General features: G+C 68.6%; 107 protein-coding genes and 1 pseudogene (1 of these 108 cut by a window edge). 52 read left to right on the forward strand and 56 right to left on the reverse strand.

The window, feature by feature from the left end; translation table 11 throughout:
• Positions 1 to 680: 680 nt before the first annotated feature.
• Genes rpsN through rpmB form a run of 3 tightly spaced genes read right to left on the reverse strand, consistent with a single transcriptional unit; the run spans position 681 to position 1394 of the window.
• Positions 681 to 986 (reverse strand): 30S ribosomal protein S14, encoded by a 306-nt coding sequence (gene rpsN / locus CFN17_RS05560; protein WP_208750351.1) that lies wholly within the window; start codon positions 984 to 986, stop codon positions 681 to 683.
• Between the two features lie 4 nt (positions 987 to 990).
• A complete protein-coding gene (rpmG, locus tag CFN17_RS05565; RefSeq protein ID WP_003798558.1) occupies positions 991 to 1158 on the reverse strand; it encodes a 50S ribosomal protein L33 in 168 nt (55 codons plus the stop codon).
• The gene (rpmB, locus tag CFN17_RS05570) at positions 1158 to 1394 is read right to left on the reverse strand and encodes a 50S ribosomal protein L28 (RefSeq protein ID WP_056737118.1); all 237 of its coding nucleotides are present in this window, start codon (positions 1392 to 1394) and stop codon (positions 1158 to 1160) included. The genes rpmG and rpmB overlap by 1 nt, the downstream gene beginning before the upstream one ends.
• A 506-nt stretch (positions 1395 to 1900) precedes the next feature.
• On the opposite strand from rpmB, the gene CFN17_RS05575 reads away from it, so the two are divergent.
• Genes CFN17_RS05575 through CFN17_RS05585 form a run of 3 tightly spaced genes read left to right on the forward strand, consistent with a single transcriptional unit; the run spans position 1901 to position 4681 of the window.
• Positions 1901 to 3343 (forward strand): ferric reductase-like transmembrane domain-containing protein, encoded by a 1443-nt coding sequence (locus CFN17_RS05575; RefSeq protein WP_208750352.1) that lies wholly within the window; start codon positions 1901 to 1903, stop codon positions 3341 to 3343.
• On the forward strand, positions 3340 to 3861 hold the full coding sequence (locus CFN17_RS05580) for an FMN-binding protein (RefSeq protein WP_208750353.1): 522 nt from the start codon (positions 3340 to 3342) through the stop codon (positions 3859 to 3861). The genes CFN17_RS05575 and CFN17_RS05580 overlap by 4 nt, the downstream gene beginning before the upstream one ends.
• Complete coding sequence (locus CFN17_RS05585; RefSeq protein ID WP_395926338.1) at positions 3845 to 4681, forward strand: FAD:protein FMN transferase; 837 nt, start codon at positions 3845 to 3847, stop codon at positions 4679 to 4681. Before CFN17_RS05580 ends, CFN17_RS05585 begins: the two co-directional genes overlap by 17 nt.
• A gap of 14 nt (positions 4682 to 4695) precedes the next feature.
• Here the strand turns inward: CFN17_RS05585 and CFN17_RS05590 are convergent, their stop codons facing one another.
• Both CFN17_RS05590 and CFN17_RS05595 read right to left on the reverse strand, forming a co-directional pair.
• Entirely contained in the window at positions 4696 to 5457 is a 762-nt protein-coding gene (locus tag CFN17_RS05590; protein WP_208750354.1) for an SGNH/GDSL hydrolase family protein, read from the reverse strand.
• 61 nt (positions 5458 to 5518) lie between these two features.
• Entirely contained in the window at positions 5519 to 5998 is a 480-nt protein-coding gene (locus CFN17_RS05595) for a MarR family winged helix-turn-helix transcriptional regulator (protein WP_208750355.1), read from the reverse strand.
• Between the two features lie 102 nt (positions 5999 to 6100).
• Between CFN17_RS05595 and CFN17_RS05600 the strand changes: the two genes are divergently transcribed.
• Positions 6101 to 6388 carry a YciI family protein gene (locus CFN17_RS05600; protein WP_208750356.1) on the forward strand — a complete coding sequence of 96 codons (288 nt, stop codon included), beginning with the start codon at positions 6101 to 6103 and terminating at the stop codon, positions 6386 to 6388.
• A gap of 47 nt (positions 6389 to 6435) precedes the next feature.
• Here CFN17_RS05600 and CFN17_RS05605 read toward each other — a convergent pair whose 3' ends face one another.
• The 9 genes and pseudogenes from CFN17_RS05605 to CFN17_RS05645 all read right to left on the reverse strand — a co-directional run bounded on the left by CFN17_RS05605 (position 6436) and on the right by CFN17_RS05645 (position 17121).
• Positions 6436 to 7275, reverse strand: a complete 840-nt coding sequence (locus tag CFN17_RS05605) for an SGNH/GDSL hydrolase family protein (RefSeq protein WP_208750357.1) — start codon at positions 7273 to 7275, stop codon at positions 6436 to 6438.
• Positions 7276 to 7441: 166 nt separating this feature from the next.
• Positions 7442 to 8446: a siderophore-interacting protein gene (locus CFN17_RS05610; protein ID WP_208751357.1), complete on the reverse strand. Its 1005-nt coding sequence runs from the start codon at positions 8444 to 8446 to the stop codon at positions 7442 to 7444.
• A 65-nt stretch (positions 8447 to 8511) separates the two neighbouring features.
• Positions 8512 to 9372, reverse strand: a complete 861-nt coding sequence (locus CFN17_RS05615; protein WP_208750358.1) for an ABC transporter ATP-binding protein — start codon at positions 9370 to 9372, stop codon at positions 8512 to 8514.
• 1 nt (position 9373) lies between these two features.
• Entirely contained in the window at positions 9374 to 10390 is a 1017-nt protein-coding gene (locus CFN17_RS05620) for an iron chelate uptake ABC transporter family permease subunit (RefSeq protein WP_208750359.1), read from the reverse strand.
• Positions 10387 to 11453 (reverse strand): annotated as a pseudogene (locus CFN17_RS05625) (FecCD family ABC transporter permease). Before CFN17_RS05625 ends, CFN17_RS05620 begins: the two are co-directional and overlap by 4 nt.
• 10 nt (positions 11454 to 11463) lie before the next feature.
• Positions 11464 to 12546: an iron-siderophore ABC transporter substrate-binding protein gene (locus CFN17_RS05630; RefSeq protein WP_208750360.1), complete on the reverse strand. Its 1083-nt coding sequence runs from the start codon at positions 12544 to 12546 to the stop codon at positions 11464 to 11466.
• A gap of 113 nt (positions 12547 to 12659) precedes the next feature.
• Positions 12660 to 14129, reverse strand: coding sequence for an NAD(P)/FAD-dependent oxidoreductase (locus tag CFN17_RS05635; RefSeq protein ID WP_208750361.1), 1470 nt, complete (start codon positions 14127 to 14129; stop codon positions 12660 to 12662).
• Positions 14089 to 15612 carry an APC family permease gene (locus CFN17_RS05640; protein WP_208750362.1) on the reverse strand — a complete coding sequence of 508 codons (1524 nt, stop codon included), beginning with the start codon at positions 15610 to 15612 and terminating at the stop codon, positions 14089 to 14091. The genes CFN17_RS05635 and CFN17_RS05640 overlap by 41 nt, the downstream gene beginning before the upstream one ends.
• Positions 15613 to 15687: 75 nt before the next feature.
• Complete coding sequence (locus CFN17_RS05645) at positions 15688 to 17121, reverse strand: aminobutyraldehyde dehydrogenase (protein WP_208750363.1); 1434 nt, start codon at positions 17119 to 17121, stop codon at positions 15688 to 15690.
• Positions 17122 to 17362: 241 nt separating this feature from the next.
• Here CFN17_RS05645 and CFN17_RS05650 point away from each other — a divergent pair, with 241 nt between their 5' ends.
• Positions 17363 to 18556 (forward strand): CaiB/BaiF CoA-transferase family protein, encoded by a 1194-nt coding sequence (locus CFN17_RS05650; protein ID WP_208750364.1) that lies wholly within the window; start codon positions 17363 to 17365, stop codon positions 18554 to 18556.
• Here the strand turns inward: CFN17_RS05650 and CFN17_RS05655 are convergent.
• Positions 18525 to 20054, reverse strand: a complete 1530-nt coding sequence (locus CFN17_RS05655; protein ID WP_208750365.1) for a PucR family transcriptional regulator — start codon at positions 20052 to 20054, stop codon at positions 18525 to 18527. The two genes, CFN17_RS05650 and CFN17_RS05655, sit on opposite strands and share 32 nt — an antisense overlap.
• A 113-nt stretch (positions 20055 to 20167) precedes the next feature.
• Here CFN17_RS05655 and CFN17_RS05660 point away from each other — a divergent pair, with 113 nt between their 5' ends.
• The 4 genes from CFN17_RS05660 to CFN17_RS05675 all read left to right on the forward strand — a co-directional run bounded on the left by CFN17_RS05660 (position 20168) and on the right by CFN17_RS05675 (position 25221).
• Positions 20168 to 21556 carry an aminotransferase class III-fold pyridoxal phosphate-dependent enzyme gene (locus CFN17_RS05660; RefSeq protein WP_208750366.1) on the forward strand — a complete coding sequence of 463 codons (1389 nt, stop codon included), beginning with the start codon at positions 20168 to 20170 and terminating at the stop codon, positions 21554 to 21556.
• A 31-nt stretch (positions 21557 to 21587) separates the two neighbouring features.
• A complete protein-coding gene (locus tag CFN17_RS05665) occupies positions 21588 to 22766 on the forward strand; it encodes an acyl-CoA dehydrogenase family protein (protein WP_208750367.1) in 1179 nt (392 codons plus the stop codon).
• Positions 22767 to 22839: 73 nt separating this feature from the next.
• Positions 22840 to 24324, forward strand: coding sequence for an aldehyde dehydrogenase family protein (locus tag CFN17_RS05670; protein WP_208750368.1), 1485 nt, complete (start codon positions 22840 to 22842; stop codon positions 24322 to 24324).
• A 30-nt stretch (positions 24325 to 24354) separates the two neighbouring features.
• Complete coding sequence (locus CFN17_RS05675; protein ID WP_208750369.1) at positions 24355 to 25221, forward strand: 3-hydroxyacyl-CoA dehydrogenase family protein; 867 nt, start codon at positions 24355 to 24357, stop codon at positions 25219 to 25221.
• A 24-nt stretch (positions 25222 to 25245) separates the two neighbouring features.
• Here the strand turns inward: CFN17_RS05675 and CFN17_RS05680 are convergent, their stop codons facing one another.
• From CFN17_RS05680 to CFN17_RS05690, 3 genes are read right to left on the reverse strand one after another with little or no spacing between them, the layout of a single operon-like run.
• Positions 25246 to 28752, reverse strand: a complete 3507-nt coding sequence (locus tag CFN17_RS05680; RefSeq protein WP_208750370.1) for an ATP-binding protein — start codon at positions 28750 to 28752, stop codon at positions 25246 to 25248.
• Positions 28749 to 29528: a DUF4194 domain-containing protein gene (locus CFN17_RS05685; protein ID WP_208750371.1), complete on the reverse strand. Its 780-nt coding sequence runs from the start codon at positions 29526 to 29528 to the stop codon at positions 28749 to 28751. Before CFN17_RS05685 ends, CFN17_RS05680 begins: the two co-directional genes overlap by 4 nt.
• A 2-nt stretch (positions 29529 to 29530) precedes the next feature.
• Positions 29531 to 30979, reverse strand: a complete 1449-nt coding sequence (locus CFN17_RS05690) for a DUF3375 family protein (protein ID WP_208750372.1) — start codon at positions 30977 to 30979, stop codon at positions 29531 to 29533.
• Between the two features lie 268 nt (positions 30980 to 31247).
• Here CFN17_RS05690 and CFN17_RS05695 point away from each other — a divergent pair, with 268 nt between their 5' ends.
• The 3 genes from CFN17_RS05695 (at position 31248) to CFN17_RS05705 (ending at position 34648) form a co-directional block, all read left to right on the forward strand.
• Entirely contained in the window at positions 31248 to 31547 is a 300-nt protein-coding gene (locus CFN17_RS05695; RefSeq protein WP_208750373.1) for a hypothetical protein, read from the forward strand.
• A gap of 125 nt (positions 31548 to 31672) precedes the next feature.
• Positions 31673 to 33625 carry an acyl-CoA dehydrogenase family protein gene (locus CFN17_RS05700; protein ID WP_208751358.1) on the forward strand — a complete coding sequence of 651 codons (1953 nt, stop codon included), beginning with the start codon at positions 31673 to 31675 and terminating at the stop codon, positions 33623 to 33625.
• Between the two features lie 135 nt (positions 33626 to 33760).
• Complete coding sequence (locus CFN17_RS05705) at positions 33761 to 34648, forward strand: hypothetical protein (protein WP_208750374.1); 888 nt, start codon at positions 33761 to 33763, stop codon at positions 34646 to 34648.
• Positions 34649 to 34683: 35 nt separating this feature from the next.
• On the opposite strand, the gene CFN17_RS05710 is transcribed toward CFN17_RS05705, so the two are convergent.
• Positions 34684 to 35091 (reverse strand): YchJ family protein, encoded by a 408-nt coding sequence (locus CFN17_RS05710; protein ID WP_208750375.1) that lies wholly within the window; start codon positions 35089 to 35091, stop codon positions 34684 to 34686.
• A gap of 229 nt (positions 35092 to 35320) precedes the next feature.
• On the opposite strand from CFN17_RS05710, the gene CFN17_RS05715 reads away from it, so the two are divergent.
• The 4 genes from CFN17_RS05715 to CFN17_RS05730 all read left to right on the forward strand — a co-directional run bounded on the left by CFN17_RS05715 (position 35321) and on the right by CFN17_RS05730 (position 39039).
• A complete protein-coding gene (locus CFN17_RS05715; protein ID WP_208750376.1) occupies positions 35321 to 35902 on the forward strand; it encodes a hypothetical protein in 582 nt (193 codons plus the stop codon).
• Between the two features lie 40 nt (positions 35903 to 35942).
• The gene (locus CFN17_RS05720) at positions 35943 to 36947 is read left to right on the forward strand and encodes an aldo/keto reductase family protein (protein ID WP_208750377.1); all 1005 of its coding nucleotides are present in this window, start codon (positions 35943 to 35945) and stop codon (positions 36945 to 36947) included.
• A 4-nt stretch (positions 36948 to 36951) separates the two neighbouring features.
• On the forward strand, positions 36952 to 37806 hold the full coding sequence (locus tag CFN17_RS05725; protein ID WP_208750378.1) for an SDR family oxidoreductase: 855 nt from the start codon (positions 36952 to 36954) through the stop codon (positions 37804 to 37806).
• 111 nt (positions 37807 to 37917) lie between these two features.
• Entirely contained in the window at positions 37918 to 39039 is a 1122-nt protein-coding gene (locus CFN17_RS05730; protein ID WP_208750379.1) for a sulfite oxidase, read from the forward strand.
• A gap of 14 nt (positions 39040 to 39053) precedes the next feature.
• Here the strand turns inward: CFN17_RS05730 and CFN17_RS05735 are convergent, their stop codons facing one another.
• From CFN17_RS05735 to CFN17_RS05755, 5 genes are read right to left on the reverse strand one after another with little or no spacing between them, the layout of a single operon-like run.
• Positions 39054 to 39935, reverse strand: coding sequence for a cytochrome c oxidase assembly protein (locus CFN17_RS05735; protein WP_208750380.1), 882 nt, complete (start codon positions 39933 to 39935; stop codon positions 39054 to 39056).
• Between the two features lie 35 nt (positions 39936 to 39970).
• Positions 39971 to 40453: an RpiB/LacA/LacB family sugar-phosphate isomerase gene (locus CFN17_RS05740; protein WP_208750381.1), complete on the reverse strand. Its 483-nt coding sequence runs from the start codon at positions 40451 to 40453 to the stop codon at positions 39971 to 39973.
• Positions 40450 to 42219, reverse strand: coding sequence for a dihydroxyacetone kinase family protein (locus tag CFN17_RS05745; protein ID WP_208750382.1), 1770 nt, complete (start codon positions 42217 to 42219; stop codon positions 40450 to 40452). Before CFN17_RS05745 ends, CFN17_RS05740 begins: the two co-directional genes overlap by 4 nt.
• Before the next feature lie 31 nt (positions 42220 to 42250).
• Positions 42251 to 43027 carry an SDR family NAD(P)-dependent oxidoreductase gene (locus CFN17_RS05750; RefSeq protein ID WP_208750383.1) on the reverse strand — a complete coding sequence of 259 codons (777 nt, stop codon included), beginning with the start codon at positions 43025 to 43027 and terminating at the stop codon, positions 42251 to 42253.
• A gap of 34 nt (positions 43028 to 43061) precedes the next feature.
• The gene (locus CFN17_RS05755) at positions 43062 to 43886 is read right to left on the reverse strand and encodes a sugar phosphate isomerase/epimerase (protein WP_208750384.1); all 825 of its coding nucleotides are present in this window, start codon (positions 43884 to 43886) and stop codon (positions 43062 to 43064) included.
• Positions 43887 to 44080: 194 nt separating this feature from the next.
• Here CFN17_RS05755 and CFN17_RS05760 point away from each other — a divergent pair, with 194 nt between their 5' ends.
• From CFN17_RS05760 to CFN17_RS05775, 4 genes are all read left to right on the forward strand, one after another.
• Positions 44081 to 45418 carry an MFS transporter gene (locus CFN17_RS05760; protein ID WP_208750385.1) on the forward strand — a complete coding sequence of 446 codons (1338 nt, stop codon included), beginning with the start codon at positions 44081 to 44083 and terminating at the stop codon, positions 45416 to 45418.
• Between the two features lie 35 nt (positions 45419 to 45453).
• Positions 45454 to 46332, forward strand: coding sequence for a transketolase (locus CFN17_RS05765; RefSeq protein WP_208751359.1), 879 nt, complete (start codon positions 45454 to 45456; stop codon positions 46330 to 46332).
• Entirely contained in the window at positions 46329 to 47351 is a 1023-nt protein-coding gene (locus CFN17_RS05770) for a transketolase family protein (protein ID WP_208750386.1), read from the forward strand. Before CFN17_RS05765 ends, CFN17_RS05770 begins: the two co-directional genes overlap by 4 nt.
• Positions 47352 to 47469: 118 nt before the next feature.
• Positions 47470 to 48123 (forward strand): GntR family transcriptional regulator, encoded by a 654-nt coding sequence (locus tag CFN17_RS05775; protein WP_208750387.1) that lies wholly within the window; start codon positions 47470 to 47472, stop codon positions 48121 to 48123.
• A gap of 6 nt (positions 48124 to 48129) precedes the next feature.
• On the opposite strand, the gene CFN17_RS05780 is transcribed toward CFN17_RS05775, so the two are convergent.
• Positions 48130 to 48909, reverse strand: a complete 780-nt coding sequence (locus CFN17_RS05780) for an SDR family NAD(P)-dependent oxidoreductase (RefSeq protein WP_208750388.1) — start codon at positions 48907 to 48909, stop codon at positions 48130 to 48132.
• A 352-nt stretch (positions 48910 to 49261) separates the two neighbouring features.
• Here CFN17_RS05780 and CFN17_RS05785 point away from each other — a divergent pair, with 352 nt between their 5' ends.
• From CFN17_RS05785 to CFN17_RS05800, 4 genes are all read left to right on the forward strand, one after another.
• Entirely contained in the window at positions 49262 to 49699 is a 438-nt protein-coding gene (locus CFN17_RS05785; RefSeq protein ID WP_208750389.1) for a hypothetical protein, read from the forward strand.
• A 112-nt stretch (positions 49700 to 49811) separates the two neighbouring features.
• Complete coding sequence (locus tag CFN17_RS05790; RefSeq protein ID WP_208750390.1) at positions 49812 to 50294, forward strand: hypothetical protein; 483 nt, start codon at positions 49812 to 49814, stop codon at positions 50292 to 50294.
• Entirely contained in the window at positions 50291 to 51241 is a 951-nt protein-coding gene (locus CFN17_RS05795) for a hypothetical protein (RefSeq protein ID WP_208750391.1), read from the forward strand. The genes CFN17_RS05790 and CFN17_RS05795 overlap by 4 nt, the downstream gene beginning before the upstream one ends.
• A gap of 89 nt (positions 51242 to 51330) precedes the next feature.
• Positions 51331 to 52137 carry an oxygenase MpaB family protein gene (locus CFN17_RS05800; RefSeq protein ID WP_261792386.1) on the forward strand — a complete coding sequence of 269 codons (807 nt, stop codon included), beginning with the start codon at positions 51331 to 51333 and terminating at the stop codon, positions 52135 to 52137.
• Between the two features lie 23 nt (positions 52138 to 52160).
• Here the strand turns inward: CFN17_RS05800 and CFN17_RS05805 are convergent, their stop codons facing one another.
• The 4 genes from CFN17_RS05805 to CFN17_RS05820 form a co-directional block, all read right to left on the reverse strand.
• Entirely contained in the window at positions 52161 to 53939 is a 1779-nt protein-coding gene (locus CFN17_RS05805) for a DUF4389 domain-containing protein (protein WP_208750392.1), read from the reverse strand.
• 81 nt (positions 53940 to 54020) lie between these two features.
• Entirely contained in the window at positions 54021 to 54467 is a 447-nt protein-coding gene (locus tag CFN17_RS05810; RefSeq protein ID WP_208750393.1) for a flavodoxin domain-containing protein, read from the reverse strand.
• Positions 54464 to 55519, reverse strand: coding sequence for a zinc-dependent alcohol dehydrogenase family protein (locus tag CFN17_RS05815; RefSeq protein WP_208750394.1), 1056 nt, complete (start codon positions 55517 to 55519; stop codon positions 54464 to 54466). The genes CFN17_RS05810 and CFN17_RS05815 overlap by 4 nt, the downstream gene beginning before the upstream one ends.
• The gene (locus CFN17_RS05820) at positions 55516 to 55755 is read right to left on the reverse strand and encodes a hypothetical protein (protein ID WP_208750395.1); all 240 of its coding nucleotides are present in this window, start codon (positions 55753 to 55755) and stop codon (positions 55516 to 55518) included. Before CFN17_RS05820 ends, CFN17_RS05815 begins: the two co-directional genes overlap by 4 nt.
• Positions 55756 to 56161: 406 nt before the next feature.
• Here CFN17_RS05820 and CFN17_RS05825 point away from each other — a divergent pair, with 406 nt between their 5' ends.
• Entirely contained in the window at positions 56162 to 57691 is a 1530-nt protein-coding gene (locus CFN17_RS05825; protein WP_208750396.1) for an amidohydrolase, read from the forward strand.
• Here CFN17_RS05825 and CFN17_RS05830 read toward each other — a convergent pair.
• The gene (locus CFN17_RS05830; protein WP_208750397.1) at positions 57688 to 58212 is read right to left on the reverse strand and encodes a hypothetical protein; all 525 of its coding nucleotides are present in this window, start codon (positions 58210 to 58212) and stop codon (positions 57688 to 57690) included. The genes CFN17_RS05825 and CFN17_RS05830 overlap by 4 nt on opposite strands.
• Positions 58213 to 58516: 304 nt before the next feature.
• On the opposite strand from CFN17_RS05830, the gene CFN17_RS05835 reads away from it, so the two are divergent.
• Entirely contained in the window at positions 58517 to 60079 is a 1563-nt protein-coding gene (locus CFN17_RS05835) for an HNH endonuclease signature motif containing protein (protein WP_208750398.1), read from the forward strand.
• A gap of 339 nt (positions 60080 to 60418) precedes the next feature.
• Positions 60419 to 61036, forward strand: coding sequence for a uracil-DNA glycosylase (locus tag CFN17_RS05840; RefSeq protein ID WP_208750399.1), 618 nt, complete (start codon positions 60419 to 60421; stop codon positions 61034 to 61036).
• A gap of 10 nt (positions 61037 to 61046) precedes the next feature.
• Here CFN17_RS05840 and CFN17_RS05845 read toward each other — a convergent pair whose 3' ends face one another.
• Both CFN17_RS05845 and CFN17_RS05850 read right to left on the reverse strand, forming a co-directional pair.
• Entirely contained in the window at positions 61047 to 62288 is a 1242-nt protein-coding gene (locus CFN17_RS05845) for a type II toxin-antitoxin system HipA family toxin (protein ID WP_208750400.1), read from the reverse strand.
• Positions 62285 to 62590 carry a type II toxin-antitoxin system Y4mF family antitoxin gene (locus CFN17_RS05850; protein WP_208750401.1) on the reverse strand — a complete coding sequence of 102 codons (306 nt, stop codon included), beginning with the start codon at positions 62588 to 62590 and terminating at the stop codon, positions 62285 to 62287. Before CFN17_RS05850 ends, CFN17_RS05845 begins: the two co-directional genes overlap by 4 nt.
• Before the next feature lie 253 nt (positions 62591 to 62843).
• Here CFN17_RS05850 and CFN17_RS05855 point away from each other — a divergent pair, with 253 nt between their 5' ends.
• The gene (locus CFN17_RS05855; RefSeq protein ID WP_208750402.1) at positions 62844 to 63800 is read left to right on the forward strand and encodes an L-lactate dehydrogenase; all 957 of its coding nucleotides are present in this window, start codon (positions 62844 to 62846) and stop codon (positions 63798 to 63800) included.
• A 36-nt stretch (positions 63801 to 63836) separates the two neighbouring features.
• On the opposite strand, the gene CFN17_RS05860 is transcribed toward CFN17_RS05855, so the two are convergent.
• Both CFN17_RS05860 and CFN17_RS05865 read right to left on the reverse strand, forming a co-directional pair.
• Positions 63837 to 64874, reverse strand: a complete 1038-nt coding sequence (locus CFN17_RS05860) for a cation diffusion facilitator family transporter (protein ID WP_208750403.1) — start codon at positions 64872 to 64874, stop codon at positions 63837 to 63839.
• A complete protein-coding gene (locus CFN17_RS05865) occupies positions 64871 to 65206 on the reverse strand; it encodes a metalloregulator ArsR/SmtB family transcription factor (RefSeq protein ID WP_208750404.1) in 336 nt (111 codons plus the stop codon). The genes CFN17_RS05860 and CFN17_RS05865 overlap by 4 nt, the downstream gene beginning before the upstream one ends.
• A 73-nt stretch (positions 65207 to 65279) precedes the next feature.
• Here CFN17_RS05865 and CFN17_RS05870 point away from each other — a divergent pair, with 73 nt between their 5' ends.
• The 9 genes from CFN17_RS05870 to CFN17_RS05910 all read left to right on the forward strand — a co-directional run bounded on the left by CFN17_RS05870 (position 65280) and on the right by CFN17_RS05910 (position 75045).
• The gene (locus CFN17_RS05870) at positions 65280 to 65750 is read left to right on the forward strand and encodes a hypothetical protein (RefSeq protein WP_208750405.1); all 471 of its coding nucleotides are present in this window, start codon (positions 65280 to 65282) and stop codon (positions 65748 to 65750) included.
• A 113-nt stretch (positions 65751 to 65863) separates the two neighbouring features.
• Positions 65864 to 66466 carry a DUF305 domain-containing protein gene (locus CFN17_RS05875; protein WP_208750406.1) on the forward strand — a complete coding sequence of 201 codons (603 nt, stop codon included), beginning with the start codon at positions 65864 to 65866 and terminating at the stop codon, positions 66464 to 66466.
• Positions 66467 to 66602: 136 nt separating this feature from the next.
• Positions 66603 to 67298 (forward strand): FadR/GntR family transcriptional regulator, encoded by a 696-nt coding sequence (locus CFN17_RS05880; RefSeq protein WP_208750407.1) that lies wholly within the window; start codon positions 66603 to 66605, stop codon positions 67296 to 67298.
• Between the two features lie 24 nt (positions 67299 to 67322).
• On the forward strand, positions 67323 to 68354 hold the full coding sequence (locus CFN17_RS05885) for an asparaginase (RefSeq protein WP_208750408.1): 1032 nt from the start codon (positions 67323 to 67325) through the stop codon (positions 68352 to 68354).
• Between the two features lie 8 nt (positions 68355 to 68362).
• A complete protein-coding gene (locus CFN17_RS05890) occupies positions 68363 to 69778 on the forward strand; it encodes an aspartate ammonia-lyase (RefSeq protein WP_208750409.1) in 1416 nt (471 codons plus the stop codon).
• 25 nt (positions 69779 to 69803) lie between these two features.
• The gene (locus CFN17_RS05895; protein WP_208750410.1) at positions 69804 to 71375 is read left to right on the forward strand and encodes an amino acid permease; all 1572 of its coding nucleotides are present in this window, start codon (positions 69804 to 69806) and stop codon (positions 71373 to 71375) included.
• 131 nt (positions 71376 to 71506) lie between these two features.
• Positions 71507 to 72832, forward strand: coding sequence for an ATP-binding protein (locus tag CFN17_RS05900; RefSeq protein ID WP_208750411.1), 1326 nt, complete (start codon positions 71507 to 71509; stop codon positions 72830 to 72832).
• A gap of 28 nt (positions 72833 to 72860) precedes the next feature.
• Positions 72861 to 73478: a hypothetical protein gene (locus CFN17_RS05905; protein ID WP_208750412.1), complete on the forward strand. Its 618-nt coding sequence runs from the start codon at positions 72861 to 72863 to the stop codon at positions 73476 to 73478.
• Between the two features lie 46 nt (positions 73479 to 73524).
• Positions 73525 to 75045 carry a carboxylesterase/lipase family protein gene (locus CFN17_RS05910; RefSeq protein WP_208750413.1) on the forward strand — a complete coding sequence of 507 codons (1521 nt, stop codon included), beginning with the start codon at positions 73525 to 73527 and terminating at the stop codon, positions 75043 to 75045.
• Here the strand turns inward: CFN17_RS05910 and gluQRS are convergent.
• Entirely contained in the window at positions 75042 to 75962 is a 921-nt protein-coding gene (gene gluQRS, locus CFN17_RS05915; RefSeq protein WP_208750414.1) for a tRNA glutamyl-Q(34) synthetase GluQRS, read from the reverse strand. The two genes, CFN17_RS05910 and gluQRS, sit on opposite strands and share 4 nt — an antisense overlap.
• A 336-nt stretch (positions 75963 to 76298) precedes the next feature.
• Between gluQRS and CFN17_RS05920 the strand changes: the two genes are divergently transcribed.
• Entirely contained in the window at positions 76299 to 76757 is a 459-nt protein-coding gene (locus CFN17_RS05920; protein ID WP_208751361.1) for an Lrp/AsnC family transcriptional regulator, read from the forward strand.
• 12 nt (positions 76758 to 76769) lie between these two features.
• Here the strand turns inward: CFN17_RS05920 and CFN17_RS05925 are convergent, their stop codons facing one another.
• Positions 76770 to 77225, reverse strand: a complete 456-nt coding sequence (locus CFN17_RS05925) for an Lrp/AsnC family transcriptional regulator (protein WP_208750415.1) — start codon at positions 77223 to 77225, stop codon at positions 76770 to 76772.
• A gap of 117 nt (positions 77226 to 77342) precedes the next feature.
• On the opposite strand from CFN17_RS05925, the gene CFN17_RS05930 reads away from it, so the two are divergent.
• Positions 77343 to 78014, forward strand: coding sequence for a LysE family translocator (locus tag CFN17_RS05930; RefSeq protein ID WP_208750416.1), 672 nt, complete (start codon positions 77343 to 77345; stop codon positions 78012 to 78014).
• Here CFN17_RS05930 and CFN17_RS05935 read toward each other — a convergent pair.
• From CFN17_RS05935 to CFN17_RS05960, 6 genes are all read right to left on the reverse strand, one after another.
• Entirely contained in the window at positions 77986 to 78342 is a 357-nt protein-coding gene (locus CFN17_RS05935) for a nuclear transport factor 2 family protein (protein ID WP_208750417.1), read from the reverse strand. The genes CFN17_RS05930 and CFN17_RS05935 overlap by 29 nt on opposite strands.
• Positions 78343 to 78434: 92 nt before the next feature.
• Positions 78435 to 79481 carry a hypothetical protein gene (locus CFN17_RS05940; protein WP_261792388.1) on the reverse strand — a complete coding sequence of 349 codons (1047 nt, stop codon included), beginning with the start codon at positions 79479 to 79481 and terminating at the stop codon, positions 78435 to 78437.
• 32 nt (positions 79482 to 79513) lie between these two features.
• Positions 79514 to 80014, reverse strand: a complete 501-nt coding sequence (locus CFN17_RS05945; RefSeq protein WP_208750418.1) for a DUF456 domain-containing protein — start codon at positions 80012 to 80014, stop codon at positions 79514 to 79516.
• Positions 80015 to 80108: 94 nt separating this feature from the next.
• Complete coding sequence (locus tag CFN17_RS05950) at positions 80109 to 81317, reverse strand: NADP-dependent malic enzyme (protein ID WP_208750419.1); 1209 nt, start codon at positions 81315 to 81317, stop codon at positions 80109 to 80111.
• Positions 81318 to 81604: 287 nt separating this feature from the next.
• Entirely contained in the window at positions 81605 to 82162 is a 558-nt protein-coding gene (locus CFN17_RS05955; RefSeq protein ID WP_395926378.1) for a helix-turn-helix domain-containing protein, read from the reverse strand.
• 178 nt (positions 82163 to 82340) lie between these two features.
• The gene (locus tag CFN17_RS05960) at positions 82341 to 83606 is read right to left on the reverse strand and encodes an MFS transporter (RefSeq protein WP_208750421.1); all 1266 of its coding nucleotides are present in this window, start codon (positions 83604 to 83606) and stop codon (positions 82341 to 82343) included.
• A gap of 154 nt (positions 83607 to 83760) precedes the next feature.
• Between CFN17_RS05960 and rraA the strand changes: the two genes are divergently transcribed.
• From rraA to CFN17_RS05975, 3 genes are all read left to right on the forward strand, one after another.
• Positions 83761 to 84237: a ribonuclease E activity regulator RraA gene (gene rraA / locus CFN17_RS05965; protein WP_395926381.1), complete on the forward strand. Its 477-nt coding sequence runs from the start codon at positions 83761 to 83763 to the stop codon at positions 84235 to 84237.
• 133 nt (positions 84238 to 84370) lie between these two features.
• Positions 84371 to 86029, forward strand: a complete 1659-nt coding sequence (locus CFN17_RS05970) for an MDR family MFS transporter (protein ID WP_208750423.1) — start codon at positions 84371 to 84373, stop codon at positions 86027 to 86029.
• 258 nt (positions 86030 to 86287) lie between these two features.
• Positions 86288 to 87736 (forward strand): sugar porter family MFS transporter, encoded by a 1449-nt coding sequence (locus CFN17_RS05975; protein ID WP_208750424.1) that lies wholly within the window; start codon positions 86288 to 86290, stop codon positions 87734 to 87736.
• 89 nt (positions 87737 to 87825) lie between these two features.
• On the opposite strand, the gene CFN17_RS05980 is transcribed toward CFN17_RS05975, so the two are convergent.
• The 5 genes from CFN17_RS05980 to CFN17_RS06000 form a co-directional block, all read right to left on the reverse strand.
• Complete coding sequence (locus CFN17_RS05980; protein WP_208750425.1) at positions 87826 to 89052, reverse strand: MFS transporter; 1227 nt, start codon at positions 89050 to 89052, stop codon at positions 87826 to 87828.
• 37 nt (positions 89053 to 89089) lie between these two features.
• Positions 89090 to 89539, reverse strand: coding sequence for a MarR family winged helix-turn-helix transcriptional regulator (locus CFN17_RS05985; RefSeq protein ID WP_208750426.1), 450 nt, complete (start codon positions 89537 to 89539; stop codon positions 89090 to 89092).
• A gap of 213 nt (positions 89540 to 89752) precedes the next feature.
• On the reverse strand, positions 89753 to 90901 hold the full coding sequence (locus CFN17_RS05990) for a mannitol-1-phosphate 5-dehydrogenase (protein WP_208750427.1): 1149 nt from the start codon (positions 90899 to 90901) through the stop codon (positions 89753 to 89755).
• Positions 90901 to 92877 carry a PTS mannitol transporter subunit IICBA gene (locus tag CFN17_RS05995; RefSeq protein WP_208750428.1) on the reverse strand — a complete coding sequence of 659 codons (1977 nt, stop codon included), beginning with the start codon at positions 92875 to 92877 and terminating at the stop codon, positions 90901 to 90903. The genes CFN17_RS05990 and CFN17_RS05995 overlap by 1 nt, the downstream gene beginning before the upstream one ends.
• Positions 92878 to 92931: 54 nt before the next feature.
• Positions 92932 to 93660: a TetR/AcrR family transcriptional regulator gene (locus CFN17_RS06000; RefSeq protein WP_208750429.1), complete on the reverse strand. Its 729-nt coding sequence runs from the start codon at positions 93658 to 93660 to the stop codon at positions 92932 to 92934.
• 184 nt (positions 93661 to 93844) lie between these two features.
• Here CFN17_RS06000 and ptsP point away from each other — a divergent pair, with 184 nt between their 5' ends.
• The 3 genes from ptsP (at position 93845) to CFN17_RS06015 (ending at position 96397) form a co-directional block, all read left to right on the forward strand.
• Positions 93845 to 95530 (forward strand): phosphoenolpyruvate--protein phosphotransferase, encoded by a 1686-nt coding sequence (gene ptsP / locus CFN17_RS06005; RefSeq protein WP_208750430.1) that lies wholly within the window; start codon positions 93845 to 93847, stop codon positions 95528 to 95530.
• A gap of 93 nt (positions 95531 to 95623) precedes the next feature.
• Positions 95624 to 96055, forward strand: coding sequence for a helix-turn-helix domain-containing protein (locus tag CFN17_RS06010; RefSeq protein ID WP_208750431.1), 432 nt, complete (start codon positions 95624 to 95626; stop codon positions 96053 to 96055).
• A 90-nt stretch (positions 96056 to 96145) separates the two neighbouring features.
• On the forward strand, positions 96146 to 96397 hold the full coding sequence (locus CFN17_RS06015; protein ID WP_208750432.1) for a hypothetical protein: 252 nt from the start codon (positions 96146 to 96148) through the stop codon (positions 96395 to 96397).
• A 6-nt stretch (positions 96398 to 96403) separates the two neighbouring features.
• On the opposite strand, the gene CFN17_RS06020 is transcribed toward CFN17_RS06015, so the two are convergent.
• Positions 96404 to 97624 (reverse strand): CdaR family transcriptional regulator, encoded by a 1221-nt coding sequence (locus CFN17_RS06020; protein ID WP_208750433.1) that lies wholly within the window; start codon positions 97622 to 97624, stop codon positions 96404 to 96406.
• Between the two features lie 245 nt (positions 97625 to 97869).
• Here CFN17_RS06020 and ald point away from each other — a divergent pair, with 245 nt between their 5' ends.
• A complete protein-coding gene (gene ald / locus CFN17_RS06025; RefSeq protein WP_208750434.1) occupies positions 97870 to 98988 on the forward strand; it encodes an alanine dehydrogenase in 1119 nt (372 codons plus the stop codon).
• An 87-nt stretch (positions 98989 to 99075) separates the two neighbouring features.
• On the opposite strand, the gene CFN17_RS06030 is transcribed toward ald, so the two are convergent.
• Both CFN17_RS06030 and CFN17_RS06035 read right to left on the reverse strand, forming a co-directional pair.
• The gene (locus CFN17_RS06030) at positions 99076 to 100161 is read right to left on the reverse strand and encodes a Gfo/Idh/MocA family oxidoreductase (protein ID WP_208750435.1); all 1086 of its coding nucleotides are present in this window, start codon (positions 100159 to 100161) and stop codon (positions 99076 to 99078) included.
• A 10-nt stretch (positions 100162 to 100171) separates the two neighbouring features.
• On the reverse strand, positions 100172 to 100804 hold the full coding sequence (locus tag CFN17_RS06035; RefSeq protein WP_208750436.1) for a TetR/AcrR family transcriptional regulator: 633 nt from the start codon (positions 100802 to 100804) through the stop codon (positions 100172 to 100174).
• A 127-nt stretch (positions 100805 to 100931) separates the two neighbouring features.
• Between CFN17_RS06035 and CFN17_RS06040 the strand changes: the two genes are divergently transcribed.
• From CFN17_RS06040 to CFN17_RS06050, 3 genes are all read left to right on the forward strand, one after another.
• A complete protein-coding gene (locus CFN17_RS06040; RefSeq protein ID WP_208750437.1) occupies positions 100932 to 101495 on the forward strand; it encodes an NAD(P)H-dependent oxidoreductase in 564 nt (187 codons plus the stop codon).
• A gap of 188 nt (positions 101496 to 101683) precedes the next feature.
• The gene (locus tag CFN17_RS06045) at positions 101684 to 102976 is read left to right on the forward strand and encodes a PLP-dependent aminotransferase family protein (RefSeq protein WP_208750438.1); all 1293 of its coding nucleotides are present in this window, start codon (positions 101684 to 101686) and stop codon (positions 102974 to 102976) included.
• 76 nt (positions 102977 to 103052) lie between these two features.
• On the forward strand, positions 103053 to 103481 hold the full coding sequence (locus CFN17_RS06050) for a universal stress protein (protein ID WP_208750439.1): 429 nt from the start codon (positions 103053 to 103055) through the stop codon (positions 103479 to 103481).
• 15 nt (positions 103482 to 103496) lie between these two features.
• On the opposite strand, the gene CFN17_RS06055 is transcribed toward CFN17_RS06050, so the two are convergent.
• Entirely contained in the window at positions 103497 to 105107 is a 1611-nt protein-coding gene (locus CFN17_RS06055; protein ID WP_208750440.1) for an AMP-binding protein, read from the reverse strand.
• 228 nt (positions 105108 to 105335) lie between these two features.
• On the opposite strand from CFN17_RS06055, the gene CFN17_RS06060 reads away from it, so the two are divergent.
• Positions 105336 to 105674 carry a hypothetical protein gene (locus CFN17_RS06060; protein WP_208750441.1) on the forward strand — a complete coding sequence of 113 codons (339 nt, stop codon included), beginning with the start codon at positions 105336 to 105338 and terminating at the stop codon, positions 105672 to 105674.
• A 409-nt stretch (positions 105675 to 106083) separates the two neighbouring features.
• Positions 106084 to 107190: an IS110 family transposase gene (locus CFN17_RS06065; protein ID WP_208750442.1), complete on the forward strand. Its 1107-nt coding sequence runs from the start codon at positions 106084 to 106086 to the stop codon at positions 107188 to 107190.
• A gap of 296 nt (positions 107191 to 107486) precedes the next feature.
• Here CFN17_RS06065 and CFN17_RS06070 read toward each other — a convergent pair whose 3' ends face one another.
• The 4 genes from CFN17_RS06070 to CFN17_RS06085 all read right to left on the reverse strand — a co-directional run bounded on the left by CFN17_RS06070 (position 107487) and on the right by CFN17_RS06085 (position 112544).
• Complete coding sequence (locus tag CFN17_RS06070; protein ID WP_208750443.1) at positions 107487 to 109007, reverse strand: dihydrolipoamide acetyltransferase family protein; 1521 nt, start codon at positions 109005 to 109007, stop codon at positions 107487 to 107489.
• Positions 109008 to 109017: 10 nt separating this feature from the next.
• Complete coding sequence (locus CFN17_RS06075) at positions 109018 to 109998, reverse strand: alpha-ketoacid dehydrogenase subunit beta (protein WP_208750444.1); 981 nt, start codon at positions 109996 to 109998, stop codon at positions 109018 to 109020.
• Positions 109998 to 111278: a thiamine pyrophosphate-dependent dehydrogenase E1 component subunit alpha gene (locus tag CFN17_RS06080; RefSeq protein ID WP_208750445.1), complete on the reverse strand. Its 1281-nt coding sequence runs from the start codon at positions 111276 to 111278 to the stop codon at positions 109998 to 110000. Before CFN17_RS06080 ends, CFN17_RS06075 begins: the two co-directional genes overlap by 1 nt.
• A 147-nt stretch (positions 111279 to 111425) precedes the next feature.
• Positions 111426 to 112544, reverse strand: a complete 1119-nt coding sequence (locus tag CFN17_RS06085; RefSeq protein ID WP_208750446.1) for a histidinol-phosphate transaminase — start codon at positions 112542 to 112544, stop codon at positions 111426 to 111428.
• A gap of 94 nt (positions 112545 to 112638) precedes the next feature.
• Between CFN17_RS06085 and CFN17_RS06090 the strand changes: the two genes are divergently transcribed.
• Positions 112639 to 113025, forward strand: coding sequence for a phage holin family protein (locus tag CFN17_RS06090; RefSeq protein ID WP_208750447.1), 387 nt, complete (start codon positions 112639 to 112641; stop codon positions 113023 to 113025).
• Here the strand turns inward: CFN17_RS06090 and CFN17_RS06095 are convergent.
• A protein-coding gene (locus tag CFN17_RS06095) for a hypothetical protein (RefSeq protein WP_208750448.1) crosses the window boundary here: on the reverse strand, positions 112976 to 113361 show its 3' end. The gene runs 1045 nt beyond the window's last position; 386 of the gene's 1431 nt are visible here — the last part of the coding sequence; the start codon falls outside the window, past its right edge — the gene reads right to left on this strand; the stop codon is at positions 112976 to 112978. The genes CFN17_RS06090 and CFN17_RS06095 overlap by 50 nt on opposite strands.

The raw sequence follows: 113361 nt of genomic DNA on the forward strand, positions 1-113361 counted from the left end.
CATCCTGAGCCAGGATCAAACTCTCCGTTGAAAAATAACAGACACAACCAGGAACCACGGGAAAACGCGGAACCAGGCTGCACAAAATTTGAAACCAGCTGAAAAACCAGACCCGACACGGGGTGACGGGCCCGGCAAAACAACCAATCCATAATAAATTGGTATCAACAAACTTGGCACACTATTGAGTTCTCAAACAACAGACACACCCGGCACCACCACAACCAGACCCACAGGCCCTACAGTCGCGGATCGCTCCGGAGCAACTTTTCAAACTTACCCGAGTCCGGACCACTTTGCAAACCCGCGTTCCCGCGACCCGCAAACCATCCAACCCGCCCCACCCCGACCCGGAGCGCACAAAACGCCGACCAGATCAGGTCTTGAAATTTAGGGGAGTGGCCGCCTCCGGTTCCCAGCATTTCCGCTGGTCTCCCTCGCGGCGACTTAGAAAACAATACACCCACCACGCCCCCACCGCAAACCCACCACCAAACCACCCAAAAACCCCGCCACCCCGGCCCAAACCCGCCCGCTGAACCCCAACCAAGCCCCCCGGCGTCGAAAATGGGGCCTGTGTGGTGCGTCACCGCGGCGCTGGCGCCGGCCTAAACGCAAGAAGGGCCGGCAACCAAACGGTTGCCGGCCCTTCTCAAGCCACTGGCTTCAGGAGTACTGAATTACCAGGAAGACTTCGTGATGCCCGGGAGCTCACCGCGGTGAGCCATGTCGCGGAAGCGAACACGGGAGATGCCGAACTTCTGGAAGGTACCGCGGGGACGGCCGTCGATGATGTCGCGGTTACGCAGACGGATCGGGGACGCGTTGCGGGGAAGCTTCTGCAGGCCGAGGCGGGCCTCTTCGCGGGCTTCGTCGGTTGCGTTGGCGTCAACCAGGGTCTTCTTCAGTTCGAGGCGCTTTGCAGCGTAGCGCTCGACGATGACTTTACGCTGTTCGTTCTTAGCGATCTTTGACTTCTTAGCCATGTGTTTAGCGCTCCTCTCGGAATTCGACGTGCTGGCGGATCTTGGGGTCGTACTTCTTCAGGACCAGGCGGTCCGGGTCGTTACGACGGTTCTTGCGCGTCACGTAGGTGTAGCCCGTGCCCGCGGTCGACTTCAGCTTGATGATCGGACGTACGTCCTTGTCCTTTGCCATTAGAGCTTTACTCCTCGTGCCAGGATGTCGGCGACGACTACGTCGATGCCGCGTACGTCGATGGTCTTGATGCCACGGGCAGAGACCTGCAGGGTGACATTACGGCGCAGGGACGGAACCCAGTAGCGCTTCTTCTGGATGTTCGGGTCGAACCGGCGCTTGTTGCGGCGGTGCGAGTGCGAAATGCTGTGTCCAAAGCCCGGCTCGGCTCCGGTCACCTGGCAGTGTGCTGCCATGACGACTCTCCTCAAAAGATAAATGAAACGGCTAGCGGCGTTCCCGCTGACCGTGCGCCGGGCGGCGTCCGCGTCCGGATCCCTCCCCCAACCGCAAGTTCCGCAGCGATGAGGCAGCCGGCCTAAACCGGCTGATTCTTCATTGCGGCAATGATTGTGGGCCACAGGCACCGGGCTCCGGCGGTCCGTGGGACAGCCAGTGCGAAGTGCCGGGATGCTGGGCGAATACAGGAACGCACGCAACTTGAGCCCCTAACTACCGGCCATCAGGTTCCCCGATTTCTCAGTCGGATCCTGCCAACCGGAGCAATTGCACACGCTCCGCGCCACCTAGCGCCTACCAAGTCTACGAGTTCGACGAATTAAAGACCAATCCGCCGCTGAATGGTGTATAGGACGGCCTCCGCCACCTCCCCCCTTGCCCGGCCACGCGGGCCGCGCCGGTTCATATTCCGGCCGAAGCATTTTCACAGCCAAATGATAGGCAGCGGGAGGATTCTGGATGCATGAACACACAACTCCTGACGACCCGTCCCGAGGTTCGCCGCAGCTCCCGTGGCGCCGCGAACCCCTTCAGGGGGCAGCATCGGCGGCGGTTGCTGAGGGCTGATCTGCTCGCTGTCCTCTTCTGGGCGTCCCTGGCGGGCGCCATCTCTTTGTGGCTGGCCGATGGCGGGGCGGCCGGTTTTTCAACTCCCGCCGGTTCCTTCACGGCACTGGGGATTGTGGCGGGCCTCGCCGGCATGGACTTGGTGCTTTTGATGCTGCTTCTGGCGGCCCGCATCCCTGTCATTGACCGCACAGTAGGCCACGACCGAGCCCTGGAGTTCCACCGCAAGCTCGGAAAGCCGGCCCTGTACCTGCTGCTCGCGCATGGGGTCCTTATCGCGATCGGCTACGGCATGGCCGAAGGCCTGGACCCGGTCAGCGAGGGCGTGGCGCTGTGGGTCCTCGTGCCGGACATGTGGCTGGCCTATATCTCCATGCTGCTGTTCATCGCGGTCGTGGTCACCTCACTCGTGGCCGTACGACGCCGGTTCCCGTACGAATTCTGGTACGCCATCCATCTCCTGACCTACGCGGCGGTCCTGACGTCGCTTCCGCACCAGTTCAGCGTCGGCAGCCTTTTCGCCGAGGGCACCTGGCAGCGCTGGTACTGGCTGGCCCTGTGCATCGCGACCGGCGCGGCCCTGGTGTACTACCGCATCGCCCAGCCGCTGATAGCCACGTTCCGGCACCAACTGACCGTGAAGCGGGTGGTGGGGGTGGCGCCCGGCGTCGTGAGCATCGAAATGTCCGGCCTGCGCCTGGACCAGCTGACAGGCAGCGGCGGCCGGTTCTTCATCTGGCGGTTCCTGGCGCCCGGCCTATGGTGGCATCCGCATCCATTCAGCTTGTCGGCCGAGCCCGTCCGGTTCGACGCCGCAGGCCAGGGCACCCTGCGGATCACCGTGCGCAACCTCGGCCGGGGCTCGGCCCGGCTCGCAGCCCTCAAGCCGGGCACCAAAGTTGCCATCGAAGGTCCCTACGGCCTGTTCAGCACGGCCGCACGGAGCCGGAACCACGTGGTCATGGTCGGCGCCGGGATCGGCATCACCCCGATCCGCGCGCTCCTGGAGAGCACACCGTTCCAGCCCGGCAACGCCACCGTGATCCTCCGTGGACACAGCGAATCCGAACTCTACCTCGGCGAGGAAATCCTTGAACTCTGCCGGCAGCGCGGCGCCACGCTCTTCCATCTGACCGGCCCCCGCCCGGCCGGCGTCCGGACCTGGCTTCCGGAGCACTCCGCCCGCGCCGGCCATCGGCTGTCCAGCTTTGACCCCAGGCTCGCCGAGGCAGACGTCTACGTCTGCGGGCCCGGCGCCTGGGCCCGGAACGTCCTTGAGGACGCCCGTGCGGCCGGCGTCCGGGACGACCAACTCCACTACGAAAGGTTTGACTGGTGAGAACTCGCGCAGCAGTTTCAGCAGCCCTGGCCTCCGCAGGCATTCTCATCGCAGGCTGGCAGTCGGGCGTCCACGTCGCCGATACCGGCAGCTCCGCCGCGAGCACGGCGGCCGGCACCACCGGGACTACGGGCTCGAGCGGGGCCACGGGCTCGAGCGGAACATCCGGCTCGTCCGGTTCCGGTTCAACGGGCGCCGGTTCATCGGCCGCGGGCGGCACCGCCGGGGCGTCGGCCAAGGCGGGGGGCACGTACGACGGATCCGTCGTCCAGACCCGATTCGGCTCCGTTCAGGTTCGGATCACGGTCCAGGGCGGCAAAATCACCGATGTCACCGCGTTGCAGCTGACCGACGCCGAACGCAAGTCCGTGCAGATCAGCAACCGGGCCGCCCCGCTCCTGCGCAACGAGGTGCTCCAGGCCCAGTCTGCGGATGTGCAGACCATCAGCGGTGCGACGGTGACAAGCGACGCATACCTGAGTTCCCTGCAGGCGGCCCTCGATGCAGCCAACCTCTGAACTGGGCCGCGCGGCCCTGAAAGCCAGGACGTTCAGCTCGATGGGCACGGTCGTCAGCTTGACCGTTCCTGCCAGATCCTTGGGGGCAGCGGCCGTCCCGGACGACACCGGCACGGGCCGTTGCCTCGACGCGGCGACTTCCGCCGTCGAGCGCGTCTTCGCCGGCCTGGACGAAACTTTCAGCCTGTACCGCCCCGATTCCGAGGCCAGCAGGCTGGCATCCGGGGAGCTTTCGCTTCGCGAGGCGTCCGCCGCGATGCGGGAGCGCTACGCTGATGCGCACGGCTGGCGGCTCACGACGGAGGGCGCGTTCTCACCGGAACGGCCCGACGGAGTGCTGGACCTCTCCGGCATCATCAAAGGCTATGCGATCGCACGGGCCGGTGAGGCACTGCGTTCCCGCGGCATCACCGACTGGTGCCTGAACGCCGGCGGGGATGTGCTGGTGATGGGCTCGCCTGTGCCGGGCAGCGGGGCGTCGTGGGCGGCCGGGGTCGTCGACCCCCAGGACCGCTCGGCGTTACTGTCCGCGTTCGAGCTGGGCGGGCCCTCCGGGGCGGAAACCGGCACCCGGTGCGCCCTCGCAACGTCGGGCTCGGCGGAGCGCGGAGAGCACATCTGGACAGCCGGCACGCGCGGGGCCGAGTTCGTCCAGGTCTCTGTGGCCGCGGCGGACATTGTCATGGCCGATGTCCTGGCGACGGCGATCGTGGCCGGCGGAACCGCGATGCTGCACCGGGCCACAGACCATTGGGACGTCGATGTGCTCGCCGTCCGTCGCGACGGGGAACTGCTCGCCACACCGGGATTCCGCGCCTAGTATTCGCCGCCGGTTTAGAGTCGCGTCAGGCGGCCGTATTTGGGTTCGAGGCCATCGCCCGAGGACCTGCCGGTGACGCGCCGGACCACCCAGGGGCCGGCGAATTCCCGGACCCAACGGGCGTTGGCGCGCATGGCATCCAGCCGGCTCAGTTCCGGCACCGGCGTCATGGGCGGCACGTCGATCGAGTGCTCGTGTTCCAGGACCGTGAGGACGCGCTTGGCCATGTTCGCGTGCCCGGCGGCGGACATGTGCATCCGGTCCGTGGCCCACATGCCCCAGTCGTAGTACTCGCTGAAGCGCCAGTAGTCGACCAGCAGAGCCCCGTGATCACCGGCTATCCCGCGCACCAGTTCGTTATAGATGGCTGTACGTCCGCGCATGGTGCCGAAGATCTTGGAGCCGCGCGCGTCGAAGCCCGTGAACATCACCACGGTGGCGCCGGTGGCGGCGAGCTTGCGGATGCCGGCGTCGTATTCGACCAGCAGGTCATCGATGTCGATCTTGGGCCGGAGGATGTCATTGGCGCCGGCGTAGATACTCACCAGGGTGGGGTTAAGTTCGACGGCGGCATCCACCTGCTCGGCCATGATCTGGCGGAGTTTCCTGCCGCGGATGGCAAGGTTCGCATACCCGAAGCCCGGATCGGCGGCACCGAGCTGCTCTGCCACCCGGTCCGCCCAGCCCCGCACCCCGTTGGGACGGCCGGCGTCGTCGTCGCCGACTCCTTCCGTGAAGGAGTCTCCAAGGGCTACATAGCGGGACGTGAAATCCATGGATCAAGTCTGCCAGCAGTTGCCGCAAGCAACAAAGACGCCGGGCCGGCTGGCTGGTTGGCTACCTGTCTCGGAGGATCCAGTGGTCGTCATCGAGGCGGGCCACGATTTTCTCGCCCATCCGGGCCAGGTCCGCGACGTCCTGCGGGCTCAGGGCGTCGAGGAACAGCGAGCGGACTGCTTCGACATGCCCCGGGGCGAGCCTGACGATCGTCTCCATGCCGGCGTCGGTCAGGTGCGCCGTGGTTACGCGGGCGTCTCCCGGATGCGGCCGGCGCTCCAGCCAGCCGCGGTTCTGCAGCTTGGTGACCACGTGCGATAGCCGGGACAGGGAGGCACTGGTGCGCGCGGCGAGTTCGCTCATGGGCAGAAAGTGTCCTTCCGTCTCGGAGAGCATCGCCAGGACGTTGTAGTCGAACAGGGACAGCTTGCCCGCGGCGTGAAGCTGGGTATCCAGGGCGGCCGGCAGCAGGGTATTGATGCTCAGGAGGGCGAGCCAGGCCCGGCGTTCGTCGGCGTCGAGCCAGCGGGGTTCCGTCATGGCTACATTCTAGGAGAATTGAAGCTTGACGGTTCAACCGCGTGCGCGGCCTGCCGGAAAAGTTCCCGCCTGTCTTGGGCCGGCTACCGGTAGGCTGGCCGCATGTACGTAGTCTCCCTGACATACAAGGTCCCCGAAGACATTGTGGAGTTCCATCTTCCGGCACACGTCACGTGGCTGCAGGAGGCCTTCGATGAGGGTGTCTTCATGGTCGCGGGGCGCAAAATCCCCCGCACCGGCGGCCTGCTGCTCTCCAACGCGGACCGCGCCAGCCTGGATGCCGCCCTGGCCGAGGACCCGTTCTACGTCAACGGGGTGGCGGACTTCGAGGTCATGGAGTTCCACGCCAACCGGGTGGCCCCCGGCTTCGAAAACCTGCTGGACAGCTGAGCACAGCTGCTTCGGGAGCACCGGGCGGTACTCCCGCGCCGGGCTAGCTAGCCGCCGGTCCGCTGTGCCTGCAGAAGCTTCTTGAGGCCGCGCTTGCGCGGGACCTTCACGGGCTCGGGCCAGCGCGGCTGGAGGCTGTCGCCGAGGGTGACGCCGCGGAGCTTGCGTCCGAACAGGGGCAGCACCCAGTCGTGCACCCAGCGGCGCTGCCGGCGTTCCCACTCCCGCAGGCCGACTTTCACCGGCGGCTCCCACTCCTTGGGTTGGAACGTGTGGGGCACGCCGAGGTGGTCGAGGACCTGCCCGGCAAGGTATTTGTGGCCGGCCTTGGACATGTGCAGCCGGTCCGAATCCCACATCCGGGGGTCATGGAACGCGTCGAAGCACCAGTAGTCCACCAGCACCGCCCCGTGGCGGGCCGCGATCCCCCGGACGCGCTGGTTGTAGACGGCGTTGCGTTTCTTCAGCGGCTCCAGCAGCGCGGAGACCTTGACGTCGAAGCCGGTGAAGAGCACCACCGTGGCCCCCGAGCCGGCGAGCGCCGCGACGAGCGTCTCGTAGTCCTGCATCAGGGCTTCGATGTCCGTGCCGAAATCGAGGATGTCGTTGCCGCCGGCGTACAGCGTGATGAGCGTCGGCTCCATGGCGAGGGCGGGCCCCAGCTGTTCGGCCATGATGTGCCGAAGCCTCTTGCTGCGGATGGCCAGGTTGGCGTACTCCCACCCCGGCTGTGCTTTGGCCAGCTTCTCGGCCACCCGGTCCGCCCAGCCCCGCACGCCGTTGGGGAACCGGGGATCGTAGTCCCCCACGCCCTCGGTAAAGGAATCCCCCAGGGCAACAAAGACCCGCCTCCCGCCCCGATCCGGCAGCAAAGCAAAAGACCCCACCCCGGCACCCTAGCCCCGCAATAAGACGGGCGGGGAAAGAAAGGGTTAACAGATGCGGGAGCGTGGGTGCGAAACCGGCAGGACCTGAGGGAGGGTCGCTGCGAAACCGGCAGAACGTGAGGGAGCGTGGGTGCGAAACCGGCAGAACGTGAGGGAGCGTCGGGGGTTACAGTTCGGCCTTGCCCTGCCGCCAGTACCCCATGAAGGCCACCTGTTTCCGGTCGAGCCCCACGTCGCGGACCAGATAGCGCCGTAGCTCCTTGACCGTCCCCGCCTCGCCGGCGATCCAGGCGTAGAACGGCATCGCCCCTGCGGGCTTGTCCGGATTCCGGCTGGCACCGAGCGCGGCGGAATCCATCCCGGCCGGGGTTTCCCACAGAATGTCGTGGTCCACATTGACGTCCTCGGGCTCCGGCCCGGCAGCCCCGGCGGTCTTGATGCCCACCCAGCCCGGTTCCGGCAGGGCCGCACGGACCGCTTCCTGGAGCATTTCCCCGTGCGGCCGCGAGCGCCCGGTTGCCGCACCGCGTGCCAGCCAGGTGATCTCGACGTCGGCCGGGCTGGTGAGGTCCTGGAAGTCCCCGGCCTGCGGGACTTCCAGAATGGCGTGCCCGCTCATGTATGCCGGGAGGCTTTCGAGGATGGCGCTGATCGCCGGGACGGCGGTTTCGTCCCCGGCGATCAGCACTCGCTGGGCCAGTCCCGGCCGCCATTCGATGCCGGAGTACGTTTCCGCCGTGACGCAGTGGGCGGCGCGGTTGTTGGGCCCGATAAGGGTGAGGGCGTCGCCCGGCTTTGCCGTCAGCGCCCAGTTCGCGGCGGGGCCGCCGTTACCCGAGTCGTCGAAGTGCAGCACGAAGTCGACGTCGATTTCCGGGTAGACGGCATCGAGCCGCTCCTGCCGCACTGTATAGGTGCGCATGGATCCCCGGCTCGCCGGGTCCATGGCGAGCCATTCGCTGTACCAGCCGGCCCCGCCGGTCCGGAATTCGGGCAGCGGGATCCCGGATCCGTCCGCGGCCCGTGCGGGAATCATCAACTTGATCCGCAGGTCCAGGGTGCTGCCGTGCACCCCGAAGTCGCGCAGCGAATAGCCGCCAAAGGTGATCCGGCGGAAGTTCGGGCTGAGCTGCCGGACTGCGGTGACCCGGACATCGAACGCCAGAGTCATCGGTTCGACGGCCGGGGCAAAGGTGGCGGCAGCGGCTGCGGGGGTCCGGTGGTGGTTGACGGCGTTCATGGGACCAGCTCCAAGGTTGTGGGTACGGAGTGCGGGGCCTTTGTGTGCGGGGCCTTTGTACGCAAGGGACTTGCGTGGTGGCGGCCGAGGGGAACGATCAGCGGGGTTCCGGAGACCGGGTCTTGGAGAACCCGGGATTCGAGTCCGAAGACGTCGCGGACCAGGCCTTCGGTGACCACCTCGAGGGACGTGCCCGCGGCGGCGATCCGTCCGGCTTTCATGGCGATGACGTGATCGGCGTACCGGGCCGCAAGGTTGAGGTCGTGCAGCACGATTGCCACAGTGGTGCCACGCCGGCGGTTGAGGTCGGTGATGAGGTCGAGCACTTCCACCTGGTGGGCAACGTCAAGGTACGTGGTGGGCTCATCCAGCAGCAGCACCTCGGTCTCCTGCGCCAGCGCCATCGCGATCCACACCCGCTGGCGCTGTCCACCGGAAAGCTCATCGACATTTCGCGCCGCCAGGTCCAACGTCGCCGTGGCGGTGAGCGCCTCCCGCACGGCCCGCTCGTCGCCGGCGGACCAGGACCGGAAGAAGCCCTGGTGCGGGTAGCGGCCGCGGCCCACCAGATCCCGGACCGTGATCCCGTCCGGCGCCGTCGGGTGTTGCGGCAGCAGCCCCAGCGTCCGGGCGACCTCGCGGGCGGGGCGGGCGTGGATGTCCTTGCCGTCAAGTGTCACCATGCCGGCGGCAGGCCTGAGCAGCCGGGACAGGCCGCGCAGGAGGGTCGACTTTCCGCAGGCGTTGGCGCCCACAATCATGGTCACCTTGCCCTCCGGAATGCCGGCCGTCAGGCCCTCGACGACCGTGCGGTGGCCGTACTTGAGCGTCAGGGCGGAGGCGTGCAGGTCGGCCATCTCAGGCATCCTTTCGGTTGGACGTGACGATGAGCCACAGCAGGAAGGGGGCGCCGAGCGCACCGGTGACGACTCCGACGGGCAGGACGGTGCCGTGCAGCAGCAGCGGGGCAAGGTTCGCGGCGAAGTAGTCGGCTGCAAGGACAATCAGCGCCCCGGTCAGGGCCGACGCCGGCAGGCTGGCCGTGCGGACAGCCCGCCGGGCGATAGGGCCGGCAAGGAAGGCCACGAAGGCCACCGGCCCGGCGGCCGCCGTCGCCACCGCGGCGAGGGCAACGGCTGTGGCCACCACGCCCAGCCGGGTGGCGCCCACCCGGACGCCCAGCCCTGCCGCCGTGTCATCCCCGAGTTCGAGAATCCGGAGGGGTCCGGCGAAAAGGACGATGGCGGGCCCCAGCACCAGGAGCGCCAGGGCCAGCACGCCGGCGCGGTCCCAGCTGGCGGAGTTCAGCGATCCGTTGAGCCAGATCAGGGCTTCGGCCGCGGTGCGGATGTCGGCCCGCGTCAGCAGGAAGTTGACCGCGGCATTCAGTGCCGCTGCGATGCCGATGCCGGCCAGGATGAGCCTGCTGCCGGCCGCGTTCCCGCCGTCTATTCCGGCGGACCCGCGCCTGGAGACGGCGTAGACGAGGACGGCCACGGCCATGGCCCCGAACAGCGCGGCTCCGGAGACGGCTGCGCCGGAGGCCCCGAAGGCCACAATGGCGGTCACTGCGGCCGCGCTGGCGCCGTAACTGATGCCGATGATGTCGGGACTGGCCAGCGGGTTGCGCAGCATGGTCTGGAACAGGGCGCCCGACAGCCCGAAAGCAACCCCGATCATGGCGCCGAGGACGGCCCGCGGCAGCTTGTTTTCCATCACGATGAAGCTGGCGCCGGGGATTTTCGGCCCGCCGGTGAGGTGGGCGGCCAGGATCCGGAGAAAATCCGGGACGGTGACCGTGTAGCTGCCCAGCAGGACGCCCGCGGCAACGAGCGCCACCACGGCGAGGGCCAGGAATCCCGTCCGGGTCTTCACAGCCCGGCCCCCTTTCCCCGGCGGACCAGCCACACAAAGACCGGCGCACCAACCAGCGCCGTCATGATGCCCGCAGGGACTTCGCCGGGCGGCAGGACGACCCGGCCCGCCACGTCCGAGACCAGGAGCAGCGCTGGCGCCAGAACCAGCGAAAACGGCAGGATCCAGCGGTAGTCCGGGCCGGTGAGGAACCGGACGGCGTGCGGCACCACCAGGCCGACGAAGCCGATCGGGCCGGCCAGGGCGTGGCCGCGCCGCAGAGCAGCACAATGCCCAGCGCGGTCACGGCCCGGGCGGTGCCCACGCGCTGACCGAGTCCGCGGGCGGTGTCGTCCCCCAGGGCAAGGCTGTTCAGGATCCGTCCGGCGGACAGGACGATCACTGCCCCGGCGGCCAGGAACGGCAACCCGGGCAGCAGCACCGACCAGTCCCGGCCGGCGATCCCGCCGACCTGCCAGAAGCGGAACCGGTCCAGGGTGTCCTGGCTGGAGACCAAAATGACGTTCATCAGCGAGTACAGCCCCGCGCTCAGCGCCGCGCCGGCCAGCGCCAGTTTGACTGGCGTGGCTCCGTCACGTCCCAGGGATGCGATCAGATAGACGACGGCGGCGGCAGCCGCGGCTCCGGCGAACGCGAACCAGATGTAGCCGGTCAGGGACGACACTCCGAAGACGTAGATGCCGGTGACGACGGCCAGCGCGGCGCCCGCGTTGACGCCGATGATGCCGGGGTCGGCGAGCGGGTTGCGGGCCACACCCTGCATGGCCGCGCCGGCCAGTCCCAGGGCGCCGCCGGCCAGCAGACCCAGCACGGTCCGGGGAATGCGGGCGTGGACGACGGCGTGGTTGCCGTCGTCGGGATCGAACTGTGTGAGCGCCGGCCAGACGGAGCCAAGCGGTACCGCGCGGGCACCGACCGCCAGCGACACTGCACAGACCAGGACCAGCACGACGCCGGCGGCCAGCAGCCAGGCGGCCGGGGCAGCGGGGGCTGCCTTCCCGGCCCCCGCGGCAGGGGGGCCGGGCGCACTGGGGGCCGGCGCCGCCGTCGTACTGTTCGTCATGGAAGGGGGCCTACTTCGCCGCGGCAGCCGTGTCCGCGGCCGCGGCCAACCGCGGCAGGAACGCGTCCAGGGACCACGGCAGGCTCAGCGGCGACGAGGCGGAGATGGACAACGTGAGCGTGTTGTCCGAGTCGGCAACCAGGGCGCCGCTCTTGATGGCCGGGATCTGGCCCAGCAGCGGATCCGCCTTGATGGAGCCGGCAGTGGCCGCATCCGGCACCCAGGTCACGAAGATGTCCGACTGGAGTTCATTGGCCTTCTCGGCGGACCACGGGATGAAGAACTCCTTGGAGCCCCTGGAGTTCTCCTCCACCACGGAGGCGAGCGTCATGCCGATTTCGCTGAGGAAGCGCGGACGGTTGTCGTTGGCCGTGTAGACGTTGACGCCGTCGCCCTTGGCCGGTTCCAGGTTGCCGTAGATGAAGGATTTTCCGGCGATCTGCGGGTACCGGGAGACCTTGTCCCTGATGGTGGCCTCGGTGTCGGCGATGAGCTTGGCGGCCTCGGCTTCTTTGCCCAGGGCCTTGCCGATGACGGTGGTGGAGTCCTGCCAGGAGGTGCCGTACGCGACGCCCGGCTGGGCCACGACCGGCGCGATTTCGCTGAGTTTCTTGTAGTCCTCCTCTGTGAGGCCGGAGTAGGCGCCGAGGATGACGTCCGGGTTGAGCTTGGCGATTTCGGTGAAGTTGATGCCGTCTGCCTCGGAGTACTGGGCCGGGGCCTTCGCCGAGCCGAAGCCGGCGCCGAGGCTGCCGAGCGCGGCGTCCTTCCATGGCGTGGACCCCTGCTCATTGCCGCCCCATTCGTTCTTCGGAACACCGACCGGCACCACGTCCAGGGCCAGTGCGACGTCGTCGTTGACCCACGAGACGGTGGCGACCCGCTGCGGCTGCTGCTGGATGGTCGTCTCGCCGAACGCGTGCTTGATAGTTACCGGGAAGGCGGCATTGGCCGGCTGGGCGGTGGCGTCCGCCGCCGTCGGGCCCGCCGGACCGGTGGAGCAGGCGGTCAGGGCGAGCGCGACGGCGGCCAGGAGGGCGGCGGCCCTCGCTGCGTGGGTGCGAACGGGTCGGGGGATGACGGCGGAAGCCACGGAACTCCTTAGGTAAGTGATGCAAACCTAAGTAAGGCTAGCCTACCCTCAGAACAATTACGAAAGGTTTGAGTAACGTAATTGTCTCGATCCGGTGAAAAGCGCCGCGGGCGCTACGCGGCCGCCTCCGCGCCGGCCGCGTCGCGGGCCAGGATCCGGGCGGCCGTTGCCCGGCCCATCCGGACCGCGCCGTCCACGTGCTGGTAGCCCTCGGCCGCCAGGTCCGAGGAGGCCCAGTAAATAGGGCCCACCGGGGTGAGCTGGTCCGCCCCGTAGCGGTGCAGGCCGCCCAGATCGTAGCTGGAGGCAAAGGCGCCCCGGGTCCATTCCTCGGCGGCCCAGTCGGATTCGTAGTACACCGCCGGTTCCAGGGTCTTGGGGCCAAGGGACTCCGCCATGGCCGCGAGAATCACCCGGCGCCGTTCACCGGCGTCGAGCGCAAACATCGCGTCTGCCTTCTCATCCGGCACGAAGGCCACGAGGGTTCCGCGCGGGTCCTCGTGGTTGGTGTTGTCGTAGATTTCCTGGACAACGAGCTCAGGGCTGAAGCAGGTGCCGGAGAGGCCCTCTTCGCGCCAGAACGGCGTGTCGTAGACGGCGTGCACCTTGATGACCAGGCCCAGCGACTGGTGTTGGTGCATCTGGTGCTGCCGGCGCGGCAGCGGGGGCTCAAAGCTCACGCGCGAGTACAGGTTCGGCGGGACGGCCATGATGGCGTACCGGGCGGTCACCGTGGCCCGGTCCGAGACGGCAGTGACGCCGTCGCCATCCCAGCGCAGGGTCCGCACCGGGGAATCCAGGACGACGTCGTCCCCCAGCCCGGCGGCGATGGTCTCCGAGACGAGCTGCATCCCTCCCACCACACGCTGGTCCAGCAGCAGGTCCTCGTCCACCAGGTTCGAGAACGAACCGGCTGATGCGGCCATCAGCACGGCCTGCAGGGCGGAGAAGGAGTGGGCCGGTTTGGTGAGCATGCCGCCGGCCAGGAAGTGGCCGATGTTGGCGCATGCTTCCTCGTCATCGGAGAGCTGGCGCATCCAGTGGTGCAGCGAGACGGTGTCGAGTTCCCGTGCCCGGGGGTGCGCCCAGGGCTCTTCGGCGCCGATCTCGGCGGCCAGTTCATCCAGGATGCCGATCAGCCGCCGCATTTCGGCCTCAGTGTGCGCGGACACCGGGAACATCTCCCCCGTGTACAGGCTGCGGGTGCCGTCCGGGGCGATGTAGACGGACTGGCCTTCGCGGTAGCGGCTGAAGGTTTCCAGGCCGAGCTCGCCCAGCAGGGCCTTGAGTGCGGTCTGGTCAGGTGAGATCCATTGGCCGCCGATTTCCAGCATGGCGCCGTCAATGGTGCTGGTCCAGGTCCGGCCGCCGACCCTGTCCCGGGCCTCCAGTACTGCTACCGTCAGGCCCGCCGCTTTGAGGTCGCGGGCGGCGTTGAGCCCGCTTGGACCGGCTCCGATGATGACAACATCGCGTTCAATATTTTTCACTGTCTGCTCTTCCGTGGTGCGTGTTGGGTGACCGGCGTCGTCAGGTGCCCGGTCAGGCCTCGGCGGGGGTGCTCTGGAGGGAACTGCCGGCACGCAGCTTGGCGGCAACTTCGATCGCGTCGCCGGCCGGCGCCGTCGACCTGGCGTCCGGGCGGGCCAGCAGCAGGTACAGGAGGCCGGTGCCCGCCACCACGGCAAGGCCGATCAGGACGGTCCAGTCGGTGAGGAAGACGCCGGTGGAGCCGGGCCAGGCCAGCAACACCATGGCAAAGATGCCGTAGGCCAGGGCCGCGACGTTGACCACGAACCCCGCGGCGCCCAGACTGAACGGCCCGGCCGGACGCCAGCCCTTGAGGCGCTGGCGCAGGGAAGCCAGCACCACCGACTGGAAGGCAATGTAGATGCCCAGCACGGCAAAGGAGGTGATCTGGGTGAGCAGTTCATCGGACCCGAGGTAGATGATGACGCAGATGGCCAGCGGGATGCTCGCGGCGACGATGAGGGCGTTTGCCGGGACCTTGGCGGTGCCCGACACCTTGGCGAGCCAGCGGTGTCCGGGGACCATGCCGTCGCGTGCGAAGGAGAAGATGAGCCGGCTCGCGGCCGCCTGCAGGCTCAGCACGCAGGACAGGAAGGCCGTGATCGCAACCACCAGGAAGATCTTGGCACCCACCGGGCCGAGGGCCGATTCCAGGATGGCGGGGATCGGGTCCGGGTCCTGGCCGTTGACGATTTCCTGCAGGTTGGGCGCCGCCAGCACGTAGCCGCCGAAGGAGAAGAGCGCGGAGACACCGCCCACCACGATGGTCATCATCATGGCGCGCGGGATCCGCCGGGCCGGGTTGGCGACCTCCTCCGCGACGTCGCCGCAGGCCTCGAACCCGTAGAACAGGAAGAGCCCGGCCAGGGCGGCTCCCATGAAGGCGGTCAGGTAGCTGCCGTCACCCTGGACACCCATCGGGTCAAAGAACACGCCGAAGTCCTGCTTGCGCTGGAAAATCAGCAGGTACAGGCCGACGGCGATCACGCCCACCAGTTCGGCGGCCAGCCCGATCCGGGCCACCCGGGCCATCGTTTTGGTGCCCGTGAAATTCAGGACGAGCGCCACCAGCAGGAGCAGCACGGACAGGCCAAGGGTGCTTTCCCGGGTCAGTTCAATCTCGAACAGGCTGGCCAGGAAGCCGCTGCCGAATTCGGCCACCGCGGTGATGGTGACGATCATGGCCCAGATGTAGACCCAGGCCGCCATCCAGGCGTAGCGCCGGCCCCACAGCCGCCTGGTCCACGGATAGATGCCGCCGTGGATGGGATATTGCGAAACCACCTCGCCGAACACCAGTGCCACCAGCATCTGCCCCGCGCCCACGATGAAGATCCAGAAGATCGACGGCGGCCCGCCGGCGGCCATGGCGATGGCGAAAAGGGAGTACACCCCCACCAGCGGCGAAAGGTACGTGAATCCGAGCGCGAAATTGGCCCACAGGGACATGGACCGGTCAAAGGAGTCCTGGTAGCCCAGGACGGCAAGGTGCTCACTATCGTTGAGCCCGGCGGTGCTGCGTGGTTCGTTAGACATGGTTTCTTTCCGACGACGTTGGCGGGAGATGCTGGCTTGGGTGGTGAGGGGGCCGGCGTTTGATGCCGGTGCGGCTTAGCCGATGTAGCTCATGACGTGCTTGATCCGGGTGTAGTCCTCCAGCCCGTACATGGACAGGTCCTTGCCGTACCCGGAGTGCTTGAAGCCGCCGTGCGGCATCTCGGCCACCAGCGGGATGTGGGTGTTGATCCAGACGCAGCCGAAATCAAGGCGCTTGGCGAACTGCATGGCCCGGGTGTGGTCCTTGGTCCACACCGAGGACGCCAGTCCGTAGTCGACGTCGTTCGCCATGGCCAGAGCCTCGGCGTCGGTGGAGAACTTCTGCACGGTGACGATGGGGCCGAATACCTCGCTCTGGACGAGCTCGTCGTCCTGGTTCAGCCCGGACACCACGGTGGCCTCGTGGAAGTAGCCCACGCCTCCGTGGCGCTTGCCGCCGACTTCCACGGTGGCATGCTCCGGCAGCCGCTCCAGGAAACCGGCAACGCGCTGGAGGTGGTCGGCGCTGCTCAGCGCGCCGTACAGGATTCCGTCCTCGGCGGGACCGCCGGTCCTGGCGTTCTGGCGCACTTCCTCGGCAAAGGCAGCCACGAATTCATCGTGGATGTCCTCGTGCACCAGAAGCCGCGTGGCGGCGGTGCAGTCCTGGCCGGCGTTGTAGAAGGACGCCGGGACGATCCCCGCCACCGCGGCGGCGATGTCGACGTCGTCGAACACGATGACCGGCGCCTTGCCGCCCAGCTCCAGATGCACCCGCTTGACGTCGGCGGCCGCGGCGCCGGCCACCTCCATGCCGGCCCGGACGCTGCCGGTAATGGACACCATTTCCGGGGCTTCGTCGGCCACCAGGGCCTTGCCGGTGTCACGGTCCCCCAGCACCACGTTGAAGGCGCCGGCGGGGAGGAATTCGCTGGCCAGTTCGGCAAACAGCAGGGTGGAGCTCGGCGTGGAGTCGGAGGGCTTGAGGACCACGGTGTTGCCGGCCGCGAGCGCCGGAATGACCTTCCAGGCGGCCATCATCAGCGGGTAGTTCCAGGGGGCCACCTGGCCGATCACGCCGATGGGCTCGCGCCGGATCGAGGAGCTGTGGTCCGCAAGGTATTCGGCGGTGGCCCGCCCTTCCAGGGTCCGGGCAGCGCCGGCGAAAAAGCGGATCTGGTCCACGAGCACGTCGATCTCATCCGGGACAATCCCGGCCCGGGGCTTGCCGGTATCGGCGCATTCGAGATCGGCCAGTTCCTCGGCCCGCGCCTCGACGGCGTCGGCAATGTGCAGGAGCGCCCGCTGACGCTCCCCCGGCGTGGATTCGCTCCAGATTTCAAACGCCCCCGCAGCCGCCGCGTAGGCGGCGGCTACGTCCCCGGCGGTGGACACTGGCGTTGTTGCGATGACCTCTTCGGTGGCCGGATTGTGGATTTCCAGCCGGTCTGTGGCGGCCGAGTCGACAAACCGGCCGTTGACGAAGTTCCGCAAATTGCGCACGCTCATGGGGTTCCCTTCAAAGAATTCGGCGGGCCGGGCTGTGCCGCGGGCCACGCCATCATGTGACCTGGTTCACGGCCACAGGACGAGATTAGCCATGGTTGCCGAGCGTGTCCTTGTGCAGAACGGCCATACCCGGGACGGTTCGTCCAATGAGGGACCGCCTGCGCGTTGTTAGGCTTCGAATCCTTGAACCGGTGCCCCGGGCACGGCGATGTGCCGCGGGCTATCCACGAAGGGACTCCCCATGACTCCGACGCCCGGGTCCGCCGGACCGTTGTCTGGCCTGCTGGTCGCTGATTTCTCGCGCGTTCTGGCCGGTCCGCTGGCCACCATGACGCTGGCCGATCTGGGCGCCCGGGTGATCAAGGTGGAACGCCCCGGCACGGGGGACGACACCCGCAGCTGGGGGCCGCCTTATTCCCCCACCGGCGCCACCTACTTTGAGAGTGCGAACCGCAACAAGGAGTCGGTCTGCCTGGACCTCGCCGACCCCGGGGATCTGCAGCTGGCCAGGGAGCTGGCCCTGCGTGCCGATGTCCTCGTGGAAAACTTCAAGCCCGGCGGCATGGCCAAACTGGGCCTGGGCTATGCGGAACTGTCCGCTGCCAACCCCGGCCTGATCTACGCCTCGATCACCGGTTTTGGCTCTGCCGGCGGGGCCAACCTGATGGGCTATGACTTCATCGTCCAGGCCCTGGGCGGCCTGATGAGCATCACCGGCGAGAAGGACGGCAAACCCACCAAGGCCGGCGTCGCGCTCGTCGACGTGCTGACGGCCAAGGACACCACCATTGGCGTCCTTGCCGCGCTGGCCGCCCGTACCGGCTCGGGGCGCGGGGCCCACCTGGAACTCAACCTGCTCTCCAGCCTGCAAGGGGCCCTGGCCAACCAGGGCCAGGCCTACCTGGGCGCGGGCAAGGTCCCGCACCGCATGGGCAGCGCCCACCCCTCGATCGTGCCGTACCAACTGCTCCAGTGCGCTGACGCGCCGCTGGCGGTGGCCTGCGGCAACGACGGACAATTCGCCAAGATGGCCCAGGTGCTGGGCGTGCCCGGGCTGGCCGGCGACCCGCGCTTTGCCACCAACAACGCCCGCGTCGAGCACAGGACGGAACTGATTTCCCTGCTCGAGGAGGCCCTGTCCGCGTCCTCGGCATTGATCTGGCAGGACAAGCTGATCGGTGCCGGCGTCCCGGCCGGCCAGGTGGCCGGCATCGACGAGGGGATTGAGTACGCCGAGTCGCTGGGGCTCGAACCGACCATCGAGGTCCGCAACGCTGCGGGCCAGCCGGCCGGGCGGCAGATCCGCCATCCCATCAGCTGGACGCCGGCGTTCGCGGCGCCGGCGGCGGCTCCACCGTCGCTGGGCGAACACAGCGACCCCATTCGGGCGTGGCTGGCAGACGCTACACCCAGCGCAGGGCCAGCCAGAGGCTAGCCGCGACGTCGGGATCGTCCGGATCCGCCTGCAGCAGTTCCGTCGCGATGCCCATCCGGTGGCGCAGGGAGTTCCGGTGGATCCCCAGCTCGCGGGCGGCACCCTCCCATTGGCCCCGGTGCCGGAGATAGGCGCGGACGGTACCGACCAGATCGGCCCGCCGGTACCCCTGCAGCGCAGCCACCCAGCCCTGGGCCCGCGGGTCCAGCGCTCCTTCCGGAGCGGAGACAACCTGCCCGGCCGGCAGTGCGCGGGCCATGGCGGCCAGCTGCCCGGCCTCATCGTGCACGCGTTCCAGCGGCATCGGCCGGCTCAGCACCGCCGTGAGCATAGGGTTGCCTGCCTCGCCGCCGTCGTACGGGCCCGGCGGCGCGTTGCCGTCGCCGCTGACAGGTGTGCCGGCGTCGCGGTACTCCGCATCCAGCAGGTAGTAGCTCAGGCCGCCGGCCGCATGGCGCAGCCGGCAGGAACGCAGGGCGCCGCCGGCCTCCGGCCAGCCGGTCCCGGCCCGCAGCAGTGACTCCAGGCCGTCGTCTGTTCCCGCGGAAGCCGCCGTGTCCTCGGGGCCGCCGTGTACCACCAGGAGCCGCACGGCGCCGGTCGGCACCACGAGGCCCAGATCGGGGGCCAGTGCCCGGCCGGCGTCCACATGGCCGGTGAGGAGGAGCTTCGTCACGGCCGAGCCAAGCGCGGCGGCGGTGGCGTCACTCTCCTGCTGCTGGGCGGCCTTGAGCGAGAGCAGGACGCACACGGTCATGATTACCTGGCGGTCAGCCCGCGTCAGTTTGCGGCCGGCGCCGATGGCCAGGAACCCGACCGTCCGCCGCCCCACCAGGACGGGGTACTCCACGACGTCGGTGCCGTGAATCTGAAAGGTCGACGCCGAGTGCGTCACCGCCATGTCGAGCCGCGATGTCTCCCGGCGCAGCTGCCCCACGATCGCGTGGTTCTCTTCCGGCCACAGCGTTTCGGCCCCGCCGTCGGCCGGAAGGTACGCCACCCAGCCGCCCAGCGCCCGGGCCAGGGCTTTGACCACGGAAGGCAGCGCATCGGGCATGGTCGCCGCACGGGCCAGCGCTGTTTGCGTGCCCAGGCTGGCGGCCAGGTCCGCCTGGCCTTCCCGGCCGACGAGGTCCCAGTAGGCGCGGGAGACATTCATGAACGGCGTGCCGTCGGGCACCACCAGCAGCTCGAGCCCCGCCTCGGCGCACGCGGCACTCAACGCCGGCGGCACCTCGTCGACGCCGGCCCCCAGGCCAAGGCCGAGGGCAGCGATGTCGCGCTCCACCAGGCGCCGGACGTAGGCCTGCACCTTGGCGGCCCCGCCGGAGACGGGAATGCCCGTGGTGAGGAGGAGTTCACCGCCCTCCAGATACGGTGTGGGATCGTCGAGCTCGGAGATGTGCACGCCCGAGATCTGCCGCACGGCCACCGTACCGCCCGCGGCCGGGCGGAGATCGTTGCCGAGTCGGCTGTGCAGTTGGGCCAGGCTGATCACGAGATGGTCCTTTCCGACCAGACACGGACTCTTTGGACAGTCTAACCAATTAGCGCTCTGTTGTGGACGGATCATCCAATGTCAGCCGGGACCGCGGACATTACCTTGTCTACATGACCAGTTCCGCCCAGAGCCTCCCCCAGACCCGCCACCTCGCCACCGCCATTCCCGGCCCCGTCTCCGCAGCGCTGCACCGCGAGCGGGAAGCGCAGGTCAGCTCGGGTTTCGGTGTGGCCCTGCCCGTCTTCATCAACCGCGCGTCCGGCGGCATCCTGGAGGACGTTGACGGCAACCGCATCATCGACTTCGCGTCCGGCATCGCCGTGACCAGCGTGGGCGCCGCCAACGCCCGGGTCCAGGCGCATGTGGCCGCCCAGATGGACCGCTTCACGCATACCTGCTTCATGGTGACCGAATACGATTCCTTCACGCAGGTGGCCGGGTGGCTGAATGCGCACACTCCCGGAGACTTCCCGAAGCGCACCGCGCTCTTCTCCACCGGAGCGGAGGCCGTGGAAAATGCCGTCAAGATTGCCCGCGCCGCCACGGGCAGGGAACGGGTGCTGGTGTTCGACGACGCCTACCACGGCCGCTCCCTGCTCACGATGGCCATGACCGCCAAGGTGAACCCGTACAAGAAGAACTTCGGCCCGTTCCCGGGCGAGGTCTTCCGCGCCCCCACGGCCACCCGGCTGTGGGCCGGCGGCCGCGAGGAATCCACCGCTGCCACCGCGCTGGCCGGCGTCGAGGCGCTGCTGCTCGAGAACGACCCCAGGTCCTTCGCCGCGATGGTGATCGAGCCCATCCAGGGTGAAGGCGGTTTCCTGGTCCCCGCCCCGGGTTTCCTGGCCGGGCTGCGGGAACTGGCCACCAGACACGGCATCGTTCTGGTGATGGACGAGATCCAGACCGGCATGGGACGCACCGGCACGCTCTTTGCCAGCGAGCACGAGGGTGTCGCCGGCGACCTCACCCTGACCGCGAAGGCCCTGGCGGGCGGCCTGCCGCTGAGCGCCGTCACGGGCCGGGCCGAGCTCATGAACGCCCCGCACGCCGGCGGCCTGGGCGGCACCTACGCCGGCAACCCGGTGGCCTGCGCCGCCGCCCTGGGGGTCTTCGACGCCTTCGAAGACGGCACCCTGCTGGCGAACGCCCTGGCCATCGAGGCTACCGCCCGCGAAGTGCTGCAGCCCCTCGTGGACAGCACGGCCATTGTCGCGGAGTTCCGCGGCCGCGGTGCCATGCTCGCCGTCGAATTCGCGGACAAAGACACGCTGGAACCGCGCGCCGATCTTGCGGCCCGGGTCGCGGCCGCCTGCCACCGGCAGGGTGTCCTGGTCCTGGTCTGCGGCACCCACGGCAACGTGATCCGGCTGCTGCCTCCCCTGGTTATCGGGCCGGAACTGATCCGCGACGGCCTGGACGTGCTCCGCACTGCCATTCTGAACGCCAATGATGCCCAGGCAAACACCGCCGGTGCCACTGCGCTGTCCGCCGTCTAAGACCCACCCCCTCAAACTCCTGGAGAACACCATGAATGAATCCTCTGACCTGCTGAACCCCTCTGACCTGCTGAACATCGACTCGCTCTTCAGCGCGGAAGAGCTGGCCATGCGGGACAAGGTGCGGTCCTTCGTGGACAGCACCATCCGGCCCAACATCGCCGCCTGGTACGAGCAGGCCGTCTTCCCGGTGGAGATCATCAAGGACATGGCCGGGCTGGGCCTGCTCGGCATGCATTTGAAGGGGTACGGCTGCCCCGGCCGGTCCGCCGTGGAATACGGCATTGCCGCCATGGAACTGGAGGCGGGCGATTCCGGCCTGCGCACCTTCGTCAGCGTGCAGGGCTCGCTCGCGATGAGCGCCATCTACAAGCACGGCTCCGAGGAGCAGAAGAACCAGTGGCTGCCCCGGATGGCCGCCGGCGAGGTCGTCGGCTGTTTCGGCCTGACCGAGCCCACGGCCGGCTCCGATCCGGGCAGCATGAAGACCTTCGCCCGCCGCGACGGTGACGGCTGGGTCATCAACGGCTCCAAGCGCTGGATCGGCCTGGCCTCGATCGCCGGGATCGCCATCATCTGGGCCATGACGGACGACGGCGTGCGCGGCTTTATCGTGCCCACCGACACCCCCGGGTTCCAGGCCACCCCGATTGAGCCCAAGCTCTCCATGCGGGCGTCCATCCAGTGCGACATCGAACTGACCGAGGTCCGCCTCCCGGCCTCCGCGATGCTGCCGAATGCCAAGGGGCTCCGCGGCCCGTTCGAGTGCCTCAACGAGGCCCGCTACGGCATCATTTGGGGCGCCATGGGGGCCGCACGGGACAGCTACGAGGCCGCCCTCAGCTACTCGCAGGAGCGGCTGCAGTTCGACAAGCCGCTGGCCGGGTACCAGCTGACCCAGGAGAAACTGGTCAACATGGCCCTGGAAATCAACAAGGGCATGTTGTTGGCATTGCAGATCGGCCGGCTCAAGGAAGCAGGCCAGCTCAAGCCGCACCAGATCTCCGTGGGCAAGCTCAACAACTGCCGCGAGGCCATCCGGATCTGCCGCGATGCCCGCGCCATGCTGGGCGGCAACGGCATCACCCTCGACTACTCGCCGCTGCGGCACGCCAACAACCTCGAATCGGTGCGCACCTATGAGGGCACCGACGAGGTCCACACGCTGATCCTCGGCAACCACATCACGGGCATCCCGGCCTTCCGCTAAGCCGCCGCCAGAACGCCCCGGCCGGGCATCCAGCCAAGACCCTGCCAAAACCCCCAGTAAAGGAACACGCGCAATGACCACTGCAGTCGAACTCCAGCATTACATCTCGGGCGCCTGGTTCCAGGGCGGGGGAGGCATCATCACCTCCGTCAATCCCGCCCGCCCGGCCGAAACCGTGGCGCACGGCCTGCAGGCCGGCCCGGCCGACGTCGACCGCGCCATGGCCAGCGCCGTAGCGGCGAAGCATGGCTGGGCCCGGACGCCGGCCCATGAACGCGGTGCGGTGCTGCTGCGCACGGCGGCGATCCTGGAGGCGAACGCGCAGGGCTGGGGGCTGGAACTGGCCCGCGAGGAGGGAAAAACGCTGGCCGAGGGCCAGGGTGAAGTGCTGCGCGCCGCCCAGATCTTCCGGTATTACGGCAACGACGGCGACCGCGAGGCCGGGACGGTCTACTCCTCCCCGCGGCGGGGCGAGAAGATTTTCGTCACCCGCAAGCCGCTCGGAGTCGTGGGGGTGGTGACGCCGTTCAACTTCCCCATCGCCATCCCGGCCTGGAAAATCGCGCCGGCCCTGACGTACGGCAACACCGTGGTGTGGAAGCCGGCCAGCACGGTGCCGTTGCTGGCCATGCGGCTGACCCAGGCGCTGGAACAGGCCGGCCTGCCCGCCGGCGTCCTGAATCTGGTGATCGGCCCCGGGTCCATCGGGACCGCCCTGGTGGAGCACCCGGCGCTGGACGGACTGTCATTCACCGGCTCCACCGGTGTGGGGCGCGCGCTGGCCGCCGCGGCGGCGGGCCGGGGCGTACCGATCCAGGCGGAAATGGGCGGGAAGAACGCGGCCATCGTCCTGGCCGACGCGGACCTCGAACTTGCCGCGGAGCAGGTCATGCTTGGCGCCTTCCGCTCCACCGGGCAGAAGTGCACGGCGACGTCGCGGCTGATCGTGGCGGACGCCGTCGCCGATGAATTCCTCGCCGGGCTGTCCGCCAGGGCCCAGTCCCTGCTGGTGGGCGATCCCGCGGATCCGTCCACCCAGATGGGCCCCGTGGTCAGCGGCGACGCCCGGGCATCCATCCAGCGCGGCATCGCCGCGGCGCTGGACCAGGGCGCCGGGCTTCTGGCGGGCGGCATGCCCTATGCCGACGCGGCGCGGGCCGACGGCCACTTCGTCGCCCCCACCATCCTGGAACTGACGGATGCAGGCCACGCGGATGTCTGGCGCGATGAGCTCTTCGGTCCCGTGCTCAGCGTCCGCCGGGCAGCCACAACGCAGGACGCCTTTGACCTGGCGAACGACAGCGACTTCGGGCTCTCCGCGGCGCTCTTCACCCAGGATGTCACTCTGGCGCTGGAGGGAATGGACGAACTCGACGTCGGAATCCTGCACGTGAACTCCGAATCGGCCGGCGCGGACCCGCACGTCCCGTTCGGCGGGGCCAAGAAGAGCGGCTACGGACCCAAGGAACAGGGGCAGAGCGCCCGGGAGTTCTACACGCACACCACCACGGTCTACTTCCGCGGCGGCCGTGCCCTTGCCGGCGCGCAGCCCGCGTAGCCTTACCGTCCCTACGGAACCGGAGTAACCATGCAACCCCGCACCCCCGTCACCCGTGTCCTTGTCATCGGCGCCGGCGCCATGGGGTCCCAGATTGCGCTGACCGCCGCCCTGGCCGGGTACCCCACCACCGTCCAGGACGTGTCCGAATGCCAGCTGGATGACGCCGCCGCCCAGCTGCGTGACCGCACGGACAAAATGGTGGCGTCGGGCAAGCTGGCTGCGGAGCAGGCCGGGCAGGCCCATGCGCTGTTGGACTTCAGCACCGACCTGGACGCGGTGGCACCCGCTGCCGACTTCGTCATCGAGGCCGCCACCGAACGGCTGGACATCAAGGAGGCCATCTTTGCCCGGCTCGGCCGGCTTGCCCCGCCGCACGCCATCCTGGCCACCAATTCCTCCACCATCGGTTCCTCCGCCGTGGCCGGGGCCAGCGGCCGGCCCGGGCAGGTGTGCAATCTGCACTTCTTCAATCCCGTCCTCGTCATGGAATGCGTGGAAGTGGTCCGGCACGCCGGAACGTCGCAGGAAACCGTGGACACCGCCCTCGCCTTCGCGCGCAGCCTGGGGAAGGCGCCGGTGCTGATCAACCGGGAGGTTCCGGGCTTCGTCGCCAACCGGCTGATGGGCGCCGTGCAGAAGGAGGCACTCGCGCTGCTGGCCGGCGGCGTGGCCAGCATGGAAGACATCGACGCCACGGCAAAAACGGCGCTGCGCCATCCGATGGGGCCCTTTGAGCTGATGGACCTCGTGGGCCTGGATGTTGTGGACTACATCGCCCAGGCCACGCATGCGGCAACGGGCGATCCGGCAGACGCCCCGGACGCGTCCGTTGCCGCCCTCGTCAGGGCGGGGAAACTGGGCCGCAAGTCCGGCGCCGGGTGGTACAGCTACTGACGACGCCGTTACGAGGAGGGGCCGTCAGCGCAGGACGATGTCCACCGGGTTCGCCTCGGACCGCCAGGCCCCCTCGGTTCCGGGGCGCGGCGAAATGACCGGGGCCGTGAGGACCCCGGAGCGGTTGGTGCGCTTGTCCCGCAGGATCTCCGTGACCGACCCCAGGTGCCGGGAGAGGTCGATCACGTTCTCCGGTGCGGCCAGCAGCAGCTGGAAGCCGAACTCGTGCAGGGCCTTGATGCCCGCGCCGGCGAACTCCTCCGAGGCGAGCACGAAGGCCTCGTCCATCATGACGGTGCCGTACGTGGTGAAGCCCTGTTCGGCGATGCCCAACTGGTAGCTCAGTGCCGCGGCCATGATGAACGCGGTGAAGCGCTGCCGCTCGCCGCCGGACATGGAGCCGGTATCCGCATGCATGAAGACCTCGGTCTTCTTGCCGGCACCCTTCCCCCGGCCGGTGGCCGCCACTTCGCGGTGCTCCTTGCACTGGATGAACAGGTGGCCGCGGACGTCCAGCACCTCGGCCCGCCAGCGCCGGTCTTCCGGGGTCTGCGAGCCGAGCCGCTTCACGAGCGTTTCCAGCGACTTGTAGCGGTTGGTGAGTTCGGCGTCGTCGTCCGCCTGCGCCGAAACGCCGGCCGCCGGCGCGGCCGCCGTTGCCTTCCCCGGCCGGGCGTGCCGGACCTTGAGCGCGTTCTGGATGGCGTCCTTGAACTGCTTGGCGGTCGCGGGCAGCGTCTGCTTGATGTCCAGTTCCAGGAAGCTGCCCTCGTGGAAGTTGACCTCGGACAGGATGCCGTTCAGCGGCAGGATGCGGCTCGTGATGGTGCGGCGCTCCTCATCCAGCAGATGCAGCAGGGTGGAGAAGGATTCGTGGGTGCGCTGGTTGAAGAACTGCCGGAACTCGGCTTCCTGCGCGGGCAGGCCGTCGCTGACAATCGCGTGGTAGCGGGCCTCGAACTCTCCCGCAGCACCGATCGAGGTGCCGTGGTCCGCCGAGATCGCCGTGCCCCACTCGCGCACGAAGCCCTCAAAGATGCGCGTGAGGCGCTCCGCGGTGGCCTGGCCGCGGGACTCGGCCGCATGCAGTTCCGCCAGGAGCCGGGCGCGGACCTGGTTGGCCAGGTTATCCAGCTCATGTGTGTGTTGAACGTCGCCGATTCCGGTGAAGTACGGTTCCAGCGCGGCAATGGTGCTCTCCGACGGCGGCGACTGCAGCAGCCGGGTGCGCGCCCGTTCGAGCAGCGCATCGGCGGCGGTCAGCCGGGAATCGAGGGCCTTGTACTCGCTCTGCAGCACGGCCGCCGCTTCGGTGCTGCCCTGGTGCTTCTGCCGGACGGCCTCGATGTTGGCCCTCAACGGCTCGAGGTCGGCCTGCGCGGCGAGGGCGTCCTTGAGGCGCTGTTCGATCCGGGCGAGTTCGTCCGCGGCGACGGCAGCCGAGACCTGGTCCCAGGGCCGGTGGTCCTCGGCCACCCGGCGCAGGGCCTCCAGCTGCCGGGTCATGCCCTGGTGTGATGCTTCCCGGCTCTGGGCCAGTTCGGCGGCTTTGGCCAGCTCCTGCTGCAGGTCCCCGACCTGCGCCGCCACGAGTTCCAGTTTGGCGGCGTTGTCGAAGCCAAGGACATAGTCCTGGCGCGAGGTGAAGCGGTCATCCTTTTCCACCGTGTGGCGGTTCCGTTTGACCACGCCGCCCAGGCTCAGGCCCTTGTCCAGGCCGGCGAGCTCGGCCGGATCCTCCACGCACGGGTAGGCGAAGTCGAGCGCAATCCGTTCGCGGAGCCAGCCGCTGGCCTGGGCCAGCGCCTGGGCGTGCGGGCCCGCGCTCGGGCCGGCGTCGGGCAGGAAACTCAGCTTGGCCAGCAGATCGCCGTCGGCCGCATCCTCGACGGCCAGCGCACCGCCGGGCAGGGGTTTGGAGACGTCCACTGCACGCAGCGCCCCGCGCACGGCATGGTCATTGAGGTAGCGGGTGACAGCGGCGAAGTGTTCGCCTGGCACCAGCAGGGTGGTGGCGAGGCTCCGGAGGGCGCGCTCGGCGGCCGGCCGCCACTGCTCCTGGCCTTCCGCGAGGTCGATCAGTTCGCCGCCAAAGGGCATCGTCTCTTCCGGCACGCCGGTGGCCGCCGCGATGGCGCCGCGGTTTTCAATGCTCGACGGCGGCAGCAGCGACTTGCGCGTCTTCAGTGACACCAGTTCCTGCTGGGCCGCGGCGAGCTCGCGCTTTTTGGTCGCGTGGCCATCAAAGGCCTCGAACCTGAGCTCCTGAAGGGCCGCGGAATCGTCCTGCAGTTCGGTAGAGCGCGCGGCGGCGTGGTCGTGGGCCTGGTCCCAGCCGGCGGCCGACCATTCCAGGTCCAGGCCGGCGTCGGAGAGCGCCTTGCGGGTCGCTTCCTCGACTTCGCGGCGGAGCGTGAGCCCTACCCGGGCGTTCTCCAGCGACTGCTCGATCGCCGAGATCGCGTTGCCGCCCTGGTTGTTGTACTCGCCTTCGAGCTGCCGAAGGTCCTTGGCGAGGCCGTCCCGGACCGCCCGTTCGGCGGCGAGGTCGCCGGCTTTGGCCTGGGCGAGCTCCTTGAGCCGGGCCAGGTCCTTTTCGTGGACGGTGACGGCGAGCTGCTGCTTGTAGGCCTCGAATTCCTCGCCGGAAAGTTCCCGGAGCCGGTTCGCGTCGAGCAGCGCCTGCGCGTACTCCTTGTTCAGCCCGGGAACGGGGGCGAGCTGGTCGCGCTGCTGCCGGACGTCCTCGAGGCGCTGCCGGATGGACATGAGGTTGCTGAATTCCTCGACCACATCATCCGCGGCGGCCAGTGTGGCGGGGGCATCCAGGACCTGGTCGCGGAAGAAGGTGTTGACGCTTCCGCCGAGCCCCTTGCCGGCCTGGATGACGCGCAGCAGCGGCAGGGCCTGGTCCGAGTTGATCCCCAGGAGGCGGCGGAAGCGCTCGGCGAATGCCTTGTGGACGTCGAAGATCTGGGCGTCCGGGAAAATCGCGTCCAGCGCGGACTTCGTGAACCGCTTGTCCGCGATGCCCTCCACGGCGGCGAGATCCAGCGGCTTGTTGTCGATCAGGTAGTACCGGCCGACGCTGGATTCCGTGCCGTTCTTGGGCAGGTCGAACAGCGCCGAGACCGTGACTCTGGTGCCGGCCGCGTTGTCGAAGGTCAGGGCGACGGCGGACCAGGTCGCGCCGGGACGCTGGAACGCACTGGCCGAGCCGTCCCCGACCGCTTTGTCGCCCACCTTGCCGCGCATGTACGTGAACGTGGTGCGCTTGTCCTCGACAACGCCACCGGCACGCTGGGCCGCGGCTTCGTTGGAGCGGGGCCGGGCGTCGAAGACCCGGAGCATGGCGTCGAAAAGCGTGGACTTGCCGACGCCGGAGTTGCCGGTCAGCAGGGTCCCGTTGCGGTCCACGTGCATGGTGTGGGCGCCGTGGAAGGTGCCCCAGTTGACCACCTGGACGAGCGCGAGGCGCATCTGGCCGGGGTTGGTGAGCTCGCCCAGCGGGAGCATGGAGGCGATGCTCACTTGGTTTCTCCGTTCGTCATGGCGTCGGTTTCGGCGGCCGCGTCGTCGTCGGCCGGGGCTGCCGCGTCGGCGTCGAAGTCCAGCAAGGGTTCGGTGCCGGACTGGTCCGCGGAGGCTGCGACAAGGGCCTCGATCTGGGCCGGGATGTCGCCGATGTTCTCGAACGGAAGGGCCAGGGGGAGGGCGTTGGAGATGGTGTAGACCTCGTCCAGGCCCGTGGTGAGGAGCAGCTGGCGGGCCAGGAGCTTGGTGATGGCGCGGTTGACGACGTCGGAATCGCGCAGGGCGTCCTGCTGGCCGGCGGGCTGGTAGTGGGCCACGAGTTCGGCGATTTCCTCGCGTGTGATCGTGGGGTCCGTCTGGGCCGTGATGTGGCGGTCCAGGAGGAGGCGCAGGCGGAGCAGGATGATGGTCTCGACCCTGCTCAGGGCGCGCTGCTGGCGCAGGATGCTGGACCGGGAGCTGCCGCCGATCGCCTCGGGATCCACCGGGCGCAGCACCGCCACCTTGCGTTCGTGGTCCAGCTGCAGGGTCAGGAACAGTTCGGACAGCCGGCTGCGCAGGATCAGCTGGTTGTCCAGCAGTGTGGTCCAGAGCTTTTCGTCCCGGCCGCCATCGATGTAGGGCCCCTTGAGGAGCTTCACCAGGGCCTGCCGGACCTTCATGGGAAGCACCCCCGTGTCGCCCGGGAAGAGGGCGGCGCCGTCGACGAACGTGTCCCGCGGGGTGACGGTGAAGGGATGCGCGGCACCCGTGGTGCTTGGAACTTCGGTCATGGTCAGTCCTTCGTGAGCGTGACGACAGGCAGGTACGCGGTGCGGGTGGTGCCGTCGATCTGTTCGAAGTCGAGCGGCCCCCAGGCTGCGCGGTCAAAGCCGGCGCCGTCGTGGAGGGTCTGCGAGAGCAGCGCGCGGATGGAGTTGATGTGGCGTTCCCCGGCCGGCAGCTGGGCCCAGGCCTCGGTCAGGGTGGCGGCGCCGGCGAGCGCTGCGCGGATGGCCTGCGGATTGGCTTTGGCGGTCCGGGGTGAGCGGGCGCGGTCCGAGTCGGAGAACGCGATGGGGTCGGCCAGCTTGGGCGGCGCGGCGAACTCGTCGGGGTCGAAGAGCTTGACCATGGCCAGGGATTCGAAGCCGGCGCTGAACAGGACCGGGCCGGGGACCAGGCCGGGCCGTTCGCGCTCGTACGGCAGGGACCGGATCGCCTGTTCGGCCTCCCGCAGAACCTTGCGGAGCCGGACCGACTGGCGGAAGTCGTCGCTCTGGACGTAGGTGTTGAGGCTTTCGCTGAGCTTGCCGTAAATCCGCTGGATCTGGCTGTGCTGGCTGCGGAGTTCAGCCACGAGGTTCTTGAGGGTTTCGCGTTCGTCGTGGCTGAGTTCGTCCGCGAACTGCCGGCTCAGCACTTCGCCGATCGCGGACCGGAACCTCAGCTGCTGCTGCGGGTCCTCCAGGAACGCGGTAAAGGACCGGAAAGTCCGGCCCTCGGGGCTTTGCCGGAGGCGCTTGTCGGCTTCCAGCACCTGGGCCATGGTCGCCCCCTTGCTGAGCGACTCCTCAATGATCTGGTTACGCAGCTCCCCCACGAGCTCTTCGATCCGGTCCCGCATCTTCTTATAGTCCGCGGGCAGGCTCGCGGCGAGGTCCAGGATGTTGCCGGCAGCCTCCACGGCCTCGTCGTCGTCGAGCAGTCCGTCGAAGTCCCCGGAACTGATGTCCTCCATCAGCTGGCGGCGCTCGTCAATCTCCTCTTCGAGGGACTCCAGCCGCGCGCTCTGGTCCGGGTTGGTCTCGTTGGCGAGTTTCTCGACGTCGCCAAGCAGCGTGCCCAGCCGGGAGCCGTTGAGCGTGGACCGTTCGCTCGAGAGGCTGTCCAGGAACGCCAGGACGCGGGCGGCGGGCTCGGTCACTTCGTAGACGATCTGCCCCGACTGGTTCCGGCGGGTCAGGAAGTTTTTGCGCGTCCACTCATCGCCGAACGACTTCCCGTTGGCCGAACCGCCCAGCGTGGGATCCTCGCGGCGGAGCTGCTCGAGGAACGCGTCGACGTCGGCGTGGAATTCTTCCAGCGGCAGCTGGGCGCGCGTGCGGGTGAAGGAGGCCTGGAGCACCGCGATCACCCACGGCGCCGAGCGCGTGAGCGCCCAGGCAGGTCCTTTGGTGAGCAGTTCAAGGTCCCGGAGCCGGGCGCTGATGGCGTCGGCGGATGACACGGCGGAGCGGGGCACGCACTCTCCTTCGGCTGCCAGTGGCTGGTTGGGGTTGGTATGGGCTGGTCTTGCACGGCAGGCCTTGCACCGGGGTGCTCCGGGAAAACTGCCAGCTACAAGGTTAACGCAGGCCTCAGGCCGCGACCGCGCCGTGACCTACGCCCGGGTAGCATTTCGATCCCGTATCAAGAGCCGGGGAACCGGCGGGGGACCCTAGTTGTCCATGGCTGCGGCCCCCTACGCTCGGGCTACTGGTTCAAACCGAAGCGACGGTGCAGGGGGAAGAATGCAGTTCGACCTAAGCGCAGTGGAAACGGGCACGATGGTGGTCATTGGCACCCTCGTGTTCGGCCTGGTGATCGGCCTTTTCATGATGGTGTCCGCGTTCGTGGCCATGGCGCTGGTCGGCCTGGGCCGGCTCACCTGGGTCCTCGCGGCCGGTGCCGTGACGGGCCTTGTCCACGGCATCAACCATGGCTGGGACCGGCTGGTCCGCCACGCGAAGGCCGTTGAACTGTCCGGCGATCCGGGGCAGGCCGCCCCTAGCACCGGCACTTACCCGCGGGTAGTATTGCGGGACAGCTGAAGGGTCCACCACCCGCGGCGGATCCAGGCTCAAGCCGGCCATCCGGTTAGAGGAGATGCCCAGTGAGCTCCGCCATTGAAGACCCCGCTCCCGCTACAGGCACGCCGGGAACCCCGGCACCGGAGATTCCCGGGGCGCCGGAGCATATCGGACCGGCTGCCACCGCCGCCGACGCCCGGGCCATCGCCGAGGCCGCCCGGGAGACCTCGTGGAACCAGCCCAGTTTCGCCAAGGGCCTCTACCTCGGCAGCTTCGATCTGAGCCTCATTCACCCGTGGCCGGAGGCCCCGGCGGACGACGTCGAACGGGGCGAGGCGTTCATGGCCCGCCTCACCAGCTTTTGCCAGACGATGTCCGGACGCACCATTGAGCGCGACGCCCGGATCCCGGACGAATACCTCAAAGGGCTCGCCGAGATCGGCGCTTTCGGCATGAAGATCCCACGCGAATACGGCGGCCTGGGCCTCACCCTCGTCTACTACGGCCGGGCGCTGGCCCTGCTCGGCTCGGTGCATCCAAGCCTCGGCGCCCTGCTGTCCGCGCACCAGTCAATCGGCGTCCCGGAACCGGTCAAGGTCTTCGGCACGCCGGCGCAAAAGAAGGAATACCTGCCGCGCTGCGCCGCCGGGGCCATCACCGCGTTCCTGCTGACGGAGCCCGACGTCGGCAGCGACCCCGCCCGGATGGGCAGCACGGCTGTCCTCTCCGAGGACGGGGAGTCATATGTCCTGGACGGCGTCAAGCTGTGGACCACCAACGGAGTGATCGCCGAGCTCGTCGTCGTGATGGCGCTCGTGCCGCCGCATACCGGGGCGGACGGCACCGAACACAAGGGCGGCATCAGCGCGTTCGTGGTGGAGATGGACTCCCCCGGCATCACCGTGGAGAACCGGAACGCCTTCATGGGGCTGCGCGGAATCGAGAACGGCGTGACGCGCTTCCACCAGGTCAGGGTCCCGGCGGCCAACCGGCTGGGCCGCGAAGGCCAGGGCCTGAAGATCGCCCTTACCACCCTTAATACGGGCCGGCTCTCCATCCCGGCACTGTGCGTTGCCTCGGGGCGGTGGAGCCTGAAGATCGCCCGGGAGTGGTCCAACGCCCGCACCCAATGGGGGCGTCCGATCGGCCGGCACGAGGCCGTGGGCAAGAAAATCGCCTTCATCGCGGCCAGCACGTTCGCCCTGGACGCGGTGTTCGAACTCTGCGCGGAAATGGCCGACGCCGGGCAGAAGGACGTCCGGATCGAGGCGGCCCTGGCCAAGCTGTGGTCCACGGAGGTCAGCTGCCTGATCGCCGACGAACTCGTGCAGATCCGCGGCGGCCGCGGCTTCGAGACGGCCGACTCGCTCGAAGCCCGCGGCGAGCGGGCCGTCGCCGCCGAGCAGCAGCTCCGCGACTTGCGGATCAACCGGATCTTCGAGGGGTCCTCGGAAATCATGAAACTGCTGATCGCGCGCGAAGCCGTGGACGCGCACCTGGCCGCCGCGGGTGACCTCGCGTCGGCGGAAGCGGGCCTGGCGGACAAAGCGAAGGCCGCCGTCGGCGCCTCCGGCTTCTATGCGAAATGGCTGCCCAGGCTCGTGGCCGGCGCAGGCATGGACCCGCGCGCCTACAGCGACTTCGGCCGGCTCGCCAAACAGTTGCGCTACGTGGAGCGCTCCTCCCGGCGGCTGGCCCGTCAGACCTTTTACGGCATGGGCCGCTGGCAGGCAAAGCTCGAGCACAAGCAGGCGTTCCTGGGCCGGATCGTTGACATCGGTGCCGAACTCTTCGCGATGGCGGCGTGCTGTTCCCGGGCCGAGATGCTGCTGCGCACCCAGCCCGAACGCGGCGCCTCCGCCTACGAACTCGCCGAGGCCTATTGCGAGCAGGCCCGGGTCCGCGTGGACGAGTACTTCGACCGGCTGTGGCGGAACACCGACGACGCCGACCACGCCCTGGCGCGCAAGACCCTGGACGGCGACTACACGTGGCTTGAGGCCGGGGTCCTGGACCAGTCGGAAGGGACCGGCCCCTGGATCGCGGACGCGTCGCCGCGGGCCTCCGTCAGGGAGGATCTGCACAGAAAATACCGCTGAAGGGCCCCGATCCGCCGCCGTCGGGGCGCCGCGACGAATAGTAAGCCTCCTTGCTAACTGGAATCCGGCGTGCTTAAGTTGACCCGAGACCGGCCCTCCCGGGCCCGGGCCACCCGGCGAAAGTGAGCAATCCTCATGACCAGCACTGCAGGCCCCGACAACACGACGCCCCGCCGCGACGCGCCGCAGGACGGCTCCGCCGCGCGTGAAGCCCGCATTCACGACGCGCGCCAGGACACCACTGAGCCGGTGTCCACGGCCCGCGACACCGCAGCACCCGTCTCCACCGCGCCCGTCTCCACTGCGCCCGTCTCCACGGCGCCGGTGACGGCTGTCCGCCACGACGAGTCCGCCCGCGACAAGCCCGTCCGCGACAAGCCCGTCCGCGACACGGTCGCGGACGAGATTCCCACCCGCGAAACGGTCGTGGCCCGGGAAAAGGAGCAGTTCGGCGGCATCAAGGTCGGCTCGGCATTCTTCGGCTGGCTGGCCGCCACCGGCACCGCAGTGCTGCTGACGGCCCTGGTCGCCGCCGCCGGGACCGCCGTCGGACTGGCGACCAACACCGACGTCAACGACGCCGTGAACCAGGCCGCCGGCAACCAGACGATCGGGCTGGCCGGCATCATCGTGCTGCTCGTCATCCTCCTGGTTGCCTACTACTGCGGCGGGTACGTGGCCGGGCGGATGGCACGGTTCAACGGCGCCCGGCAGGGCTTCATGGTCTGGATCTGGGCCCTGATCGCCGCGATCGTCGTCGCCGTGCTGGGCCTGGTCGCCGGGCAGCGCTTCAACATCCTGGCAAACCTGAACAGCTTCCCGCGCATCCCGGTCAACGAGGGCGAGCTGAACACCATGAGCATCGTGGCGGCAGTGGTCGTGGCCGTTGTCGCACTGGTGGGCGCGGTGCTGGGCGGCCTCGCGGGCATGCGGTTCCACCGCAAAGTGGACCGGGCCGGCTTCAGCCCGGCGGTGTTGGCCGACGAGCAGCCGGCCGCTGACCCCGCCCTCGACCGGCGCTAGTCGGACATGCTGGTCGAAAGCGCCAGTCGGAAGCCTCAGCCGGACACGACGCCGTCGACGTAGTACCAGCGCCGGCCCTCCCGCACGAAGCGGCTGGCCTCGCGCTGGAGCCCGCGGCCGCCGTCGTGCCGGTAGTGCGCCGCGAATTCCACGACTCCCTCATTGTCCAGCGGGCCGCCGCGGCTCGTGGACAGGATGTCCAGGCGGCGCCACTGCATCCCGGGATCCAGTTCCAGGTCCGCCGGGCGCGTGTCCGGGTGCCAGGTGCGCAGCAGGTAGCCGGCGTCCCCGACAACGAAGGCGCTGTACCGGGAGCGCATGAGCTGTTCCGCGGTCGGCGCGTCGGCGTCTCCGCGGTGGAAGCGGCCGCAGCAGTCGGCATATTGTTCCCCGGACAGGCACGGGCAGTTCCCCTCATAGGACGGCGCCGCAGCGTGAGTCACAAGATGTCCTTCCGGCGGCCGGACGGGCGCCGGCGGGGCTGCCTTTGACTATAGACGCCGGTCCGGCGGCGGCCGAACCGGCCGCGGCTATCGCCTTCGACACATCTGGGCCCGGGACGGCGCGCGACCGCACGGGGCGGCCCAAAAGTACGTATTGTTAAGGGGGCTCCTGCCCGCCACACGCATGCGGCAGGGACCACGCTGCAGCAGGACGGCAAGGAGAGGTGACATGGAAGATCCAACAACCATTGCACTGCACCTGACCTTTTTCGGGACCCTCGGCGTGGCGTTCCTCATGTTCCTCGGCCTCTTCCTGGTGTTTGCCGCCACCCTCGTGATTGCAGGCGTCGGCCGCCTGGCGGCCGTGGTGGTGATGGCCGTCGCCGGACTCGGCAAGGGCCGGCCGGCTGCGAAGCCCGGGCCAGCCCGCCCGGCCAAGGCGAAGGCCGCCGCGTCGGCCAAGCCCGCCAAGAAGGAACCGGCCCTGTCGCCGGAGTGGACGGCCGCCGTCGCCCGTGCCGATGCGCGCGCCGCCGCCCGGGCCAAAGCCGAAGCCGGCCCCGCCGTCCGGGTCTCCGTCCGGGAGTTGCCCAGCCCCGACGCGCCGGTCCGGGACATCACCGAAGTCTCGGCCCTCGTCGAATCCGCGACGGACAGCAACGGGACACTGGGCACGGTCCCCCGCGCCTTCCAGAAGCCGCCCATGCCGGCCGCCAAGTCCCTGCTGGACACCGGCTCCCTCGTGTCCCTGCACGGCAATCTGCAGGCCGGCAAGGCCAAACAGCAGGCCCAGGAACGCAAAGCCGGCTGAGCCCTTACCCCGGGCCGGCAAGTCGGCTACGTTGGAACCCATGGAATTCAGATACCTCGGGAACAGCGGCTTCAAGATTTCAGAAATCACGTTCGGGAACTGGCTGACCCATGGCTCCCAGGTGGAGAACGACGTCGCCACCCAGTGCGTCCGGGCCGCGCTCGACGCCGGCATCAGCACCTTCGACACCGCCGACGTCTACGCCAACACCGCCGCGGAGAAGGTCCTCGGCGAGGCTCTGAAAGACGAGCGCCGCGAGTCGCTGGAAATCTTCACCAAGGTCTTCGGCCCCACGGGGCCTAAAGGCCACAACGACCTCGGCCTGTCCCGCAAGCACATCATGGAATCCATCAACGGCTCCCTGCGGCGGCTGCAGACCGACTATGTGGACCTCTACCAGGCCCACCGGTACGACTACGAGACGCCGCTCGAAGAAACCATGCAGGCCTTCGCCGACATCGTGCGGCAGGGCAAGGCCCTGTACATCGGGGTCAGCGAATGGACGTCGAACCAGATCCGCGACGGCCATGCCCTCGCCAAGGAGCTGGGCTTCCAGCTGATCTCCAACCAGCCGCAGTACTCCATGCTGTGGCGGGTGATCGAGGCGGAGGTGATTCCGACGTCGGAAGAGCTGGGCCTGTCCCAGATCGTGTGGTCCCCCGTCGCGCAGGGCGTGCTGAGCGGAAAATACCACCCGGGCAAGCCGGCCCCCGAAGGCAGCCGCGCAACAGACGCGAAGGGCGGCTCAAGGATGATCGAGCGCTGGATGTCCGACGAAGTCCTCACCGGCGTCCAGCAGCTCAAGCCGGTCGCGGACGAGGCCGGGCTGACCATGGCCCAGCTGAGCATCGCCTGGGTCCTGCAGAACAAGAACGTGGCCTCGGCCATCATGGGCGCTTCCCGGCCCGAGCAGATCGAGAAGAACGTGGCGGCTGCCGGCGTGAAGCTGGACGCGGCTGTCATGGACAAGATCGACGACGTCATCGGTGCGCTGGCCGAACGCGACCCCGCACAGACCAAGTCTCCCGCCTCCCGCGAGGCCTAAGCCCGTGACCACCGCCCCTGAGCTTGCCGTCACGGGTTCCACCGGCCAACTCGGCGGGCTGGTCGCCAGGCTGCTGGCGGGGGCCGGCAGCCGGCAGCGGCTCCTGGTGCGGGACGCCGCCCGGGCGCCGGACCTCGAAGGTGCCGTCCCCGTCGTGACCGCCTACGCCGACCCGGAGCGCACGGCCGAGGCGCTGGCCGGGGCGAAGACGCTGTTCATGGTTTCCGCCGCCGAGGCCGAGGACCGGCTGCAGCAGCACTACGCCTTCATCGACGCCGCCGCCGCGGCGGGCGTCCAGCACATCGTGTACACCTCGTTCTTCGGCGCGGCCCCCGACTGCACCTTCACCCTGGGCCGGGACCACTTCGCCACCGAGGAACGGATCAGGGCCTCCGGCATGGACTACACGTTCCTGCGGGACAACTTCTACCTGGACTTCCTGCCGCTCCTGGCCGGAGACGACGGCGTGATCAGGGGTCCCGCCGGCGACGGCGTGATGGCGGCAGTGGCGCGGTCTGACGTGGCGCGCTCCGCCGTCGCCGTGCTGCGGGACCCGGTCCTCCATGTGGGACGCACCTACAACCTCACCGGCCCGGAGGACATCTCGCTGGCCCGCGGCGCGGAACTCCTGACCGCCGGAACCGCCCGGACCATCAGCTTCCACAACGAGACCCTGGAGGAGGCCTACGCCTCGCGCGCCTCCTACGGAGCCCCGCCGTGGCAGGTGGATGCCTGGGTGAGCACCTACACGGCCATCGCGGCCGGCGAACTCGCCGGCCCCACGCCGGCCGTGCACGAGCTCACGGGCCGCGAGCCGCTAAGCCTGGAGCAGTTCCTGGCGGAGTCGCACACGCTGTAGGCAGACCGGTCCTTGACGGCCCCCCGCACCGCGGCGTAGACCTGAATCCAGGTGACACCGGCCGCAACCGGGCCGGTCCTTCAGCAGAATCGCAGCACCATGCCCAAGCAAATGTCCAGACACTCCGCTGTCCTGAAGAATACCCGCCGGCAGACCGGGAAACCCGGGGCGCACTCCGGCGAACCGAGCCACGGCCCGCTGACCGCGGAGGAACTCCAGCTCGCCGTGCGCAACCATTCCATGCCGCTGGAGGCCTTGCGGCATGACACCACACCGCCCGGGCTGCACTACGTGCTCACCCATTTCGACATCCCGTTCATCGACCCCGGGCACTGGCATCTGCAGATCGGCGGCGCCGTGCAGCGGTCCCTGGAACTGAGTCTCCGGGCACTGCTCCGGGCACCGAGCATCTCGCTGCCCGTGACCCTGGAGTGCGCCGGGAACGGCCGGTCCCTGCTGAAGCCGCGGCCGCTGAGCCAGCCCTGGGTCCTTGAGGGGGTGGGGACCGCCGTGTGGACCGGCGTCCCGCTCGCCTACCTGCTGACCCAGGCCGGTGTGGAGGAAGACGCCGTGGAGGTGCTCTTCAGCGGAGCGGACGCCGGAGTCCAGAGCGGGGTCCCCCAGCACTACGCCCGGAGCCTGCCGATCGAGGAGGCCCTGCGTCCCGACGTCGTCCTGGCCTACCGGATGAACGGCGCTGACCTGCCGCCCCAGCACGGCTATCCGCTGCGGCTGGTGGTCCCGGGCTGGTACGGGATGGCGAGCGTGAAGTGGCTGTCCTCGATCAAGGTCCTGACCAAGCCTTACGACGGGTTCCAGCAGGCCTTGGCGTACCGCTACCAGGATGATGCGGACGACGCCGGCACGCCGGTCACGTGGATCAAGGTCCGTTCCCTGATGGTTCCCCCGGGCGTCCCGGACTTCTTCACCCGGACCCGGGTCCTGCCGCCGGGGCCGGTGATGCTGACGGGCCGGGCGTGGTCCGGGCAGGGCGCCGTGCAACGCGTCGAGGTCGGGATCGACGGCAAGTGGGCCCCGGCCCATCTGGAGCACCCGGCCGCACCCTTCGCCTGGTGCGCCTGGTCCATGCCGTGGGTGGCCGATCCCGGCGAGCACGAGCTCGCCTGCCGTGCCACCGACGCCAGCGGCGCCGAACAGCCGCTGGAACCGGTATGGAATTACCAGGGCATGGGCAACAACGTGGTGCAGCGGATCAAGGTCACCGTCCAGTAGGCGCGTGCCGTAATCTAGCGGCTGCGTCCCAGGTGCGCCGCATTCAGTTCGTCGAGTTGCTCGTCCGTGAGGTCATCGAATCCGCGCGCTTCGCGTTTGTCGCTGCGCGCAAAGCGGACGAACATGAGGATGATCAGGGGCAAATCGACGATCTCGCAGATGAACCAAAGAGCGTCTCCGGCCAGCTGCTGGTCGCGCAACGCGTCCGGAAACCAGCCCGGCGACGACTGCCGGGCGGTGACGTGGTCCAGCACCTGGGTGTTGAGGCGCAGCAGGATCCCGGGGACGGCGTCGACCAGCAGTTCAATGAACACAAAGACGAATTCCAGGACGAAGAACGCGCTGGAACGCCGGAAATCCGCCTCCTCGATAATCGGCAGGGCCATCATCATGCCCAGCAGCGGAACCCCGACCGTCAGCAGCGACTCTGCCAGAGGAGCCGTGCGGAGGGTGTAGAAAGCCGGTGTGAGGAAGGTCGAGAACAGGGCGAGGCCCAGGAGCGGGGCGGCCATCGAGTTGCCCAGGAACCGCACCGCACGGTGGGCCAGGACACGGTTCAGCCGGTCGACGCCCCGCGGCGGGAGGGCGGCGCGGGCCAGGGCGATGGGTTTGCCCAGGCCGACAAGCAGAGGCACCACGAACAGCATGAGCGAAATCTTGAGCGTGAAGGCCCACCGGAGCTGGGAGCTGTAGACGCCGGGAAACCCGCACGTCAGAACGGTCAGGAACCCGAGGCCAAGCAGATAGAATGCCAGTGTCCGCCAGAGAGGCTGGCGGTGCCCTCGCGCCGCCGCGGTCTTCAGGCCGAGGGCGTAGAGCACCGCCGAAGCGCTGATCAGGACAGCGGCGGACCAGTCGATCTGCCAGGCGGTGAGGACTACGTCAAGGGGCGGCACGGCCTCATGATAATGGCCCCACCTTGGAGTACCACTCAGCAGCCCTCGAAGTCGGTGAGCACCTTGACCTTCTCTGCGGAGGCGGACGAAGGATCGAAGGTGTACCCGATCCATTCCCGCGCGAGCCTGCGTGCCAGCTCCAGCCCCACGACCCGCTGGCCCATCGTGAGGACCTGGCAGTCGTTGGAGAGCACGGAGCGCTCCACGCTGAAGGAGTCATGCGCGGTCGCGGCCCGGATGCCGTCCACCTTGTTCGCGGCGATGGCCACCCCGATCCCCGTGCCGCAGAACAGGATGGCCCGGTCCGCCTTCCCGTCCCGGATCAGTTCCCCCGCCGCGATGCCCACGTACGGGTACGGTTTGGTGAACTGCTCCGGACTATCGTCACGGTTGACCCCGATGTCGATCACCTCGGCGACCCGCGGGTCCGTCCGCAGGTCCGCCAGGATCCGGTCCTTGTAGTCGACGCCGGCTTCGTCCGCGCCGACGATCAGCCGGATCCCTGCCGACGGGCTCATGCTCGTGCTCCGGCGCTCTGGCGGGCGCCGGCAAGGTGCGGCCCGAACACACCGAAGACCATCGCCAAGGAGGTGGCGCCCGGGTCCGGAGTGCCGATGCTCTTTTCGGCCAGGGGGCGGGCCCGGCCCTTCAGCGGGCGCAGGGCCGCGGTGGCCTTGGCGGCGTCTGCCGCTTCCCGTGCCGCAGCTTCCCAGCCGGTGTCCGCACCGGCGCCTTCGCCGACCAGCCGGCTGAGGGTCTCAGAGAAAGGCACCAGCGCGTCCACCATGGTCTTGTCGCCGACCTCCGCCTTGCCGAGCTCCGCGATCCGGGCGGCGAAGGCCGCCACGGCCGCCGCAAGTTCCGCAGCACCCGGCGCCCGGTCATTGCCGAGGGACTCGCCAAAGGCCCGCAGGCCGGCGCCCCACAGCACCCCGGAGGTGCCTCCGGCGTTATCCGCCCAGGCGTCACCGGCAGCAGCCAGGACGTCCCCGGCCCCGGCGCCGCGGGACCCGGCCCCCGCGGCGGCGGCGCTGGCCGCGTCAACGCCACGGACCATTCCCCGTCCGTGGTCGCCGTCGCCAGCGATCGCGTCGAGGTCGCCGAGGGACTTTTCGGCGTCGTGGAGTGCCTCGCGGGCCGCCGTCAGGGCGGCAACGCAGTGGAGTGCGTAGTCGCGGGAAGCGTCGGCCGCAGCGAAGGTCTCCGGCGCGGCGGTAACCGTGTCCTCGGCAATCCCGCCCGCCGTGGCAGCGTCCGTCCCGCCGTCCATCTGGCCTGCGGCGAACGCGGCGTTGCCGCGCCGGTACGCGGGCGTCTCGGCCGGAGCGGTCCAGAGCGGCTCGAGTTCGTCGTCGAGCCACGTGACGGTGAGGGAGACACCGGCCATGTCCAGGCTCGTCACGAGCTCGCCGACCTCCGGCATCACCAGGGTATAGCCGGCGGCGCGCAGCAGCGGTGCGACGGCCAGCCACAGCACGAACAGTTCCTCCTGTTTCGTGGAACCGAGCCCGTTCAGGAGGACGGCGATCCGCTGACCGGCGCCGTGCGGCGTTTCCGCCAGGACGCGGGCCACGAGTTCCTGGCCCAGTTCCCGCGCGGGCGGCAGTTCGGTGTCGAACAGTCCGGGCTCGCCGTGGATGCCGAGGCCGAGCCCCATCTTCCTGTCCTCAAGCGTGAACAGCGGGGTGTCGGCGCCGGGGAAGGTGCAGCCGCCGAACGCGCTGCCGATGCTGCGCGTCAGGTCGTTGGCCTTGCGGCCCAGGCGGACCACCTCGGGCAGGGCTGCTCCGGTCTCGGCGGCGGCGCCCATGATCTTGAAAACGGTGAAGTCGCCGGCGATGCCCCGGCGCTTGCCGGCTTCGGCCGGCGGGGCGCTGGCGATGTCGTCCGTAACGAGCACGTTGTCCACCGGGATTCCCTCGGCGGCCAGCCGTTCGCTGGCCATGCCGAAGTTCATGACGTCGCCGGCGTAGTTGCCGTAGGTGAACACCACTCCGGCGCCGCTGTCCGCGGCCTTGGCCACGGCGTACGCCTGCTGCGCGGACGGCGAGGTGAAGATGTTGCCGACGACGGCGCCGTCGGCCAGTCCGGTGCCGATGAGCCCGGCGAAGGCCGGGTAGTGTCCCGAACCGCCGCCGGCCAGCACGGCAACTTTCGGCCGGCCGGGCCGGTGCCGGCGGACGGCGCCGCCGGGCACCTGGCGCACCAGGTCCGCATGGACGTCGCAGAAGCCGGCGAGGGCCTCCTCGGCAAATTCGGACGGGTCGTTAAAGATTCTGGTCATCGTGGGGGCTCTCTGGGCTGCGGTGGGGCTGCTAGTGGATGTGGCTTCCGCCGTTGATGTCGATGGTTGTCCCGGTGAGGTAGGCGGAGTCCTCGGAGGACAGGAAGGTGATGACGGCCGCGATTTCCTCGGTGGTGGCGTTGCGTCCCAGCGGGATGCCGGCGTTGATGGCGGCCTCCTGCTCCTCGGTGCTGCCCACGCGGATGTTGGTGTCCACGGCGCCGGGGGTGATGGCGTTGACGGTCACGCCGGTGTCCCCGATTTCGCGGGCCAGGGCCTTGGTGAAGCCCAGGATGGCGGCCTTGGCTGCCGAGTACGGGACCTTGCCGAATACGCCGCCGCCGCGCTGGGCGGAGACAGAGGACATGTTCACGATCCGGCCCCAGCCGCTGGCGATCATGTCCGGAAGGAACGCCTTGGTGACCAGGTAGGTACCCGTGGCGTTCACGTCCATGACCTTGTGCCAGAGCTCCAGCGTGGTTTCCAGGAACGGCACCGGGGACGTAATGCCGGCGATGTTGGCCAGGCCGCCGACGGGGGGCAGGTTGCCGGCGGCAACCTCGGCCTTCACGGCCTGGTAGGCGGCGTTGACGGAGTCCTCGTTGGCGACGTCGATCTCGTAGCCGAAGGCCGGGACGTTGAAGTCGTTCCCGATTTCCGCAGCGACCTTGGCGGACTTTTCGGCGTCGAGGTCCAGGATCACCACAGCCCAGCCCTGGCTGGCGTAGCGGCGGGCGGTGGTGAGGCCGATGCCCCGGTCCGAGGTTGCCCCGGTGAGGACGGCGGTGCGCTGGATGGTGGTGCTCATGATGCTCCTTGGGTTGCTCGGTTGTTTAGTGGAATCAGATGAGGTCGGTGATGAAGCTGGCGGCCTTGGCGGCCGCGGCCGGGCGTTCCTCGTGGGTGACGTCCCGGGTTTCCAGCTCCAGGGAGAAGTGGCCGGTGTAGCCCTGGGCCGCGAGGCCGCGCAGTCCGGCGGCGAAGTCGGCCTGTCCGTTGCCGATGCTGAGGTTGATGTTCCCCGGCACGGCATCGCGCAGGTGCACGTGGGAGATCCGGCCCTGGTGGCGTTCGAGGTACTCCAGCGGGTCTTCGCCGGCGGCCACGATGTGGCTGAAGTCCATGACGATCCCGACGCCGGACCCGGCCAGCCGGTTCGCCAGCAGTTCCGCCCGCTCCAGGTTCCAGCAGAAGCGCAGGAAGTGCAGGGATTCGGTCCAGAGTTCGACGCCGAACCCGTCCGCGCGCTGTTTGGCGGCGATGAGCTGGGCGGCCACGGCGTCCAGGTCCTGTTCGATGCCGCGGACCGGCTCGTGGCCGAGGGCGCCGCAGGGCAGGACAAGGGCTTGGGCGCCGATGCCGGCGGCGAGGGACAGGAGGGCGTCGAGGTGCCGGCTCCTGGCGGAATGCCCGTCGGCGTCGAGCACGGCATTCAGGTCCCCGATGTCCCCGTTGACCGAGCGGACCCGAAGGCCCGAGGCAAGGACGTCGGCCGTCACGGCGGTGACCGCCGCGGCGTCGAGGTCGTAGGGGACGTGGTCGCACACTCCGGGGAGGGCGCCGAGATCTATTTCCTCAAAACCGAGGTCCGCGATGGTGCGCAGGGCTGTGGGCAGGTCCTGGTGGCGGAAGCTGATGGACGAGCAGCCGAGTCGGGAAGTGAACATCGTCGTTGATCCTCTGGTCGTGCCCCGAGGGCGGTGGTGATATGGACCACACTACAAAAGTCGACTGTCGACAGTCAACCTTTGAAGTCGACTGTTGACAATGTTTATGGTGCGGGTCACACTGGCGTATCATCTGTTAACAGTCGACAGTGTTGGCGCCGAGGCGCCGGCAGCTCTCTTCGAAAGGGATTGACATGAGCAACGAAGCTCTCACCATGCGGGGCCCGGTGCACGGCACGAAGGACGCCAGGCGCGTCGCAGTCGGCTCCGGCGTCGGCGCCGTGATCGAAACCTATGACTTCATCGGCTTCGGCACCGCCGCGGCCCTGTACTTCGGCACGGCATTCTTCCCCACCGGCGATCCGGTGACGGGAACGCTGGCGGCTTTTGCCACCCTGGGCGTCGGTTTTGCGGCGCGCCCCATCGGCGGCATCATCGGCGGCCACCTCGGCGACAAGGTGGGACGCAAGCCCGTCCTCGTGGCCTCCCTGATCCTGATGGGCGTCGCCACGTTCCTGATCGGCCTGCTTCCCACGTACAGCCAGGTCGGCCTGCTGGCTCCCGCGTTGCTCGTGTTCGTCCGCATCGTCCAGGGCCTGGCCTTCGGCGCGGAATGGGGCGGTGCGATCCTCATGAGCTACGAGCACGCCCCGTGGAAGTCCAAGGGCAAGTACACGGGCATCGTCCAGGCCGGCTTCCCCGTGGGCCTGCTGCTGGCCAACCTGGTCTTCCTGGGCAGCGTCCAGCTCGGCGGTGAACTCGCCTGGCGCATTCCGTTCCTGGCCAGCATTGTGCTGGTGGTGGTCGGCCTGATCATCCGCTCCAAGGTCCCCGAGTCCCCGGTCTTCGACGAGGTCAAGGACCATGGCGACATCGTCAAGTCCCCCATCGTGGAAGTCATCAAGACCGACTGGCGCAACATCATCAAGGGCATCGGCCTCCGCATCGCCGAGACCGCCGGCTACGCCGTCTCCATCACCTACATGATTTCCTACATCAACAGCCAGCACCTGGCCGATAAGACCCAGACCCTCGTGGCCCTCTGCATCGCCTCGGCCATCGGTATTTTTGCCACTCAGGCCTGGGCCCGCCTGACGGACCGGATCGGCCGCCGCCCCGTCTACGTCTGGTCCTGCGCCTTCGCCGTCCTCTTCGCTGTGCCGATGTTCCTGCTGGTCAACACGGGCCTGTTCTTCTTCATCATCGCCACGCTCGTGATCTCCTACGCCGTGTGCCAGAACTCCCTCGCCGGCGCCCAGGGCGCCTGGTTCCCGGAACTCTTCCAGGCCAAGACCCGCGCCTCCGGCGCCTCGCTGGCCTACCAGATCTCCGCCATGGTCTCCGGCTTCACTCCGTTCATCACCACCCTGCTGTTCGTCAGCTTCGGCTGGATGGGCCCGGCCCTGCTCTTCGGCGCCTACGCGGCAATCGGCCTCTGGGCCGCCCTCGCCACCCGGGAAACCTGGGGCAAGCGTGAGCGCCGCCTGGCGGACGAGGCCGCTAAAAGCACGTCCCAGTCGGTGAACGCCTGATGACCGCCGTCCGCGAACACACCAAGAAGGAAGACATGACCCCGGAAACCGCCGCGGACCGCATCGACGGCCGCATCGAGGAAGTCAGTGCCGCCGCCTACCGGATCCGGCACCACGCCCTGAACATGGGCGAGGTCCAGGGCCAGGGCTACGTGGGGCAGGCCCTCGGCGCCGCGGATATGCTGGCCGCCGTGTACGCCGACCAACTCAGGTTCCGCGCCGAAGACCCGCACTGGGAGGGACGCGACCGCTTCCTGCTCTCCACCGGGCACTACGCGATCGGACACTACGCGGCCCTGGCCGAGGCCGGCATCGTCCCGGTCGAAGAGCTGGAGACGTACGGCTCGGACGACTCCCGGCTGCCGATGTCCGGCATGTCCACCTACACCCCCGGCATGGAGATCTCCGGCGGCTCGCTGGGCCACGGGCTCACGATCGCCGTGGGCATGGCCCTGGGCCTGCGCTTCCAGGGCTCTGAGGCCAGGATCTTCAACTTCCTCTCCGACGGCGAACTGGACGAGGGCTCCACCTGGGAGGCCGCCATGGGCGCCCACCACCACCAGCTGGGCAACCTCACGGCCATGGTGGACATCAACGCCCTGCAGGCCGACGGCAAGACCGACACGGTGCTGCGCACCGAACCGATCACGGAAAAGTGGGAGGCCGCCGGCTGGTACGCCCAGCGGGTGGACGGCAACGACGTCGGCGCGCTGCTCGCCGCGTTCGACAACGCCGCCGCCCAGGCCGCCGCCGTCGGACGTCCCTCCGTGATCCTGTGCGACACGAAGGTGGGCCGTGGCGTGCCGCTGCTGGAGGAGCGCGAAAAGGCGCACTTCATGCGCATCGAAGAACACGAGTGGCAGACCTGCCGTGAGCAGCTGACCGCAGGATACGAAGGAAAGGCCGCCCGATGAGCACCACCGCCGCTCCCACCAACACAGCCCCTACAAACGCAGTCCCGAAGCTGAAGACCTCGGCGATGATCGCCTCCTTCGCCGATCCGGGACAGAAGACCGCCTCCGCGCCGTTCGGGCACGCCCTGGTCAAGGCCGCCCAGGAAAACGACAAGATCGTGGGCCTCACCGCGGACCTGGGCAAGTACACCGACATGCACATCTTCGCCAAGGCGTTCCCGGAGCGCTTCTTCCAGATGGGCATGGCCGAGCAGCTGCTCTTCGGCGCCGCTGCCGGCCTGGCCGAGACCGGCCTGGTTCCGTTCGCGTCCACATACTCCGTGTTCGCCGCCCGCCGCGCGTACGACTTCCTTTGCCTGGACGCCGCCGAGCCGAACCTGAACGTCAACATCGTCGGCGGCCTGCCCGGGCTCACCACCGGGTACGGCCCCAGCCACCAGGCCACCGAGGACATGGCGATCTTCCGCGGCATGCCGAACCTGACCATCGTGGACCCGTGCGACTCCCTGGACATCGAGCAGGCCGTCCCGCAACTCGCGGCCAGCGAGGGCCCCACTTACCTGCGACTGCTGCGCGGCAACGTGCCCACGGTCCTGGACGAGTACGACTACACGTTCGAACTCGGCAAGGCCAAAGTCCTGCGCGGCGGCAACGACGTCGTGTTCGTCTCCTCCGGCCTGATGACCATGCGCGCCCTGCAGGCCGCCGAGGCCCTCGCCCGGCACAACGTGGACGTCGCCGTCGTGCACACGCCCACCATCAAACCGTTCGACGCCGCGACCGTCCTGGCCGAGATCAACACCGACCGCCTCGCCGTCACACTGGAAAACCACAGCGTGATCGGCGGCCTGTTTGAAACCGTCGCCTCAGCAGTAGTGACCGCCGGCCTCGGCAAGCGCGTGGTGCCGGTGGCGCTGCCGGACGAGTTCCTCGACGCCGGCGCGCTGCCCACGCTGCACGAACGCTACGGGCTGTCCGTGCAGCGGATCGTTGCCAAGGTGCTGGCCGAACTCGGCTGAGGCCGCCCGGCTCCAACGACGTGCGCGGGGCCGGCTGCTGCCGGCCCCGCGCGTGCCGTACCATCGACTGTTAACAGAGCAACTGTAGACAGTTGACCACTGACAGTGAGGACACACCATGGCGACAGCACCGCTGCTCGGACTGGAAAAGAAGAGCCTCCGCGAGCAGGCGCTATCGGCGCTGCGCACGGCGATCACGAGCGGTGAGCTCGAACCCGGCAGGCATCTGGTGGAGACCGAACTGTCCGACATGCTCCAGATCAGCCGTGGAACCCTCCGCGAGGCGCTGCGCCAGCTGGAGCAGGAGGGGCTGCTTTCGGCCGGGCCCCGGGGCCGACTGTCCGTGCGCCACCTGGACGGCAAGGAAATCCGGGACATCTTCGCCGTCCGGGCGGCGCTCGAATCGCTCGCGGTCCGGACGCTGTGCGAATTGCCGGACCGGGCATCGGTCATCGCGTCCCTGCGCGCGGCGATCGACACCATGGCCGCGGCCGCCGAGGCGAGCCTGGAGGAACGAATTGAATCCGATCTCGAGTTCCACCGGACGCTGTGCCGGCTCACCGGCAACGAGACACTGCTGCACTCCTGGGAGTCGCTGGAAGGCTCCATCCGGATGTCCATCATGTTTGCCGGGATCGAGCGGGCGGTCAGGAACATGAGCGTGGACCGGCACCATGACATCGTCGCGGCCATCGAGACCGGCGACGCGGCGCTGGCCCGCACCACGATCCTCGAACACATGGATGGCGCCGCTGCCAACCTGGTGGCCTAGCCGGGATCAGTAGTCCACGATCGCGCCGGCGGAGATGTTGACCGTCGCGTCGGTGATGGCCGCCGCCCGGTCCGAGGCGATGAACGAGGCCACGTTGCCGACGTCGGCCAGGGTGGCCGTTCGGTTCAGGTGCGCGGCGCGGGCAATCTCCACCACGATCTCCTCCCGGCTTTCGGCCTGCCAGGGAATCGTTTCAATGATGCCGCCGGTGACCATGGTGACCACCCGGATCCCGTGCTTTCCCAGCTCCAGCGCCCACTGCCGGCGTAGGCCTTCCATGGCATCCAGGGCCACTTTGAAACCGCCAAGTCCATGGAGGGTCTGCGGGCCGGAGCCGCCGAACATGAGCACGACGCCGGAGCGCTGCTTGACCATGTGGGTGGCAGCCGCGCGGGTGGTGAGGAAGTGGGTGCGTGCGGCCAGGGTGATGGGCCGGGTGAAGTCGTCCGCGTCGATTTCCATCAGGGGCTGCTGCACATCGCCAAATGAGATCACATTGAAGGAGATGTCAATCCTGCGGCTCTTCTTCGCGACCCGGTTCACGAACGCGTCCACTTGCTCTTCGTCGAGGGCATCCACGACGGCGGTCTCGGCCAGGCCGCCGGCCTCCCGGATGTCGCGGGCCACCTTCTCCAGCCGTGCTTCGGTCCGCCCGGCAAGGTGGACGGTGGCGCCCTCGGCCGCAAAGGCCCTCGCCACCGCTCCGCCGATGGCCCCGCCGCCGCCGTAGATCAGGGCGGTCTTGCCGCGCAGCAAGCCGCTGTCCGGAATTCCGTTGTTCAGCATGGTCGCCTGCCTAGTGCCGCGGAGTTCGTGAATTCCCTCAACTATGTTCTTGCCGCGGGCCGCTGGCAAGAGCAGCGGCCCTGCGCTGCCCGGCAGCACAGTGCATCCCCCGCCGTGCCGGGATCCGGCCAGGTGCCCCCAAAAACTTACGCCTGGCCGAACCACGCCGGGCAGGGCGCCGGTCGCTGCCCCTGCCGGTGGATAATTGGACACGTCCAATATCCCGCCCTGAGCGTACCCGGAGCAGATTGGACATGTCCAATCTGCTACACTCGCTGGCGAGCTAGGACATGGGATGAACCGCGCCAGATCATGAGCACCTGACAAATCGAGCCTGATGAAAGAGGCCACTGTGAGCAGCGACCAGCCGACCCCGTCGCCGGGCGGTGCACTCGCCCGCAAACTGAACATCCTTCTGGACACCGCCGAGGCCGAAGGCCGGAAGATCACGTTCAATGACGTCCGGGAGGCCATGTCCGTGGCTGGAACGCCGCTCTCCCGCGCCCGGTGGCACTACATGCGCTCCGGCACCGGACCCGCCGTCAGGAAAGTCGAGCTCCTCCAGAACCTCGCCCGCTTCTTCGGCGTGAACGAGGACTACCTGATCGACGGTGGCGACGAGCTTCCGGCCCGAGTGGAGGCGCAGCTGGATTTGCTGGCGTCCATGCGGGCGAACAAGGTGCGCAACTTCGCCGCCCGTCAGCTGGACGGACTCCCCCCGGAGACACTGCTCCAGATCCGGGACCTGATCGACGAGCAGCTCGCGCGCGAGGACCCGGACCGGCCCTGACGGAGCCGCCAACCGCTCGTTGACCTGCACTGATAGGATTCTGCGAGGTTTGGCCGCCCGCAGATGAAGGTGTCCAGGCTGACGCCCGATCAACAGCCAAGGACTCGGTTACATGGACTACGACGCCGCCCGGTCGCGGGCACGGACAGCAGAGGCAGGACTGTCACTCGCCGAGCCGGTATCGCTAGCGTCAATCCAGAGACACCTCGAACAGCAGCGGGGCCGCAGGATCGTCATCAACCCCATCGACGGCGCAACGGACAAAGTCTGCGGGCTGTGGTTTGGACTGGACCATCTGGACCTGATCCTGCATGCCCGGGCAGCCTCCGAAATCCACCGGCAGCAGATTGTCCTGCACGAATTCGCCCACATGATCCTGCGCCACGAGCAGGGCGTCGTGTCCGCCGAATACGCCGCCACGTTCTTCCCGGACCTCGATCCGGGGCGCGTTGTCAGGGCATTGAAGCGATCCGATTTCCTCGACGAGTTCGAGGTCACCGCGGAACTGCTCGCCGACCGCCTGGCCGCACGCATCCGCCGCTCCCTGGACCGTACCGGCGGCCAGCCGGGCAACTTCGGCACGGTGTTTGGATGATCCAGCTCATGATGGCCGCGGCCCTCCTCGTCCTCGCCGTAGCCAGAATCCCGGCCATCGCGCGGAACGGCCGCGACCCCGTATTTCTCGCCGCGTTGTTCGCCGGTGTCGCCTCAGTGCTGATGTCGCCGGCCGTGTATGCCACGGTCGATCACCTTGTCGGCGGCATGAACCTCGCTAAGCTCGCCCTGAACTCTTCGATGATCGTCGGGCTCTGGTACCTCAGGCGCGCGGTGCTTGAAGCGATCTTGCCTGCCGACACACGGCATCTCCTGATCCGCACCTTGCCGTTGACCGTGACGCTCGCACTTCAGTTGGTGTTCTTCATCCTGACGGGTCCCACGACGACCACGGACTCCTGGGGCCTCTACCACGAACGGCTGCCCGCCGCCTTGTTCTCGACCATGCTGATCCTGTTTGTGGGCTGGGTCTGCGCCGGAGTCGCACTCTCCTGCTTCCGTTATATTCCGCGGATGCGCCGGTCATTCAAGGTCGGGTTCACCATGGTCGGCCTGGGTTGTGTCGTCGGCATCCTTGTGGTGGTCAGGTTCACGATCGGCCTGCTCTCCGCCCCGGTTCCGGCGCTCGTGGCCGTCCCGGTGCCCTCCCACGAAGTCATCAGCCTCCTGGAGATGATTACCATCATCCTGGTGGGGGCAGGCCTGACCGTACCCGCCGTGGCCGGCCGGACCCGCCGGAAACGGCAGGCGCGCTGGGAGAGCGACACCCTCGCCGGCGTCGAACCCATCCGGGAACGGATCCTGCGGAACGCGGGCCCGGAACGTTTCCTGGAAACTGACCCTTCCGCCCCTGCCCGGGAGCGTCTTCACCGGATGATCGTCGAAGTCTGGGATGCAGAACTCGCAGCTGGCGGAACCCTGACTCCGGCCGAGCGCAGCTTCCTGCTCGATGCCGAAAAGCAGCTCGACCTGAACCGGCTTCCATGAAAGGCGGCAACATCATTTCAGACTGCTTCACGCACCCGTCCCGGCGGCCACTTCCGACCGGAACGGATCCGTACGCGATTTACCGGAACATGGTGCTGTTCGATTTTCAAGCGGAGATCCACGCCGGTTTCTTCGTCTCGTACTACAGGAATTTCGCGGTGCCGTCGATCGCCCGGACGCTGGCGGGGACCGGCGAAATGGCGGCTCGGCCCCTCAAACGCTCCTACGACACCGGAATCGTGATCCACGAGATCATTGCCAACGGCTTTGACCACGAGCGAAGCCGCGCCATGATCGGGTTGCTCCGTCGGGTCCATGCGGGTGTGCCGGGAACGGCCGAGGACTTCATCTACGTGCTCATGACCCTGCTCGTCCTGCCGTTGCGGTGGGTGGAAGCTCACGGCTGGCGACGGCTGACCGGCCTCGAGAAAGCTGCGGCCACCGCCTTCTACGCCGAACTGGGCCGCCAGATGGGCCTCGGCCCGGTTCCGGAGTCCTTCGACGCGGCGTGCCGCTTCCTGGATGACTACGAGGCCGCGAATCTGGGTCCGAGTCCGGAGGGGGCGGCCCTGCTGGCCGCCACGGTCCCGGCGCTGGAAAACCGGCTCCCGGCACCGCTCCGCCGTTTCGCCCCGGTTATCCTGGCCCTGATGATGGACAAACCCGAGATGGCCGATGCCCTCGGCCTGAGGCGGGCGCCGTCGGCGATGACCTTCGTGTTTGACGCCGTCCTCCGGGCACGGGCCATCAAAGCCAGGGCCCGGCCGCTGCCGACGAGCCCGTCGTTTGTCCCGGGCAGGGCCAACGCGGCCGTCTACCCGGACGGCTACACCCTGGACCAGATCGGCCCCGAGCAGACGGCGCCTCCGGCCAATCTGCGAGCCAAGAGGGGCTAGGTTCCCGAAGGGCCGGCGGGGGATTATCCCTTGGGCCCTGCGTCGCCGGGCTCAGCCGGTGGCTTGGGGCCGTCCTGGCTTTCCGGGCCCACAGAGGCCGCGGGGCCGCCGATGCCATAGAAGCCTTCGGGGGCGCCGGAACCGGGCGGCGGCCCTTGCGAGGGGGCCGGGCCCGGGCCCTGTGGCGGATATGGTGCCGGACCCGGAGGCGGATACGATGCAGGGCCGGGCGGAAGGTACGGGGCTGCCGCGGCGGGACCGGCGGCCGCTCCCGGATAAGGCCCGACGGCGGGACCGGCCAGGGCTGGCCCCGGCATGTCGCCCGGATCGACCGGACCCATATCCAGGTGGAACGGCGGATATTCATCCCGCATCAAGGAAACGTAAGCAATGACGCGGTAGATCCAGCGGTTAAGGCCGAGCAGGAGATCGAACAGGCCCCGCCGGTACTGGCCCGTGAACAGCAGGATCACGCCGGCGATGAAGACTAGCAGGCCCAGGAGCGAGATGCCGAGGCCTTCCTGCACCCAGCGGCCGTCGCGGAACTCCCAGGACCTCGCCGTCCCCGTCAGCAAGCCGATGACCAGCAAATGCGGGATGGCCAGCAACCACGACTTCACGAAGATCAGTCCGCGGGACAGCCGTTCGGGATAGTCGACGTCGAAGTCCGCCGGGTAATTGGTCCGGGCCAGGGTGAAGGGCGGATACCTGTCGGTGCCGATGGCCGTGAAGGCGTAGAAGGCCACGCGCCAGTTCCATCGGATCACGCCGACGCTGAAGTCGAACAGCGAGCGCGGGTAGCGTCCCGTGAACAGGATCGCGAACCACGCCACGAGGGTGACCACCCCGAAAGCGAACCAAAGGAAGAACAGGATGACGCAGTGCGGGATGGCCAGGAACCACTTGACGAGCCACATCCAGCGGGACAGGTTCGGATCGAGGTAGCCGTTGAGGCGTGCCGGATAGACGTAGGGCGTCGGCGGCACCGGCGGCACCGGATAGGGAGGACCCGGCGGGGCCGCGGGACCGGCCGCCGCGCCCGCAAAGCCTGGCGCGGCGGCACTGGCCAGCTGGACCGGGCCGGTGCCGGGAGGCACGCCGCCCGGCCCGCCGCGCCCGTGTCCCGCGGCGCGGCCAAGGCCGACGGCGCCCAGCACGATCAGCGGCACCCCGATCAGAAGCATGACGATGCCGCCGATCAGCAGGCCGACAAAGACGGGCCCGAGCAGATCAGTGCGTGCTCCCGCCTGCAGATTTACCGCCACCGGGGCACTCGCGTCGGCGTTCATGACCACCACGGCCCATGTTCCGGAGCGCACGTTCCACGTGAGTTCCTGTTCACCCGGCCCTGAAGCCGTCGCGGCCCAGAAGCTCTGCTGCGCCGGATCCTCCGGGGGTTTGAAACCGGCCACATCGCGGTAGATCGTGCGGAACGGGTCGAACCGGACGTCAACGACCTCCGTGTGCCGGACCCCTGCCATGTACGCCGCGACGTCGGCCCGCGGGGCAATGCCGATGAAGATTTGCTTGCCGGGATCCGTGGTGGAGCCGCGGAGCAGCACGCTGCCGGCAAGCTCCACGGACGTGCCCTCAGGCAGTCCGCCCCCGGTCATGACATCCAGCCGTGGGGAGGTGAGGGCATACGAATCAGCAGAGAGCGGCACGGACTGTGTGATGAAGTACCTGCCGTCGCGCTGCTGGTAGTTGGCCCACCCTGCGAAGCCGGCGCCGGCCAGCAGTCCCAGACCGAGCAGGGCGCACAACGCGCCGATCACCAGCATGACAATCCGGCCTGCTTTCATGGCCGCCGTCCTTTCAGATGCGCCGCTTGCCCCGACCGGTTGGGCGGGACTTCCGGATGCCGCGTTCCCGGGGCCGCACCGCTACCGCCCCAGCGAAGTCAGCAGGGTCCTGGCCCAGCTGCCGGCCTTGTCGATCTCACCGCTGCGCAACGGACCCTTGGTGCCGCCGACGTAGAACGGCATGGGCTCTGAGATGATGTCGGCGCCGCCGGCGCGAAGAGCATGCGTGATCTTCCGGGCGGCGTCGCCGTGGATGAACATCCGAAGGCGCGTATCGTAGGCGGCCGCTTTGACTCCCGTAAGCCGGTCGGCGCCGAAACCGGACAGCAGCGCGGTGATCTTCGGCGTCGGACGCCACCCGTTGATGGGACTTCCGACGACGAGGAGGTCCCCCGCCGCCAGGTCCGCCGGGTTGAAGTCGCCGACCGGGACGGCCGCCGCGTCCAGCCCCTCGAGCGCGCCGGCCACCTCCTCGGCCACTGCCTTGGTGTTGCCGTAGGCGGAGTCGTAGACAATGAAGGCTTTCACGCCGTGATCACCACTTTGAGGGCCTTTGTCTCCGCAGCGCGGGCGAAGGTGTCATAGGCCTCCATGAACTCGTCGAATGTGAAGTGGTGGGTCGCGAAACTGTCCGCGGGGACTTTCTGCTGGGCCACGAGCTTGAGCAGCATGGGGGTGGTGTTGGTGTTGACCAGGCCCATGCTGATGTTGATGTTCTGGATCCAGAGATTTTCGACGTGCAGCTCCACGGCCTTGCCGTGCACCCCGACGTTGGCCACGTTGCCGCCGGGCCGCACGATTTCGGTGCACATCGAAAACGTTGCCGGAACGCCGACGGCCTCGATGGCCACGTCCACGCCCTGCCCGTCGGTCAGGAGCAGCACCTGGTCCTTCCAGTCGGCATCGCTGGAGAGGACCACATCGGTGGCGCCGAATTCGCGGGATTTTTCGAGCCGGTTGGCGTCGAGGTCAACGGCGATGATCGTGGCGGCGCCGTAGAGCCCGGCGGTGGAGATCGCGGCAAGCCCGACAGGCCCGGCACCGATCACGGCAACCGTGTCCCCGGGCTTGACCCGGCCGTACTGCACGCCGATCTCAAAGCCGGTGGGAAGGATGTCCGAAAGCATGACGGCCTGCTGGTCGCTGACTCCCTCCGGCATGAGATGCAGGGAGTTCTCGGCGTATGGGACCCGGACGAATTCGGCCTGGGTTCCGTCTATCAGGTGTCCGAACACCCAGCCGATGCCGGAGGTGCCTTCCTCCCCCAGACAGTGGGAGTAGAGCCCGGTTTTGCAGTTGGCGCAGTGTCCGCAGGACTTGATGCAGGAGATGATGACGCGGTCCCCGACTTTAAGGCTGGTGACGGAGGCGCCGACCTCCGTGATGGTGCCGACCCCTTCGTGGCCCAGGATGCGGCCCTTGGCCACGGCCGGCACGTCGCCTTTGAGGATGTGGAGGTCGGTGCCGCAGATGGTGGTGGTGTCCACTTTCACGATCACATCGCTGGGATTCTGGATGACGGGATCAGGAACGTCGGTCCATGCCTTCTCGCCGGGACCGCCGTAAACGAGGGCTTTCATACGTGCTCCTTGGCTTTGAGGATGACGAGCGGGTCAACAAGGCGCAGGCGGCAGGGAATTTCGGAAGCGTCGATCCCCGAATATAGCGCCGAGACACGGGCCCGCTCACGGAGCTCGTCGATCGCGGGGGCCGAAACGCGGGCATGGGCGAGGTCGACGACGAGTTCGAATCCGGGGAGCTTGCTGGTGACGCGGCGGCAGACAACGTACAGCGCGCGCACGTTTGCGGCCGTCACAACGCCGTGTACCTCGATCCGGGCCGTTTCGGCGTCGGCGTCGAGACGTATGAGAACTTTGAGTTTTGGGTCCCCCGAGTGGTGATGCATGAAACCGTCAGAGCTCCATGGCGGTTTCGGGCGGGGCGGTCAACCCGGTGGGTTCGATGAAGTTGGTCATTGGGCCGTGGTCTCCTGCCATTTCCTGCTGGAGCCGGAAAGTGCAAAATGCATGTCCGTCACCAATCCGCGGCGAGACCGATACCGCGATCCATGAAGCGGTTCTTCCCCCAACAATGGCTCCCCAGTGGCCGTGCAGGAACCGCCCCACATTAAGCTTGGCGGGCCGAGCCGTACAGGGGTAAGGGGCGAAAGTCCCGTGTGGCAGTTTTAGCTTCGACGGCGTTCCAGGCCTAGCCTGTCTTCTATGCCAGGACAGCACGACTCCCGCCACACGCCCGACCTCCTGCTGACTTCCGTGAGGCAGCCCGGGGACGAAATATGTTCTGATGTGCATATACGGGACGGCCTCGTGGCCGCCATCAACCCGTCCTCCGGGAAGTCCGCCGCGTCGCTCCCCGGCGCCCAGGGAGTGGACTTCGACGGCCGCTACGTCATTCCGGGGCTGTGGGATGAGCATGTCCACATGACGCAATGGGCGCTGACCTCCAACCGGCTGGACCTCGCCGGCGCGGGCTCGGCACGCGAGGCGGCCGCCGTCGTTGGAAATTATCTTGCGGGGGCAGGCCTGGCCGGCGAGGGCGGCGCCACCCGCCCGGCGTCGGCCCCGACGCTGGTGGGCGTCGGTTTCCGTGACGCCATCTGGACGGACCTGCCCAGCCTCGACCTGCTCGACCGTGTGACGGGAGGCCTCCCGACCGCCCTGATCAGCCACGACCTCCACTGTGTATGGCTCAACTCCGCGGCCGCCCGGACTTACGGCGTCCCGGTGGACGCGAGCGGGCTGCTTCGGGAGGAACCGGCATTTGGCCTGACCCGCGAACTCGGTACCCTCCCGGACACCGTGGTGGATCCGTGGGTACGGGCGGCCGCCGCGGCCGCCGCGGCGCGCGGCGTGGTCGGGATCGTGGATTTCGAGATGACCTGGAACCGCGATCCCTGGCTGCGGCGGATCGCCGGCGGCTGCGATGCGCTCAGGATCGAGGCCGGGGTGTATCCGCAGGACCTGGACCGGGCCGTGGCCGAGGGGCTGCGGACGGGCGCTGATGTCGCCGGCGGCCGAGGACTCCTGACCGTGGGCCCGTTGAAGGTGCTGACTGACGGCTCGCTCAATACCCGCACGGCCTACTGCGTTGACCCGTACCCTAACGGCGGCTATGGCCTGCTGACGGTGAGCGAAGCGGAGCTGCTGGCACTGCTGGTCCGGGCCCGGCAGGCAGGGTTTGTTCCGGCTGTCCACGCGATTGGCGACGCCGCCAACCGCGTGGCGTTGGACGCGTTCGAGGCTGCGGGCGTGACCGGACGCGTGGAGCATGCCCAGTTCGTGCGGAGCGAGGATTTCGCCCGCTTCAGCCGGCTGGGCGTGATCGCCAGTGTCCAGCCGGCGCATGCCCTCGATGACCGGGATACCGCCGAGGCGAACTGGCCGGGCCGCACGGACCGGTCCTTCCCGCTGCGTTCGCTGGTGGCCGCCGGTGCAACGCTCGCCCTGGGGTCGGACGCGCCGGTGGCCCCGCTGGACCCGTGGACCGCCATGTCCGCCGCCACGGCCCGCGCCCGGCAGGACGGCCGCGGGCCCTGGCATCCGGAACAGGCGCTCACGCGGCGGGAAGCCCTGACGGCCTCGGCCCGGGGCCGCGGCCGGCTCCGGGTCGGGGATCCCGCCGATATCGCAGTGCTCGACGCCGACCCGTTGACGGTCTCCGACACGGAGTTTGCCGCGATGCCGGTGGCCGCCACGTTGGTGGCGGGGCGGTTCACTTACGGCGGGGTTTAGGCTGCGCCCGGTTTTTTGCCTTTGGCCCGAGCCTGGACAAGGTTGGCGTACGGCAGCCGGCCATACTCATCCACAAATGCGGCGTGGTACGCGGCCTCGGCCCCGTTGAGCTGGTCGACGGGAAGCTCTTTCCACGCGATGATCAGCGTCCGGGCCGCCGCGAGCTGCCAGATGAGCCGGCCATCCCAGTGACCGGGCGGTTTGCCCTTGCCGAAGTCAACGAACTCCTGGATCTGCCGCCGCAGCCCGCGGTTGCCTTTGCTCCCGGGGCCGGCTTTTCCCACGTAAAGAACGTCGGCACCGTCGACCCATTCGGCGTCGAGCGCTTCCACCCGGAGTGTGGGGTCCTTCTTCTTGAAGACACCGGCCGTGCTCCTGGCCAGAAACTGCGGTCCGAAGCCCTCGGGCCGCAGCACCGCGAAGATCCCGGGTTTCTGCGGGATCCGATTGATGTCCAGGTCCCCGAGCACCCGGAAACCCGTGAATCCGTCGTCTTTCAGGGACTGTTTGCTGATTGGCATGGGTTCCTTTGGGTCAGGGCAGTAAACGCCCTTGAAGCTTAGGTCCGGATCCAGGCCCGGGTGAAAGTGCCCAGGCCGGTCTGATCGTAGAACTCGAGCCTGACGCTCGCCGCCGCGGCGCTGCCGGCGTCCTGGACCATGTGCTCATCGTGAATGGTCCCCTCGGGTCGATGGACAGCCCCCGGCCCGCCACCGCCGAGACACGGGGCTGACAGGTTCTCCATGATGGACCCGCGCCGGAATTTGAGACAGTAGCGATCGGAGAAGGCACGTTAATGTCAGTGCCTCGATGGAGACTTGATTCATGGACGGCAGGCAGGGGCCCGGAAGGGCCCTGGGAGCGGTTGGCGGGGTGGCTGCGGAGATCATCCGCAGCGTGGCTGACGCACGGCCCGCGCCGGTCGGCCCGGGGAATCTGGCCGGCACGGACAGCGCCAGGCTGATTGACCGGATCCGCGAATTGGAGGACTGGAAATCGGCCGCGGCCGCCGAACAGGCCCGGCTCGCCATCGAGTTCGCCGTCCTGCAGCGCAGGGAGCAGGCCGCCGCCGGGGTCCCCACACAGAAACTCGGGGCCGGGATCGGCGCGCAGATCGCCCTGGCCCGGCGCGAATCCCCCGCCAAAGGCGGCCGGCTCCTGGGCCTGGCCCAAGCCCTCGTGACCGAAATGCCGCACACCCTCACGGCCCTGGAAACCGGGACACTGAACGAATGGCGCGCCACCCTCCTGGTCCGCGAAACCGCCTGTCTGACCGCCGCCGACCGCACCGCCGTCGACGCCGAGCTCGCCCCGGACACCGGGACCCTGGCCGGACTCGGCGACCGGGCCATCACCGCCGCTGCCCGCGCCGCCGCCTACCGGCGCGACCCGGTCTCCGTCACCGACCGGGCCGGACACGCCGCCACCGAACGCCACGTCAGCCTCCGCCCGGCCCCGGACACCATGGCCTACCTGACCGCGCTGCTGCCGGTCGCCGAGGCCGTGGCCGTCTACCACGCCCTGACCCGGCACGCCGACACCGCCCGTGCCGCCGGTGACCCCCGCACCCGCGCCCAGGTCATGGCCGACACCCTCGTCGAACGCACCACCGGCACCCCCGGCGGGATCGCCGGCATCGAGATCCAGCTCGTCATGACCGACCGCACCCTCTTCCAGGCCGACTCCGAACCGGCCCGCGTGCCCGGCTACGGCACCATCCCCGCCCACACCGCCCGACACGTCATCCACCCGCCACCCAACACCAGCGGGCCCGGCGGCGACAGACCCTCGGCTGACCCGTCCCGCGGCCCCGAACCCGATACCGTACCCGAACCCCCTGATACCGGAACCGAGGCCGGGGCTGAGGACACCGCCTACACCGTCTGGCTCCGCCGGCTCTACACCCACCCCGGCACCGGAGAACTGACCGGCATGGACTCCCGCGCACGGATCTTCCCGCCAGGGCTCCGGCGCTTCATCCAGGCCCGGGACGACACGTGCCGCACGCCCTACTGCGACGCACCCATCCGGCACCTGGACCACATCGTCCCACACCACGGAGGCGGGCCCACGACCGCCACCAACGGCGCCGGACTTTGCGAAGCCTGCAACCACACCAAAGAAGCCCCCGGCTGGACCGCCCAACCAATCGCCGCAAACTCCGGCCCAGGAAAGCGACACACCTTCCAGCTCACCACCCCCACCGGCCACACCTACCACTCCACCGCACCACCCCTCCCGGGGACGAGGATGGGGACGGGGACGGAGGCGGGGCCGGGACATCCCGCGGCGTCCGGGTATCCCGCGACGGCAGGGCAGCGGCACGAACTCCGGCACCTCGCCAAGCTGCAGAAACGCGGCAGAACCAGGGATGCGAAGGCAGCGTAATAAAGCGCGGCAGCGGCGTCCAAAATTCGCGGTCGTTCCGGCAATTTTTGCAGGACTGCTCGCCTGCACGACGAACTCGCCAGACGGCGACCCGCGGTTAACGAAAGACCTGCAGGTACCTTCGCGATCTCGCTATGAGACGGTTCGGACACTTTCATGTCCAGTACGACCCGGCTTAATCAAGTGGTTACCTGCAGGCGCTTTAAGCCTACGCCCGTCCCCTCACTGTGGCCAGAGGAAGGAAGCCTCTGGCCTACGCCACAAAAACACGCTCTCCCCCGGAAGCGTAGAGTGGAACCAGACGCCTGATTCTGGACGCCAAGTGCTGAGGGAGAAATCGTGACGATTGACTGGGACGAAAAAAAGGCCATGCTGCAGGAGCCGAACATCGCCGCCGTGACGCAGCTGTGCGACGAACTGATGGAAAAGAAGCCCGGATCCGTGGTCCCCTACATCGACCCCGTCCATGACGAGGACGAGTGCCGGATCGTCAGTCTGCATATCAGCCCCGGCAAAGGCACGGAATCAGGCTTTGTCTCGCATTTCAACGACGACGAGGCCGCCCGCCGCGCCACGTCCATCTACGAGGCCGCAGAGCTGGATCCCCGGTACGTGATGCCGTGGAACGCCTACCCGTGGGTCCGCGACCCCGACGCTTCGTCCGCCCTGAACGTCCAGGAGAAGACGGACGGGCTGCGGCCCTTCCGCCAGTTCCTGAAGATTAACAAGCGCGTATCGGCCGTCATTGCCCACGGCGCCGACGCCCATTCCTTCCTGACGCTTTTCGAGAAGACCTACCACTCCTCGCTGAAGAACCACGGCGTCAAGATTTACAAAGCTACCGCGCTCGGCGGCCGCGCCTTCGCCGTGTCCCCTGCCAAGCAGGAAGAGCTGCTGGCCAAGAACGTGGAGGTCTACAAAGACGCCATGCAGCGGGCCGGCATCCAGCACCTCTGAGGCCGGGGCCTCACCCTTCCATCAGCCTGCGCCGGTGTTTGAGTTCCTTGAGCCAATCCCGGGTGACGGGCATCGAGAAGGGCGAGGCGCCGTCGTCGGTCACGGAACTAAACGCCGCCCCCGCTTGGAGGTCCGCCAGCAGCGGCCCTGAGGTTTTCAGCGCCAATTCCAGCACCTGGACGGCGGCCCGCTCCGCCAGCCCCAGGCCAACGGCCCAGCCGAGGAAGTGCTTCCGGGAGATTCCCGTGCGCTTGCCGTCCAGGGTCAGGGCCAGCGTCTTGTCGCCGTAGACCACTGTGGAGGGGATGTCGTATACCGGCGCGATGGACCATTCACCGCCCGGCTGCTGCACCATGGACACGTTCTTGGCGTGCAGGTCCCCGTTGCCCGTGAGCCACGCGAACGCCGCCTGCAGGGCCAGATTCCGCAGCGCCGGCAGCGGCGCCGCGCAGTACGCCGCGAGCGCGTGGCACACCTGACCGTAGCCCACGTTGTACTTGTCCGCCGGATACAGCGCCAGCACCTGCGCCCCGTCCTCGACGGCGAGCCGCCGCACCGCGTTCGGCGCCGCCGCTTTCGACGCTCCGTGGACCGGCACCCGGTCGAAGCGCTCCACCAGCAGCCCCGGCCGGCCGGCGACGTCGCGGATCAGCTGGACCCGGCTCAGCGGGATCCGCAGCCTGGCCGCGTAGCGGAACATGACGTATTCGTTCTCGACGACGTGCGGGAACTCGGGCGCGTTGAGCTTGAGGATGTAGCGCCGGCCCGCGCGGGCCACCGGCATGGAGATCATGCCGGCGGACAGCTTATCCTGCACGCCGGCCAGCGCCACCGGGTCGATCAGGCCGGAGTCGCCCAGCAGGGCATCGAAATCCACCGGCGTTCCGGGCTCGAGTTCGACGGCGTGCTCGTCCGGGTCGAGCTTCTCGCCGTGGCCCACAATCTGCACGTCGCCCACCGGGTTGGCCCCGGCCGCGATGAGGAGCGAGAGGTCGTCGTCCACACTGGTCTTAACGGACCGGCGCAGGGCATTCAGCCGCCGCCCCTCCGGCAGGAGCCCGGTGAAATACGGCGGGGCGGCCCCCGCCCCGGCCAGCACCGGGTCCGCCGTCAGCGGCAGGGAACTCGCGACGGCGGGTCCCCCGGACGCCAGGTACGCCGGCAGGTAGCTGAACCGGGTGCCGCCGTCGTGTCTCTCCAGCCGGGCCGCCAGCACCCCGGCCTTGTAGACGTCGGCGATGCGGTGCCTCACGGCCGCGCCGCCGGAGCGCCACCCGGCTCACCGGGTGCAGCCCGGCCGGCGAGGGCCCGGGCGGCCGCGCTGGTCCGTGTCTGCACCAGCAGCTCCAACCCCAGAGTGTCCAGGAGCGCGAGCAGCGAGTCCAGCTGCACGGTGCGTTTGCCCTGCTCGACGAACCGGACGAAGCGCTCGGAGACCCCGGCCAGTTCGGCCAGGTCACGCTGACTCAGCCGGAGGACGGAACGCCGGCCCCGGACCTCGGCGGCGAGCCTGTCCGGAAACCCGCCCGCCGTCGCCGTCTCTTCGCTGGTCACCCGGCACCTCCACAGTCATAGCTACGGGCATTGCCATAGGCACGATCGTGCCGCTTTGCCGCATACTCCAGTGTAATTCGGGCAGTCGCCGTCGTACAGACCAATATCGGCACGTTCGTACCGTTGGCGCGCGAGACGCTCCGCCCGTAGGGTCCTACGGCCCTGCCCCGCGTGCAGGCGCGACGAGATGCTGGACAGGGGCCGGCCGGTCCGGGCCCGACAACTAGGCCGACCACCGGCCGGAAAGGGCATCATGTCCCGACACAGCGGTTCGAAACTGGCGGTGGTCGGCGCAGGCAGCGTCGGCACCTCCCTCGCCTACGCGGCCCTGATCCGCGGCTCGGCCAGCCACGTCGCACTCTTCGACGTCAATGCTGCCAAGGCGGAGGCCGAGGTGCTGGACCTCGCCCACGGCACCCAGTTTGCCGCCGCGGCCGCCACCGTCACCGGAGGCGGCGACATTGCCGCGACGGAGGGCGCCGACGTCGTAGTCATCACTGCCGGGGCCAAACAGGCCCCGGGCCAGACGCGCCTGGACCTGGCGGGCACCAACGTACGCATCCTCGAGGCGCTCATGCCGGAACTGCTGGCACATGCCCCGGAAGCGGTCTATGTGCTGGTCACCAACCCCTGCGACGTCCTGACGGTCGCGGCCCAGAAAATCTCGGGACTGCCGCCGTCACGGATTTTTTCCTCCGGCACAGTACTGGACACGTCCCGGCTCCGCTGGCTGCTGGCACGGCAGGCCGGCGTGTCGGTGGCCAGCGTCCACGCCAGCATGGTGGGCGAACACGGCGACACGGAGTTCCCTGTATGGTCCGGCGCGACGATCGGCCCGGTGCCGATCCGGAACTGGACCGCCGATGGCGGCAAGGTCTTCACCCCTGAAATCCTGGCCGAGACCGCGCTCGAGGTAACCCAGGCAGCCTACAAAGTGATCGCGGGCAAGGGCGCCACCAACTACGCCATCGGGCTGTCCGGGGCCCGCATTGTCGAGGCCCTGCTGCGCGCCGAAAATGCCGTCCTCCCGGTGTCCACCCTGCTGGACGGCCAGCACGGCATCTCCGGCGTGGCGCTCTCGCTGCCCAGCGTCGTGGGGCGCGGCGGCGTTCTGAAGGTTCTGGACACACCCATGGACGACGGCGAACTCGCCTCCCTGCACCACTCGGCGGAAACGCTGCAGCAGAGCCTGTCGACGCTCGGGATCTGAGCGGGCGGTACCGCGCACGGCCCCGCACGCTCGCCATCAGCCGATGCGCGGCACCACCGTGACGGAGCCAAGGTGGGGCAGAGCGGCCTTGGCTCCCTGCTTCAGCCCCGACGTGATCCGGGCGAGGTCGGCCATACCGTCGTCCGGCCCAACCGGAACCGAGATTTCGGCGTGCAGCCGGTGGCCGGACCAGCGCAGCCGAGATGTGGCGCCGTCGGCATGGTCCCGGACAACGGTGCTGAGTTTGTCCGAGAGAGCGGGGTCCACGCCGTCCATGAGCCGCCGCCCGACGTCGCGCACGGTTCCCCATAGCAGCACCATGATGGCCACCGAGATCAGCAGGCCCACGATCGGATCCGCCAGCGGGAAGCCCAGCCAGACGCCTCCCACGCCGGCCACGACGGCGAGCGAGGTGAAGCCGTCCGTGCGGGCGTGGACGCCGTCGGCGATCAGTGCCGCCGAGCCGATCCTGCGACCGACTCGGATCCGGTAGATCGCAACGAGCTCATTGCCGGCGAAGCCGACCAGCCCGGCGGCAAGGACCCAGCCCAGGTTCTGCACGGGCTGGGGCTCGAAGAAGCGCCGGACCGATTCGACGGCGGCAACCACCGCCGAGAGCGCGATCATGGCCACGATGAACAGCCCGGCAAGGTCCTCGGCGCGGCCGAAACCGTACGGGTAGGTGCGGGTGGGCTTCCGCCGCCCCAGCAGGAATGCGATCCAGAGCGGCACGGCCGTCAGCGCGTCCGAAAAGTTGTGGACGGTATCGGCCAGCAGGGCCACGGAGCCGCTGATGAGCACGATCACCAGCTGGAAGAGCGACGTCGCGCCGAGACCGGCGAGGGAAACCTTGACGGCCCGGATGCCCTGGGCACTCGATTCGAGGGCGTCGTCGATCGAATCGGCGGCGTCGTGCGAGTGCGGGACGAAGACCTCGTGCAGCCAGCCCTTCAGGCCGGCGGGGTGGGCGTGGTCATGGTCATGGTCGTGGGAATGGCCGTGGTCATGACCGTCGTCGTGGGAATGGCCGTGCTCGTGTCCGTGGTCATGCACTGCATCCGCCGGCCGCGTCATGAGGCATGCCCCGGGGCCGTGCCAAGCGCGTGCTCGGCCTGGTGGACGGCTGCCAGGATGAGATCGCGGGCGTGCTCGTTCTGCAGCCGGTAGTACACGCGGGTGCCTTCCTGGCGCGTGGCCACCATCCCGCCCAGCCGCATCTTGGCCAGGTGCTGCGAGACGGCCGCTGCCGGCTTCCCGACCTTTTCGGCCAACGCATTCACCGGCATTTCGCCGTCGCCCAGCGCGATGATGAGCCTGACACGGGTGGCATCTGCCAGCATGGAAAAGACCTCGACGGCGAGTTCCACGAAGGGACTCCCTATATCGATCTGCATATCTGCATTCATACGCAGATTCTTGCATACCGAGCGGCCGGTACCCTAAGAGGTGAGGTTGAACCGGGATGTGAGGAGGAGCGCCATGGCCGCCGGCACCACAGCGGGCACCGCGCGGGCCTTCCGCCGCGCCGGGCTGTTGGCCGCCGTCCTCGCCGTCATCGCCGGGTTCCTGGGCATGCACATCCTCGCCGGTCTCCATGCAGACCACAGCTCCGCAAGCCACGGTTCCTCAAGCCAAAGTTCCGCAAGGCCCAGCCACGCAAGCCACAGTCCTGCATCCCACGGCAACGCACCGCTCGCCGCTCCTGCGGCTACGTCGACGGCGGCGGCCGGGTCGGCGTCGTGCGTGTGCCAGGGCGGTTGCGCGGAAAAGCCCGCCGCCCATATCGGCTGCACCCCGGCTCCGCCGGGGGCCGCGCCGAGCGCCCCGCTGCCGGGCACCGCTGCGCTGCAGGCGCAGCCCCGGACCGTCCGCGTTGCGGTCCTGCCGGCGCGCTGCGCTTATATTCCCGGTTCGCCGCCCCCCGGCGACCTCTGCATCAGCCGGACGTAAACCCGGGCATGCGCCGTGATTCCTCCGGCGCCCGCGTCGTTTCCGGGACGCGCCCCACGCGCGCCCTTCCCCCATCCGGCTCCGGTTGCCGGACCCCACAGAAAAGATTTGCCATGAAGAAATCCCTCACCATTTCCGCGACCGCCCTCGCTGCCGCCATCGCCCTGGCCGGCTGCTCGGCCGAATCCGGCGGGGCCACCAGTACCAGCCCGGAACGGTCCACCTCGGCGGGTTCCAGCCCTGCCCCGGCCGGCGCCAGCGCCAACCACAACGGCTTCGACACCCTCTTTGCGCAGGGCATGATCCCGCATCACCGGCAGGCCGTCGAGATGAGCGAAATGATGCTCGGCAAGCAGGGAATCGACTCCCGGGTCACGGCGCTGGCCACGAAGATCAAGGCCGCGCAAGGCCCGGAAATCGACACCATGACGGGCTGGCTCCAGGCCTGGAACGAGCCGAACCAGATGGCCGGCGGCCACGCCATGTCCGGCATGATGGGCGATGACGACCTCAAGAAGCTCGACGCCGCCCAGGGCACCGAGGCCGCACGGCTGTTCCTGACCCAGATGATCGCCCACCACGAGGGTGCCGTGGAGATGGCGAACGCCGAGGTGCGCAGCGGCAAGGACGCGGCGGCGGTCCGCCTGGCCAGGGAGATCGCCGCCGCCCAGACCACGGAGATCGCCGAAATGAAGCAATTGCTCGCCGCCCTTTAACCGCCCGCGGACCGGCCGCGCGCCCCCATGGGCGCGCGGCCAACTGTGATGGCAGTCCCCGCTGCGGTAGCCCTTTCCGCAGCGGGGACTACCGTAACAGTTGACACCCGGATGTGACCCCTGCCATATTTTAAGCGTGAACCTGTCAGACAGCCGGACAGCAGGACAGCCTCTCGCCCGCCTCAGCGCGGCCGAAGCCGTCTTCAACGTCATCCGTTCCGAAATTGAATCCGGCAAGCTCGGCGTCGGCGCCAAACTCAGTTCCGAAGCCACGCTCGCCCAGCAGTACGGCGTCAGCAGGTCGGTGGTCCGCGAGGCCCTGCGCTCCTGCACCGCCCTTGGCCTGACCGTCACCAGGACCGGCCGCGGCACGTTCGTGGTCGCTGACCGCGTGGCCACGGATCTGGTCCTCGGCCAGTATTCCGCCAGCGACCTCACCGAGGCGCGCCCGCACATCGAGGTGCCCGCCGCAGGGCTTGCCGCCGAACGCCGCTCCGCCGAGGAACTCGAGACCCTTAAGGAGATCGTCGCGGCCATGGCTGCCGAGGACGACCCCGAAGTATGGGTGAGCCTCGACTCGACCTTCCACGCGGCGATCGCCCGGGCCAGCCGGAACAAGGTGTTCGAAAACGTCGTCGCCGACATCCGCGATGCCCTGGCCCACCAGTCTGAGACGTTGAACATGGTGGCGGACCGCCAGCACGCCTCCGACGAGGAGCACCGGCAGATCGTGGACGCCATCGAGGCCGGCGACGCGGCGACGGCCCGCATTGCGATGAGCCGGCACCTGCACGCCGTCGGCGTGGCCCTTGACTCGATCCTCAACTCCTGAAGAACAACCCAAGCTAAGGAAGCAATGACTTCTCCTGCCCTCGTGCAAATCCCGGCCCCGCCGGCCCCGACGCAGCTCCCGCAGCACGCCCCGTTGGCGGCGCAGACCCGCGACGGCCTGATCGAGAGCGTCCACTACGGTTCGGCAGTCGCCGTCGCACCGGACGGCGGCACCCTCCTGGCCGCCGGTGATCCGCTGGCCCCGTTCTACCCGCGCTCCGCCCTGAAGCCCCTGCAGGCCGTCGCGATGGTCCGGGTCGGCCTGGTCCTCCCCGATGAGCTCCTCGCCCTCGCCGCCGCCAGCCACTCGGGCGCGGCCCGGCACCGCGACGGTGCGCTGCGCATCCTTGACCTGCACGGGCTGACCCCGGTGGACCTGGCAAACAGCAGCGATCTGCCCTACGGAACCCGCGAGCGCGAGGAATGGCTTGCCGGCGGCGGCCAGGCCACCCAGCTCGCGCAAAACTGCTCCGGCAAGCACGCCGCGATGGCAGCCACCTGCGTCATCAACGGCTGGCCGGTCCGGGGGTACCTGGACCCGGAGCACCCGCTGCAGCAGCTCGTGGCCGGGACCGTGGCCGAACTGACAGGCGAGGATCCGGAACGCATCAGCACCGACGGCTGCGGCACCCCGCTGTTCGCACTCACCCTGCGCGGCATGGCCCGCGCCTTTGGCCGGCTGGCCGCGGACGACGCCGGCGGCGCGGAAGCCGCCGTCGCGCGCGCCATGCGCCGCCACCCGGAAATGGTCGCCGGCGAGGGCCGGGACGTCACCGCGCTCATGCGCCTGGTCCCCGGCCTCCTCGCCAAGGACGGCTTTGAGGGCGTCCAGCTGGTGGGTCTGGCGGACGGCCGCGGCGTCGCCGTGAAGATCTCCGACGGCGGCGACCGCGCCCGGATGCCCGTCACCGTGCGGATCCTGGATGCGCTCGACGTCGACACGACGTCGCTGGCGCCCCTCGCCACGAGCCCTGTGCTGGGCGGCGGCCGGCCCGTCGGGGTCCTGCAGGCCGCCGACTTCCTCGCCGCCGAAACATCGAACGCCCACGCCCAGTAAGGACCGCCATGACCTCGATCGACGACCGCCCGGACTTCCGCTCCGAACACGACCTCCTCGGCGACCGGGACGTTCCCGCCGACGCCTACTGGGGCGTCCACACTCTCCGGGCCGTGGAGAACTTCCCCATCACCGGCCAGCCGCTGTCCTCCAACATGTACCTGGTCCGCGGACTGGCCGCCGTGAAACTGGCCGCCGCCCGGACCAACCACGAGCTCGGACTGCTCGATGCCGAGCGCGCCCGGGCCATCGAGGATGCCTGCGCCGACGTCATGGACGGCAAGCTCAGCGAGCAGTTCGTGGTGGACGTCATCCAGGGCGGCGCCGGGACGTCGTCGAACATGAACGCCAACGAGGTGATCGCCAACCGCGCCCTGGAAATCCTCGGTCACCCCAAGGGCGATTACGCGCGGCTGCACCCCAACGACCACGTCAACCTCAGCCAGTCCACCAACGATGTCTACCCCACCGCGGTCAAGCTCGGCACGATCTTCGCCGCCCGGGAACTGCTGGACGCCCTGACTGAGCTCGAGGACGCCTTCGCCGCCAAGGCGCTCGAATTCCGCACGGTGGTCAAGATGGGCCGCACCCAGCTGCAGGACGCCGTTCCCATGACGCTGGGCCAGGAATTCGGCACCTACGCCGTCACGATCGGCGAGGACCGGCTCCGCCTGGCCGAGGCCGACCTCCTGATCCACGAGATCAACCTCGGCGCCACGGCGATCGGCACGGGCCTGAACGCCCCTGCCGGATACGCCGAGGCCGCCTGCCGCCACCTGGCCGAGATCACCGGCCTGCCGCTCGTCACCGCGGCGGACCTGATCGAGGCCACGCAGGACGTCGGCGCCTTCGTGCACCTTTCCGGCGTGCTCAAGCGGGTGGCCGTGAAGCTGTCCAAGATCTGCAACGACCTCCGGCTGCTCTCCTCCGGCCCGCGCGCCGGCCTGGGCGAAATCAACCTCCCCGCCGTGCAGTCCGGGTCCTCGATCATGCCCGGCAAGATCAACCCGGTCATCCCGGAAGTGGTCAGCCAGGTGGCCTACGAGGTGATCGGCAACGACGTCACGATCACCATGGCCGCCGAGGCCGGGCAGCTCCAGCTCAACGCCTTCGAACCGATCATCGTCCACAGCCTCCACAAGAGCATCTCCCACCTGGAAGCCGCCTGCCGCACCCTCACGTCCCGCTGCGTGCGCGGCATCACGGCCAATACCGAACGGCTCCGCCTCACCGTGGAACAGTCGATCGGCCTCGTCACCGCCCTCAACCCGCACCTGGGCTACGCCACGGCCACGGCCATCGCCCAGGAAGCCCTCGCCACCGGCAAGGGCGTCGCGGAACTCGTGCTCGAACATGGTCTGCTCACCGACGGGCAGCTCACCGACCTCCTCAGCCCGCAACGCCTGGCCAACCTGAGCAAGTAGCGCACCTCGAACCCGAAGGACCCCCATGACTTCTCCCGACACCGCCCGCGCCCAAAAACAGCCTGACCAAAAGCACCCGGCCGTCACCGACCACACCATTCCGGCGCACGCGCACGCCTCCGAGGCCGCGCTGCACGCCGAGGACCAGGGCTACCACAAGAGCCTGAAACCGCGGCAGGTGCAGATGATCGCGATCGGCGGCGCGATCGGCACCGGCCTGTTCATGGGCGCCGGCGGCCGGCTCGCCGCGGCCGGGCCCGCCCTGATCATCAGCTACGCGGTCTGCGGCTTCTTTGCCTTCATGATCCTGCGCGCCCTCGGTGAACTGGTGATGCACCGGCCCTCGTCGGGCTCCTTCGTCTCCTACGCCCGCGAATTCTTCGGCGAGAAAGCCGCGTTCGTCACCGGCTGGCTGTACTGGCTGAACTGGGCCATGACGGCGATCGTGGACATCACCGCCGTCGCGCTCTACATGAACTTCTTCAAGAAGTACTGGGCGCCGATCGCCGACGTGCCGCAGTGGGTCTGGGCCCTGGCCGCACTGATCCTGGTCCTGGGCCTGAACCTCATCAGCGTCAAGGTGTTCGGCGAGATGGAGTTCTGGTTCGCGCTCATCAAGGTCGTGGCGCTCGTGTCCTTCCTCCTCGTGGGCATCTACTTCGTCATCTTCGGCACGCCCGTGCCCGGCCACGAGGTCGGCTTCAGCCTCATCGCGGACAACGGCGGCATGTTCCCCAACGGCCTGCTGCCGGCGGTCGTGGTGATGCAGGGCGTCGTCTTCGCCTACGCCTCGATCGAACTGATCGGCACCGCCGCCGGCGAAACGGAAAACCCGGAAAAGATCATGCCCCGGGCCATCAACACGGTGATCGCGCGCATCGCGGTGTTCTACGTCGGCTCGCTCGTGCTGCTCTCGCTGCTGCTGCCCTACGGCTCGTACAAAGCCGGTGAAAGCCCGTTCGTGACGTTCTTCGGCTCGATCGGGGTGGACGGCGTGGACGCCATCATGAACCTCGTGGTCCTCACCGCGGCACTGTCCTCGCTCAACGCCGGCCTCTACTCCACCGGCCGGATCATGCGCTCCATGTCCGTCTCGGGGTCCGCGCCGAAATTTGCCGCCCGGATGAACAGGTCAGGCGTCCCCTACGGCGGCATTGCCCTGACCGCCTGCGTGGCGGTCCTGGGCGTCATCCTCAACGCCGTGGTGCCCGCCGAGGCCTTCGAAATCGTCCTCAACGTCGCTTCCCTGGGCATCATCAGCACCTGGGGCATGATCGTGCTGTGCCAGATGCAGCTGGCCCGGCTCGCGGCCCGCGGGGAACTGCTCCGGCCCGCCTTCCGGATGCCCGGCGCCCCCGTCACCGGCTGGATCACCCTGGCTTTCCTCCTGGCGGTGCTGGTCCTCATGGCCTTCGACTCCCCAGTAGGCACGTGGACCATCGCGTCCCTCGTCGTCATCATTCCGCTGCTGATGCTCGGCTGGCGCCTCTGCCGGCACCGGATCATGGAAATCGCGGCCGTCCGCGACGGCTTCACCGGCCCGTACCCGCTGGTGGCCAACCGCCCCGCAGCCGGCTCCGGCGCAAAGTCGGAGTAACGCCCCGGGCCGGCGCCGCCGCGTAACGCGGCGCCCCGGAACACCCCGGCCCGGGTGGTTCGCATATGCTCAGCAGAGGCGCCCGCACCGGCGCCCACCGGCTCAGCGACGAACCACCCGGGAGACACTTCATGACCAACTGGCGGATCAGGGACTTCCACTCGGCCGACCTCGACGGCATCCTGCACCTCTGGGAATCCCTCAAAGCGAACAACGTGGAGCCCGTCTACGCGCTCTCCGAAGTCCTGGCCTCGTGCGAAAAGGACCACGCAGTGGTGGCGGTGCAGGGCGAGCAGGTGGTGGGCGCCGCCGTCGGGCGCGCCGCCCATGACCAGGGCTGGATCGTGTTCCTGGCCACCCTGCCCGAGTTCCGGGGCCGCGGGATCGGCACCTCGCTGCTGGCCGCCGTCGAAAACCGGATGGCCCCGCACGGGCTCAACAAGCTCTCCGCGCTCATGCCCGAGTCCGAAACCCGGGTGGAGGCGTTCCTGGGCCGCGGCTTCGTCCTGAAGAAAAACCTGCGCTACTTCGAACGGAAAATCCCGGTGCAGCGCCAGGAACTGGAACCGCTCAGCCTGCTGGGCGGCCGCATCCTGGCCCGCGACCTCTGGGAGAACGTGGCCGGCATGCGCCGCGAGAAGGAACTGCTGGAACGCCGGCTGGTCCTGCCGCTGGCCGAGGCGGACCTCGCCGACGAGTATGGCGTGGTGCCGCCGCGCGCCGTCGTCCTCTTCGGCCCGCCCGGCACCGGCAAGACGACCTTCGCCAAGGCGATCGCGTCGCGGCTGGAGTGGCCGTTCGTGGAGGTGTTCCCGTCCCGGCTGGCCGCGGACCCGCAGGGCCTGGCCGGCGCGCTGCGCGAGACGTTCCTGGAAATTGCCGAGCTCGAGCACGCCGTGGTGTTCATCGACGAGGTCGAGGAGATCGCGTCCCAGCGCTCCGGCGAGCCGCCCTCTCCCCTGCAGGGCGTCACGAACGAGCTCCTGAAGATCATTCCGGCGTTCCGCGAACAGCCCGGCCGGATCCTGGTCTGCGCCACCAACTTCATCCGCTCACTGGATTCGGCGTTCCTGCGGCACGGCCGGTTCGATTACGTCATACCGATCGGCCTGCCGGACCGGCAGGCGCGTGAGGCGATGTGGCAGCGTTTCATCCCCACCGCCGTGATTGACGACGTCGACGTCGAGCTCCTGGTGGACCGCACCGAGGGCTTCTCCCCGGCGGACATCGAGTACGCGGCCCGCAGCGCCTCCCAGCGGGCGCTGGAGAACGCCGTTTACGGAATGGACATCGACGGCGGCGCGGCGTCCGGGGGCGGCCCCGCCTCCGGCCCGGCTGCCCGGAAGGGACCCTCCACGCAGGATTACCTCGATGCGATCCGGGACACCCGGACCACGGTCAGCGACGAGGTGCACCAGGAGTTCCTCGAGGACATCGACGCCCTGGGCCGGGTCTAGCCACAGCGGGTCCAGCCGAGGGGGACGCGTGATCCTGTTCCTGACGATCGTCAGCGGCGTGGCCTGGACCGCGGTGTACATCGATGCCATCCGGGTCGGCTTCCGCGACCGCAGCTACGCCATTCCCGCCGCCGCGCTGGGGCTGAATTTCGCGTGGGAGGTTCTTTACGCGTCCCGCGCCGTCGCCACCGGGATATCGGCGCAGGGGCTCTTCAACATCGTGTGGGGGCTGGCCGACGTCGCCATCGTCATCACGTTCCTCAAGTTCGGCAGGGCGGAACTTCCGGTGTGGGTGACGCGCAGGCTGTTCATCGGCTGGGCCGTTTTGCTGGCCGTGACGTCCTTCGTGGTGCAGTGGCTTTTCGTGGTGGAATTCGGCTGGGACGACGCGCCCCGGTACTCGGCCTTCCTGCAGAACCTGCTGATGTCCGGCCTGTTCATTGCCATGTTCGCCGCGCGCGCCGGACTCCGCGGCCAATCCCTGCTGATCGGCACGGCCAAGTGGATCGGCACGCTGGCTCCCACGGTGGCGTTCGGCTGGCTGGCCAACTCGCCGCTGATCCTGGGGCTCGGCGGCCTGTGCAGCGTCTTCGACCTGGCCTACGTAGGGCTTCTGTGGCGGGCCCGGCAGCTGTCCAGGCGGTGACCTTCGGCCCTGCCCGGCAGGGGCGGGACCTGCCAGAGTGGCCCCTATGGCCAGGGACATTGTCGTCACTACCCCCTGCGGTGCGCTGCGCGGCACGGAAGCCGGCGGCGTCTGTGCCTTCCTGGGCATCCCCTACGCCGCTCCCCCGGCCGGCCCGAACAGGCTCCAGCCGCCGCGGCCGCCCGATCCGTGGAGCGGGGTCCGCGACGCCACGCGCTACGGCGCCGCCCCTCCCCAGCTTGCCCCGCCGCCCAGTGCCGGTTCCGATTGGGACACCGACCTGGCCGGGGACGACTGCCTGAACCTCAACATCTGGACCCCTGATCCGGCGCGGACCGGCCTGCCCGTCATGGTGTGGATCCAGGGCGGAGCTTTCGAAATCGGCTCGACGGCGGCGTATGACGGCCGGAACTTCGCCCGGGACAGCGTCGTGTGTGTCGTGATCAACTGGCGGGTGGGCGCCGACGGCTTTCTCTACCTCGGTGACGGGCACGCCAACGTGGGCCTGCTCGACCAGGTCGCGGCCCTCGAGTGGGTCCGCGAGAACATCGCCGGCTTCGGCGGCGACCCGGGCAACGTCACGGTCTTCGGCGAATCGGCCGGGGCGATGAGCATCGGCGCCCTGCTCTCCATGCCCCGGGCCGAGGGTTTGTTCCGGCGGGCCATCCTGCAGAGCGGGGCGGCGCATCACGTCATCGCCGCCCCGGCCGCGGAGCGGATCGGTCGGGCCCTGGCCGCGGAACTGCGGGTTCCGCAGACCCGCGAAGCGATGGCGGCGGTGCCGGTCACTGACTTTCTCGCCGCACAGTCACGGCTGAAGGCTGAGTTGCTGGCCCGTCCGGACCCGGAGCACTGGGGCCACGACGTGGTGGCCAGCACCATGCTCTGGCAACCGGTCATTGACGGGGACGTGATTCCGCGGCGCCCGATCGACCGGATCGCCGCGGGGGCCGGCGCGGCGGTCGACGTCCTGGCCGGGACCAACACGGAGGACTGGAAACTCTTCCTGGCCATCACCGGGGTTCTCTCCCGGGTGACGGAGGAGGGCCTGAGCGGTACGGACAGCATTGAGGGTTTCCCGCCGCCGGCGGCCTACGGGCTGCCGGTCCCGGCCGGCCTCGACGCGTACCGCGACCGCTACCCCGGCGCGGGCCCAGGGGACCTCCTCGCCGCGGTCCAGACCGACTGGTGGGTGCGCATCCCCGCACTCCGCCTCGCCGACGCCCACGCGGACGCGGCGCACGGCACCGGCGCGCACACCTACATGTATGAGTTCGCCTGGCCCGCGCCGGGCCTCGGCGCCGTCCACGCCGTGGAGGTCCCGTTCGTCTTCGACACCCTGGACCGGGATTCGCGGCTCTTCGGCCGGCTCCTGGGCGACAATCCGCCGCAGGAACTCGCCGACACGATGCATGCAGCCTGGGTGCAGTTCGCGGCCACCGGCGATCCCGGATGGCCGGCGTACGAGCCCGCCCGCCGGGCCACCATGCGGTTCGGCTCCGATAGCCCCGCGGTGGTAGATGATCCCCGGGCCTGGGAGCGCGCTTTGTGGGAGGGTCTGCGCTAGGAGGCGGCGCGCGGCACCCCGGCACCCCGGCCCGGCTGCAGTCCGGGCCACACCCAGGGCTCCCGCGGCAGCGCGGCGGGGTCGAAGACGGCCAGGGCATGCTCCAAGGGACCGGGCGGCAGGCCCAGCGATGCCAGCAGCGCGTCCCGGACTTCCTCCGCCCCCACGCCCGTCAGTGCAAGGTCCGCCAGGGTCACGGCGCCGTCCCGCTTGGCCAGCCGCGCACCGTCGGCGTTCAGGACGAGCGGCACATGCGCATATTCCGGAACCGGCATATTCAAAAGGGATGCGAGGTGGACCTGCCGCGGCGTGGACGGCAGGAGGTCATCGCCCCGCACCACCTGGTCAATGCCCTGCGCGTCGTCATCCACCACCACGGCCAGGTTGTAGGCGGTCACGCCGTCGTTGCGCCGGAGCACGAAGTCATCGACGACGCCCGTGTAGGGGCCGTGGAGCACGTCCCGCACGGTCGCCTCGGCCACTGCGGCGCGGAGCCGGACCGCTGCCGGACGGGCGGCGCGCCTGGCCTCGCGTTCGGCGCCGCTGAGGTTGCGGCAGGTCCCCGGGTAGGCGCCCTGGGGAGCGTGCGGCGCGGACGGGGCGTCCTGGATTTCCCGGCGGGTACAGAAACACTCATAGGTCAGGCCCGCCGCCGTCAGCTGTGCGATCGCGGCGTCGTAGAGATGCTCGCGGTCCGTCTGGCGCACGACGCCGCCGTCCCAGCTGATGCCGACCGCCGTGAGGTCACGGAGCTGCTCCGCCTCGGCACCGGCCCGGGCCCGGTCCAGGTCCTCCACCCGCATGAGGAACCGCCGGCCGGTGGACCGGGCAAAGAGCCAGGCAAGGATCGCCGTCCGGAGGTTGCCGACGTGCAGTTCACCGGACGGGCTGGGGGCGAAGCGGCCTGCTGAGCTCATGGGACCAGCCTATGCCGGGCAGCACAAGAGCCCCTCAGCTACCGATGACTTCGGGACATCCGACGTCGGTGGCTCAGGGGCTCTTGCCGTGTGGTGATGCGTGTGCGGAAAGACGATGCGTGAACAAGAGTCAATCAGCGGCGGGTTCCTTGCGGGAGCCTCATCCAGGGTCCGGGTGGTGTGCCGGGGTGCCTGTAGCCTTCGGAACCGCGGCGGTGGCCCCGTTCCTTTGTTGTCATCATTTGAGCAGAAGCCCTACAGTTGGTGCAACGGAGAGCGGCAGGGCTGGTCAGTCTGATCAACCCGGCACGGCCCGGCGAACAGGGAGTGGTCATTTTGCAGGAACTGGACCCGACGGACCGGCGGATCCTCGCCGCATTGGACGACGATCCCCGCGTCCCGGTCATGGTGCTGGCGCAGAAGCTGGGCCTGGCCCGCGGCACTGTGCAGTCGCGCCTGGAGCGGATGACGGCATCGGGAGCACTGCGCCCCAACAGCAGCCGGGTCCTGCCCTCCGCACTGGGCCGCGGCGTGGCGGCCGCGGTGAGCGCTGAGTTGGACCAGAGCCACCTCAACGAGGCCATTGCGGCCCTTCGCAACATCCCGGAAGTGCTCGAATGCCATGCCCCGGCCGGCGACACCGACCTGCTGATCCGGGTGGTGGCCAAGAGCCCGGATGACCTCTACCGCGTGTCCGAGGAAATCCGGCTGTGCCCGGGCATCGTCCGGACGTCAACGAGCATGTTCCTCCGCGAGGTCATTCCTTACCGGACCACGGGCTTGCTGGGCGCCTGACGCGCGTGCGGTTCAGACCGGCGGGCCGATGTTGGTCTTCAGGTTCTTCATCACCAGGGTGGACGTCAGCCGTTCGACGCCGGGCAGCGAGGTCAGCTCGCTGTCGTAGAAGCGCTGGTAGGACGGCAGGTCTTCGGCGATGACCTTGAGGAGGTAGTCCGGCGAGCCGAAGAGCCGCTGGGCCTCGACGATGTTGGGGTTGTCCGCCACCCGGTTCTCGAAGATTTCCATGGTGGAACGGTCCACCTGGCGCAGGGTCACGAACACGATCGCCTCGAACCCGAGCCCCACGGCGGCCGGATCGACGTCCGCGCGGTATCCCCGGATGATGCCGGCGGTCTCCAGGTCACGCAACCGGCGGTGGCAGGGGGCCACCGTCAGCCCCACCTTCGCGGCCAGCGCCGTGGCGGTCATCCGGCCGTCCGTTTGGAGGTGGCGCAAAATATTCCTGTCAATGTCGTCGATCACGCAATAATCTTACCGTCAATGCGCGATTCCCCAGTAAATAGGCGAACACTTCCGGGCTGAATTTGCCTAGAGTTTTCCCTGTACCTGCCACGAGGTACCGCACCCCTGGAGCCCCCCGTGAACCCCCAACTTTTCCTCGCCTTTCTGGTTGTCGCCGTCGCCCTGGCGTGCACGCCCGGCGTCGACTGGGCTTATTCGATCGCCGCGGGGCTGCGGCAACGCAGCTTCGCTCCCGCCGTCGCCGGACTGTGCGGCGGCTACGCCCTGCACACGGCATTGCTGGTTCTGGGATTGGCGGCGCTGCTGGCCGGGATGCCGGGTGTTCTCGGCTGGCTGACGGCCGCGGGCGCCCTGTACCTGCTGTGGCTGGGCCTGAGCACCCTGCGGTCCTGGCGGGGAGCCAGCTTCGGTACCGGCACGGACTCTCCCCCGGCGGCCGCGCCCGCGAGCCAGCTCCGGGTCTTCCTCCAGGGCATCGGGATCAGCGGGATCAACCCCAAGGGCCTGCTGTTCTTCGTGGCCCTGATTCCGCAGTTCGTCAGCCCCGACGCCGCGCTGCCGGTCCCGGTCCAGTCCGGGCTGCTGGGGCTCACGTTCGTGCTTCTCGTGGCGGTCATCTACAGCTGCGTCGCGCTGCTGTCCCGGAAACTGCTGCATGCCCGGCCCGGGGCCGCCCGCCATGTGACCCTGGCCAGCGGGATCATCATGCTGGTCCTGGGCGTCCTGCTGCTCGCCGAGCAGGCCGCGCCCGCCGCCGCCGCTATTTTCGCTGCATGTACCACTCGGTGAAGGACGAGGCGCGGCCGTCCGCGGTGAGCTGGATGATCCACAGGTTGTCGTAGCTGCGGCTGTTGCCGCGGTAGGTGGTCAGGCCCTGCACGAACGCCCGGCCGCCGTCGACCCCCAGCAGCTTCCACTCAAAGGTCCAGTCGTCCGGTTCGTCTCGCCCGGCCAGCCAGTGCTCCACGATGTCTTCCCGGCCCTGCCAGGGTTCGGCCTCCTGGGGGCTGGTCGCATAGACGGCATCCTCCGTGAACAGAGCGCGGATGTCCTCGGGATCATTGCTTGTCCACGCCGTGATGTAGTGCTGCATCCAGCGCGCCACCGCATCTCTCATGCCTCGTTTCTACCCCCGGCCCCGGGGGCCCGCAAGAGTAGTGGTTACGTGGTTTTAGCCATGTTTTCCCGTGGGTGCCGCACGGGAGGAGGTCAGTCGCCGTCGGCGCCGCCGTACTCACGGTCCCAGAGTTCATGCATTTCCGCGTCCTTGCGGATGGCCTTCACGGCCTCCACCTGCGCCGGCTTCCGGCGCTGCCAGTCACGGTACCCAAGGGTTTTGCGGCCGGCGTCCAGCAGGAGCAGGGCCTGGTCCGTCAGTGCGTCGCTGCGCAGGGTGAAGTCCGTCTTCCGGCGCCGCAGGACCTCCTGCAGCGCGGACCGCGCAGCGCCGTAGGATCCGAGCCTGCGCAGGGAGCGGGCGCGCACCAGCAGCAGCGCGGCGGCCAGGTCGTCGGCGTTGAGCAGGCCCTCGGTGTCCGCCACCACGTCGTCGTCGTGGCCGAGTTCGGCCGCCAGGGAACAGCGCGCCAGCGCCAGCGGGAACGACGGCGGCAGGCCGGCCAGCGCTGCCAGGGCCGCTTCGGCCTGGCCGGTCTCGCGCAGGGAGTGGGACAAGGCCAGGAACACGGCCTCCTCGCTGAAGAGGACCGGAACCTCAATCCGTTCGGCAACCTCGACCCTGGTGACCACCCCGGCCAGGTATACGGCGGCGTAGCGGTTGGCGTCGGCGTCGTTGCGCATGCTGAGGCCGCGCTGCAGGAGTTCGGAGGCGCGCAGATGGCTGCCGTGCGAGTAGGCCAGCAGACCGGCCATGAGATAGCAGAGCCCGGCCCAGCCGGGGTAGGTGCGGGCCAGCGTGATCAGCCGGTCCGGATCGGTGCTGCCAAAAATGGCGGCGTGTACGGCTTTGGCTATCTTCGCGGACGCCCGGCCAGTCACTTTGCCCAGCCGCGGCACGCCGCCCTCGGCGGTGAGGGTTCCGGGCCTCCGGCCCGCCATGAGTCCGGTCAGCACGCCGCCCGCGGATCCGGCCAGGCCGCGGACGGGTGTCCGGACCACGGGTTTGCGGAACGGTGACAGGTCACGGGTGTCGGTGTACGGCCTGCCCTGCACCCCGGACCGCCCCGCCGGGAGTTGGCCCGCGGGAATGTCGTCTGTGGCGTTGCGTTGGGCGGATTCGCCAAGTCCGGCGCTCATTCCCTCATCGTAATAGGGCCGGCTGCGCGCAGCTAGGCGGCCGCGGCCACCCAGAGACCGATCAGCCAGGTGCTCGCCGATAGGCACGCCAGGCCGAATTCCACGATCATGCCCAGGCCCGTGGCCTTCAGCGCGGCCCAGCTCGAGGCCACCGCGCTGCCGAACGCGCGCGTGCGCAGCAGCTCGCTGAGCAGGAGCCCGGCCGCGAAGCCCACGAACAGCCCCACGACGGGGATGACGAACATGCCCACCACGCCCAGGACGAGCCCCACCACCACGGAGCGGCTCGGAATGCGGTGCTGCTTGAGCTTCCGCCCGGTCAGGACGGTGCTGGCAGCCATGCCCGCCAGGACGAACGCCAGGCCGACCCCGAAGACCACCCAGCCCGTGGTCCCGGCACCGCCCCACAGCGCCCAGGCCAGCAGGCTCAGCGCGATCAGGATGCTGCCGGGCAGGACGGGAATGATCGTCCCGGCCACGCCCACCAGAATGGCGAGGCCACACAACACGGTCACGACAGCCTCGGGGTTCATGGCCCCAGTCTAGGCCCGGGTCCAGACGACGGCGACGGCGGCACTCCCCCCAAGGAAGCGCCGCCGTCGCGGTGTGGAACTGCAGGCTGCCGGGCTAGCCGGCGTCGACCGCCGCGGCGACTGCCGCGGAGACCGCCGGAGCCACCCGGGGGTCCAGCGGGCTGGGCACGATGTAGTCGGCGGCGAGGTCCTCCTCGGCCAGCTCGGCGATGGCCCTGGCCGCGGCCAGCTTCATGGCCGGCGTGATGCGGCGGGCGCCGGCGTCGAGGGCTCCGCGGAAGATGCCGGGGAACGCCAGGACGTTGTTGATCTGGTTCGGGAAGTCGCTGCGCCCGGTGGCGACCACGGCCGCGTACTTGCCGGCGACCTCGGGCAGGACTTCCGGGTCCGGATTGGACAGAGCGAACACGATCGAGCTGTGGTTCATCAGTTTCAGATGCTCCTCGTCCAGCTTGGAAGAGGAGACGCCCACGAACACGTCGGCGCCGAGCAGCGCCTCGCCGGGGCCGCCGGTCACGCCGCGGGGGTTGCTGCGGGCGGCGAGCTCTGCCTTCTTGCTGGCCGGGTCGGCGGCGATGTCCGCGCGGTCCGTACTGATAGCACCGCGGGAGTCCAGGAGGACGACGTCGCCGATTCCGGCGGTCAGCAGGATTTCGGCGACGGCGATGCCCGCGGCGCCGGCGCCGGAGACCACGACGCGCAGGCTCTCGAGGGCACGGCCGGTCACCTTGGCGGCGTTAGTCAGGGCGGCGAGGACCACGACGGCGGTGCCGTGCTGGTCATCGTGCATGACCGGGCAGTCCAGGGCCTCGATGAGCTTTTCCTCGAGCTCGAAGCAGCGCGGCGCGGCGATGTCCTCAAGGTTGACGGCGCCGAAGCTCGGGCGCAGCCGGACCAGCGTCTCGATGATTTCATCGACGTCCGTGGTGTTCAGGACCAGCGGGATGGAGTCGAGCTCGCCGAAGGCCTTGAAGAGTGCGGACTTTCCCTCCATGACGGGCAGCGAGGCACTGGCGCCGATGTTGCCCAGGCCGAGCACGGCCGTGCCGTCACTGACGACGACGACGAGGCGCTCGGCCCATGTGAGCGTCTTGGCGAGCTCCGGCTTGGCGTGGATGGCCCGGCTGACCTGGGCGACGCCGGGCGTGTAGGCGATGGAGAGGTCGCGCTTGCTGGCGAGCGGGACGGTGCTGGAAATCGACAGCTTGCCGCCCTGGTGGGATGCGAAGATTTCTTCGTCGCTGAGCACGACTGTCTCGGCTGGGGAAGCGGATTCGGCGGGAATGATCGTTTCAGTGGACACGTCGTTGTCTCCTGGGAATCACCGTGGGCGCACGGCTCGTGGATCTTGGACAGGGATGTCCAAGGCGGTCTGGCGGGGCCTCGGCGGCGACCAAAGGTGGCGGTCGCCGGTGGAGCCCCGGAACTTGCTGGCGTCGGCCGACTCCGGTCCAGCCATGGTACGCAAGGCAGGCTGCCGGTTACGGACCGCCTCAATGCCCCGACCGCTAGGTGAAACGTTTATCCACCGTTTTATGTGACCCAGATCACGCCTGCCGACCCTTTTTGCGGCGGATTGGTCTAGACCGGTTACGCGGCCTGGCGGGCGCGTTCCAGGAGCGAGCAGGCCTTCTTAAGGTCTTCTTCGGCCTCGAAGAGGGACAGCCGGCGGCAGCGGACGGCCTGGACCAGACCAGTGACCGTCAGCAGGAGGACCCGGGCGACGGCGGCGTCGCCGCACGCGGCCGTCACCGCTTTCTCCGCCGTTGCGTCGATCTCGCGGAGCAGCCGCGTGGTGTCCGTGTCCTTGACGTAAACGGCCCGGTTGAGGCACTGCTCCACGGCCGGCTGCATGAGGCGCATGTGAAAGATCTCCATCACGACGCCCACGGGGGCCTGGACCGCAACTTTCCCGGCCGTCGGCGTGCTTGCCGCGAGGAGTTCGCCCAGCTGCTTGCGGTAGAGGGCCAGGACCAGTTGCGTGGCCGAGGGGAAATAGCGGTACAGCGTCCCCAGCGGAACATCCGCCTTGGCCGCCACTTCGGACAGCACCACGGAGTCCAGGCCCTTGCGCGCAAAGCCCGCGGCGACGTCGAGGATCCGCACGTAACGGAGCCGCTGCCGGGGCAGAGTGGGCGGAGGAGCCATCGGTGGAAGATCTGAGTGAAAGTCAGGCATCAGCAGCGTTCCGGGGGTCGTCTCTCTCGGCAGCCGGGAACGAACCCCACAGCGCTGCCGCGGCAATTGCCGTCCACTATACGCCACCAAACCGGGCGTCCGGCCAGTCAACCGGGGCTTCGGCGTCCCCGGGGAGGGCGGGTGCGGCTCAGTCCACGCCCTTGATCTTCACCACGAATACGGCGCCGAGGAGCCCGATCGCGGCAGCGGCCACATAGAGGGACACGTAGCCTCCCCAGAGGGCCACGAACGGGAACGCGATGAGCGGGGCGAGCACCTGCGGCAGTGAATTGGCGATGTTGATGACGCCCAGGTCCTTGCCCCGGTTCAGCGCAGTGGGAAGGACCTCGGTGATGAGGGCGAAATCCACCGCCAGGTAGCAGCCGAAGCCGAGGCCCAGCACGGACGCCCCGGCCAGCGCCCCGGGCCACGTGGGCGCGAACGCGAGAATGAGGGAAGCCGCGGCGATCACGGCGGACGAGATGATGACCAGCGGTTTCCGGCGGCCCATCCGGTCGCTCAGCCGCCCGCCCGCGACGCTGGTGATGATGACCATGACCGCGTACAGGCCGGTCAGGATCAGGACGCCCAGCTCGGGCTCGATGCCTTGGGTTTCGCGGACCCGGACGGCGTCGGTGAGGAAGAACAGCAGGTAGAGGGTGATCATGTGGTTGCCGATGTTCACCAGCAGCCGGGTCAGCCAGGCCCAGGCGAAATCAGGATGGCGGGCCGGGGAAATCCAGAAGCCCCGGACAAACCCGGCCAGGCTGAACGGCGGGCGGGCCCCCGCGGGCAGCGGGACGTCGTCGTTCCGGAAGAAATACAGCACGACGCCGGCGAGCAGCGCGAGCGCGCTGACAAGGTATCCCGCGGCGAAGTTTCCAGTGACGGCGGCGGCGATCACCGCGCCGGCCAGGATGCCGACCGTCTGGCCCATGGCCGCCAGGCCGCCTACCGTGCCGCGCTGCGGAACGGGCACGCGGTCCGGGATCGCCGCCGTGATGGCCGCGTAGGCGCCGTTGCAGCCGGCCTGGACCAGGCACCAGAGCAGTGTCATGACGGCGACGTTCGGGGCGCCGGCCAGCGCGATCAGGGCCGCGGCGCCCAGGACGGCGCCGGCGACCACCCAGGGGACGCGCCGGCCCCGGCGCGAGGTGGTGCGGTCGCTGAAGGCGCCGCAGAGGGGGTTGGCCACGAGCGAGACTGCGGCGCCCGCACCCGTCACGAGGGCCAGGATGGCCTCCTTGTCGGGTTCGCTGAAGGCGGCCGCCTGCTGGCCCATGAGCACCTGGAGCGGGCCGAAGAACGCGGCGTTGATCCCCACGTTGACGAGCACGACGCCCGCGGTCCATATCGGGCGGACGCGGCGGTCAGGTTCGGCGAGCGCCGGCGCGGTGGTCTCGGACATGCTCATGGTTCCCCCGGAACTGATGTGCTGAATCTGATGTATCAGTGCGGTGCCAGACTACCGCGGGCAGCCTGTCAGCAGTGGCACGCGGGCCGTGCATGTGCGAGTCTCGGGGATGAGCCCCGCTGTCAACGCATCCAGCCAAACCCAAGGAGTGACCGTGACCGTTTCCGTCGTCAATACCGCAGACCTCTACGATGAGCGCGGCGCGGACCTGGACTCCGTGTCCGTGCAGTTCCAGTCGCTGGGCGGCCGCACCCACTTCAGCGGCCCGGTGCGGACCATCCGGTGCTTCGAGGACAACGCGCTGGTCAAGTCCGTGCTGGCCACTCCCGGGAACGGCTCCGTCCTGGTGGTCGACGGCGCCGGATCCCTCCGCACCGCGCTGATGGGGGACCTGATCGCGGCGAGCGCCGTCGCGAACGGCTGGGCCGGCGTCGTGATTAACGGTGCGATCCGGGACCGGACCGCCATTGCCGGGCTGCCGCTCGGGGTTAAGGCCCTGGGCAGCAACCCGCGCAAAAGCGCCAAGGAGGGCGCCGGGGACGTTGACGTGCCGCTGGAGATCGACGGCGTGGCCATCCGCCCCGGCGCGATGATCTGGTGCGATCCGGACGGGATCCTGGTCGAAAGGTAAGGACTTTCTTCGCTGAGGACATTTTCGGTGAGGACATTTTTCGCCGGAAGGTAGTGGCGGGAACATTTCAGCCCGTAACATAGTTACTGAAAGCAACTATCAGCTTTCCCCCACACTTCCCCCTGGAGCAGTCATGTCCAAAACCACCTCCGTGCGCGCCGCAGGAGAGGTCCTGACCCACCGTCAGACCGTCACCGTCATGGTGGGACTCATGCTCGGCATGTTCCTGTCCTCGCTGGACCAGACGATCGTGTCCACCTCGATCTACACGATCGCGAACGACCTCGACGGCCTGTCCCTGCAGGCCTGGGCCACCACGGCTTACCTGATCACCTCCACCGTGAGCACGCCGCTCTACGGCAAGCTCAGCGACATCTTCGGGCGCCGCCCGCTGTACCTGATCGCCATCCTGATCTTCCTCGCCGGTTCGCTCTACGCCGGATCGGTCCACTCCATGACCGAGCTCGCCATCGCCCGCGGCATCCAGGGCATGGGCGCCGGCGGCCTGCTGGCCCTCGCCCTGACCATCATCGGCGACATCGTGGCGCTCAAGGACCGCGCCAAGTACCAGGGCTACTTCATGTCCGTTTTCGGCATCTCCTCCGTCCTGGGTCCGGTGATCGGCGGTGCCTTCGCGGGCACCGAGACCATCCTCGGGATCGACGGCTGGCGCTGGGTGTTCCTCATCAACCTGCCGATCGGGATCGCCGCCCTCACGGTGGTGTTCATGTACCTGCACCTGCCGGCCAAGCATGTGAAGCAGAAGATCGACTACTGGGGCGCCGCGGCCATCACCCTGGCGATCGTCCCGCTCCTGCTCGTGGCCGAACAGGGCCGCACCTGGGGCTGGACCTCCGCCAACGCCTACCTCTGCTACGCGCTGGGCGTCGTGGGCATCATCGCGTTCCTGCTGGCCGAAAAGCGCGCCGGCGACTACGCCCTGATCCCGCTCCGGCTCTTCCAGAACATCACCTTCGGCCTGTCCTCACTGCTGAACTTCATCATCGGCATCGGCATGTTCGGCGCCATCGCGATGCTGCCCATGTACCTGCAGCTGGTCAAGGGCCTGACCCCCACCGAGGCCGGCCTCATGATGATCACCTTCACCGTGGGCATCCTCAGCGGTTCCATCACGGCCGGCCGGACCATCTCGTCGTCGGGCACGTACCGGATCTTCCCGATCCTGGGCACCGCGGTCCTGACCGCCGCCGCCGTCGTCATGGGCCTCTCCCTCGGCGTCGACACGCCGCTGTGGGTTCCGGGCGTCATTGCCGTGTTCTTCGGCCTGGGCCTGGGCTTCTGCATGCAGCCGCTGACCCTGGCAATGCAGGTCTCCGTGCCGTCGAAGGACATGGGCGTGGGCACCTCCTCGGCCGCGTTCTTCCGCTCGATGGGCGGCGCGGTCGGCACGGCCGTGTTCATCTCCATGCTCTTCAGCCTCGCCGCGGACAAGATCGCCACCGGCATGAAGGACGCCGTGCAGAACGCGGACTACCTCAAGGTGCTCAAGGACCCGGCAGTGGCGGCCGACCCTGCCAACGCCAAGCTGTACGACTTCTTCAAGAACGGCGCCAGCAACGACTCCCTGAACGACACCAGCTGGCTGCACACCGCCAACCCGACCCTGACCCGCCCCATCACCGAGGGCTTCGCCCAGTCGATCGACGCCGTCATGCTCACGGCGGCCGTGCTGACCGGCGTCGCGTTCCTGATCACCTTCGCCCTGCCGAACAAGAAGCTCACGGACCCGAAGACCATCGCTAAAGAGAGCGCCGCGGCCGCCGCCCACTAGGCCCGGCCGAAAACCTCCGCACCCGCGTCACGGCAGTCAGTCTTTGGACTGGCTGCCGTCGCCGTTTCCACGGAAAACCGGGGCGGGGCGCCGGCGCCGGCCGTGAAAGCCTGCGCCGCGTGACACGCCGGCCGCCGCCCACGAGGAATGTAAGCTTTCTCTCATTCTTGGCCCCTGTGACCGGCGCCGCAGCGGGTCCGGTGTAAGACTGGGTAGCTGCGGCACGGGCCGCGAACCGAGATTTGCCGAGGGAGCCTTATGACCACCACCCAGGACCAGACCACCGCCAAGATCCCCAAAAGGGTGATCTGGCTGGCCGTGGCGGGCGCCGTCGGCGGCTTCCTCTTCGGTTTCGACTCGTCGGTGGTCAACGGTGCCGTGGACGCCATCAAGGAGGAGTTCGCGCTCAGCGAGGCCGTGACCGGCTTGGCCGTGGCCGTCGCCCTGCTCGGCTGCGCGGCGGGCGCCTTCCTCGCCGGCAAGGTGGCCGACCGCTACGGCCGGATCCCGGCCATGAAGCTCGGCGCCCTGCTCTTCCTGGTCAGCGCCATCGGCACCGGCTTCGCGTTCGGCGTCTGGGACCTGATCTTCTGGCGCCTCGTCGGCGGCCTGGGCATCGGCCTGGCCTCCGTGATCGCCCCGGCGTACATCTCCGAGATCTCTCCGCGCCACGTCCGCGGCCGCCTGGCCTCGCTCCAGCAGCTCGCCATCACCACCGGCATCTTTGCCGCCCTGCTTTCCGACGCCGTGTTCGCCACCACCGCCGGCGGCGCGGACCAGAACCTGCTCGGCATCGAAGCCTGGCGCTGGATGTTCCTTGCCGGCGCCGTGCCCGCCGTCGTCTACGGCTGGATCGCGTTTACCCTGCCGGAATCCCCGCGGTTCCTGGTGTTCAAGGGCAAGGACGAGGAAGCCCTCAAGGTCTTCAAGTCGATCGCCCCGGGTGAGGACACCGACCGCCACCTGCGCGAGATCAAGCAGGCCATCGAGGAGGACAAACTCGCCGGCCAGAAGGGATCCCTCCGCGGCAAGGTCTTCGGCCTGCAGGCCGTGGTCTGGATCGGCATTATCCTCTCGGTCCTGCAGCAGTTTGTCGGCATCAACGTGATCTTCTACTACTCCACCACCCTGTGGAAGGCCGTGGGCTTCCAGGAAAAGGATTCGCTCACCATCTCCGTGGCCACCTCCATCACCAACATCCTGGTGACGCTGGTGGCGATCGCGCTCGTGGACCGGATCGGCCGGCGCCCCATCCTGCTCGCCGGCTCCATCGGCATGGCCGTCTCGCTGGGCACCATGGCCCTGGCCTTCGGCTCGGCCACCGGGTCCGGGGACGCGATCACGCTGCCCGGCGCCTGGGGCCCGGCCGCCCTGGTCGCCGCCAACGTGTTCGTCATCAGCTTCGGCGCCTCGTGGGGTCCGCTGGTGTGGGTGCTCCTGGGCGAAATCTTCCCGTCCCGGATCCGGGCCCGCGCCCTGGGCCTGGCCGCCGCCGCCCAGTGGATCGCCAACTTCGCGATCACCCTGAGCTTCCCGGTCATGGCTGCCGCCTCGCTGCCCCTGACGTACGCCATGTACGCGCTGTTCGCCGCGGCGTCGTTCTTCTTCGTCATGTTCAAAGTGCCCGAAACCAACGGCATGTCCCTGGAGCAGGCCGAGACGCTGTTCGTGCCCAAGGGGTCGGCGAAGAATTCCGCCCGGGCCTGAGCCCGTCCCTGAACCTGCAGGGGTAACAACAGGGGTAACAGAAACGCCCATGCTCCGCGGAGCATGGGCGTTTCTGGTGTCCGGGCGGGCTAGACGACGTGCGGTTCGTGCGCCGCGAGGTACCGCCGGCCGCCGAAGACCACGGCAATCGCGACCACCATCGCCAGCGCGCCTGCGTAGAACGGCACCTGCGGGCCGAAGTGCTCACCCAACTGCGCGGCGGCGAACGGCGCCAGGGCCCCGCCCATCCAGCGCACGAAGTTGTACCCGGCGGAAGCCACCGGGCGCGGCGAATCCGAGACGCCCATGGCCAGTTCCGTGTAGATCGTGTTGTTAATGCCCAGGAGCGCCCCGGACAGCACCACAAGGACAACGACGGCGGGCACCGAGTGCCCCGCGGCCAGGCCCAGTCCCACGAGGTCCAGCATCAGCAGGGCCAGGGTGCCGGTGAGGACCCGGACGGCCCCGAAACGGTTCTGCAGCACGGGCGCCACGAACACCGAGAAAACGGCGACGGCGACGCCCCAGCCGAAGAACACCCCGCCGATCCCGTAGGCGTCCATCCCCAGGATGAAGGGCGTGAAGGCCAGGACGGTGAAGAAGCCGTAGTTGTAGAACAGGCCGCTGGCCGCCGTCGTCCGCAGTCCCCTGTGACCCAGGGCGAGCAGCGGGTCCCGGAGCCGGACCTTGCGTCCGGGCAGCGGGGTCCTGGGCAGCAGGGCAATGAGGGCGATGAAGGCCGACGCCATGAGCGCGGCGGTGCCGAAGAACGGTGCGCGCCACTGCCAGCCGCCCAGCACGGCCCCCAGGAGCGGGCCGAGCGAAATGCCCAGGCCAAGGGTGGCCTCGTAGAGGATGATGGCCGTTCCGGCGCCGCCGCTCGCGACGCCGACAATCACCGCCAGGGCGGTGGCCACGAAGAGGGCGTTGCCCAGTCCCCAGCCGGCCCGGAAGCCGATGAGTTCACCCACGCTGCCGGAGGTGCCGGACAGCGACGCGAAGACCACGATCACGGCCAGCCCGATCAGGAGGGTGCGCTTTCCGCCGATCCGGGACGAGACGTACCCGGTGATCAGCATGGCCACGGCGGTCACCATGAAATAGCTGGTGAAGAGCAGTGAGACCTGGCTCGGCGAGGCGTCGAGGTTCTTGGCGATCGCCGGCAGGATGGGGTCCACCAGGCCGATGCCCATGAAGGCGAACACGGCCGCGAGAGCCGTCGCCCACACCGCCTTGGGCTGTTTGAGTAGTGAGGCCTTCTCGGCCTCGAGGGTTTGTTCGGCTGCCGGCAGGGTGTCGGCGGGCTGGCCGTGCATGGGGGCACTCCTCAGCTGTTGTTGGTTCGCCTGGATCTCAGGCCTGAAGCGTTGAATTGATTTTGCCGATCACCGGCAGGGCTGCCGCGAGGGCGGCGCGGTCGTCGGCCGACAGGGTGGCCAGGATGCCGGCCATGACGGCGTTGCGGCGCTCGTTGGCGGCGTCGACGGCGGCGCGGCCGGCCGCGGTGAGGGTCACCCGGACGGCGCGGGAGTCGCTGGGGTCCGGTTCGCGGCGGGCGAGGCCGGCGCGTTCGAGCTTGATGATCTGCTCGGTGGCGCTGGGCACCCTGACGCCGAGGTTCCGGGCGATCTCGCCCACCCGGACGCCGTCGCCGGTCAGCATCTTCAGCGTGCTCAACTGGGCGGCGCTGAGTTCGCCGTCGGCGTCCAGCCGGCGGACCAGGTAGATGCTGTGGCGGAGGGCCTCGCGGAAATCCTGGGCGAGGACAAGGAGGCCGGGATCTGCCGGTTCACTGACGTTCATACTTAGGTACCCTAACAGTTAGGCAACCTAAGATCAACCGTCCGATCCTCCCGCACTTTCTGCACGAAAAACGCGGACCCTCCCTCACATCCGGTGAGGGAGGGTCCGCGTGTGCCGGGTCAGTGAGGGAGCGTCGGCCGAAAGCCCGCAGGACCTGAGGGAGGGTCGGCCGAAAACCCGCAGGACCTGAGGGAGGGTCGGGGGTTGGGGCGGTTAGACGACCGCCTTAGCTTCCTCAATGAGGGAGGAGACGGCGGCGAAGAGCGGGTGGCCCGGGGCCAGGCCCGTGATCTTCTCCGTGGCCTCGTCGGGCGTGGACGCGGACAGGATCTTCGCCAGCTCCACGGCCTCGGCGTCGGCGGGATCGTTGAACCGCAGGGCCGCGGCGATCGCCCCGAGCAGCGCTTCCGGGACAATTCCGCGTTCGGCGAGCTCGGCGGCCGGCCCGATGAACCGTTCGTGCCGGCTGAGCTTGCGTAGCGGGGCCCGGCCCACCCGGGCGACGGTGTCCGGCAGGTGCGGGTTGGAGAACCGGCCGAGGATCTTCTCCACGTAGGCCTCCTGCTGCTCGCGGTTGAAGCCGTGCTTGGCCACCAGCAGTTCCTTGGTTTCGTCCAGGACGGCGCGGACGTCGGCGGCAACGTCCTGGTCGGCCATGGCCTCGGAAATCTTGCCCAGTCCCGCCTCGAATCCGAAGTAGGCCGCCGACGCGTGCCCCGTGTTCACCGTGAACAGCTTCCGCTCGATGTATGGCCCGAGGTCGTCCACGAAGGTTGCCCCCGGGATGGCCGGCTCTTTCCCGGCGAACGGGGTGCGGTCGATCACCCACTCGTAGAACGTCTCCACCGTGACATCCAGGCCCTGCCCCGCTTCCTGGTTGGGCACGATCCGGTCCACGGCCGTGTTGGCGAACACGGCGGCGGCGTCAAGGTCGCCGGCTGCCGGGTCCCATTGGGCCGTGACTTCTGACTTCAGGATGTCGGTCGCGTTGATGGCGTTCTCGCAGGCCATGACCTGCAGCGGCGCCAGCCCGGCGGCGCGGGCCGCAATGCCCTTGGCGATCAGGGGCGCCACGAACTTCAGGATGTGCGGCCCCACCGCGGTGGTGACGATGTCCGCCGTCGCAATTTCCGCAACGACGTCGCCTTCCTGGGTGCCGGAGTTCAGGGCGCGGAAGTTGTCGACCGTACGGACGGCGGGGCTCTCCCCCACTTCGTGGACCTGGTAGCTGTCCGCGGCGGCCAGCCGGGTGATGAGGGCGTCCGCGACGTCGGCGAACACCACCTCATACCCTGCCTCGTGCAGCAGCAGGCCCACGAACCCGCGGCCGATGTTCCCGGCTCCGAAATGAACAGCCTTCACTAGGAGTTGACCTTTCCAAAGAGGGCCAGGACTTCCTCCACCGTGGTGGCCGCCTCAAGCTGCGCCACCTGCGCCTTGTTGGTGAAGACCTTGGCGATCGAGGCCAGGATCTGCAGGTGTTCGTTGTTGACGCCGGCCACGCCGACCACGAACTTCACTTCCTTGCCGTTCCAGTCGATGCCGTTCGGGTACCGGATCACGGACACCGCGGACTTCATGATGTGGTCCTTCGCGGCGTTGGTGCCGTGCGGGATGGCGAGGTAGCTGCCCATGTACGTGGAGACGGATTCCTCGCGTTCGTGCATGGCGTCCAGGTAGCCGGAGTCGACGGCGCCGCGGTCCAGCAGGAGCTGCCCGGCCTCGTCGATCGCGGCGTCCCGCGTGGTTGCGGTGCCGCTGAGGACGACGCTTTCGGCGACCAGGATGCCGGCGGGACCCGCTTCGGGCCCGGCCTCTGCAGGCGCTTCGGCCGCCGCGGCGGCCGGGACTTCGGCCCCCGCGGCTTCGGGGGCCGCTTCGCCGTCGGTGTTGCTGGCCTTGACCAGTTCCACGATCTCGTCGTACCGCGGGCTGTTCATGAAGTTGTCCACCGAGACGTGGACGGCGCTGGCGGTGGCGGGCTTGGCCCGTTCCGTCAGGTCCTGGTGCGTGATCACGACGTCGTAAGTGTCGCTGAGGTTGGCGATGGCCGAATTGGTGACCTTGACGTCCGGGAAGCCTGCGGCCTTGATCTTGTTGCGGAGCACGGAGGCGCCCATCGCGCTGGAGCCCATACCTGCGTCACAGGCAAAGACGATGTTCTTGATCGGGGTCGTGAGGACGGCGACGCCGCTGGCGCCGACGCCTTCACCGATGAGGGCGGAGGAAACGGAGCTCTTCTTGCCCTTCAGGGCCTCCATCTTGTGGGTGGCCTGGTCGAGGTCGTCTTCGGCGGGCGCCTTGCTGGCCTTCAGGATGACCGAGGCGATGAGGAAGGACACTGTGGTGGCGAACAGCACCGAGAGGGTGACGCCGACATAGCTGTCGCGTGCGGTGGCGGCGTAGACAGCGATGATGCTGCCCGGGGCGGCCGGGGACCGGAGTCCGGCGCCGGTGACCACCAGGGTGAAGATGCCGGTCATGCCGCCGCCGATTGCGGCGAGGATCATGATGGGCTTCATCAGCACGTACGGGAAGTAGATCTCGTGGATGCCGCCGACAAACTGGATGACGGCTGCGCCAGGGGCGGATGCCTTCGCGAGTCCCTTGCCGAAGAACGAGTAGGCGAGCAGGATGCCGAAGCCCGGACCGGGATTGGCTTCGAGCAGGAACAGGATGGACTTGCCCTGCTCGAGCGCCTGCTGGGTGCCCAGCGGGGTGAGGATGCCGTGGTTGACGGCGTTGTTCAGGAACAGGACTTTTGCGGGCTCGATGAAGATGCTGGTGAAGGGCAGCAGGCCGTTGATGACCAGGAATTCGACGACGGCGCTGGCGCCGTTGCTGAAGGCCTTGACGACCGGGCCGACAACCATCATGCCGACGACCGCCATGATGGCGGCCAGGATGCCGGCCGAGAAGTTGTCGATCAGCATTTCGAAGCCGGGCTTGACGCGGCCTTCCCAGATCTTGTCCGCCTTCATCATGAGCCAGCCCGTGAGCGGGCCGAGGATCATGGCGCCGATGAACATGGGGATGTCAGTACCGACGATCACACCCATGGTGGCCACCGCACCGACCACGCCGCCACGCACGCCGTAGACCATGCGGCCGCCGGTGTAGCCGATCAGCAGCGGGAGCAGGTACGTGATCATCGGCCCGACCAGCTTGCCGAGCTCCTCATTGGGGAAGAAGCCCGCCGGGATGAACAGGGCCGTGATGAAACCCCACGCGATGAACGCGCCGATGTTCGGCATGATCATGCCGGACAGGAACGTCCCGAATTTCTGGACGTGTACGCGCGCACTGGTACGTGGTTTCGCAACTGTCTCTGTTGCCATGTGAATTCCTAACCGTCGTTCCCGCTGCTTTGCAGGATGGATATTTTCGCCGAGCTAGCTGGTGGAGCTGGTGGAGATCCGGTGGAGCCATTCGAGAAAGAGCTTGAGTTCCGAACTGGAGAGCTGGTCCGAGTGGGACGCCTGGAGTGCTGCGTTCAGGGCAATAGCCGCCACGACCACGGAGGATTTTCCGCCGTCGTCAGCCGCGTTGTTCCGGGCCTGATCGGTGGAGACCGCAAAGATCATGGCGTCGCGGGTCATGGCGGACAGCTCGAGGTTGCGCTCGGGCGCCTTTTCCGCGATCAACATGAGGGTCACGCCCACGTTTGCGGCCAGAATACTCCTGGCCGCCTCCCGGGGCGGGACGTTGAGCTGGCCGGCCACAGCCGCCTTGTTGAGCATCTCCTCCATGAGGGCCTCGGCGTCGGCGACGATCGCCGGCCGGCTCTCAGGGCGAATATTGCCAAACATGACGAGGTAGAGTTCCGGCTGCTTCAGCCCGAACTGCACGTGGTTGTCCCACATCCTCCGGATGTCCTCCAGCGGCTGGCCAGAGGGCGCGAAATCGCGTTCGCCCGCGACATATTCGTCGAAACCTGCTGCGACGACGGCGTCGAACAGCCCTTCCTTGTCGCCAAAGTGGTGATAGAGGGTCGGTGCCGTAACACCGGCCAGCTGCGTGATCTGGCGGGTCGAAACTGCCGATCCGCCCGAGTTGGCCAGCAGCTCGGCGGCCGCACGCAGCAGCCGGGCCTTGGGTGGTAGCTGGCCATCGATACTCATAGCCGCTACCCTAGCACCTATAGCAACGCTATATGAACTGCATCACATACAATTTTTCCAGATGCCGTGATCCGCCGCTGACGTAGCCGTCAGCCGCCGGCACGAGTGGCCGGCAGGATCAGCGGCGGCACCTGGTTTACCGGCTGAGAGGCCACTGGCCTACAACAGAGAATGAGGACCTTCAGTGCAGAACTTCCCAGGAGTAGGCGTGAGCCCCGGCCGCATCATCGGTACCGTCCGGCAGATGCCCAAACCGATCAGCGAACCCCCCGCCGGAGAGCAGCTGCCCGCCGGAGTCACGGCCGAGGAGGCCACGGCGGCGCTGAAGGCGGCGGCGAAGGCTGTCCACGACGAGCTCAAGGCCCGCGCCGAGACCGCCAGCGGCGACGGCAAGGCGGTCCTTGAGGCCACAGCGCTCATGGCCACGGACACGATGCTGCTCAAGTCCGCCACCAAACTGATTGGCCGCGGAACCTCCGGGCAGCGGGCCATCTGGGAAGCCGGCGCGTCCGTTTCGGAAATGCTGCACAACCTGGGCGGCTACATGGCCGAGCGCGCCACCGACGTCCTTGACGTCCGGGCCCGGATCGTGGCGGAACTGCGCGGCGTTCCTGCGCCCGGCATCCCGGTCTCCGAGGCGCCGTTCATCCTGATCGCCGAGGACCTTGCCCCGGCCGACACCGCCACCCTTGACCCGGAGAAGATCCTGGCCCTGGTCACCGCCGGCGGCGGCCCGCAGTCCCACACCGCGATCATCGCCCGTTCCCTGGGCCTGCCGGCAGTGGTGGCCGCCGCCGGCGTCGACGAGCTCGCCGACGGCACCGAGGTGTATGTCGACGGTGCGGCCGGCCTCATCACGGCCGGACCCGGGGAAGAGCAGCGTGCCGCCGCGGCCCACTGGGCCGCCACCGCCTCGCTGCTGTCGGCCTTTGACGGGACGGGCACGACGGCGGACGGCCACCTCGTTCCGCTGCTCGCCAACGTCGGCGGGGCCAAGGACGCCGTGACCGCCGCCGGCCTGAACGCCCAGGGCGTGGGACTGTTCCGCACCGAATTCTGCTTCCTGGAACGGGACACCGAACCGACCGTCGAGGAGCAGGCCGCCGCGTACAAGGGCGTCTTCGATGCCTTCCCCGGCAAGAAAGTCGTGCTCCGCACGCTTGATGCCGGCGCGGACAAGCCGCTGCCGTTCCTCACCGATGCCACCGAGCCCAACCCGGCCCTGGGTGTGCGCGGCTACCGGACCGACTTCACCACCCCGGGGGTCCTGGAGCGCCAGCTGCAGGCGATCGCCCTGGCCGAACAGGCCTCCGAGGCCGACGTCTGGGTCATGGCGCCGATGATTTCCACCGCCGAGGAAGCCGCCCGGTTCGCTTCGCTGTGCGCCGCCGCCGGCATCAAGACCCCCGGCGTCATGGTGGAGGTTCCGTCCGCCGCCCTCACCGCCGAGGCCATCCTCCGCGAGGTCGGCTTCGCGAGCCTGGGCACCAATGACCTCACCCAGTACGCCATGGCCGCCGACCGCCAGCTCGGCCCGCTGGCAGCCCTGAACACCCCGTGGCAGCCGGCCGTGCTGCGGCTCGTCGGCCTGACCGTGGAAGGTTCGGCGGCCGAGGGCCACAAAAAGCCCGTGGGCGTGTGCGGCGAGGCCGCGGCGGACCCGGCCCTCGCCGTCGTCCTCACCGGCCTGGGCGTTACCACGCTGTCCATGACGGCGCGGTCTATCGCGGCGGTGGCCGCCGTGCTGAAGACCGTCACCCTGGCCGAGGCGCAGGAGCTGGCCAAGCTGGCCCTCTCGGCGCCGAGCGCCACGGAGGCCAGGGCCTGGGTCCGGGCGAAGCTGCCGGTCCTGGAGGACCTCGGTCTCTAAATCGCGGGCTGTAAGCAGCGGATCCGCCGGCGGCCCCGCCGGCGGATCCACCGCCTGACCCACCCCTTGGGAGGCAGCCGCTAGGATGCACTCATGGCACTGATAGCCCCCCGGGTGACGGCCGGCCTCCCGGCCGAGGACGCGCAGAAGCTCAAGTATGCCCTCGACGGCAGCCACGACATCACGGTGTTCGTGGACGGCACCGTCCACCGCCTGCCGCCGGAGGCGCGGGACGCCGTCGTCGACCTGCTGGGGCGCTTCAGCCGGGGTGAGGCCGTCACGGTCAGCAGCGTCGAGGAGATGCTGACGACGTCCCGGGCAGCGGAGCTGGCGGGGATTTCGCACACGTATCTGCGGAACATGACCGACCGCGGCGAGATTCCGGTGGAATACCGGGGAACGCACCGGCGGATCCGGCTGGCCGACATCATGGCCTGGCTGGAAACGCAGCAAAAGCCGCATGCGGACAAAACCGGTGCGGGCGCGCCTGCCGCCGGCGATGCTGCGGCCGCCGATATTTCATGAACCGCGTGCTTCATGAAGCAGTGATAAGGATCAAGCAACGATCGCGCTGCACCGCCGAAACACGGAAAGGCCGCGGGTTACCCTTGAATCGTGGGTAAATTCAGAGGATGGCACATCGTGGCAGGCATCGCCGCCATGCTGTTCGCCGGCTTCATTGGATCCGCGATGGGCCTGAACAACACCGCCACCTTCATGGCCAGCGGCGTCGCGTTTGTTGCGGTGTCGCTTTGGGTGGACAGCCGGATGTCCCGCCGCCGGCGCGCGGTCCGCGGTTCCGGGCCCGATGCCGGCCAGGACGCCGGCATTGCCCTGGACGCCGACGCCTCCAAACGCGAAGGCTAAGCGCGGCTAGATCCGGGGCCGGGCCGCCCAGCGCCGCGCCTTGAGCGCGGCGTGGAGTTCCAGCCGCACCATCCCCTTCAGCGGGTCCACGCCGAGCACCTGGCGGATCCGGCCGAGCCGGTTGTAGATGCTGCTCCGGTGGAGGTGGAGCTTGGTCGCGACTTCCTGGACTGAGCCGTCGTTGTCATAGAACAGCTCCAGCACCGGCAGCAGCTCATGGTTGCGGTCGTGGTCCTCGAGGAGTCGGAAGTACACGGACCCGGCGTCCGCCCAGGCGCCCGCACCGCCGCCGGCTGAGGCCAGGACTTGGTAGACGCCGGTGGCCCGGCAGTCGACGAGCTCGCCGAGCTGCGGATCGACCGCCGCGGCCTGGGCCGCCTGCCGTGACTGCCGGTACGCTTCGGCGAGTTCGCGCGGCTTGGCGAAGCCCTCGCTCGTGCCCAGGATGATCCGCCGGACGGTGCGCCCGGAGCGTTTGGCCAGTTCCAGCCGGTAATGGACCAGCACCTGGGCGTGGTCCGCGCGGCCGGTGGATTCCTTGAAGAGCACCACCGCGTGGGTCTCCGTGCCGGCGCTGAACAGTGCGGCGTCCACGCCGATGGTGGCCTGCAGCGCCGCGGACCGGTGGATGAGGGTATCGGCGATGGGGTCCGAGCCTCCGGCCCAGCCGTCCGCGTCCAGGACGGTCACCAGCTGCCAGGGTCCCTTGCCCTGGACCTCCTTCCAGCCCGCCACGGCCGCCACCGCGTTGGCCTCCCCGGCGCAGGCGGCCAGGAACTCCTGTTCGCGCCGGCGGCGGAACTCGGACTCGGCCGTGTTGGAATCCAGCAGCAGGGAGGAGAGCTGTTCCAGCTCCCGGGCCACGTCGGGCAGCTGGGCCAGGACGGTCGCGGCGCTCGGTTCCTCGGGATCGAGCTGGACCCACAGGTACCCGACCCGGAACCCGCGCACCAGCAGCGGCACGCACACCCGGCCCAGCATGCCGAGGTCCGCGTTGGCCGGGACAACCACCGGCCGCACCGCCGTCGCGATCCCGTGCGAGAGCTGCCACGCAATGACATCCACCGGGACGCGCTTGCTGAGCAGGAAGTTCACCCGGACACGGTCGGCCTGGGACTGGTTGGAGCTGTAGGCCAGGAGCAATCCGTCGAGATCCTCAAGGGACAGGCCGCGGCCCAGCCGCTGCGCCACCTGCTCCACGAGCTGCTCCACGTCCTGCTGCTGCATCCTGCCAGATTACTGCCCCGGATGGCCGGGCAGCGAATGCGTCCGCAGACGGACACGAGCCGACACCTGACGCCCGCTGTTTCGACAAATGTCTACCGCCGGCTGCGAAAAACCCCGGAATGACAGGGAAGACGCCGCCGCCCGGACCGCTGCTCCTGTCGCCTACCTCACAGCCGGATCTATTCTGGAAGTACGAAATCCCCCGCTCATCCAGGCCCATGAGGCCGCCAGCACTGGAGCAAAAAATGATCATCGGTGTCCCCAAAGAGATCAAGAACAACGAATTCCGCGTCGCCATCACGGCAGCGGGCGTCCACGAATTCCGCACGCACGGCCACGTGGTCCTCGTCGAGCGCGGCGCAGGCCTGGGCTCGGGCATCACGGACGAGGAATACGCCATCGCCGGCGCCGAGATCGTTGCCGAAGCTGACGACGTCTGGGCCCGCGCCGACATGGTCATGAAGGTCAAGGAACCGGTCAAGGCCGAATACCACCGCTTCCGCAAGGGCCTGATCCTCTTCACCTACCTGCACCTGGCCGCCGAGCCGGAACTGACGCAGGAACTGATCAACTCCGGCGTCACCGCGATCGCCTACGAGACCGTCCAGGAGGGCCGCGCCCTGCCGCTGCTGGCCCCGATGTCCGAGGTTGCCGGCCGCCTCTCCGTCCAGGTCGGCGCGACCTCGCTGATGGCCCCGGCCGGCGGCAAGGGCGTGCTGCTCGGCGGCGTCCCCGGCGTCCGCCCGGCCAAGGTGGTTGTCCTCGGCGCCGGCGTTGCCGGCACCAACGCCGCCGCCATGGCCCTGGGCCTCGGCGCGGACGTCACCATCCTGGACATCAACATCAACCGCCTGCGCGAACTCGACGCCCAGTACCAGGGCCGCCTGAAGACCGTGGCGTCCAACGCCTACGAGATCGAAAAGTCCGTCGTCGACGCCGATCTCGTGATCGGCTCGGTCCTGATCCCGGGTGCCAAGGCCCCCAAGCTGGTCACCAACGAGCTCGTCTCCCGGATGAAGCCGGGCTCGGTGCTGGTGGACATCGCCGTGGACCAGGGCGGCTGCTTCGAGGACACACACCCCACCACGCACCAGGAACCGACGTACAAGGTCCACAACACGATCTTCTACTGCGTGGCCAACATGCCCGGCGCCGTGCCGAACACCTCCACCTACGCCCTGACGAACGTCACGCTGCGCTACGCCGTCTCGCTGGCCAACCTCGGCGTCAAGGCAGCCTTTGAGCGCGACGCCGCCCTCGCCGCGGGCCTCAACATCGCCGGCGGCAAGGTGGCACACCGCTCGGTCTCCGAGGCGCACAACCTGCCCCTCGTCGCCGACTGGCACGAGCTCGTCTCCGCGTAAGTTCCACCGGCATCGGCTGCTCCGCAACCGCCCTTCTGGACCCTCAGAACGGCGGCTTGGGAGCAGCCGATTGTCGTTTAAGGCCTTCTAAGCCAGCGACCGGGCCTGCTCGATGAGCCGCAGCACCTCCACCGGGCCGGCGGGGTCGACCGGCACTGGCAGGGCCGAGGCGGCGCCGCCGTCGGCGATCTTGGCCGCCAGGATCCGGTAGAACTCGGGGTAGGCGCCGCGTTCGGTGGGCAGCCGGTCCAGGTGCCCGTCGCGGCCCAGCAGGCCGGCCCAGTCCGGGTCCTCGACGCCGTAGGCGGCGTCCAGCGGGCTGCCGCCGGCCACGATGTAAGGCTCCTGCGGGTCCACCCCGTGCTTCGTGAACCCTCCCCCGCTGCCGAGGATCCGGTACCGCGGCCCCTGCTGGGCGCACAGCATGTTCATCCACAGGTGGCTCGTGACGCCGGATACGTGCCGCAGGGCCACGAAGACGTCGTCGTCCGCCTGCTCCCCCGGCCGCCGGGCCGCCAGCTCCGCGTGCGTGACCTGCGCCGGGCCGAAGAGCTGCAGGGCCTGGTCCAGCAGGTGGGTGCCGAGGTCAAACAGCACCCCGCCGCCGTCGTCCGCCGTCGCGGCGGCCTTCCACGCCTTGGAGACCTCGGGCGACCAGCGCTCGAAGCGGGACTCGAACCGGGTCACCGGACCGAGGGAACCCGAGCCCACCAGGGATTTCACGGTGAGGAAGTCCCCGTCCCAGCGCCGGTTCTGGAACACGGTCAGCACCCGGCCCAGCCGCGCGGCGAGGTCGATGAGCGCCTGGCCCTCGGCGCTGCGCACGGCGAAGGGCTTGTCGACGACGACGTCGAGGCCGGCTTCCAGCGCAGCTTTCGCGAGCGGGTAGTGGGTGGCGGGCGGCGTGCCGAGCACCAGCAGGTCCAGTCCGCCGGCCAGCTCCAGGATGTCGGCCGGGGTGTCGACGATTTCGGCCGCGGGGTAGGCGGCTGCGGCGGCGGCCTGCCGGCCGGCGTCGGACGTGGAGATGACTTCCAGCGAATAGGCGGGGTTGGCGGCGATGAACGGGGCGTGGAACACACTGCCCGAGAGGCCGAAACCGGCGACGGCGGTGCGGATGGGCCGGGCTTGGCGGCCGGTCGCTGGATCATTGCTCGCTGGATCGATGCTCATGGTGCCTACGCTACGCCCCGGCCACGACGCGCGTGACGAGTTCCCGCCAGGTTTCCACGAGCCGCTCGGGTGCGACCGCGTGCACGCGCACGGTGTGCAGCAGCAGTTCCGGTTCCAGCGCCGCGGCCAGGGCCGAGGCCATAAGCCACGGGTCCGCCGATACCCCGGCCTCGCGCAGCAGCATCTCGAGGTGGCGCCGCCAGAGGACGGCCGGCGGAACGTCGAACCGGTTGTGGACCGACGTGTCGGCGGCGCGGGCCAGTTCCCCGAATTCCAGCGTCCAGGAAATCCGCGCCTCCCCTACGGCGATGAGACGGTCCAGGGGCGGCGCGCCGGGACCCACCGGAGGCGGGCCGAACATGAACCGGCCCTGGAACTCGGCTTCGGCGCCGCTGAGGAGCTCCAGCATGAGTCCGGCACGGCTGCCGAACCGGCGGAAGACCGTGCCTTTCCCGACGCCGGCGCGCTGGGCCAGCCGGTCCATGGTGAGCGCGTCGGCGCCGGACTCCTCCACGATTTCCCTGGCCGCGCAAAGCAGGAGCTCCCGGTTGCGCGCGGCGTCCCGGCGCTCGGACTCGGCGGCGCGCCCGGCGGCGCGGCCTGCCCCGGGCTGGGCGCCGGGGCGGATCGGGATGAGGCTCACACCGCTGATTCTAGCCCCCGGGAATAGAAGCGGACCGCGGTCCGTTTAGTCTGGGTGAAGGCCCCCAAAGCCTCCACGACCAGCCAGCCGCCGGAACCGCCCGGCGGCGTGACGCCTAGGAGCACACATGTCCAAGAAGACCGTCCTCACCCTCGTCGGCAGCCTGCGTGCCGGCTCGACCAACCAGCAGCTCGCCGAAGCCATCAAGCTCAACGCGCCGGAGCAGGTCGATGTGGTTATCCACGAGAGCCTGGGCAACATCCCGTTCTATAACGAGGACATCGACGTCGAAGGCCAGGTCCCCGCGGCGGCCGCCGCGCTGCGTGCCGCAGCCAACGACGCCGACATCATCCTGCTGGTCACGCCGGAGCACAACGGCACTGTCCCGGCATCCCTGAAGAACGCCATTGACTGGCTGTCCCGCCCGTTCGGCGCCGGCGCCCTGGCCGGCAAGCCCACCGCCGTCGTCGGCACGGCCTTTGGCCAGTTCGGCGGCGTCTGGGCCCAGGACGAGGCCCGCAAGGCCGTCGGCATCGCCGGCGCCCGGGTCCTCGAAGACGTCAAGCTGGCCGTTCCCGGCTCGATGGTCCGCTTCGCCGAGGTCCACCCGAAGGACGACGCCGAAGTGGTCGAGCAGATCAAGGGCGTGTTCGACGCGCTGGCCGAGGCCCGCACGGCGGACGCAGCCTAGTCCGGCCGCGCAACCGAACCCGCAGCGGCACCCCGAGGCCCCTGGCAGCTCCGGCTGCCGGGGGCCTTGCGCTGCAGAGACGCGCCCCGGACGAGGCCGGTCCCCACCGGTCCCCGGACAACCCCAGGAAGCGCATTTTCAAAAACAATCGTTTCCTTGGGGACAACATGGGTAGTATCCTTGGGTTTGTGACCCACGAAACACTTGATGCCGCCGCAGCAGTACTTCCGGCCGAGGCCATTGACGCAATCGAACGTGCGGCTACGTCCGCCCACCGCCACGAGATCCTGTTCTCGGAGCGCGCAGCAAATATCAAGCAGTCGGCAGTCCGGGACGTCTTCGACATCTCCATGCGCCCCGGACTCGTGTCCCTCGCCGGCGGCAGCCCCTACCTGCAGTCCCTGCCCCTGGAGCGACTGGGCCAGACGGCCGCGAAAATCATTGCCGAGCAAGGGATGACCGCACTGCAGTACGGCGGCGGCCAGGGCACCGAGGAACTGCGCAGCCAGATCTGCGAGGTCATGGCGGCCGAGGGCATCTTCGACGCCGACCCCGCCAACATCGTGATCACCGCCGGCTCGCAGTCCGCCCAGGATGTGGCCACGAAGGTCTTCTGCAACCCGGGCGACGTGGTCCTCGTGGAGGATCCCACCTATGTGGGCGCCCTCAACACCTTCGAGGCCTACCAGGTGGAGGTCGAAACGGTGCCGATGGACGGGGACGGCATCGTTCCCGGGCAACTCGCGGCGAAGATCGCGGCGCTGCAGGCCGCCGGCAAGAACGTCAAGTTCCTGTACACCATTCCCAGCTTCAACAACCCGTCCGGCATCACGCTGTCCGCGGACCGCCGCCAGGCCGTCGTGGATATATGCCGCGGTGCGAATATTTTGGTGTTGGAAGACAACCCCTACGGGCTCCTCCGCTTCGACGGCAAGCCGCTGACCCCGCTGCGCGCGGCGAACCCGGACGACGTCATCTACATGGGGTCCTTCTCGAAGATCTTCGCCCCTGGCCTGCGGATCGGCTGGGCCCTGGTCCCGGCCCACCTGCAGCGCCGCTACTACCTGGCCTCGGAGGCCGTCACCCTGTGCCCGCCCACGCTCAACCAGATGCTGGTCTCGGCCTATCTGCGCGACTACGACTGGCGGGGCCAGATCGAAACCTACCGCGGGCTGTACCAGGAACGCTGCGAAGCCATGCTGGCCGCGCTAGCCGAGTACATGCCGGACGGGCTGAGCTGGACACGCCCCGACGGCGGCTTCTTCGTGTGGGTCACGCTGCCCGACGGAGTGGACACATACCCGCTGCTGAAGAAGGCGATCGACGCCGGCGTCGTCTTCATCCCCGGGGCGGCCTTCACGCATTCGGACGAACCGTCCAACAAGCTCCGGCTGGCGTTCAGCGCCGTGCCGCCGGACTCGATCCGGGAAGGTGTCCGGCGCCTCGCGCCGGTCCTGCGGGACGCTATCGCCGCCCGGTAAACCGAACAGCAGCGCCCAATGAAGACCAGTAGCGGCAACTGAACATCAGCAGCGGCCATTAACAGAGGAGCGGTTCATGACCGGAATTATCGTTGTCGGCGTTGACGGCAGTGAGACTGCCCTGCGGGCGGCACGCACTGCGCTTGACCTCGCAGTACCCCTGGGGGCCACCCTGCATGTGGTCAGTGCCTTCGACAGCGACAAGACCGAGGTGATCAGCAGCGGCGGCGACCAATGGATCGTCTCCGACGCCGGCAACGCGGAGAAGGTCGCCCGGACGGTTGCGGACAGCCTGCGCCGCCCCGACATCAACATCACCTACGCCGCCGCCCGCGGCAAGCCCGCCGAGGCCCTCATCCGGGAGGCCGAACGCACCGCGGCCCGGATGATCGTGGTCGGCAACCGCCGCATGCAGGGCATCGGCCGCGTCCTGGGGAGCGTTGCGAACAGCGTGGCCCACAACGCCCCCTGCGACGTCTACATCGCCAAGACCGACGCCGACTAGGCCCTGGCTCTGGCCCTAGGGTCTGCCCGGCAGCGCGGCGTGCCCTGCGGCGTGAAGCATCCGGCGCAGGATTTTCCCGGACGCTGACTTCGGCACGGCCTCGATGAACTCCACGCGGCGGAGTTTCTTGAACGGTGCCACCCTGGCGGCCACGAAGGCCATGACCGCTTCCTCGTCCAGGGCGTCACCGTCCGGACCGGGCTGACGCACCACGAACGCCAGGGGGACTTCCTGGCCGTCGGCGTCGGGGGTTCCGATCACCGCGGAGTCGGCAACGCCGGGGTGGGTCAGGAGCAGCGCCTCAAGTTCCGCCGGGGCGATCTGGTAGCCCTTGTACTTGATGAGCTCCTTGAGCCGGTCCACGATGGTCACGACGCCGTCCGCCCGCACCGTGGCGATGTCCCCGGTGTGCAGGAAGCCCTCGGCGTCCAGGGTGTCCGCGGTTTCGTCCGGCCGGTTGAGGTAGCCGAGCATCACGTTGGGTCCGCGGCACAGCAGGTGGCCTGGCGCGCTGGTTCCTTCGGCGGGAACCGGGATGTCCTGCCCCGTGGCCGGGTCCACGAGGCGGCACTGCATGTTGGGCACCGTGTACCCCACCGAGCTGACGGGGACATCGCTGCCGCCGCGCGGAATGAGGTGCGACACCGGGCTCATCTCGGTCATGCCGTAGCCCTGCAGCACCCTGCATCCGAGACGCTCGGCCAGCCGGGTCCCGAGCCCGCCGTCCAGGGGAGCCGCGCCGGACAGGGTGGTGTGCACCGAGCTGAGGTCGTAGTCGGCAACCATGGGGTGCTTGGACAGCGCCACGGCCACCGGCGGGGCGATGAACAGGTAGCTGCACCGGTGGTCCTGGATGATGCGCAGGAACTCGGGCAGATCGAATCTGGGCATCGTCACCAGGCGCGCGCGTTGGCGCAGTGCGAGGTTCAGCAGCACCGTCAGTCCGTAAATGTGGAAGAACGGAAGCAGCGCCAGCAGCCGGTCGTCGGGACCGACGTCGAGCAGCCCCCGGGACTGTTCCACGTTCGCGATCAGATTCCGGTGGCTCAGCATGACGCCCTTGGGCCGCCCGGTGGTCCCGGACGAGTACGGCAGCACCGCCACATGGGTGGCGGGATCGAACGAGACCCGTGGAGCCGGCGCGCCGGCGGCGAGCAGGCCAGCCAGCGACGGGTGGCCGTCGGCGCCGTCGAGCACCACGAGCTGCCCAGCCGGGATCCCGGCCTGTTGGGCGGCCTCAAGGGCGGCGGGCAGCAGGGCCGAGACGGTGAAAATCCAGGACGCACCAGCATCGGTGAGCTGGCCGGCGATCTCGTCCGCCGTATACAGCGAGTTGACGGTGGTGACTGTGGCGCCTGCCCGCAGCAGGCCGTGGAACACCGTGGCGAAGGCGGGGATATTGGGGCACAGGATGGCTGCGACGCCGTGGACCCCGAGCCCCTGAGCCGCAACAGCGCCGGCCAGGGCATCAATCTGGTCGCGGAGTGCACGGTAGGTGGTTTCCGCTCCGCTGCTGCCATCGACGACGGCGACCCGGTCCAGGTCCGCCTCCGTCAGGGCGCCGAACAGGTAGTCGTAAATACCGAGGTCGGGAATCTCGACATCGGGGTACGGGCTTGAGAACACGCAACATCTCCTTTGATCCGCGTCCGCCGGTCCGGCGGCGGCTGGTGCCACTCTAGTGCCGCGGCTCGCCCGGCGGACAGGACGACGCGGGCCGGAGTTGATGAGGATCACCCGCCTCCGTGGGCAGCCTCACCGCCGGACGGCCGTCCGGGGACAGTCCGGCTCGGTAAAATTGGGACTGCCCTCGATGGTGCGGACATCCCAGAATCCACCCAACCGAGGGGACCCATGATCACTCTTCAGCGCCGTCAGCTGGTCGGCCATGACATCCTGCTGGCCCGTCACGGCAACCACATCAGCACCATGCGGGTGGACCGCGGCGCCGGACGCGTTGTTGCCCTCCTGGATGACGGATCCACCGACAGTGCCCCCAACCTGATCGCCCCGGGCCTGCGCATGCCGGACACTGTGCGGAGCGTGCTCAGGGAGGACTGGAAGCTCCTCGCCACGGTCAGCGCGTGCTGCGTGGGACTCGCCGGCCTGATGTTTGCCGCCGCGGCCGCCCTCGCCGGGATGAGCCACAACCCCGCGCTGGCCCAGATGCTGACCGCCTACACCGGAAGCTAGGGCCCCCGGACGCCAACACCCGGCACTGCGTTTTCCTCAACTGACAGAACCCCGCCGCTGAATGCTTCAGCGGCGGGGTTCCGTCGTTTCGGTGCAGTTTCCGGGGCTAGACGATATGAAGTGAGAGGCCTGCGCCCGTCCGGGGTCGGACATTGTCGCCGGGCCGGCCTCGCAGCGCCGGCTTGGTGTTATCCGTAGCCTCCTGACGAAGGGCGGCGCTGCGAGGCCTCTTGCCCGGCGGTGTCGGCCTTTATCCCCGGACGGGCAGAAAATGGCCGGGGTCTTGTGGGGGCCGGGGCCTTCTGTTTCACAGCGTCCGTGGGTTGCCATTGGCGTTTCCCGTGGGCCTGGCCGGCCCTGTCGGGGGTGCAATGGTAGTGCCACATGTGAGGTTTGGGAGGTCCCGGCTATGTTTGAGCATACGTTCATTGGTCTGGATGTTCACGCGGTCAACGTCGTTGGGCATGCGCTGAACCCGGACACCGGTGAAATCCGCGACCACTCCATGGCCGCGGATCCGGCCGTGGTGCTGGAATGGGTCCACCGCTTCGACCCGCCGGTCAAGGTCGTCTACGAGTCCGGCCCGACCGGGTTCGTCCTGGCCCGTTACCTGCGGGCCGCCGGGATCGACTGCGTGGTGGCTGCTGCCTCGAAACTGTTGCGTGCCCCCGGGGACCGCGTCAAAACCGACCGGCGCGACGCCCGGGTGCTGGCCGAGATGCTCGCCGTCGGCGCGGTCACCGAGGTCCGGATCCCGGATCCGGAGGAGGAAGCCCTGCGGGACCTGTCCCGGCTGCGTTCCGGCACGGCCAAGGACCTCGCACACGCCCGGCAGCACGTGAACGCCATCCTGTTGCGCCACGGCATCCGCTATCCCAAGGACACCCGGTGGACGAAGGAACACCGTTTGTGGCTGCACCGCCAACGCTTCGAGGAACCGGCGTTGCAGTTCACCTTTGAAGCCGATGTCGAGCAGGCCGAGTTGCTCACCGGCCAGCTGGCACGCATCGACCAGCAGGTGACCGTGACGGCGGCGTCATGCCGTTACACTCCGGTGATTGAAGCGCTGATGTGCCTGCGGGGCATCCAAATCACGACCGCGTTCGGACTGGCCGTGGAGATTGGGGACTGGACACGCTTCACTGGATCGTCCATCGGGTCCTATCTCGGGCTGGTGCCCAGTGAGGAATCCTCCGGCCAATCCCGCCATCAGGGCCCGATCACCAAGGCAGGGAACACCTATGCCCGCAAACTCCTGATCGAGGCGGCCTGGCAGCACCGGCGGCCCTATGCCCGGCCCGGGGAACGGCTGCTGCGCCAGCTCAATCGGGTAGCCCCCGCAACCCGCATCCGCGCCCTGGAAGGAAATCACCGGCTCCACCGCAAATGGGAACACTTCGACGAGCGCCACAAGATGTCAGTCAAGGCCAACACCGCGATCGCCCGAGAACTCGCCGGCTGGTGCTGGTCGCTGGCCGCCCCGCTGCAGCAGGGAGAACACATGGCCGCAGCCTAACAAGAACGTGCCCCCGGAACGTGGTGCAAGTGCGAGGGCAGCATCCGGAGCTAACCCGAGACTGGACTATGAGCAGACGAACCAATCCGTCGACGCTCGATGCTAGACACCCCGATAGGCTCCAGCCGAACACATCGTCATGCGGTAACCAACCCGCGAATGTCAGCCTGACACTGCAAGTCGAGAACGACCCGCCCACACCTTCACCACGACCAAAGAGGGCACCCGATGAGCGGCCCCGGGAACCAAAAGCCAGGAGCCGCTCACCTATGCCACTTGACAACCGGACCTACATATCAGTCCAGCAGCAGGGCCGGTTCTTCCAGGATGGCGGCGACGTCGGCCATGAACCGGGCCGACAGGTCCCCGTCCACGACGCGGTGGTCGAAGGATCCGCCGAGGGTGGTGATCCAGCGCGGAATGACTTCCCCGTCCAGGACCCAGGGCTTCTGCTTGATGGTGCCGAACGCCACGATCGCGACCTCGCCCGGGTTGATGATCGGGGTCCCGGTGTCGATGCCGAGGGCGCCGATGTTGGTCACCGTGAGCGTTCCGCCCTGCATCTGGGCGGGCTGGGTCTTGCCTGCCCGCGCGGTCGTGGCGAGGTCGTTCAGGGCCAGCGCCAGCTGCTTGAGCGAAAGGTCCTGCGCGTCCTTGATGTTAGGGACCATGAGGCCGCGGGGCGTGGCGGCCGCGATGCCCAGGTTCATGAAGTGCTTGACGTGGATCTCCGCGGCATCGCTGCCGTCGGGGTTGTCCACCCAGGTGGCGTTCACGCTCGGGTTCCGCGCCGCGGCCCAGATGACGGCTTTGGCGAGGATCAGCAGCGGGGAGATCCTGATGCCCTCGAAGTCGCGGGAGGCCTTCAGGCGCTTCACGAATTCCATGGTGCGGCTGGCGTCGACGTCGACAAAGATGCTGACGTGCGGCGCCGCGAACGCCGATTCGACCATGGCCTTCGCCGTGGCCTTGCGGACACCCTTGACCGGGATCCGTTCGATCCGCTGGTCCTGCGGCCGTCCGGACTTGCCCCAGAACGAATCCGCCTGGTCCACCTCGGCGTCACGCTGGGCCTGGTAGCTGACAAGGTCCTCGCGGGTCACTTCTCCGCGGGCTCCGGTCGGCACGACGTCGGCCAGGTTGATCCCCAGGTCCCGGGCGATCTTCCGGACCGGCGGCTTGGCCAGGACCTTGCCGACGAGGCCGCTGATGGTACCGCCCAGGGTGGGCCGCTGGTCGGCAGCGTCCGCGACGCCGGCGGGGCGGTTCACCGCACCGGGGTTGATCCAGATGTCGTGGGCCTCCACCGGTGCCGCGGCCGGGACGGCAGGGCCGGGCGCCGCTGTGTCCGCCGCGGTGTCGCGGCCGGCGGCGGAAGCTGCCGCAGGGGCGGAAATCCGGCGGCGGCGCTTGACGGCATCGGCCTTGGGGCCGGAACCCACCAACGGACCGCCGGCCGGGCGGCCGCCTGGTTCACCGGCGTCGGACGTGTCGGCGGGCAGCTTGCCGTACATCGGTGCCGGTGCCGGAGCGGCAGGAGACGCGGCGGCCGGCGCTGCCGGTGCCTGGGCTGAGGCGGCGTCGCTCACGCTGATGATCGGCGTGCCCACCTCCACAGTGACTCCTTCCGGAACCAGCAGCTCGGCCACGGTCCCGGCGAACGGTGAGGGGAGCTCCACGAGGGACTTGGCCGTCTCGATCTCGCAGAGGACGTCGTTGACGGCCACGGTATCGCCCGGCTTGACCTTCCAGGTGACGATTTCGGCCTCGGTCAGTCCCTCGCCGACGTCGGGGAGGTTGAACTTGTTCAGCGTCATGGGGTCCTCGTTAGTACGCGAGGGCGCGGTCCAGCGCCTCAAGGATGCGGTCGATGTCCGGCAGGTAGTCTTCCTCGACCTTCGCCACGGGGTAGGGCATGTGGAAGCCGCCCACCCGGATGACGGGGGCTTCGAGCGAGTGGAATGCCCGTTCGCTGACCCGCGCGGCGATTTCGCCGCCGATACCGCCGAAGGTGGGGGCCTCGTGGGCGACGATCAGCCGGCCGGTCTTGCGGACCGAGTCCGTGACGGTGTCGAAGTCGATCGGCGAGATGGAACGGAGGTCGATCACCTCGACGCTGCGGCCGTCCTCGGCGGCGGCCTCGGCCGCGGCGAGGGCCACCGGCACCAGCGGGCCGTAGACCACCACGGTCGCGTCGATTCCCTCGCGGAGCACGTGGGCCTTGAAGGGGTCGGCGGACGCGCCGGGAGCCTCGGTGTCCACCTCGCCCTTGAGCCAATAGCGGCGCTTGGGTTCGAAGACGATCACCGGGTCCTGGCATTCGACGGCCTGCTGGATCATCCAGTAGGCATCGTGCGGATTCGACGGCGTGATGATACGCAGGCCGGCCGTGTGGGCGAACAGCGCCTCCGGAGATTCCGAGTGGTGCTCGATCGATCCGATGCCGCCGCCGTACGGGATGCGCACGACGACGGGGACGGTCAGGTTGCCGTTGCTGCGCGAGTGCATCTTGGCCAGCTGGGTGGTGATCTGGTTGAAGCCCGGGAACACGAAGCCGTCGAACTGGATCTCACACACCGGCTGGAAACCGCGCAGGGACAGCCCGATCGCCGTGCCGATGATGCCGGACTCAGCCAGCGGGGTGTCCACGACGCGGTCGGCGCCGAATTCGCCGATCAGTCCGTCCGTGACCCGGTAGACGCCGCCAAGGGCTCCGATGTCCTCGCCCATGAGCAGCGAGCGGGGGTTATTGGCCAGCGTGGCCCGCAGGCCTTCATTGATGGCCTTGGCAATGGTCATGGTGGTCATCAGCGGGCCATCCCGTCTGTCTGGTCAACTTTTGTCTGATCAGCTTCTGTCTGGTCAGCTTCCGCCTCGTCGGCGAATCCTGCGCTGTATTCCTCGAACCAGGCCAGCTCTTCGGCCACGAGCGGGTGGGCCTCCACATAGGTGTTGGCGAACGCGGTCCGGATGTCCGGGGTTTCCAGGTCATGGGTGGTCTTGCGGACGTAGGCGGCGAGTTCGTCGCCGTCGGCCCGGACCTGGTCGAAGAAGGCGTCGTCGGCAAGGCCTTCGGCCCGGAGGTACTTCTCGAGCCGGTCCAGCGGGTCCTTGGCCCGCCACACGCCCTCTTCCTCGGAACCGCGGTACTTGGTGGGGTCATCGGCCGTGGTGTGCGCCCCGACCCGGTAGGTGAACGCCTCGATGAGCACGGGGCCGTGGCCCTCGCGGGCCCGCTCCAGCGCCCACTCCGTGACGGCGTGGACCGCGATCACGTCGTTGCCGTCCACCCGGATGCCGGGGAAGCCGTACCCCTTGGCGCGATTGGCGAGCGGGATGCGGGTCTGCACCGAGGTGGGGACGGAGATCGCCCAGTGGTTGTTCTGGCAGAAGAAGACCACGGGGGCCCGGTAGGACGAGGCAAACACCATGGATTCGTGGACGTCGCCCTCGGAGCTGGCGCCGTCGCCGAAGTACACCATGACGGCGGCCTTGGGCTCGGCGGCCTGTCCCGCCTCGCCGCTGCCAACGGCGGTGGCGGCCGCCAGCTTCTGGTCCCGCTGGATGCCCATGGCGTAGCCGACGGCGTGCGGGGTCTGGGCGGCCAGGACCAGCGTGTAGAGGTGGAAGTTCGTGTCCTTGGGGTTCCAGCCGCCGTTGGAGACGCCGCGGAACTGGCGCAGGAGTTCGGCCAGGTCCACGTTGCGTGTCAGGGCCACGCCGTGTTCGCGGTAGGTGGGGAAGATGTAGTCCTGCGGCTGGCTGGCCCGGCCGGAACCGATCTGGGCGGCCTCCTGCCCGGTAAGCGGAACCCACAGGGCCAGCTGGCCCTGCCGCTGCAGCGCGGTCGCCTCGACATCGAAGCGGCGGATCTTCGACATGTCGGCATAGAAGCCGCGCAGGGTGCCGGGGTCCAGCCTCTCGGCGTACTTCGAGAACACCGGGTCCGAGCCCAGGGTGCCGTCGGGTCCCAGCAGTTGCACCATCGGCTCGGCCGGGGCACCCAGTCGGGCCTCGGCTTCCGCCTCAAGCTGGTCATCCAAGTCGGTTCCGTCGAACTCGGTAGCGGGCAGATGTGTGGCGCCCATACCGTCTCCTTGCTTGCCGCATCCGGGTGCGACGCAATCGCTGGGATATATGCCGGATCCGGAATACATTCCGGTTCCGGCATATATTTTGGCTTACTCGTCCTTACTTTATCCGCACGGGGCGGCCTCAGAGCGTCATGTTAAGCGCTAGGAACGCCGGGGCGGTTTTGTATAGACCGCACAGAGATCCAGGAAGCGGGTGTTGGCTTCCGTTTCGCCGATGCTCACCCGCACGCCCTCGTTGCCGAAGGCACGCACGGACAACGCCCGTTCCGCGGCCAGTGTGGCGAATTCCGCGCTGTTTGCACCCAGGTTGAGCCAGACGAAGTTCCCCTGGGCTTCCGGCACGAACCAGCCGAGGTCCCGCAGTCCGGCGGTGACCCGGTCCCGTTCGTCCACCAGGCTTTGTACCCTTTCTACAACGTCGCTGAAATGCTCAAGCGACGTGACGGCCGCGGTTTCGGCGATCTGGGACACTGCGAAGGGTGTGGCGGCGACGCGCAGGTGCTGGGTGAGCTCGGGCCGTGAGACGCTGTAGCCCACGCGGAGCCCGGCAAGGCCGTGGGCTTTCGAGAACGTCCGCAGGACAACGACATTGGGGTACTTGCGGTACATGGCGATGCCGTCCACGGCGTCCGCGGCGCGCACGAATTCCTGATAGGCCTCATCGATGACCACCACGACGTCGGCGGGAACAGACTTTATGAACCGTTCCGTTTCCGCGGTGGTCAGGATGGGGCCGGTCGGGTTGTTGGGCGTGCATAGCAGGATCATCCGGGTCCGCGCCGTGACTGCCGCCGCCATGGCGTCGAGGTCGTGGCGGCCGTCCGCGGTGAGCGGGACCCGGACGCTGTCGGCACCGGCCAGTCCGACGCAGATCGGGTAGGCCTCGAACGAGCGCCAGGCGTAGATGACTTCGTCGGCCTTGCCGTCGTCGTTCTGGCCGGCAAAGGTTGTCAGCAACTGGTTCAGCGCGCCCAGGCTGCCGGCGCCCGTCACGATGTCCTCGGCGGAAACGTCCAGGAAGCGGCCGAGGGCTTCACGCAGCTTGCTGCTGAGCGGATCGGGGTAGCGGTTAAAGTCGGTCTGCGCCGCGATCGCCTGCTGCACTGCAGGGATCGGGGGCAGCGGGTTCTCGTTGGAGGAAAGCTTGTAGCTGACCAGGCCCTCCACCGGTGCCGGCGGTTTTCCGGCCGCGTAGCGGGGGAGCAGGTCTACCACCGGACGGGGTCTGATGCCCCCGGCCGTGTTCTCTGAAGAAGTCATGCCACCAAGCCTACTTCGGGTCGCCGCCGCGTCAGCCGGGGTATAGGGGGACATGGCCCTGCCGCTGCCGCCTGCCGTGTGACAGCATGGGGCCATGCGCTCATTCATTGTTCGAGTCATCATCAACGGGCTGGCCCTGGCAATCGCATGCTGGATCCTCACCGGGCTGGATATTTCCACCACGGGCGACGGCACGCTCAGCACCATTCTGGGCTACCTGTTCATCGGCCTGATCTTTGGCCTGGTCAATGCCTTCATCAAGCCGATCGTGAGCCTCCTGTCCCTGCCCATCACCATCCTCACCCTGGGCCTGTTCACGGTGGTTATCAACGCCGGAATGCTCTACCTGACGTCCTGGATCAGCAGCTACACGACCGTGCATTTCACCATCGACTCGTTCTTCTGGACCGCGGTGTTCGCCGCCATCATTATCAGCCTGGTGTCCCTCGTGGCCAGCTTCCTTCCCGCACTCGACCGCTAGGACGCGCCGGCCCGTGGTCCGGCTCCCGGCCCGGCCGCGGCTCACGCCGGAGCGAGAACCGGGTGACCGTCGCCGCCCCGCCGGTTCCCACCACGGCGGCCAGCGCCGCCGTCGAATCCCGCAGTGTGGCGTCCGGGCTCGCCGCGACCAGCGCCGCGCCGTCGGCGTAGTTTGCCAGCCGGTGTCCCGGGCCCAGTCCGAAGTCCTGCGGCGCCGGCAGGGCCAGCGGGTTGGTCAGCGTCACGGTCACCCGGTCCCTGGTATCCGCGTTGGCTGCGCCGTCCGCCCCGGGCACCCAGTCCTGCTCGTGTTCCAGGTGCAGGCTGCGGACCCCCT

Origin of the sequence: Arthrobacter sp. PM3, assembly GCF_003352915.1 — a bacterium.
In the GTDB taxonomy this organism is placed as follows: domain Bacteria; phylum Actinomycetota; class Actinomycetes; order Actinomycetales; family Micrococcaceae; genus Arthrobacter.

Excerpts from the sequence above, each read along its gene's own strand:
- rpsN (WP_208750351.1), bottom strand. The coding sequence starts at position 986 with ATGGCTAAGAAGTCAAAGATCGCTAAGAACGAACAGCGTAAAGTCATC.
- CFN17_RS05830 (WP_208750397.1), bottom strand. The coding sequence starts at position 58,212 with ATGCCAATCAGCAAACAGTCCCTGAAAGACGACGGATTCACGGGTTTC.
- CFN17_RS06040 (WP_208750437.1), top strand. The coding sequence starts at position 100,932 with ATGTCCAAGAAGACCGTCCTCACCCTCGTCGGCAGCCTGCGTGCCGGC.
- CFN17_RS05640 (WP_208750362.1), bottom strand. The coding sequence starts at position 15,612 with ATGTCTAACGAACCACGCAGCACCGCCGGGCTCAACGATAGTGAGCAC.
- CFN17_RS05790 (WP_208750390.1), top strand. The coding sequence starts at position 49,812 with ATGGACTACGACGCCGCCCGGTCGCGGGCACGGACAGCAGAGGCAGGA.
- CFN17_RS05910 (WP_208750413.1), top strand. The coding sequence starts at position 73,525 with ATGGCCAGGGACATTGTCGTCACTACCCCCTGCGGTGCGCTGCGCGGC.
- CFN17_RS06085 (WP_208750446.1), bottom strand. The coding sequence starts at position 112,544 with ATGACTTCTTCAGAGAACACGGCCGGGGGCATCAGACCCCGTCCGGTG.
- CFN17_RS05815 (WP_208750394.1), bottom strand. The coding sequence starts at position 55,519 with ATGAAAGCCCTCGTTTACGGCGGTCCCGGCGAGAAGGCATGGACCGAC.
- CFN17_RS05645 (WP_208750363.1), bottom strand. The coding sequence starts at position 17,121 with ATGAGCGTGCGCAATTTGCGGAACTTCGTCAACGGCCGGTTTGTCGAC.
- CFN17_RS05650 (WP_208750364.1), top strand. The coding sequence starts at position 17,363 with ATGACTCCGACGCCCGGGTCCGCCGGACCGTTGTCTGGCCTGCTGGTC.
- CFN17_RS05770 (WP_208750386.1), top strand. The coding sequence starts at position 46,329 with ATGAGCACCACCGCCGCTCCCACCAACACAGCCCCTACAAACGCAGTC.
- CFN17_RS05595 (WP_208750355.1), bottom strand. The coding sequence starts at position 5,998 with ATGACGGAACCCCGCTGGCTCGACGCCGACGAACGCCGGGCCTGGCTC.
- CFN17_RS05890 (WP_208750409.1), top strand. The coding sequence starts at position 68,363 with ATGACCTCGATCGACGACCGCCCGGACTTCCGCTCCGAACACGACCTC.
- CFN17_RS05865 (WP_208750404.1), bottom strand. The coding sequence starts at position 65,206 with ATGAATGCAGATATGCAGATCGATATAGGGAGTCCCTTCGTGGAACTC.
- CFN17_RS06010 (WP_208750431.1), top strand. The coding sequence starts at position 95,624 with ATGGCACTGATAGCCCCCCGGGTGACGGCCGGCCTCCCGGCCGAGGAC.
- CFN17_RS05975 (WP_208750424.1), top strand. The coding sequence starts at position 86,288 with ATGACCACCACCCAGGACCAGACCACCGCCAAGATCCCCAAAAGGGTG.
- CFN17_RS05585 (WP_395926338.1), top strand. The coding sequence starts at position 3,845 with ATGCAGCCAACCTCTGAACTGGGCCGCGCGGCCCTGAAAGCCAGGACG.
- CFN17_RS05590 (WP_208750354.1), bottom strand. The coding sequence starts at position 5,457 with ATGGATTTCACGTCCCGCTATGTAGCCCTTGGAGACTCCTTCACGGAA.
- CFN17_RS05870 (WP_208750405.1), top strand. The coding sequence starts at position 65,280 with ATGGCCGCCGGCACCACAGCGGGCACCGCGCGGGCCTTCCGCCGCGCC.
- CFN17_RS05755 (WP_208750384.1), bottom strand. The coding sequence starts at position 43,886 with ATGTTCACTTCCCGACTCGGCTGCTCGTCCATCAGCTTCCGCCACCAG.
- CFN17_RS05980 (WP_208750425.1), bottom strand. The coding sequence starts at position 89,052 with ATGCACGGCCAGCCCGCCGACACCCTGCCGGCAGCCGAACAAACCCTC.
- CFN17_RS05875 (WP_208750406.1), top strand. The coding sequence starts at position 65,864 with ATGAAGAAATCCCTCACCATTTCCGCGACCGCCCTCGCTGCCGCCATC.
- CFN17_RS05705 (WP_208750374.1), top strand. The coding sequence starts at position 33,761 with ATGACCAGCACTGCAGGCCCCGACAACACGACGCCCCGCCGCGACGCG.
- CFN17_RS06020 (WP_208750433.1), bottom strand. The coding sequence starts at position 97,624 with ATGCAGCAGCAGGACGTGGAGCAGCTCGTGGAGCAGGTGGCGCAGCGG.
- CFN17_RS06000 (WP_208750429.1), bottom strand. The coding sequence starts at position 93,660 with ATGAGTATCGATGGCCAGCTACCACCCAAGGCCCGGCTGCTGCGTGCG.
- CFN17_RS05800 (WP_261792386.1), top strand. The coding sequence starts at position 51,331 with ATGGTGCTGTTCGATTTTCAAGCGGAGATCCACGCCGGTTTCTTCGTC.
- CFN17_RS05615 (WP_208750358.1), bottom strand. The coding sequence starts at position 9,372 with ATGGCCGACCTGCACGCCTCCGCCCTGACGCTCAAGTACGGCCACCGC.
- CFN17_RS05995 (WP_208750428.1), bottom strand. The coding sequence starts at position 92,877 with ATGGCAACAGAGACAGTTGCGAAACCACGTACCAGTGCGCGCGTACAC.
- CFN17_RS06050 (WP_208750439.1), top strand. The coding sequence starts at position 103,053 with ATGACCGGAATTATCGTTGTCGGCGTTGACGGCAGTGAGACTGCCCTG.
- CFN17_RS05760 (WP_208750385.1), top strand. The coding sequence starts at position 44,081 with ATGAGCAACGAAGCTCTCACCATGCGGGGCCCGGTGCACGGCACGAAG.
- gluQRS (WP_208750414.1), bottom strand. The coding sequence starts at position 75,962 with ATGAGCTCAGCAGGCCGCTTCGCCCCCAGCCCGTCCGGTGAACTGCAC.
- CFN17_RS05610 (WP_208751357.1), bottom strand. The coding sequence starts at position 8,446 with ATGACTCTGGCGTTCGATGTCCGGGTCACCGCAGTCCGGCAGCTCAGC.
- CFN17_RS05895 (WP_208750410.1), top strand. The coding sequence starts at position 69,804 with ATGACTTCTCCCGACACCGCCCGCGCCCAAAAACAGCCTGACCAAAAG.
- CFN17_RS05860 (WP_208750403.1), bottom strand. The coding sequence starts at position 64,874 with ATGACGCGGCCGGCGGATGCAGTGCATGACCACGGACACGAGCACGGC.
- CFN17_RS05985 (WP_208750426.1), bottom strand. The coding sequence starts at position 89,539 with ATGAACGTCAGTGAACCGGCAGATCCCGGCCTCCTTGTCCTCGCCCAG.
- CFN17_RS05955 (WP_395926378.1), bottom strand. The coding sequence starts at position 82,162 with ATGGCTCCTCCGCCCACTCTGCCCCGGCAGCGGCTCCGTTACGTGCGG.
- CFN17_RS05795 (WP_208750391.1), top strand. The coding sequence starts at position 50,291 with ATGATCCAGCTCATGATGGCCGCGGCCCTCCTCGTCCTCGCCGTAGCC.
- CFN17_RS05715 (WP_208750376.1), top strand. The coding sequence starts at position 35,321 with ATGGAAGATCCAACAACCATTGCACTGCACCTGACCTTTTTCGGGACC.
- rpmB (WP_056737118.1), bottom strand. The coding sequence starts at position 1,394 with ATGGCAGCACACTGCCAGGTGACCGGAGCCGAGCCGGGCTTTGGACAC.
- CFN17_RS06030 (WP_208750435.1), bottom strand. The coding sequence starts at position 100,161 with ATGAGCATCGATCCAGCGAGCAATGATCCAGCGACCGGCCGCCAAGCC.
- rpmG (WP_003798558.1), bottom strand. The coding sequence starts at position 1,158 with ATGGCAAAGGACAAGGACGTACGTCCGATCATCAAGCTGAAGTCGACC.
- CFN17_RS05960 (WP_208750421.1), bottom strand. The coding sequence starts at position 83,606 with ATGAGCATGTCCGAGACCACCGCGCCGGCGCTCGCCGAACCTGACCGC.
- CFN17_RS06065 (WP_208750442.1), top strand. The coding sequence starts at position 106,084 with ATGTTTGAGCATACGTTCATTGGTCTGGATGTTCACGCGGTCAACGTC.
- CFN17_RS05600 (WP_208750356.1), top strand. The coding sequence starts at position 6,101 with ATGTACGTAGTCTCCCTGACATACAAGGTCCCCGAAGACATTGTGGAG.
- CFN17_RS05935 (WP_208750417.1), bottom strand. The coding sequence starts at position 78,342 with ATGAGAGATGCGGTGGCGCGCTGGATGCAGCACTACATCACGGCGTGG.
- CFN17_RS05740 (WP_208750381.1), bottom strand. The coding sequence starts at position 40,453 with ATGAGCCCGTCGGCAGGGATCCGGCTGATCGTCGGCGCGGACGAAGCC.
- CFN17_RS05940 (WP_261792388.1), bottom strand. The coding sequence starts at position 79,481 with ATGAGCGCCGGACTTGGCGAATCCGCCCAACGCAACGCCACAGACGAC.
- CFN17_RS05825 (WP_208750396.1), top strand. The coding sequence starts at position 56,162 with ATGCCAGGACAGCACGACTCCCGCCACACGCCCGACCTCCTGCTGACT.
- CFN17_RS05745 (WP_208750382.1), bottom strand. The coding sequence starts at position 42,219 with ATGACCAGAATCTTTAACGACCCGTCCGAATTTGCCGAGGAGGCCCTC.
- CFN17_RS05720 (WP_208750377.1), top strand. The coding sequence starts at position 35,943 with ATGGAATTCAGATACCTCGGGAACAGCGGCTTCAAGATTTCAGAAATC.
- CFN17_RS06090 (WP_208750447.1), top strand. The coding sequence starts at position 112,639 with ATGCGCTCATTCATTGTTCGAGTCATCATCAACGGGCTGGCCCTGGCA.
- CFN17_RS05855 (WP_208750402.1), top strand. The coding sequence starts at position 62,844 with ATGTCCCGACACAGCGGTTCGAAACTGGCGGTGGTCGGCGCAGGCAGC.
- CFN17_RS05695 (WP_208750373.1), top strand. The coding sequence starts at position 31,248 with ATGCAGTTCGACCTAAGCGCAGTGGAAACGGGCACGATGGTGGTCATT.
- CFN17_RS05670 (WP_208750368.1), top strand. The coding sequence starts at position 22,840 with ATGACCACTGCAGTCGAACTCCAGCATTACATCTCGGGCGCCTGGTTC.
- CFN17_RS05945 (WP_208750418.1), bottom strand. The coding sequence starts at position 80,014 with ATGAACCCCGAGGCTGTCGTGACCGTGTTGTGTGGCCTCGCCATTCTG.
- CFN17_RS05835 (WP_208750398.1), top strand. The coding sequence starts at position 58,517 with ATGGACGGCAGGCAGGGGCCCGGAAGGGCCCTGGGAGCGGTTGGCGGG.
- CFN17_RS05775 (WP_208750387.1), top strand. The coding sequence starts at position 47,470 with ATGGCGACAGCACCGCTGCTCGGACTGGAAAAGAAGAGCCTCCGCGAG.
- CFN17_RS05730 (WP_208750379.1), top strand. The coding sequence starts at position 37,918 with ATGTCCAGACACTCCGCTGTCCTGAAGAATACCCGCCGGCAGACCGGG.
- CFN17_RS05575 (WP_208750352.1), top strand. The coding sequence starts at position 1,901 with ATGAACACACAACTCCTGACGACCCGTCCCGAGGTTCGCCGCAGCTCC.
- CFN17_RS05900 (WP_208750411.1), top strand. The coding sequence starts at position 71,507 with ATGACCAACTGGCGGATCAGGGACTTCCACTCGGCCGACCTCGACGGC.
- CFN17_RS05750 (WP_208750383.1), bottom strand. The coding sequence starts at position 43,027 with ATGAGCACCACCATCCAGCGCACCGCCGTCCTCACCGGGGCAACCTCG.
- CFN17_RS05685 (WP_208750371.1), bottom strand. The coding sequence starts at position 29,528 with ATGACCGAAGTTCCAAGCACCACGGGTGCCGCGCATCCCTTCACCGTC.
- ald (WP_208750434.1), top strand. The coding sequence starts at position 97,870 with ATGATCATCGGTGTCCCCAAAGAGATCAAGAACAACGAATTCCGCGTC.
- CFN17_RS05675 (WP_208750369.1), top strand. The coding sequence starts at position 24,355 with ATGCAACCCCGCACCCCCGTCACCCGTGTCCTTGTCATCGGCGCCGGC.
- CFN17_RS06080 (WP_208750445.1), bottom strand. The coding sequence starts at position 111,278 with ATGGGCGCCACACATCTGCCCGCTACCGAGTTCGACGGAACCGACTTG.
- CFN17_RS05660 (WP_208750366.1), top strand. The coding sequence starts at position 20,168 with ATGACCAGTTCCGCCCAGAGCCTCCCCCAGACCCGCCACCTCGCCACC.
- CFN17_RS06070 (WP_208750443.1), bottom strand. The coding sequence starts at position 109,007 with ATGACGCTGAACAAGTTCAACCTCCCCGACGTCGGCGAGGGACTGACC.
- CFN17_RS05765 (WP_208751359.1), top strand. The coding sequence starts at position 45,454 with ATGACCCCGGAAACCGCCGCGGACCGCATCGACGGCCGCATCGAGGAA.
- CFN17_RS06060 (WP_208750441.1), top strand. The coding sequence starts at position 105,336 with ATGATCACTCTTCAGCGCCGTCAGCTGGTCGGCCATGACATCCTGCTG.
- CFN17_RS06075 (WP_208750444.1), bottom strand. The coding sequence starts at position 109,998 with ATGACCACCATGACCATTGCCAAGGCCATCAATGAAGGCCTGCGGGCC.
- CFN17_RS05780 (WP_208750388.1), bottom strand. The coding sequence starts at position 48,909 with ATGCTGAACAACGGAATTCCGGACAGCGGCTTGCTGCGCGGCAAGACC.
- CFN17_RS05665 (WP_208750367.1), top strand. The coding sequence starts at position 21,588 with ATGAATGAATCCTCTGACCTGCTGAACCCCTCTGACCTGCTGAACATC.
- CFN17_RS05805 (WP_208750392.1), bottom strand. The coding sequence starts at position 53,939 with ATGAAAGCAGGCCGGATTGTCATGCTGGTGATCGGCGCGTTGTGCGCC.
- CFN17_RS05885 (WP_208750408.1), top strand. The coding sequence starts at position 67,323 with ATGACTTCTCCTGCCCTCGTGCAAATCCCGGCCCCGCCGGCCCCGACG.
- CFN17_RS05970 (WP_208750423.1), top strand. The coding sequence starts at position 84,371 with ATGTCCAAAACCACCTCCGTGCGCGCCGCAGGAGAGGTCCTGACCCAC.